This is a genomic window from Arthrobacter sp. YC-RL1, from assembly GCF_001454985.1.
GTDB classification, from domain to species: domain Bacteria; phylum Actinomycetota; class Actinomycetes; order Actinomycetales; family Micrococcaceae; genus Glutamicibacter; species Glutamicibacter soli.
Genome location: NZ_CP013297.1, coordinates 680,835 through 793,550 on the forward strand (window position 1 = coordinate 680,835; position 112,716 = coordinate 793,550).

106 protein-coding genes (2 of these 106 running past the window's edge) are annotated in these 112,716 nt (G+C 65.6%); 52 read left to right on the top strand and 54 right to left on the bottom strand.

The window, feature by feature from the left end:
- The 4 genes from ATC04_RS03140 to xdhC all read left to right on the top strand — a co-directional run.
- On the top strand, window positions 1–554 hold the final stretch of the coding sequence (locus tag ATC04_RS03140; protein WP_047120173.1) for a nucleobase:cation symporter-2 family protein. Its footprint begins 925 nt before the window's first position; only the last 554 of its 1,479 coding nucleotides appear in the window; its start codon lies off the left edge, out of view; it ends in the stop codon at window positions 552–554.
- Between the two features lie 388 nt (window positions 555–942).
- A complete protein-coding gene (locus ATC04_RS03145) occupies window positions 943–2,418 on the top strand; it encodes an FAD binding domain-containing protein (RefSeq protein ID WP_047120172.1) in 1,476 nt (491 codons plus the stop codon).
- Window positions 2,415–4,763: a xanthine dehydrogenase molybdopterin binding subunit gene (gene xdhB, locus ATC04_RS03150; RefSeq protein ID WP_047120171.1), complete on the top strand. Its 2,349-nt coding sequence runs from the start codon at window positions 2,415–2,417 to the stop codon at window positions 4,761–4,763. The genes ATC04_RS03145 and xdhB overlap by 4 nt, the downstream gene beginning before the upstream one ends.
- On the top strand, window positions 4,753–5,580 hold the full coding sequence (gene xdhC, locus ATC04_RS03155) for a xanthine dehydrogenase accessory protein XdhC (protein WP_047120170.1): 828 nt from the start codon (window positions 4,753–4,755) through the stop codon (window positions 5,578–5,580). The genes xdhB and xdhC overlap by 11 nt, the downstream gene beginning before the upstream one ends.
- Here the strand turns inward: xdhC and ATC04_RS03160 are convergent.
- Window positions 5,539–6,906 carry an FAD-linked oxidase C-terminal domain-containing protein gene (locus ATC04_RS03160; RefSeq protein ID WP_052772496.1) on the bottom strand — a complete coding sequence of 456 codons (1,368 nt, stop codon included), beginning with the start codon at window positions 6,904–6,906 and terminating at the stop codon, window positions 5,539–5,541. The two genes, xdhC and ATC04_RS03160, sit on opposite strands and share 42 nt — an antisense overlap.
- 169 nt (window positions 6,907–7,075) lie before the next feature.
- Here ATC04_RS03160 and ATC04_RS19200 point away from each other — a divergent pair, with 169 nt between their 5' ends.
- On the top strand, window positions 7,076–7,756 hold the full coding sequence (locus ATC04_RS19200; RefSeq protein ID WP_047120169.1) for a GntR family transcriptional regulator: 681 nt from the start codon (window positions 7,076–7,078) through the stop codon (window positions 7,754–7,756).
- Window positions 7,757–7,818: 62 nt separating this feature from the next.
- On the top strand, window positions 7,819–8,808 hold the full coding sequence (locus ATC04_RS03170) for an aldo/keto reductase (RefSeq protein ID WP_047120168.1): 990 nt from the start codon (window positions 7,819–7,821) through the stop codon (window positions 8,806–8,808).
- A gap of 4 nt (window positions 8,809–8,812) precedes the next feature.
- Here ATC04_RS03170 and ATC04_RS03175 read toward each other — a convergent pair whose 3' ends face one another.
- From ATC04_RS03175 to nirB, 3 genes are all read right to left on the bottom strand, one after another.
- On the bottom strand, window positions 8,813–9,913 hold the full coding sequence (locus ATC04_RS03175) for a uroporphyrinogen-III synthase (RefSeq protein WP_047120167.1): 1,101 nt from the start codon (window positions 9,911–9,913) through the stop codon (window positions 8,813–8,815).
- Complete coding sequence (cobA, locus tag ATC04_RS03180; protein WP_047120166.1) at window positions 9,910–10,926, bottom strand: uroporphyrinogen-III C-methyltransferase; 1,017 nt, start codon at window positions 10,924–10,926, stop codon at window positions 9,910–9,912. Before cobA ends, ATC04_RS03175 begins: the two co-directional genes overlap by 4 nt.
- A gap of 214 nt (window positions 10,927–11,140) precedes the next feature.
- On the bottom strand, window positions 11,141–13,723 hold the full coding sequence (gene nirB / locus ATC04_RS03185) for a nitrite reductase large subunit NirB (RefSeq protein WP_047120165.1): 2,583 nt from the start codon (window positions 13,721–13,723) through the stop codon (window positions 11,141–11,143).
- Window positions 13,724–13,997: 274 nt separating this feature from the next.
- Here nirB and nirD point away from each other — a divergent pair, with 274 nt between their 5' ends.
- Window positions 13,998–14,363 carry a nitrite reductase small subunit NirD gene (gene nirD, locus ATC04_RS03190; protein ID WP_047120164.1) on the top strand — a complete coding sequence of 122 codons (366 nt, stop codon included), beginning with the start codon at window positions 13,998–14,000 and terminating at the stop codon, window positions 14,361–14,363.
- A 265-nt stretch (window positions 14,364–14,628) separates the two neighbouring features.
- Here the strand turns inward: nirD and ATC04_RS03195 are convergent, their stop codons facing one another.
- The 3 genes from ATC04_RS03195 to ATC04_RS03205 are packed head-to-tail and all read right to left on the bottom strand — an operon-like array spanning window position 14,629 to window position 19,610.
- Window positions 14,629–16,116 carry an FAD-dependent oxidoreductase gene (locus ATC04_RS03195; RefSeq protein WP_047120163.1) on the bottom strand — a complete coding sequence of 496 codons (1,488 nt, stop codon included), beginning with the start codon at window positions 16,114–16,116 and terminating at the stop codon, window positions 14,629–14,631.
- Entirely contained in the window at window positions 16,109–18,232 is a 2,124-nt protein-coding gene (locus tag ATC04_RS03200) for a molybdopterin oxidoreductase family protein (RefSeq protein WP_047120162.1), read from the bottom strand. Before ATC04_RS03200 ends, ATC04_RS03195 begins: the two co-directional genes overlap by 8 nt.
- Window position 18,233: 1 nt before the next feature.
- Window positions 18,234–19,610, bottom strand: coding sequence for an MFS transporter (locus tag ATC04_RS03205; protein WP_047120161.1), 1,377 nt, complete (start codon window positions 19,608–19,610; stop codon window positions 18,234–18,236).
- A gap of 202 nt (window positions 19,611–19,812) precedes the next feature.
- Here ATC04_RS03205 and ATC04_RS03210 point away from each other — a divergent pair, with 202 nt between their 5' ends.
- Window positions 19,813–20,172, top strand: coding sequence for a nuclear transport factor 2 family protein (locus ATC04_RS03210; protein WP_052772495.1), 360 nt, complete (start codon window positions 19,813–19,815; stop codon window positions 20,170–20,172).
- 130 nt (window positions 20,173–20,302) lie between these two features.
- On the opposite strand, the gene purB is transcribed toward ATC04_RS03210, so the two are convergent.
- Complete coding sequence (gene purB, locus ATC04_RS03215; RefSeq protein ID WP_047120160.1) at window positions 20,303–21,712, bottom strand: adenylosuccinate lyase; 1,410 nt, start codon at window positions 21,710–21,712, stop codon at window positions 20,303–20,305.
- A 160-nt stretch (window positions 21,713–21,872) separates the two neighbouring features.
- Between purB and ATC04_RS03220 the strand changes: the two genes are divergently transcribed.
- The 3 genes from ATC04_RS03220 to ATC04_RS03230 all read left to right on the top strand — a co-directional run bounded on the left by ATC04_RS03220 (window position 21,873) and on the right by ATC04_RS03230 (window position 23,516).
- Window positions 21,873–22,145, top strand: coding sequence for a hypothetical protein (locus tag ATC04_RS03220; RefSeq protein ID WP_047120159.1), 273 nt, complete (start codon window positions 21,873–21,875; stop codon window positions 22,143–22,145).
- Between the two features lie 86 nt (window positions 22,146–22,231).
- Complete coding sequence (locus ATC04_RS03225; protein WP_157359275.1) at window positions 22,232–22,990, top strand: hypothetical protein; 759 nt, start codon at window positions 22,232–22,234, stop codon at window positions 22,988–22,990.
- A gap of 4 nt (window positions 22,991–22,994) precedes the next feature.
- A complete protein-coding gene (locus ATC04_RS03230) occupies window positions 22,995–23,516 on the top strand; it encodes a hypothetical protein (protein WP_047120157.1) in 522 nt (173 codons plus the stop codon).
- A 22-nt stretch (window positions 23,517–23,538) separates the two neighbouring features.
- Here ATC04_RS03230 and ATC04_RS03235 read toward each other — a convergent pair whose 3' ends face one another.
- A complete protein-coding gene (locus tag ATC04_RS03235; protein ID WP_053798837.1) occupies window positions 23,539–23,925 on the bottom strand; it encodes a phage holin family protein in 387 nt (128 codons plus the stop codon).
- A gap of 81 nt (window positions 23,926–24,006) precedes the next feature.
- Here ATC04_RS03235 and ATC04_RS03240 point away from each other — a divergent pair, with 81 nt between their 5' ends.
- The 4 genes from ATC04_RS03240 (at window position 24,007) to ATC04_RS03255 (ending at window position 28,778) form a co-directional block, all read left to right on the top strand.
- Entirely contained in the window at window positions 24,007–25,122 is a 1,116-nt protein-coding gene (locus ATC04_RS03240; protein ID WP_152666893.1) for a histidinol-phosphate transaminase, read from the top strand.
- 122 nt (window positions 25,123–25,244) lie between these two features.
- Entirely contained in the window at window positions 25,245–26,384 is a 1,140-nt protein-coding gene (locus ATC04_RS03245; protein ID WP_052772494.1) for a thiamine pyrophosphate-dependent dehydrogenase E1 component subunit alpha, read from the top strand.
- Window positions 26,381–27,355 carry a transketolase C-terminal domain-containing protein gene (locus tag ATC04_RS03250; protein ID WP_047120154.1) on the top strand — a complete coding sequence of 325 codons (975 nt, stop codon included), beginning with the start codon at window positions 26,381–26,383 and terminating at the stop codon, window positions 27,353–27,355. Before ATC04_RS03245 ends, ATC04_RS03250 begins: the two co-directional genes overlap by 4 nt.
- A gap of 10 nt (window positions 27,356–27,365) precedes the next feature.
- The gene (locus ATC04_RS03255; protein ID WP_047120153.1) at window positions 27,366–28,778 is read left to right on the top strand and encodes a dihydrolipoamide acetyltransferase family protein; all 1,413 of its coding nucleotides are present in this window, start codon (window positions 27,366–27,368) and stop codon (window positions 28,776–28,778) included.
- Window positions 28,779–28,867: 89 nt separating this feature from the next.
- Here the strand turns inward: ATC04_RS03255 and ATC04_RS03260 are convergent, their stop codons facing one another.
- From ATC04_RS03260 to ATC04_RS03280, 5 genes are all read right to left on the bottom strand, one after another.
- A complete protein-coding gene (locus ATC04_RS03260) occupies window positions 28,868–30,916 on the bottom strand; it encodes a S9 family peptidase (protein WP_353611641.1) in 2,049 nt (682 codons plus the stop codon).
- 156 nt (window positions 30,917–31,072) lie between these two features.
- Window positions 31,073–32,527 (bottom strand): amino acid permease, encoded by a 1,455-nt coding sequence (locus ATC04_RS03265; protein ID WP_047120152.1) that lies wholly within the window; start codon window positions 32,525–32,527, stop codon window positions 31,073–31,075.
- An 11-nt stretch (window positions 32,528–32,538) separates the two neighbouring features.
- On the bottom strand, window positions 32,539–33,951 hold the full coding sequence (locus ATC04_RS03270) for an aspartate ammonia-lyase (RefSeq protein WP_047120151.1): 1,413 nt from the start codon (window positions 33,949–33,951) through the stop codon (window positions 32,539–32,541).
- Between the two features lie 32 nt (window positions 33,952–33,983).
- Entirely contained in the window at window positions 33,984–34,970 is a 987-nt protein-coding gene (locus ATC04_RS03275) for an asparaginase (protein ID WP_353580017.1), read from the bottom strand.
- On the bottom strand, window positions 34,967–35,671 hold the full coding sequence (locus tag ATC04_RS03280) for a FadR/GntR family transcriptional regulator (protein WP_047120150.1): 705 nt from the start codon (window positions 35,669–35,671) through the stop codon (window positions 34,967–34,969). The genes ATC04_RS03275 and ATC04_RS03280 overlap by 4 nt, the downstream gene beginning before the upstream one ends.
- 527 nt (window positions 35,672–36,198) lie before the next feature.
- Here ATC04_RS03280 and ATC04_RS03285 point away from each other — a divergent pair.
- Complete coding sequence (locus ATC04_RS03285) at window positions 36,199–36,753, top strand: type 1 glutamine amidotransferase domain-containing protein (protein ID WP_047120149.1); 555 nt, start codon at window positions 36,199–36,201, stop codon at window positions 36,751–36,753.
- A 55-nt stretch (window positions 36,754–36,808) separates the two neighbouring features.
- Window positions 36,809–37,012, top strand: coding sequence for a DUF6480 family protein (locus ATC04_RS03290; protein WP_047120148.1), 204 nt, complete (start codon window positions 36,809–36,811; stop codon window positions 37,010–37,012).
- 250 nt (window positions 37,013–37,262) lie between these two features.
- On the opposite strand, the gene ATC04_RS03295 is transcribed toward ATC04_RS03290, so the two are convergent.
- Together ATC04_RS03295 and ATC04_RS03300 are read right to left on the bottom strand one after the other, a co-directional pair.
- Entirely contained in the window at window positions 37,263–38,984 is a 1,722-nt protein-coding gene (locus ATC04_RS03295) for a thiamine pyrophosphate-dependent enzyme (protein WP_047120147.1), read from the bottom strand.
- Between the two features lie 269 nt (window positions 38,985–39,253).
- Complete coding sequence (locus ATC04_RS03300) at window positions 39,254–40,204, bottom strand: beta-ketoacyl-ACP synthase III (RefSeq protein WP_047120146.1); 951 nt, start codon at window positions 40,202–40,204, stop codon at window positions 39,254–39,256.
- A gap of 248 nt (window positions 40,205–40,452) precedes the next feature.
- Between ATC04_RS03300 and ATC04_RS03305 the strand changes: the two genes are divergently transcribed.
- Together ATC04_RS03305 and ATC04_RS03310 are read left to right on the top strand one after the other, a co-directional pair.
- Window positions 40,453–41,271: a metallophosphoesterase gene (locus tag ATC04_RS03305; RefSeq protein WP_082123989.1), complete on the top strand. Its 819-nt coding sequence runs from the start codon at window positions 40,453–40,455 to the stop codon at window positions 41,269–41,271.
- Window positions 41,272–41,319: 48 nt separating this feature from the next.
- Window positions 41,320–41,880 (top strand): histidine phosphatase family protein, encoded by a 561-nt coding sequence (locus ATC04_RS03310; RefSeq protein ID WP_047120145.1) that lies wholly within the window; start codon window positions 41,320–41,322, stop codon window positions 41,878–41,880.
- An 82-nt stretch (window positions 41,881–41,962) separates the two neighbouring features.
- Here ATC04_RS03310 and ATC04_RS03315 read toward each other — a convergent pair whose 3' ends face one another.
- The 5 genes from ATC04_RS03315 to ATC04_RS03335 all read right to left on the bottom strand — a co-directional run bounded on the left by ATC04_RS03315 (window position 41,963) and on the right by ATC04_RS03335 (window position 47,006).
- The gene (locus ATC04_RS03315; RefSeq protein ID WP_047120144.1) at window positions 41,963–43,684 is read right to left on the bottom strand and encodes an alpha/beta-hydrolase family protein; all 1,722 of its coding nucleotides are present in this window, start codon (window positions 43,682–43,684) and stop codon (window positions 41,963–41,965) included.
- A 164-nt stretch (window positions 43,685–43,848) separates the two neighbouring features.
- Complete coding sequence (locus ATC04_RS03320; RefSeq protein WP_047120143.1) at window positions 43,849–45,018, bottom strand: acetyl-CoA C-acyltransferase; 1,170 nt, start codon at window positions 45,016–45,018, stop codon at window positions 43,849–43,851.
- A 2-nt stretch (window positions 45,019–45,020) separates the two neighbouring features.
- Window positions 45,021–45,665: a CoA transferase subunit B gene (locus ATC04_RS03325; protein ID WP_047120142.1), complete on the bottom strand. Its 645-nt coding sequence runs from the start codon at window positions 45,663–45,665 to the stop codon at window positions 45,021–45,023.
- Window positions 45,666–45,667: 2 nt separating this feature from the next.
- Window positions 45,668–46,372, bottom strand: coding sequence for a CoA transferase subunit A (locus ATC04_RS03330; RefSeq protein WP_047120141.1), 705 nt, complete (start codon window positions 46,370–46,372; stop codon window positions 45,668–45,670).
- A 166-nt stretch (window positions 46,373–46,538) separates the two neighbouring features.
- Entirely contained in the window at window positions 46,539–47,006 is a 468-nt protein-coding gene (locus tag ATC04_RS03335; RefSeq protein WP_047120140.1) for a VOC family protein, read from the bottom strand.
- Window positions 47,007–47,121: 115 nt separating this feature from the next.
- Between ATC04_RS03335 and ATC04_RS03340 the strand changes: the two genes are divergently transcribed.
- On the top strand, window positions 47,122–47,910 hold the full coding sequence (locus tag ATC04_RS03340; protein ID WP_047120139.1) for an IclR family transcriptional regulator: 789 nt from the start codon (window positions 47,122–47,124) through the stop codon (window positions 47,908–47,910).
- Between the two features lie 110 nt (window positions 47,911–48,020).
- Window positions 48,021–49,121, top strand: a complete 1,101-nt coding sequence (locus ATC04_RS03345) for an alanine racemase (protein ID WP_047120138.1) — start codon at window positions 48,021–48,023, stop codon at window positions 49,119–49,121.
- A gap of 32 nt (window positions 49,122–49,153) precedes the next feature.
- On the opposite strand, the gene ATC04_RS03350 is transcribed toward ATC04_RS03345, so the two are convergent.
- Together ATC04_RS03350 and ATC04_RS03355 are read right to left on the bottom strand one after the other, a co-directional pair.
- Window positions 49,154–50,878, bottom strand: a complete 1,725-nt coding sequence (locus ATC04_RS03350) for an NERD domain-containing protein (protein ID WP_047120137.1) — start codon at window positions 50,876–50,878, stop codon at window positions 49,154–49,156.
- 76 nt (window positions 50,879–50,954) lie between these two features.
- The gene (locus ATC04_RS03355; protein ID WP_060616992.1) at window positions 50,955–51,263 is read right to left on the bottom strand and encodes a hypothetical protein; all 309 of its coding nucleotides are present in this window, start codon (window positions 51,261–51,263) and stop codon (window positions 50,955–50,957) included.
- Here ATC04_RS03355 and ATC04_RS03360 point away from each other — a divergent pair.
- On the top strand, window positions 51,263–51,787 hold the full coding sequence (locus tag ATC04_RS03360) for a hypothetical protein (protein WP_152666892.1): 525 nt from the start codon (window positions 51,263–51,265) through the stop codon (window positions 51,785–51,787). The genes ATC04_RS03355 and ATC04_RS03360 overlap by 1 nt on opposite strands.
- A 153-nt stretch (window positions 51,788–51,940) precedes the next feature.
- Here the strand turns inward: ATC04_RS03360 and ATC04_RS03365 are convergent, their stop codons facing one another.
- On the bottom strand, window positions 51,941–52,234 hold the full coding sequence (locus ATC04_RS03365) for a hypothetical protein (RefSeq protein ID WP_047120134.1): 294 nt from the start codon (window positions 52,232–52,234) through the stop codon (window positions 51,941–51,943).
- A 73-nt stretch (window positions 52,235–52,307) separates the two neighbouring features.
- Between ATC04_RS03365 and ATC04_RS03370 the strand changes: the two genes are divergently transcribed.
- The 4 genes from ATC04_RS03370 (at window position 52,308) to ATC04_RS03385 (ending at window position 53,935) form a co-directional block, all read left to right on the top strand.
- Window positions 52,308–52,580: a hypothetical protein gene (locus ATC04_RS03370; protein WP_047120133.1), complete on the top strand. Its 273-nt coding sequence runs from the start codon at window positions 52,308–52,310 to the stop codon at window positions 52,578–52,580.
- Window positions 52,577–52,957 carry a cupin domain-containing protein gene (locus ATC04_RS03375; RefSeq protein WP_047120132.1) on the top strand — a complete coding sequence of 127 codons (381 nt, stop codon included), beginning with the start codon at window positions 52,577–52,579 and terminating at the stop codon, window positions 52,955–52,957. The genes ATC04_RS03370 and ATC04_RS03375 overlap by 4 nt, the downstream gene beginning before the upstream one ends.
- A 135-nt stretch (window positions 52,958–53,092) precedes the next feature.
- Window positions 53,093–53,398 carry a nuclear transport factor 2 family protein gene (locus tag ATC04_RS03380; protein ID WP_047120131.1) on the top strand — a complete coding sequence of 102 codons (306 nt, stop codon included), beginning with the start codon at window positions 53,093–53,095 and terminating at the stop codon, window positions 53,396–53,398.
- A 306-nt stretch (window positions 53,399–53,704) separates the two neighbouring features.
- Entirely contained in the window at window positions 53,705–53,935 is a 231-nt protein-coding gene (locus ATC04_RS03385) for a hypothetical protein (RefSeq protein WP_152666891.1), read from the top strand.
- Window positions 53,936–54,078: 143 nt separating this feature from the next.
- Here ATC04_RS03385 and ATC04_RS03390 read toward each other — a convergent pair whose 3' ends face one another.
- Window positions 54,079–55,281, bottom strand: a complete 1,203-nt coding sequence (locus tag ATC04_RS03390) for an amidohydrolase (protein ID WP_052772492.1) — start codon at window positions 55,279–55,281, stop codon at window positions 54,079–54,081.
- A gap of 3 nt (window positions 55,282–55,284) precedes the next feature.
- Entirely contained in the window at window positions 55,285–56,754 is a 1,470-nt protein-coding gene (locus ATC04_RS03395; protein WP_047120129.1) for an MFS transporter, read from the bottom strand.
- A 111-nt stretch (window positions 56,755–56,865) separates the two neighbouring features.
- On the opposite strand from ATC04_RS03395, the gene ATC04_RS03400 reads away from it, so the two are divergent.
- A complete protein-coding gene (locus ATC04_RS03400; RefSeq protein WP_052772491.1) occupies window positions 56,866–57,861 on the top strand; it encodes an Lrp/AsnC ligand binding domain-containing protein in 996 nt (331 codons plus the stop codon).
- 28 nt (window positions 57,862–57,889) lie between these two features.
- Here the strand turns inward: ATC04_RS03400 and ATC04_RS03405 are convergent, their stop codons facing one another.
- On the bottom strand, window positions 57,890–58,876 hold the full coding sequence (locus tag ATC04_RS03405) for a DNA topoisomerase IB (RefSeq protein WP_047120128.1): 987 nt from the start codon (window positions 58,874–58,876) through the stop codon (window positions 57,890–57,892).
- Between the two features lie 153 nt (window positions 58,877–59,029).
- On the opposite strand from ATC04_RS03405, the gene ATC04_RS03410 reads away from it, so the two are divergent.
- Complete coding sequence (locus ATC04_RS03410) at window positions 59,030–60,718, top strand: long-chain-fatty-acid--CoA ligase (RefSeq protein ID WP_047120127.1); 1,689 nt, start codon at window positions 59,030–59,032, stop codon at window positions 60,716–60,718.
- A gap of 88 nt (window positions 60,719–60,806) precedes the next feature.
- Here the strand turns inward: ATC04_RS03410 and ATC04_RS03415 are convergent, their stop codons facing one another.
- The 7 genes from ATC04_RS03415 to ATC04_RS03445 form a co-directional block, all read right to left on the bottom strand.
- Entirely contained in the window at window positions 60,807–61,196 is a 390-nt protein-coding gene (locus ATC04_RS03415) for a hypothetical protein (RefSeq protein WP_152666890.1), read from the bottom strand.
- A 34-nt stretch (window positions 61,197–61,230) separates the two neighbouring features.
- Window positions 61,231–61,536 (bottom strand): hypothetical protein, encoded by a 306-nt coding sequence (locus ATC04_RS03420; protein ID WP_047120125.1) that lies wholly within the window; start codon window positions 61,534–61,536, stop codon window positions 61,231–61,233.
- A 105-nt stretch (window positions 61,537–61,641) separates the two neighbouring features.
- Window positions 61,642–63,252, bottom strand: coding sequence for an ABC transporter ATP-binding protein (locus ATC04_RS03425; RefSeq protein ID WP_047120124.1), 1,611 nt, complete (start codon window positions 63,250–63,252; stop codon window positions 61,642–61,644).
- A complete protein-coding gene (locus tag ATC04_RS03430) occupies window positions 63,249–64,046 on the bottom strand; it encodes an ABC transporter permease (RefSeq protein WP_047120123.1) in 798 nt (265 codons plus the stop codon). The genes ATC04_RS03425 and ATC04_RS03430 overlap by 4 nt, the downstream gene beginning before the upstream one ends.
- Entirely contained in the window at window positions 64,043–64,975 is a 933-nt protein-coding gene (locus tag ATC04_RS03435) for an ABC transporter permease (RefSeq protein ID WP_047120122.1), read from the bottom strand. Before ATC04_RS03435 ends, ATC04_RS03430 begins: the two co-directional genes overlap by 4 nt.
- 7 nt (window positions 64,976–64,982) lie before the next feature.
- A complete protein-coding gene (locus ATC04_RS03440) occupies window positions 64,983–66,644 on the bottom strand; it encodes an ABC transporter substrate-binding protein (protein ID WP_047120121.1) in 1,662 nt (553 codons plus the stop codon).
- A gap of 148 nt (window positions 66,645–66,792) precedes the next feature.
- On the bottom strand, window positions 66,793–67,401 hold the full coding sequence (locus tag ATC04_RS03445; protein ID WP_047120120.1) for an NAD(P)H-binding protein: 609 nt from the start codon (window positions 67,399–67,401) through the stop codon (window positions 66,793–66,795).
- 81 nt (window positions 67,402–67,482) lie between these two features.
- Between ATC04_RS03445 and ATC04_RS03450 the strand changes: the two genes are divergently transcribed.
- From ATC04_RS03450 to ATC04_RS03460, 3 genes are all read left to right on the top strand, one after another.
- Entirely contained in the window at window positions 67,483–67,866 is a 384-nt protein-coding gene (locus tag ATC04_RS03450) for a helix-turn-helix domain-containing protein (protein ID WP_047120119.1), read from the top strand.
- 143 nt (window positions 67,867–68,009) lie between these two features.
- Window positions 68,010–69,050, top strand: coding sequence for an MBL fold metallo-hydrolase (locus ATC04_RS03455; RefSeq protein WP_047120118.1), 1,041 nt, complete (start codon window positions 68,010–68,012; stop codon window positions 69,048–69,050).
- Complete coding sequence (locus ATC04_RS03460) at window positions 69,047–70,384, top strand: MFS transporter (RefSeq protein WP_047120117.1); 1,338 nt, start codon at window positions 69,047–69,049, stop codon at window positions 70,382–70,384. The genes ATC04_RS03455 and ATC04_RS03460 overlap by 4 nt, the downstream gene beginning before the upstream one ends.
- A 57-nt stretch (window positions 70,385–70,441) precedes the next feature.
- On the opposite strand, the gene ATC04_RS03465 is transcribed toward ATC04_RS03460, so the two are convergent.
- The 3 genes from ATC04_RS03465 to ATC04_RS03475 are packed head-to-tail and all read right to left on the bottom strand — an operon-like array spanning window position 70,442 to window position 72,084.
- Window positions 70,442–71,371, bottom strand: a complete 930-nt coding sequence (locus ATC04_RS03465; protein WP_047120116.1) for a LysR substrate-binding domain-containing protein — start codon at window positions 71,369–71,371, stop codon at window positions 70,442–70,444.
- Window position 71,372: 1 nt separating this feature from the next.
- A complete protein-coding gene (locus ATC04_RS03470) occupies window positions 71,373–71,702 on the bottom strand; it encodes a DUF202 domain-containing protein (protein WP_047120115.1) in 330 nt (109 codons plus the stop codon).
- Between the two features lie 4 nt (window positions 71,703–71,706).
- A complete protein-coding gene (locus ATC04_RS03475) occupies window positions 71,707–72,084 on the bottom strand; it encodes a DUF202 domain-containing protein (protein WP_047120114.1) in 378 nt (125 codons plus the stop codon).
- 316 nt (window positions 72,085–72,400) lie between these two features.
- Here ATC04_RS03475 and ATC04_RS03480 point away from each other — a divergent pair, with 316 nt between their 5' ends.
- Complete coding sequence (locus ATC04_RS03480; RefSeq protein WP_047120113.1) at window positions 72,401–73,537, top strand: acyl-CoA dehydrogenase family protein; 1,137 nt, start codon at window positions 72,401–72,403, stop codon at window positions 73,535–73,537.
- 18 nt (window positions 73,538–73,555) lie between these two features.
- Here ATC04_RS03480 and ATC04_RS03485 read toward each other — a convergent pair whose 3' ends face one another.
- Entirely contained in the window at window positions 73,556–74,263 is a 708-nt protein-coding gene (locus ATC04_RS03485; protein WP_047120112.1) for an NUDIX domain-containing protein, read from the bottom strand.
- A 198-nt stretch (window positions 74,264–74,461) separates the two neighbouring features.
- Here ATC04_RS03485 and ATC04_RS03490 point away from each other — a divergent pair, with 198 nt between their 5' ends.
- Window positions 74,462–74,866, top strand: a complete 405-nt coding sequence (locus ATC04_RS03490) for a VOC family protein (protein ID WP_047120111.1) — start codon at window positions 74,462–74,464, stop codon at window positions 74,864–74,866.
- A 9-nt stretch (window positions 74,867–74,875) separates the two neighbouring features.
- Here ATC04_RS03490 and ATC04_RS03495 read toward each other — a convergent pair whose 3' ends face one another.
- Window positions 74,876–75,907 carry a putative sulfate exporter family transporter gene (locus tag ATC04_RS03495; RefSeq protein WP_047120110.1) on the bottom strand — a complete coding sequence of 344 codons (1,032 nt, stop codon included), beginning with the start codon at window positions 75,905–75,907 and terminating at the stop codon, window positions 74,876–74,878.
- A 71-nt stretch (window positions 75,908–75,978) separates the two neighbouring features.
- On the opposite strand from ATC04_RS03495, the gene ATC04_RS03500 reads away from it, so the two are divergent.
- Window positions 75,979–76,902 (top strand): LysR substrate-binding domain-containing protein, encoded by a 924-nt coding sequence (locus ATC04_RS03500; RefSeq protein ID WP_047120109.1) that lies wholly within the window; start codon window positions 75,979–75,981, stop codon window positions 76,900–76,902.
- A 239-nt stretch (window positions 76,903–77,141) separates the two neighbouring features.
- Window positions 77,142–78,524, top strand: a complete 1,383-nt coding sequence (locus tag ATC04_RS03505) for an MFS transporter (protein WP_047120108.1) — start codon at window positions 77,142–77,144, stop codon at window positions 78,522–78,524.
- Between the two features lie 91 nt (window positions 78,525–78,615).
- On the opposite strand, the gene ATC04_RS03510 is transcribed toward ATC04_RS03505, so the two are convergent.
- Complete coding sequence (locus ATC04_RS03510) at window positions 78,616–79,548, bottom strand: LysR family transcriptional regulator (RefSeq protein WP_047120107.1); 933 nt, start codon at window positions 79,546–79,548, stop codon at window positions 78,616–78,618.
- 146 nt (window positions 79,549–79,694) lie between these two features.
- On the opposite strand from ATC04_RS03510, the gene mmsB reads away from it, so the two are divergent.
- Both mmsB and ATC04_RS03520 read left to right on the top strand, forming a co-directional pair.
- On the top strand, window positions 79,695–80,624 hold the full coding sequence (mmsB, locus tag ATC04_RS03515) for a 3-hydroxyisobutyrate dehydrogenase (protein ID WP_047120106.1): 930 nt from the start codon (window positions 79,695–79,697) through the stop codon (window positions 80,622–80,624).
- Window positions 80,611–81,369 (top strand): 3-hydroxybutyrate dehydrogenase, encoded by a 759-nt coding sequence (locus ATC04_RS03520; protein ID WP_047120105.1) that lies wholly within the window; start codon window positions 80,611–80,613, stop codon window positions 81,367–81,369. Before mmsB ends, ATC04_RS03520 begins: the two co-directional genes overlap by 14 nt.
- Window positions 81,370–81,453: 84 nt before the next feature.
- Here the strand turns inward: ATC04_RS03520 and ATC04_RS03525 are convergent, their stop codons facing one another.
- Window positions 81,454–82,788, bottom strand: a complete 1,335-nt coding sequence (locus tag ATC04_RS03525) for an MFS transporter (protein WP_047120104.1) — start codon at window positions 82,786–82,788, stop codon at window positions 81,454–81,456.
- Window positions 82,789–82,945: 157 nt separating this feature from the next.
- Here ATC04_RS03525 and ATC04_RS03530 point away from each other — a divergent pair, with 157 nt between their 5' ends.
- From ATC04_RS03530 to ATC04_RS03545, 4 genes are read left to right on the top strand one after another with little or no spacing between them, the layout of a single operon-like run.
- A complete protein-coding gene (locus tag ATC04_RS03530; RefSeq protein ID WP_047120103.1) occupies window positions 82,946–83,818 on the top strand; it encodes a shikimate dehydrogenase in 873 nt (290 codons plus the stop codon).
- Window positions 83,818–85,668: a sugar phosphate isomerase/epimerase and 4-hydroxyphenylpyruvate domain-containing protein gene (locus ATC04_RS03535; RefSeq protein WP_047120102.1), complete on the top strand. Its 1,851-nt coding sequence runs from the start codon at window positions 83,818–83,820 to the stop codon at window positions 85,666–85,668. The genes ATC04_RS03530 and ATC04_RS03535 overlap by 1 nt, the downstream gene beginning before the upstream one ends.
- 18 nt (window positions 85,669–85,686) lie before the next feature.
- A complete protein-coding gene (locus ATC04_RS03540) occupies window positions 85,687–86,457 on the top strand; it encodes an IclR family transcriptional regulator C-terminal domain-containing protein (protein ID WP_047120101.1) in 771 nt (256 codons plus the stop codon).
- Between the two features lie 41 nt (window positions 86,458–86,498).
- The gene (locus ATC04_RS03545) at window positions 86,499–86,942 is read left to right on the top strand and encodes a hotdog fold thioesterase (protein ID WP_047120100.1); all 444 of its coding nucleotides are present in this window, start codon (window positions 86,499–86,501) and stop codon (window positions 86,940–86,942) included.
- A gap of 71 nt (window positions 86,943–87,013) precedes the next feature.
- Here ATC04_RS03545 and ATC04_RS03550 read toward each other — a convergent pair whose 3' ends face one another.
- The 3 genes from ATC04_RS03550 to ATC04_RS03560 all read right to left on the bottom strand — a co-directional run bounded on the left by ATC04_RS03550 (window position 87,014) and on the right by ATC04_RS03560 (window position 89,910).
- Window positions 87,014–88,000 (bottom strand): intradiol ring-cleavage dioxygenase, encoded by a 987-nt coding sequence (locus tag ATC04_RS03550; protein WP_047120099.1) that lies wholly within the window; start codon window positions 87,998–88,000, stop codon window positions 87,014–87,016.
- A 114-nt stretch (window positions 88,001–88,114) separates the two neighbouring features.
- The gene (locus ATC04_RS03555) at window positions 88,115–89,356 is read right to left on the bottom strand and encodes a PLP-dependent aminotransferase family protein (protein WP_047120098.1); all 1,242 of its coding nucleotides are present in this window, start codon (window positions 89,354–89,356) and stop codon (window positions 88,115–88,117) included.
- A 155-nt stretch (window positions 89,357–89,511) separates the two neighbouring features.
- Window positions 89,512–89,910 (bottom strand): helix-turn-helix domain-containing protein, encoded by a 399-nt coding sequence (locus ATC04_RS03560; RefSeq protein WP_047120097.1) that lies wholly within the window; start codon window positions 89,908–89,910, stop codon window positions 89,512–89,514.
- Window positions 89,911–90,291: 381 nt separating this feature from the next.
- Between ATC04_RS03560 and ATC04_RS03565 the strand changes: the two genes are divergently transcribed.
- The 3 genes from ATC04_RS03565 to ATC04_RS03575 all read left to right on the top strand — a co-directional run bounded on the left by ATC04_RS03565 (window position 90,292) and on the right by ATC04_RS03575 (window position 92,594).
- On the top strand, window positions 90,292–91,473 hold the full coding sequence (locus ATC04_RS03565; RefSeq protein WP_047120096.1) for an NADP-dependent malic enzyme: 1,182 nt from the start codon (window positions 90,292–90,294) through the stop codon (window positions 91,471–91,473).
- Window positions 91,474–91,760: 287 nt separating this feature from the next.
- A complete protein-coding gene (locus ATC04_RS03570) occupies window positions 91,761–92,147 on the top strand; it encodes a DUF4262 domain-containing protein (protein ID WP_047120095.1) in 387 nt (128 codons plus the stop codon).
- 27 nt (window positions 92,148–92,174) lie between these two features.
- Window positions 92,175–92,594 (top strand): DUF4262 domain-containing protein, encoded by a 420-nt coding sequence (locus ATC04_RS03575; RefSeq protein ID WP_047120094.1) that lies wholly within the window; start codon window positions 92,175–92,177, stop codon window positions 92,592–92,594.
- A 176-nt stretch (window positions 92,595–92,770) separates the two neighbouring features.
- On the opposite strand, the gene ATC04_RS03580 is transcribed toward ATC04_RS03575, so the two are convergent.
- Both ATC04_RS03580 and ATC04_RS03585 read right to left on the bottom strand, forming a co-directional pair.
- Complete coding sequence (locus ATC04_RS03580; protein WP_052772490.1) at window positions 92,771–93,538, bottom strand: fumarylacetoacetate hydrolase family protein; 768 nt, start codon at window positions 93,536–93,538, stop codon at window positions 92,771–92,773.
- Window positions 93,539–93,859: 321 nt separating this feature from the next.
- Entirely contained in the window at window positions 93,860–95,347 is a 1,488-nt protein-coding gene (locus ATC04_RS03585; protein WP_047120093.1) for an amino acid permease, read from the bottom strand.
- A gap of 203 nt (window positions 95,348–95,550) precedes the next feature.
- Here ATC04_RS03585 and ATC04_RS03590 point away from each other — a divergent pair, with 203 nt between their 5' ends.
- On the top strand, window positions 95,551–96,396 hold the full coding sequence (locus tag ATC04_RS03590) for a CoA ester lyase (RefSeq protein WP_047120092.1): 846 nt from the start codon (window positions 95,551–95,553) through the stop codon (window positions 96,394–96,396).
- Window positions 96,397–96,571: 175 nt separating this feature from the next.
- Here the strand turns inward: ATC04_RS03590 and ATC04_RS03595 are convergent, their stop codons facing one another.
- Both ATC04_RS03595 and ATC04_RS03600 read right to left on the bottom strand, forming a co-directional pair.
- Window positions 96,572–98,080 (bottom strand): sodium:alanine symporter family protein, encoded by a 1,509-nt coding sequence (locus tag ATC04_RS03595; protein WP_047120091.1) that lies wholly within the window; start codon window positions 98,078–98,080, stop codon window positions 96,572–96,574.
- 423 nt (window positions 98,081–98,503) lie between these two features.
- A complete protein-coding gene (locus ATC04_RS03600; RefSeq protein WP_047120090.1) occupies window positions 98,504–99,364 on the bottom strand; it encodes a fumarylacetoacetate hydrolase family protein in 861 nt (286 codons plus the stop codon).
- A gap of 214 nt (window positions 99,365–99,578) precedes the next feature.
- Between ATC04_RS03600 and ATC04_RS03605 the strand changes: the two genes are divergently transcribed.
- The 5 genes from ATC04_RS03605 (at window position 99,579) to ATC04_RS03625 (ending at window position 104,231) form a co-directional block, all read left to right on the top strand.
- Window positions 99,579–100,220, top strand: coding sequence for an ABC transporter permease (locus ATC04_RS03605; protein ID WP_047120089.1), 642 nt, complete (start codon window positions 99,579–99,581; stop codon window positions 100,218–100,220).
- Between the two features lie 55 nt (window positions 100,221–100,275).
- On the top strand, window positions 100,276–101,478 hold the full coding sequence (locus ATC04_RS03610; RefSeq protein ID WP_047120920.1) for an ABC transporter ATP-binding protein: 1,203 nt from the start codon (window positions 100,276–100,278) through the stop codon (window positions 101,476–101,478).
- Window positions 101,475–102,203: an ABC transporter permease gene (locus ATC04_RS03615; protein ID WP_047120088.1), complete on the top strand. Its 729-nt coding sequence runs from the start codon at window positions 101,475–101,477 to the stop codon at window positions 102,201–102,203. Before ATC04_RS03610 ends, ATC04_RS03615 begins: the two co-directional genes overlap by 4 nt.
- The gene (locus tag ATC04_RS03620; protein WP_047120087.1) at window positions 102,200–103,177 is read left to right on the top strand and encodes a glycine betaine ABC transporter substrate-binding protein; all 978 of its coding nucleotides are present in this window, start codon (window positions 102,200–102,202) and stop codon (window positions 103,175–103,177) included. Before ATC04_RS03615 ends, ATC04_RS03620 begins: the two co-directional genes overlap by 4 nt.
- Before the next feature lie 496 nt (window positions 103,178–103,673).
- Window positions 103,674–104,231 carry a YceI family protein gene (locus ATC04_RS03625; protein ID WP_047120086.1) on the top strand — a complete coding sequence of 186 codons (558 nt, stop codon included), beginning with the start codon at window positions 103,674–103,676 and terminating at the stop codon, window positions 104,229–104,231.
- Window positions 104,232–104,351: 120 nt separating this feature from the next.
- Here ATC04_RS03625 and ATC04_RS03630 read toward each other — a convergent pair whose 3' ends face one another.
- The 5 genes from ATC04_RS03630 to ATC04_RS03650 form a co-directional block, all read right to left on the bottom strand.
- Window positions 104,352–104,762 (bottom strand): DUF4190 domain-containing protein, encoded by a 411-nt coding sequence (locus ATC04_RS03630; RefSeq protein WP_052772489.1) that lies wholly within the window; start codon window positions 104,760–104,762, stop codon window positions 104,352–104,354.
- Window positions 104,763–104,879: 117 nt separating this feature from the next.
- Window positions 104,880–106,049: an MFS transporter gene (locus ATC04_RS03635; protein WP_231735895.1), complete on the bottom strand. Its 1,170-nt coding sequence runs from the start codon at window positions 106,047–106,049 to the stop codon at window positions 104,880–104,882.
- Between the two features lie 144 nt (window positions 106,050–106,193).
- A complete protein-coding gene (locus ATC04_RS03640) occupies window positions 106,194–106,826 on the bottom strand; it encodes a lactate utilization protein C (protein WP_047120084.1) in 633 nt (210 codons plus the stop codon).
- Complete coding sequence (locus ATC04_RS03645) at window positions 106,823–108,274, bottom strand: LutB/LldF family L-lactate oxidation iron-sulfur protein (protein WP_047120918.1); 1,452 nt, start codon at window positions 108,272–108,274, stop codon at window positions 106,823–106,825. Before ATC04_RS03645 ends, ATC04_RS03640 begins: the two co-directional genes overlap by 4 nt.
- 17 nt (window positions 108,275–108,291) lie before the next feature.
- Complete coding sequence (locus tag ATC04_RS03650) at window positions 108,292–109,056, bottom strand: (Fe-S)-binding protein (RefSeq protein WP_047120083.1); 765 nt, start codon at window positions 109,054–109,056, stop codon at window positions 108,292–108,294.
- Window positions 109,057–109,202: 146 nt separating this feature from the next.
- Between ATC04_RS03650 and ATC04_RS03655 the strand changes: the two genes are divergently transcribed.
- Both ATC04_RS03655 and ATC04_RS03660 read left to right on the top strand, forming a co-directional pair.
- Entirely contained in the window at window positions 109,203–110,879 is a 1,677-nt protein-coding gene (locus ATC04_RS03655) for an L-lactate permease (protein ID WP_047120082.1), read from the top strand.
- A gap of 28 nt (window positions 110,880–110,907) precedes the next feature.
- Window positions 110,908–111,615, top strand: coding sequence for a GntR family transcriptional regulator (locus tag ATC04_RS03660; RefSeq protein ID WP_047120081.1), 708 nt, complete (start codon window positions 110,908–110,910; stop codon window positions 111,613–111,615).
- 86 nt (window positions 111,616–111,701) lie between these two features.
- On the opposite strand, the gene ATC04_RS03665 is transcribed toward ATC04_RS03660, so the two are convergent.
- Window positions 111,702–112,716: the 3' portion of a hypothetical protein gene (locus ATC04_RS03665; RefSeq protein ID WP_047120080.1), read on the bottom strand. Its footprint extends 50 nt past the window's final position; only the last 1,015 of its 1,065 coding nucleotides appear in the window; its start codon lies off the right edge, out of view; it ends in the stop codon at window positions 111,702–111,704.

A 112,716-nucleotide genomic window follows, 5' to 3' on the forward strand; every position in this document is an offset into this window, starting at 1 on the left:
TCGCGCAGAACGTGGGCCTGGTGGCGATCACCGGCGTCAAGAGCCGCTTCGTGGTGGCCGCCGGCGGCGGCATCCTGGTGATCCTGGGCCTGCTGCCGGTGCTCGGGCGCGTCGTGGCTTCCATTCCGACCCCGGTGCTCGGCGGCGCCGGCATCGTGCTGTTCGGATCCGTGGCGGCAGCCGGCATCCGCACCCTGGCCAAGGCCAAGGACGACAACATGAACATGCTGATCATCGCGACTTCGCTGGCCTTCGGCTGCATCCCGATGGTAAAGCCCGACTTCTACGAGCACTTCCCGACCTGGGTCGGCACCATCTTCCAGTCAAGCATTTCCTCGGCCACCATCATGGCTGTGCTGCTGAACATCATCTTCAACGAACTGACCTGGCGCAAGAAGGAGGATTCGGGCCGCACCGTCTACAAGTACCAGCTGACCGGCTTGCAGGACGGCGACCGGCTGATCGGCGGCAAGCTCTATGACAGCAAGGGCCTGGAAATCAAGGTGATCTCCGAGGAGCAGGGCGAAGCGGGCGACAGGCCCATGCCGCTCTGATTCGGTGAGAATTCTGCAGAACGCGTGAACCGCATCCGGTTCGCGCGTTCTTTTTTCCGTGGCTATACGGCGGAATCCCGCGCAGTGCGAAGCACTCTATGCGCTTGGGTGTGAGCTGGAGCACACTAAGTGTGGTAGTTTCAATAATTGAATGAAGTTCGGTGCAACAACCACGGGAGGCGCGTCATGGGCGGGTCCTTGGCTTGGGGGAAGGGCCAGATCGCCCACGGGTGTTAACCGCGGGCCGCGGCTGCATGGTGCTCAGTTCCGCTCCGGGCGGGAATTTCTCCCGCCCCGAGGCTGAGTCCGCCAGCTCCCGGCCGAGCATGCACAAATCGTTCAACTTCTTTCACTATGCGCCCGCGCAGGGCGCAGGAGGTGAGGCGCTGTGGCTTCGGAAGCTGCGGGAACGCCCGGGTGCACCGTCACCGTCAACCAGCAAGCCCGCGAATTCACCGGGCCGCCGCATACCAACGCCTTGGACTTCTTGCGCGGGCTCGGGCTGACCTCGTGCAAGGAAGGCTGCGCCGAAGGCGAATGCGGCGCCTGCGCCATCCTGGTGGCGCGTCCCGACGGAGAGCGCCCGCGCTGGATCGCGGTGAATGCGTGCCTGCTGCCGGCCGCCGCCTTGGACGGCCAGCACGTGCTGACCGCCGAGGGGCTGGGCACCGTTCGAGAGCCGCACCCGGTGCAACGCGAAATGGCCGAGCGCGGCGGATCCCAATGCGGCTACTGCACCCCCGGGTTCATCTGCGCCATGGCCGCTGAATACTACCGCCCGGAACGCGCCGAGGAGCAGGTCGCCGAGGCCCCGGGCCACCATGCCGGAGGGCCCAACGGCTTCGACCTGCATGCGCTGTCGGGAAACCTGTGCCGCTGCACCGGCTACCGGCCCATCAGGGATGCCGCCTTCGCGCTCGGGATGCCAGAACCCGAGGACCAGCTGGCCCAAGCGCCGGCGACGGCCCCCGCGGCCACCGACTACGGCAGGGCGGATACCCCGGCAGGAGATCCCGGACGCTACCGCCGGCCCGCCACGCTGGCCGAAGCGCTGCGGATCCTGGCCGAAGAACCGGGAACCCGGGTGGTGGCCGGGGCGACCGACTGGGGCGTCGAGGTGAACATGAAGTTCGCGCGGGCCCAGTCGGTGCTGGCCATCGACCGGCTTCAGGAGCTGCGCCGGGTGGTGCAGACCGATGACTGCCTGGAACTGGGGGCCGCCTGCACGCTGAGCGAACTTGAGCGCGTGCTGGCCGGGAGGGTTCCGCTGTTGTCGCTGCTCTGGGCGAACTTCGCCTCCCGGCTGATCCGCAACTCGGCGACGCTCGGAGGGAATCTCGGCACCGGTTCGCCCATCGGGGATTCGCCACCGGTTTTGCTGGCCCTGGACGCGCAGCTGGTGCTGGCCTGCAGTGCCGGGGAGCGCGTGGTGCCGCTGGATGAATACTTCACCGGCTACCGGCAGACCGTGCGCCGGCCCGAGGAACTGATCACCGCGGTCCGCATCCCGCTGCCGCTGGCTGGGCTGGTGTCCTTCCAGAAGGTCGCCAAGCGCCGCTTCGACGATATTTCAAGCACCGCCGTCGCGCTGGCCTTCGAGGTCGACGCCGGGCTGATCTCCCGCGCGCGGATCGGGCTGGGCGGGGTGGCGGCGATCCCGCTGCGGGCTACCGCCGCCGAACAGGCACTGGTCGGACAGGCCTGGAGCGAGGAAACCATGAGGGGTGCCGGCGGGATCCTGGCCGCCGAGGGGACGCCCCTGGACGACCACCGCGCCAGCGCCGCCTACCGGCAGGCGATGCTGGGCTCCGCGCTTGAGCGGTTCTTCGCGCAGCAGGACAGCGGAGCGGGGGCAGGAGCATGAGCATCCAGCACAACCAGCGCCCGCAGGGTTCAGTGGTGGGGCGGGCCATCCCGCATGAATCGGCCTACGCCCATGTCACCGGCCAAGCGCACTATACCGAAGACCTGGCAGGGGCCCTGACCGGGGTGCTGCACGCCTATCCCGTGCAGTCGACGCACGCCCATGCCAAGCTGCTGAGGCTCGACACCTCCGCCGCGCTGCAGGTTCCGGGAGTGCGGCTGGTGCTGACCGCCCAGGACATCCCCGGGGTCAATGACCAGGGCGCGAAGCACGACGAGCCGATGCTCCCGGTGGACGAGGTCATGTTCCACGGCCAGCCGGTGGCCTGGGTGCTGGGCGAGGACCTGGAAGCTGCCAAGGCCGGGGCCGCCGCGGTGGAGGTGGACTATGAGCCGCTGGACGCGCTGGTGACCCTGGGCGAGGCCATCGCCGCCAACAGCTTCCACGGCATCCAGCCGGTGATCGACAAGGGCGAGGCAGCCGCGGGCCTGGCCGCCGCGCCCCACGTGTTCTCCGGGGAATTCGAATTCGCCGGCCAGGAGCACTTCTACCTGGAAACCCAGAGCTCGCTGGCGCAGGTCGAATCCGATGGGCAGATCATGGTGCATGCATCCACCCAGCACCCCAGCGAAACCCAGGACATCGTAGCCCACGTGCTGGGGGTCGACGCCCACCGGGTGACCGTGCAGGCGCTGCGCATGGGCGGGGCGTTCGGCGGCAAGGAAATGCAACCGCACGGTTATGCAGCGGTCGCCGCCCTCGGAGCGGTGCTCACCGGCAGGCCGGTGCGGGTGCGGCTTGAACGAGCCCGGGATCTGACCATGACGGGCAAGCGCCACGGCTTCCACGCCTCCTGGAAGATCGGTTTCGACGAGCATGGGAAGATTGTGGCCCTGGCCGCGCAGCTGACCAGCGACGGCGGGTGGAGCCTGGATCTCTCCGAGCCGGTGCTGACCCGCGCCATGTGCCACATCGACAACGCCTACTGGATCCCCAACATCCAGGTGCGCGGCCGGGTGGCCAAATGCCACAAGACCTCGCAGACCGCCTTCCGCGGCTTCGGCGGGCCGCAGGGCATGCTGGTGATCGAGAACATCCTGGGTGAGGTGGCCCCGAAGCTGGGGCTCAGCGCGCAGGAGCTGCGCCGCCGCAACCTCTACGTCCAGGGGCAGGACACCCCGTACTACCAGCCGGTGCGCCATGCCGAACGGCTGCACCGGGTCTGGGACCAGGTGCTTGACTCCGCGCAGTTCGAGGTTCGGCAGCGGGATATCGAGGCCTTCAATGCCGCGCACCCGCACGCAAAACGCGCCCTGGCCATCACCCCGGTGAAGTTCGGTATCTCCTTCAACTTCACCGCCTTCAATCAGGCCGGCGCCCTGGTGCTGGTCTACAAGGACGGGTCGGTACTGGTCACCCACGGCGGCACGGAAATGGGCCAAGGGGTGCACACCAAGGTGCTGCAGGTGGCCGCCACGGCTCTGGGCCTGCCGCTGTCCTTCCTGCGCCTGGCTCCGACCCGGACGGACAAGGTGCCCAACACTTCAGCCACTGCGGCGAGCACCGGCAGCGACCTGAACGGCGCCGCCGTGAAGGACGCCTGCGAGCAGATCCTGGCCAGGCTGTCCGTGCTGGCCGCCGGGGAACTGGAGGCCGAAGCTTCGGAGGTGGTCTTCGCCGACGGGGCGGCCCATGCCCGCGGGCGGTCCGTGGACTGGAAAACACTGGTGTCCAAGGCCTACTTCAGCAGGATCCAGCTCTCGGCCGCGGGATACTACAGCACGCCGGGACTGCACTGGGATCTGTCAGCCATGCGCGGGGAGCCGTTCAAGTACTTCGCCTACGGGGCGGCCGTCTCGGAGGTGCAGGTCAGCCGTTTCGACGGGTCCTACCAGCTGCGCCGCGTGGACATCGTGCACGACGTGGGTGATTCGCTTTCGCCGCTGGTGGACCGCGGTCAGATCGAGGGCGGTTTCATCCAGGGCGTCGGCTGGCTCACCTTGGAGGACCTGCGCTGGGAAACCAAGGGTCCGCATCGCGGCCGGCTGGCCACCGCCAGCGCCAGCACCTACAAGCTGCCCAGCTTCTCCGAGATGCCGCCGGTGTTCAACGTCGAGTTCCTGGACGACGCGCACGAGGACGGCGTGGTCTACGGCTCCAAGGCGGTCGGCGAGCCGCCGTTGATGCTGGCCTTCAGCGTGCGCGAGGCGCTGCGCCAAGCGGTTGCCGCCTTCGGCCCGGCCGGGCACAGCGTGAAGCTGGCGTCCCCGGCCACCCCGGAAGCGGTGTTCTGGGCGGTGCAGGACGCCCGGGAGGCCCGGGAAGGCACCGGCCATGTGGATTGAGGAGCTGGCCCGGCTGCGCGCGCAGCGCACCGCGGCGGTGCTGGCCACCGTGGTGTCGGTGCGCGGCCACGCCCCGCGGGAAGCCGGGGCCAAATTCGTGGTCACCGACCGCGAGCTGCTGGGCACCATCGGCGGCGGGAACATGGAGATGCTGGTGGCCGCCCGCGCCAGGCAGATGCTCGCCTCCTCGGCAAGGTCGCCGGAACAGCTGGTGCTGCGGCTGAACGACAAGGCCGAGGCGGACTTCGGCAGGCAGTGCTGCGGGGGAGAAGCGGTGGTGCTGCTCGAACCGGTGCCGGCGCGGCCGGTCATCGCCGTTTTCGGCATCGGCCATGTGGGCCTGGAACTGGCGCACATCCTGGCCCGCCACGACGTGGAACTGGTGCTCTGCGACGCGCGCGCCGAGCAGCTCGCGCAGCTGGATGCGCTGGCGGCCTCTGCCCCGCCGGCGATGATCCGCCGGCAGCACGCGGTGCTCGGCGAACAGGTCATGGCCGAGCTGCCCGACGGGTCGCTGGTGCTGATCATGACCCACGACCACGCGGAGGACTTCCACCTGTGCGACGCGGCGCTGCGCCGCCCGGGCCTTGGCTATGTGGGGCTGATCGGCTCGGCCGCCAAATATGCGCGCTTCACCATGAAGCTGGCCGATTCCGGCCACGAGCGGCAGGATATCGCGCGGATCACCTGCCCCATCGGGCTGCCGGGCATTCCCGGCAAGCAGCCCGCGGCCATCGCGGTGTCCGTGGCCGCGGACCTGCTGGCCCGGCTTGCCCTAGATGCCGCGCCCCGGAGTCAGGATGTTCTTCCGATCTAGCGCGTACTTGATCATCTGCTGGGTGTGCAAGGTGGCCTCGTCCAGCTGCCAGGGCAGCTCGGCCTGCTTGACCAGGCCGATGCCGTGCTCGCCGCTGATGGTTCCGCCCAGCTTGAGGGCCAGCCTGGTGATGTCGCCGATGACGACCTCCGCGGCGGCGTAGCCCTCCGGGGTGTCCTCGGCCTCGACCGTCGGGTGCAGGTTGCCGTCGCCTGCATGGGCCACCACGGAGATGGTGCGCCCGTGGGCTTCGGCGATCCGCTCGATGCCGTGGAACACCTCCGCCAGTTCCCCGACGGGCACCGCGACGTCGCAGGAGACCCGCAGCCCCTGGGCGTTCAACGCGGGATTGGCCAGGCGGCGGGCTTCCAGCAGGCTGTCGCCCTGCGCAATCACCACCTGCGCGGCGCCGTAGCCGCGGCACAGTTCTGCGGTGTCGTTGGCGGCCTGTTCCGCCTGCAGCCCGGTGAACTGGCCGATCAGCAGGGCGCAGCCGTCCGAGGGCAGCCCGGAGGGCTTGTAGGCCTCGATGATCTGCACGCTGCGGGCATCGAGCAGCTCCAGCACCTCGGGGGTCTGCGCGCCGTTCACGATCGCCGTCACCGCGCGCCCGGCGTCCTCGATGGAGGTGAAGCTGGCGCGGAAGGTGCGCGGGGTGCCCGGGGCGATCGCCTTGAGCCTGACCGTGGCGGCGGTGATGACCCCCAGGGTCCCCTCCGATCCGACGAACAGGCTGGTCAGGTCCAGGCCCACGACGTTCTTCAGGGTGCGGGCGCCGGTGTGCAGGATGCTGCCGTCGGCCAGCACCACTTCCAGGGCCGCCACCGAGTCGCGGGTGACCCCGTGGCTGATGCAGCGCAGCCCGCCGGCGTTCGTGGCGATGTTCCCGCCGATGCTGGAGATCTCGGCGCTGGCCGGATCCGGGGCGAAGAACAGCCCGAGCTCCGCGGCCGCCCGGTTCAGCTCCGCGTTGATGACGCCGGCTTGGACCTCTGCCAGCCGGTTGACCGGGTCGATCCGCACGATCTTGTTCATCCGCTCCAGCGACACCACCAGCCCGCCGGCATAGGCCAGCGCCCCGCCGCTCAGACCGGTTCCGGTGCCGCGCACCGAGACCTTCACCCCGTACCGGTTGGCCCAGCGCAGCGCGGCGGAGACCTCCTGCGTGGATTCGGGGAACACCGCAGCCAGCGCGGGGCCCTGGGGCTCGTAGCGCGACTCGTCCCGCGAAACGCGGTCCAGCTCGGAGCCTCCGGCTATGAACCGGTCGCCGAAGAGGTCCTGGAGTTCATTGGTCGCAGGGGCGGTCGGGGTGCTTGCGTGCATGGGGTCCTTCGATCTGGTGCGAGTGAGTGAGCTACGCAACTTACTTTATATTATAAAATCTGCGGGTCAAGGAAACGGGCCGATCCCCGCCGGTGCGATAGTCTTCAGGGGCGGGAGCAAATATCTTCCGCGATACTCGAGGCCAGCGGCGCGACGACGGAAGCGGGGGATGGTGCCTACTTCGGAGCCACGGCGGCGCGGTGCGCAAAGTAAGGCGGACACCGCATACGCCCACATCAAGGAGCAGATCGAGCGGGGAGCTTTCGAGCCCTACCAGCGGGTGCTGGCAGCTCCCATCGCGGCCGAGCTCGGGGTGAGCGGGGTGCCGGTGCGCGAAGCCATCCAGCGCCTGGCCGCCGAGGGGCTGCTGCAGATCGTGCACAACGTCGGGGCCCGCGTCGCGGTCATCGACGACCACGCCTACCGGGCCGGCATGGAAGCGCTCGCCGTCCTCGACGGCACGGCCACGTCGCTGGCCGCCGGCCAGCTGGGCGCGGCCGACCTCGACAGGGCCGAGGCAATCAACCGCAGCATCTTGTCAATGCTCGATGACTTCGATCCCGCACTCTTCGAGGAGCTCAACGCGCAATTCCATGAGGTGCTGTATTCGGCCTGCCCCAATGACAGGATCCTGGAACTGGCCCGGTCCGAATGGAAGAAGTTCTCCAGCATCCGCGGGCCCCGCGCCGCCGTGGACCGGGACCGCGCACGCGAATCCGCCGAAGAGCACGGGGAACTGCTGGATCTCATCCGGGGCTCGGCGCCCGGCGCGCAGATCGAGCAGGCCGCCCGCCGGCATGTGCTGAAATCCCTCGAAGCCAGGACCGGGCACCGCAGCCGGCTGCTGTAGCCGCTGCGCGGATCGCCAGCGTGAGCGCCGACCGGCACCTGGTTCCGGACTAGACTCGGGACATGGAACATCGTGAACTTGGAAGAACACAGCGCCGCGTTTCAGCCATCGGCCTGGGCACCTGGCAGCTCGGCGCGGACTGGGGCTCGGTGGACGAGAACGACGCGCTGGCCGTGCTGGACGCCGCCCACGCAGGGGGTGTGGACTTCTTCGACACCGCCGACGTCTACGGGGACGGACGCAGCGAGCAGCTGATCGGCCGCTGGCTCAAGGCCAACCCGGAGGCGGGCGTCACCGTCGCCACCAAGATGGGCCGCCGTGTGGAGCAGGTACCCGAGGCCTACACGCTTGAAGCATTCCGCGCCTGGAACGACCGCTCGCGCGAGAACCTCGGAATGGACACCCTGGACCTGGTGCAGCTGCACTGCCCGCCCACCGCCGTCTACTCCAACGACGCCGTCTACGATGCGCTGGACACCCTGGTCGCCGAGGGGCGCATCGCCAATTACGGCGTGTCGGTGGAAACCGTGGACGAAGCGCTGACCGCCATCGCGCGGCCGAACGTGGCCACGGTGCAAATCATCGTCAACGCCTTCCGGCACAAGCCCATCGAGCAGGTGCTGCCCGCCGCGCGCGAGGCAGGCGTGGGCGTCATCGCCCGCGTCCCGTTGGCCAGCGGCCTGCTGGCCAACCGCTACACCGAGGACACCCGGTTCGCGGCCGACGACCACCGGAACTTCAACCGCGACGGGTCAGCCTTCGACGTGGGCGAGACCTTCTCCGGGGTCGACTACGCCACCGGGCTGCAGGCCGCACGGGAATTCGCGGAACTGGCCGCCGCCGAGGCGCCCGGCGCCTCCAGCGCCCAGGTCGCCCTGGCCTGGCTGGCCGCGCAGGACGGGATCAGCACCGTCATCCCCGGAGCCCGCTCCACGGCGCAGGCACTGGCCAACGCCGCCGCAGGGTCGTTGCGGATCTCCGGGGAATTCTCCGCTTCCGTGCGCGATCTCTACGACCGGAAGCTGCGCGCCCAGATCCACCCGCGCTGGTGAAGGCTCAGGCGATGCGGTAGCCGCGCTTGATGACCGTGGTGATCAGCTGCGGATCGGGCAGGTTCTTGCGCAGCCGGCTGAGCGTCATGTCCAGCGCATGGCGTGAAGGCAGGGTGCTCAGCGAGGTGGCCAGCTCATCGCGGGAGACCACATTGCCGCCGGCCTGGAGCAGGCAGCGCAGGATCTCGGCGTGCAGCGGGGTGAGCGTGCAGTCCTCGTCATTCAGCGACAGCGTACGCCCGCGCAGCTGGCACAGGCCGCGGGAGGTATCCACGCTCAGCGTGCCCTGGTCGGCCAGGGCGGTGGCCAGCTGCAGCACCATGGCGCCCATGCGGTGGCGCTGCGGAACCAGCGGGCTGCGCACCCCGGCCTGGATCAGGGGTTCGGCGGTCACCGGCCCCACCGTCGCGGCCAGCACGCGTTCGTTGAATGAGCGGATCAGCGTGGGCAGCATGCCGCGGGAGGCCGCGGCGGTCAGCAAGGAGTGCACGCTGGGGGCGCTGGTGAAGGTCACCGCGTCGAAGCGGCCGGCGCAGATGCCGTCCAGCAGGGTGAGGATGTGCGGGGCGCCGCTGCTCTCCAGCCAGCGGTAGGGTTCGATCTTCAGCACGTGCGCGGCGCCGAGCGCCCTGATGTCGCGGGCCAGCGGGCGGTCGTTGTCCGCGTGCATCTGCACCGCCACGCTGGCCCCCTGCACCTCGCCGTGCAGCAGCTGCAGCAGCGCTTCGCTGGTTCCTGCCGCGGCGCTTCCAGCCACCGGCAGGCCCAGCGCCCGCACCGCGCCGAGCGCCTTGGCCCCGCGGGTGAAGATCCGGCAGGTCTCCAGCGCCCGTCCCAGCTGGTCGCCCAGGCCGGCGGCCTCCGCCGTGTCGAACCAGCGGCGCAGCCCGTAGGCGGTGGTCACCACCAGCACTGAGGGGCGTTCGGCGATGACCCTGCGTGTTTGGCCGAGCAAGAACTGCTCGTCCTCCAGCGGAGCGAGCCGCAGCAGCGGGGTGTGGGCGGTTTCGGCCCCGCGGCGTTCCAGGGCCTCGATGAGTTCGTTGGAGCGCCGGTCACTGGTCACCGCGATGCGGAATCCTGCCAGCTGCTGCGCGCCGTTCATGCGGTGGCTCCCAGGCTCAGCGGCGGCATCGCGTCCAGGGCCAGCGGCAGCGCCGCGACCTGTCCGATGACGATCACCGCGGGGTTCGCGCAGCCGGCCGCCCGGGACGCCGCGGCCAGCGTGGACAAGGTGGCGTGGGTGGTGCGCTGGGTGCCGGTGGTTCCCGACTCGATGACGGCGCAGGGCGTGTCGGCCGCCAGCCCGCAGCGGCGCAGCCCCGCCGCGGTATGCTCCAGGGTTCCCATGCCCATCAGCACCACGATGGTTCCGCCCAGGCCTGCCAGCTGGCGCAGCTGGTGCTCCTCCAGGGGATCATGGCCCGAGATCACGGTGAAGGCGCGGGTGACCCCGCGAGCGGTGACCGGGATGCCGGCCGCGGCCGGCACCGTGATGCAGGAGGACAGCCCGGGAACCACCTCGACCGGGATCCCGGCGGCGCTGGCGGTGCGCAGTTCCTCGAATCCGCGGCCGAACACGTAGGGATCCCCGCCCTTGAGCCGCACCACGTGGCGGCCGCGCAGCGCCTCCTGCAGCATCAGGTCCTCAATGCGCTCCTGGGCGATCTTGTGGTGCCCGGGCCGCTTGCCCACGTCGACGACGCGGGCCTGCGGCGCGAGGCGGTCCAGGAATTCACCGGGCGCCAGCCGGTCGCAGAAAACCACGTCCGCGCTGGCCAGCGCGGCGGCCGCGCGCAGCGTCAGCAGGTCCAGGGCGCCGGGTCCTCCGCCGACCAGGGTGATGCGGCCGCCCATTGCGCCGGGGTCCAGCTCGACCACCGGAATGCCTTGGGCCACAGCCTGTTGGCGCAGCGCGGCGAATTTCAGGGACTGCCCGGAACACAGGGCCAGGATGTCTGCCTGTCCCAGCAGTGCCGCGGCCCCCAACGGCGTGCTGGCCTGCAGCAGGGTGTCGACGAACTGCGCCTGCAGGTACCGCGCGGCGCGGGCGGAGGTTCCCGGAGCCGCCGCCAGCAGGACCGTGCAGCCGCCCAGCTCGATGTGCGCCCCGATCATTTTTCACTCTCCCGGGCCAACAGGGCGGTGCGGCCCTCGGCGTGGAGGCACACGGTGCCCAGAGTTGCTGCAAGACTGCGTGGATGATTCTGTGACATGGGGATACGCTCCAGGGTGCTCGCTGTTTCGGCTTGATTCACATGCTATCCAGGTCTTTTTGCCTGGAAATTTCGCAATTGTTTCACCGGCAATAACTTGTCGATTCATTCGTTTCTCAGTTGGCTGCCGGGCGCACGGGGATGCTCGCGCCCAGGTCCACCGGGTGGCGCTGGCCGCGTTCGCTGGCGTATTCCAGCTCGGTGTCGGAGATCTGGGGTGCGTTCACGAAGGAACGGAAGCGCTTGAGCTTCTGGGGATCGGCCAGCGTGGCCGCCCATTCGTCCTGGTAGCTGGAGACATGGCGTTCCATAGCCTGCTCGAGCTCCGCTCCCAGCCCGAGCGAGTCCTCGACCACCACGCTGTGCACGGTGTCCATGCCGCCGGGCAGTTCCTGGATCCAGTGGGCGGTGCGCTGCAGGCGTTCGGCGCTGCGGATGTAGTACATCAGGAATCGGTCGATGTACCGCAGCAGCGTGCGGTCATCCACCCCGCCGGCCAGCAGCTGGGCGTGGGCCGGGTTGGCTCCGCCGTTGCCGCCCACGTACAGGTTCCACCCTTCCGCGGTGGCGATGACTCCGACGTCCTTGGCACGGGCCTCCGCGCATTCGCGGGCGCAGCCGGAGACACCCATCTTGAACTTGTGCGGGGCGCGCAGCCCGCGGTAGCGCAGCTCGATGTCGATGCCCATGCCCACCGAGTCCAGCATGCCGTAGCGGCACCAGGTGGAGCCGACGCAGGTTTTCACGTTGCGCAGGGACTTGCCGTAGGCCTGGCCGGATTCGAACCCGGCGTCGACCAGCTCGCGCCAGATCTGAGGCAGCTGCTCCAGCCGGGCGCCGAACATGTCGATGCGCAGCCCGCCGGTCAGCTTGGTGTACAGCCCGTATTTCTGCGCCACCCGGGCAATGACGCCCAGCTTTTCAGGGGTGATTTCGCCGCCGGGGATGCGCGGAACCACCGAGTAGGTGCCGTCCTTTTGCATGTTGGCCATGACGCGGTCGTTGGTGTCCTGCGCCCCGGCCAGCCCGGCGTCCATCGGGTGCACGTTGGTCTGGCTGGCCAGGATGGAGGCGATGGTCGGCTTGCAGATGTCGCAGCCGGTGCCGGTGCCGAAGCGTGCCATGATCTGCGGGTAGGTGCCCAGCCCGGCCACGCGCACGGCCTCGAAGAGCTGCGGGCGGGAGAGGCTGAAGTGCTCGCACAGGGCCGTGGAGACTTCCATGCCGTTCTTCGCCATTTCCGTTTCCAGCAGCTTCTTGAGCATCGGCACGCAGGAACCGCACTGGGTGCCAGCCATGGTGCAGGACTTCAGCCCGGACACCGTGGAGGCCGGGCCGCAGCCGGCGCAGGCCCCGCCCACCGCGCCGCGGATCGACCCGGCGTCCACGTTGTTGCAGGAGCACACCACCGCGTCATCGGGCAGCTCGGTATCCGGTGCCGGCCCGCCGGCGGCGCTGAGATAGGCGCCGGGCTCTGCCGGAAGCTCCCTGCCCAGCAGCGGCCGCAGCGACTGGTAGGGGCTCGCGTCGCCCACGAAGATGCCGCCGAGCAGGGTGGAGGCATCCTCGGAGACCACCAGTTTCTGGTAAAGCCCGCGGGCGGCATCCGCGTAGACCACCTCCAGCGAGCCCTCGGTGCGGGCGAAGGCGTCGCCGAAGGAGGCGACGTCCACCCCGGAGAGCTTGAGCTTGGTGGCGGTGTCGAATCCGCTGAATTCCCCCTCGCCGCCGGTCAGCCGGTCAGCGGCGACCTCCGCCATCGTGTTGGCCGGGGCGACCAGCCCGACGCACAAACCGCCGAAATTGGCGACCTCGCCGATGGCCCAGACATGCTCCACCCCGGTGGCGCAGCTTCCGTCGATGACGATGCCGCCGCGTGGGCCGAGGCTGAAGTGCGCGCCGCCGTCGGTCTGGGTTTCGTTGTGGGTGCGGGCCAGTTCGTCGCGCGGGCGCACGCCGATGGACACGATCACCATGTCAGCCGCGATGACCTTGCCGTCTGCCATGTGCACGCCGGTCACCTGCCCGTTCTCGGAGAGGATCTTTTCCGGGTACACCCCGCCGTGCACCGTGAGGTCCTTCTGGGCGATCAGGCGCCCCAGCGCCTGTCCGGCGCCCTGGTCCAGCTGGGTTCCCATGAGCCAGTGCCCGCCGTCGATGATCAGCGCTTGCGCGCCCAGGGCCTGCACCCCGGCTGCGGCTTCCAGCCCCAGCAGGCCCCCGCCGATGGTGGCAACCACCGGGGTGCGTCCCAGCGTTGCGGCCAGGGTGCGCACCTGCTTGGCGATGCCCCGCACGTCCTCCAGAGTGCGGTAGACATGGGTCAGTTCGGCGCCGGGGATCGGCAGGGTTGCGGCGTTGGAGCCGGTGGCCAGCACCAGCTCGTCGTAGCCGAATTCGCGCCCGTCCTCGGTGCGCACCACGCGGGCGGCGCTGTCCAAGGCCACCGCGCGGGCCCCGGTTTCAAGGGTGAGGTGCTCCTGCTCCCATAGTTCCGCCTCGCCCAGGGTCAGGTCCACGCCGGGATCCGTCAGCGCCTTGGACAGGGCCACCCTGTCGTAGGGCAGGTGGGCCTCTTCGGTGAGCACTGTCAGTCGGGTGCCTGCCGGCCGGCGGGTGGCCATGGCTTCGGCAAAGCGGTGCGCGGCCGGACCGCCGCCGATCACGAGGATGTGTCGCTGTTCGCTGGAGGTATTCATGATGCCCTTTCGCTGGCGGACCCACGGGGTGTGGAGCGTCTGGCACCAGCCTAGGAACCTGTTTTTGCCCCGCAGTTACCCCGATGTTTCGCCGGGCGCAATTTTCTCCAGCAGGAACGATCACCCGCAGTGAGCGCGTCGAAACATGTTCGTAGCACGGGTTTGCCCTAGGGCTGTGAATCGGGCTTTACCGACCGGCAACCGTGCGGGGCGGCGGCTGAAACATGACGCTTCTAGGCTCGAAGCATCGGAACACCAGCGAAAGGACCCACCGATGACCACGCAACTGATTGATGCACCTGCCGCACTGGCCGAACTCTGCTTCGCGGACGATCTGGAAACTGGGTGGGGCGAGGCCGCCTGGATGGAAGGGCGGCAGATCGCGGTGTACCGCACCGAGCACTTCGGCTTCTACGCCAGCTCCCACCGCTGCCCTTCCACCGGGGCCAAGGTCATGGCCCGCGGCATCCTGGGGGATGCCACCGTGGACGGCCACCGCGTGGCCACCATCGCCTGCCCGCTGCACAAGGAGATCTACCGCTTGGACACCGGAGATTGCCTGAGCGCGCAGGGCACCGCGCTGCAGGTGTTCGGGGTGCAGGAACTCGACGGTCGGCTATGGATCGAGGCTTCGAAATGAGCAGGCACGCTGACATCAAGGGCGAGGACGTGGCTGACCTTGAACACAGCGCATGGTTCGGCTGGTACGAGGTGAACACGGATCCACTGGCCAGCAGCCCCAGATGACCAGTCACGCTCCAACAAGTCCAGCTTCAAGTCAATACGCAGATCGACGCAACACAGCACACGCCGCTAGGAAAACCTGGCGGCGTGTGCTGGCTTAATGTGCTGGTTCAATGACCGGGCCGGGCTTCGGCGGGAACCGGCAGGCTCCCGCCGCCGGGCTAGATCCGGGCCGGGAGCCTGAGCATTTCCTCGATACGCTCCTTGCAGCCGCCGCAGCCGGTGCCGGCACGGCAGTTCGCGCCCACCTCTTGGACGGTGGAACAACCAGCCTGGACCGCCTGGGCCACCTGGCCGTAGGTGGCGCCCGAGCAGCGGCACAACTGGTCGTCGGCCCCGGCGGGTGCCTGCGCATCCTCGAATGGCGCATCCAGCCGCAACAACAGTGAAGGGTCAACCGGCAGCGCGCTGCCGCGCTCAAAACCCAAGGCCAGCTCGGCCCCGGTGCGCGGCAGGCCCAGGGTCAGGAAACCGGTGGGTACGCCGTGGCGCGCCACGATCTTCAGATAGCGTCCGGAGGCTGGATCCGCATACACGGTGACCTGCTGTGCGGGGTCGTCGAAGAATCCGGCCTGCACCGTGCCGGCAGCAGTGAGTTCCAGCCCCTGCCCCTTGAGCATCAGGATCTCGCCGCCCTGGGCCTGGGGACCTTGCATGCACCCCAGGTCCGGGGCGGGAGCGGAAGGGTGCGGCGCCGGATGGCTGAGCAGGTAGTCCGCCAGCCAACCGGCCTGCGCCCAGCCCGGGGCAAGCAATCCCGCGGGACGACGCCCGGCCACCTCGGCGCAGTCGCCCACGGCGAAGAGGCGCCCGCTGGAATCCGCCATCAGCTGCTCGTTAACCGCGATCCCGCTCCCGACGGCCAAGCCGCAGCCTTCGGCCAGTTCGGTGCGGGGACGCACCCCGGTGGACACCAGCAGGGCATCGGCATGCAGCAGCCCGTGGGTTTCGGTGGCCAGCGCATGGAAGCGTCCGTTCTGCTTTTGCACGCCGGTGGCGCGCACCCCGGAGAACACCTGAACCCCGGCTGCTTCCAGCTGCCGGATGAGCAGGGTGCCGCCGTCGGCATCCACCACGCGTCCCAGCGGCGCCGGGCCGTGGTGCACCAGCACCGGCCGGTACCCGGCGGATGCCATGGCCAGCGCCGCCTCCAAACCCAGGATGCCACCGCCGAGCACCAGCACCCTTCCATCTTCTCGAAGCACCGATTGCAGCTGCAGCGCATCATCTAGGGTGCGCAATACCAGCACGCCGGAAGGCAGCTCGGTGTCCGCATGCGGGTCGAAATTCAGCCCGGCCAGCGAGGGGATCACCGGGCGGGCGCCGGTGGCGAAGACCAGCCGGTCGTAGGGGACCGGGCCGTCGGCGGTGTGCACCACGCGCCGGGCCCGGTCCACCCCGGTGGCGGCCGTGCCCAGCCGCAAGTCCACACCCGCCGCGCGCAGCCGGGGTTCGTCGGCCATGCCCAGGTGCTCGGGCTTGGCAGCCCCGATGGCGACTTCGGCCAGCAGCACGCGGTTGTAGGCGGCGCGCTCTTCCGCGCCCAGCACCGTCAGATCAAGTTCCTTCGACCTGACCGCGGGCAGCAGGCCCTCGACCAGGCTTGAGGCCACGGGCCCGAAGCCGATGACTACCAGTCGTTCACTCATCTCGCTCCGATCGGGACAGCAGCACCGACGCGTGCTTGAACTCGGGCATTGAACTGTCCGGGTCCACCGCGTCGCCGGTGAGCAGGTTGGCGTTCTGGGTTTCGGGGAAGTGGAAGGGCAGGAACACGGTGTCCAGCCGGATTCCCGCATCCAGGCGGGCCCTCGCCTCGACGCGTCCGTGCGTGTTTTCCAGCAGCACGTCCTGCCCGTCGCTGATGCCGCGGGCCAGCGCGGTGTCCGGATGGATCACCGCCAGGGCGGCCGGCGCGGCCCGGTGCAGCTCGGCCACCCGGCGGGTCTGCGCCCCGGATTGGTAGTGTTCCAGCAGCCGCCCGGTGACCAGCGAAATGCTCCCGGGCTTCCTGCCGGCGTGAACGCCGGCAGCCGGTTGCGGGTAGACCGGTTCCAGCCGCGCCTTGCCGTCGGGGCGGGCGAAGCGCTGAAGGAACAGCCGCGGGGTGCCCGAGCGTTCGCCGGGCAGCTGGCTGATCGGTGTGCCGGCGGGACAGGGCCAATAGACCGCCGCACCCGCATCGAGGCTGTTGTAGTCCACCCCAGAGTAGTCGGCGATGCCTCCGGCCGAGGCCCGGCCCAGTTCCGCGAAGACCTCCCGCGGGTCCGCGCTGAAGGAGGCCGGGGCCTGCAGCCGGTCGGCCAGTTCGGCCAGCAGCCACAGCTCGCTGCGCGCCCCGGCCGGGGCGGCCAAGGCGGCGCGGCGGCGCAGCACCCTGCCCTCCAGGTTCGTCATGGTGCCTTCTTCCTCGGCCCACTGCAGCACCGGCAGCACCAGGTCCGCCTGCGCGGCGGTCTCCGAGAGGAAGAAGTCGGACACGACCAGGTAGTCCAGCCGGCGCAGCGCCGCGGCGGTGCGGTTGGCATTGGGGGAGGAGATGACCGGGTTGGAGCCGTGCATCAGCAGCATCCGGGCCCCGCCAGGTTCTCCCAGGGTTGCCAGCAGCTGCGCCGCCGGGATGCCCGGCCCGGGGATGATGTCAGGATCCACGCCCCAGACGCCCGCCACATGCCTGCGTGCCGCCGGGTCGGTGATCTTGCGGTAGCCGGGCAGCTGGTCGGCCTTCTGCCCATGTTCGCGCCCGCCCTGCCCGTTGCCCTGTCCGGTGATGGTGCCAAAACCCCCGGCCAGGGTTCCTGGCAATCCCAGCAGCAGGGCCAGATTGATCGCAGCGGACACCGTGGCGGTGCCGTTGGCATGCTGTTCCACCCCGCGCCCGGTGAGGATGTACACGGGTTTGCCGCCGGCATGGGCTGCTTGGGCCGCGGAAGCCAGAGCGCGCGCGGTCTGCCGGATCACGCTGGCCGGGACTCCGGTGAGCGACTGCACCCGTTCGGGCCACCAGGTGGCCAGCGAGATGCGCAGCGATTCCAGGCCCCAGGTTCGGGCCGCCAGATACTCGGTGTCGGCCAGCTCTTCGGCCAGCAGCACGTGGGCCAGGCCCAGCAGCAGCTGCAGGTCCGTGCCGGGCGCCGGCTGCAGGTGCGTGTCGGCAAGTTCCGCGGTGGCCGAACGGCGCGGGTCCACGACGATCAGCCCGCCGTGCTCCCGTGCGGATTCAAGGTGTCGCACGAACGGTGGCATCGTGTCGGCGACATTGGAGCCCAGCAGCATGATGGTGCCGGCGCGGTCCAGGTCAGCCAGCGGGAAGGGCAGCCCGCGGTCCAGTCCGAAGGCCTTGTTGCCGGCCGCCGCGGCCGAAGACATGCAGAACCGCCCGTTGTAGTCGATGCGCGAGGTGCCCAGCGCCAGCCGGGCGAACTTGCCCAGCTGGTAGGCCTTTTCATTGGTCAGCGACCCGGAGCCGAACACCGCCACCGCGTCCTTCCCGTGGACCTGCTGCACCGCGCGCACCTGGTGCACCACCAGTTCCAGGGCCCGTTCCCAGCTCACCGGGTGCAGCACCCCGTCGGCGCCGCGTTCCAGTGGGGAATTGAGCCGTTCCGGGTGGTCCAGCAGCTGCGCGGCGCTGTAGCCCTTGCGGCACAGCGCCCCGGCATTGGTTTCGAAATTCCGCCCTTTCAGTCCCACCGGGGTGGTGCCTGGCTCAAGGGTGATCCCGCACTGCAGCGCGCAGTAGGGGCAGTGCGTTGCGACCCCCATTTCAGGCCTTTCCCTGGAAGCCGGAACCGCGGCGCACATAGCAGAACCATGTCACGGCCAGCAGCAAGACGTAGAGCCCCACGAAGACCCCGAAGGCAGGCACATAGGATCCGAGCTTCGACAGTGACAGGCCCAGCACCTGCGGGATCAGGAATCCGCCGTAGGCGCCGATGGCGGAAATCAGGCCCAGGGCCGCAGCGGAGCTGCGCGCCTGCTCGGCCGGGGTGCGGCCGCTGCGTCGTCCCGCGAGGGCGAAGACCGCCGGGATCATGCGGTAGGTGGAGCCGTTGCCGAGGCCGGCGGCCGTGAACAGGGCGAGGAACAAACCAAGGAAGGCCAGGAAGTCCACCTGTCCCAGGCTCAGCATCAGCGCGAGGGTCAGTGCGGCCATCACCGCGAAGGCCGCCAGGGTGATGCGGGCCCCGCCGAAGCGGTCGGCCAGCTGTCCTCCGTAGGGGCGGGCCAGCGATCCGACCAGCGGTCCGAGGAAGGCGAGGGAGATGACCGCGGTGCCCAGCTGCAGCGAGGAGTACTCGGTGAAGGTATCTGCCAGCAGCTTGGGGAATACCGCGCAGAAACCGATGAACGAGCCGAAGGTGCCGATGTAGAGCCCGGCGATGATCCACAGGTGCTTCTCGCGCAGGCAGGCCAGCGCACCGCGCACGTCGCTGCGGGCGTTGGAGAGATTGTGCATGTACTTGGCCGCGCCGGCCGCTGCGGCCAGGATCAGCGGGATCCAGATCAGGCCGGCCATGGGAAGCTGCAGTGTTCCCGCAGCGAAGATCGTGATTGCGATCGGTACCAGCAGCTGGGCGATGGCCGCACCCAGGTTGCCTCCGGCCGCGTTAAGCCCGAGCGCCCAGCCTTTCTGGGCCGCGGGATAGAAGTAGGTGATGTTGGCCATCGAGGAGGCGAAGTTGCCGCCGCCGAAACCCGAAAGCCCGGCCAGGGTCAGCATGATCCAGAAAGGCGTCTCGGGGTTCGCCGTGGCCAGCGCCAGTCCGGTGACCGGGATCAGGAGCAGCAGCGCGGAGATGATGGTCCAGTTCCGCCCGCCGAAGCGGGCGACCATAAACGTGTACGGGATGCGCAGGGTGGCACCTACCAGGCTGGGCATGGAGATCAGCCAGAATAGCTGGCTCGTGCTGTAATCGAATCCGGCGGCCGGCAGGTACACGGCGAGGATCGCGCACAATTGCCAGACAGCGAAGCCGAGGAATTCCGCGAAGATCGACCAGCGCAGGTTTATCCCGGCCGTGCGCCGGCCCACGGACTGCCAGAAGTCAGGATTCTCCGCGTCCCAGTTGTGGACCCAACGACCCCGGGTGATTTCCAGCTGGTCAACGGCGGGACGTAGTTGGCGGGATTGCGTGCTCATGCGACTCGATGCCTTTCACTTGTGGATGCTGTTGAGCATTCCAGAGCGAGGTTTCAGCGGCATGCGTTTGTTGTTGCCTCGGTGGCAATTCGGGGTCACTTCTCCAAGGCCGTGGCGAGAGGGGCCGGTAACCTGTTGGAAACGAGAGCGGACTGAACGTTCCACAGGGGAAGTTGAAGGATCCGGACCGTAGGCTTGATGCATGTGGGAATCGGATATCTCAAAATATCGGGATGTGTATGAGGCCGAGTTGGCGCTGCTTTCCTCTGAGGTGCGACATGACAGCCAGCTGACAGAGTCCTACCTCGCACCCGACTTCGCCGAGATCGGCAGGTCAGGTCGTCGGTGGGTGCGCAAGGACCTCGTGGCCGCGCTGCAGTCGGAGCCTGCGGGCATTTTGCCGCAGACTTCTGAATGGCTTTTCAACCCCGTAGGTCCCGGACTGGTGCTGGTGACCTATCGGATTCAGAAGCACGCGACGGCCAGCAGGCATTCCTCGTTATGGGAGCTGGAGGGGCCCGTACTGAGATATCACCAGGGCACTCCCATCGCCAAGGAATGATCCAGTTGATTCATTGGAGTCCAAGCATTGCGTAATTGTCCGTTAACGGTGCCGCTGTTCCACCGCGTCCATTAACGAAGCTGGTCCCGTCACCATAGGGTGACGGGACCAAGCCGGAAAGGTAAAACGACTACTTCTTCAGGTGATCCACCAGCTGGGAAGCAATGCCGTTGTAGGTGCCAGGGGTCAGCGACTGCAGGCGCTGCTCGGCTTCGGCCGACAGGCCCAGCTCTCCGACGAATTCCTTCAGGCGGGTCGCGTCCACGCGATGGCCGCGGGTCAGGTCCTTCAGGCGCTCGTACGGGTTGTCCATGCCCTCGACACCGGCGATGGCCTCGGCACGCATGACCATCTGGATGGCCTCGGCGAGGACCTCCCAGTTGTGGTCCAAGTCGTCGGCCAGCACTGCCTCGGCAACGTCCAGGCGGTCAAGGCCCTTGGCGACGTTGGAGATGGCCAGCACCGAGTGGCCGATAGCCGAACCGATGTTGCGCTGCGAGGAGGAATCGGTCAGGTCGCGCTGCCAGCGGCTGGTGACCAGGGTTGCGCCCAGGGTGTCCAGCAGGCCGTTGGAGATTTCCAGGTTCGCTTCGGCGTTCTCGAAGCGGATCGGGTTGACCTTGTGCGGCATGGTCGAGGAGCCGGTGGCACCGGCCACCGGGATCTGCGCGAAGTAGCCGATGGAGATGTAGCTCCACACGTCGGTGCACAGGTTGTGCAGGATGCGGTTGAAGCGGGCGATGTCCGCGTACACCTCTGCTTGCCAGTCGTGCGACTCGATCTGGGTGGTCAGCGGGTTCCAGGTCAGTCCCAGGTGCTCGACGAAGCCCTGGGAGATCTGCTGCCAGTCGGCGTTTGGAACCGAAGCGTAGTGGGCGGCGTAGGTGCCGGTGGCGCCGTTGATCTTGCCCAGGTACTCGGTCTTCTCGACGCGGTCCAGCTGGCGGGTCAGGCGCCATGCAAGCACGGCCAGTTCCTTGCCCAGGGTGGTCGGGGTGGCTGGCTGGCCGTGGGTGCGCGAGAGCATCGGCACGTCGCGGGACTCCTCGGCCATCTTGGTCAGCTGCGCGACCAGGTCGCGGGCTGCCGGTAGCCAGACCTGCTGCACGCCACCCTGCACGCCCAGCGCGTAGGACAGGTTGTTGATGTCTTCAGAGGTGCAGCCGAAGTGGACCAGCGGCTTGAGCTGGGCAATGCCGATGCCTTCAAGGCGATTGGCGATGTAGTACTCGACGGCCTTCACGTCGTGGACGGTCACTGCCTCGATCTCGGCCAGTTCCTGCACGGAATCGGCGTTGAAGTCGGTGACGATCTTTCGCAGCGCAGCCTTCTGCTCAGCGGTGAGCGGCGAGGTGCCCGGAAGCACGGAGTTGTCGGTCAGGTGGATCAGCCATTCAACTTCAACGTGAATGCGATCGCGGTTCAAAGCCGCCTCGGACAGGTAGTCCACCAGCGGGGCGACGGCCGCGCGGTAGCGTCCGTCGAGGGCGGTCAACGCCAGGGGTTCATTAGCAAGGGAAGTGCGCGCAATCTCAACCATGCTCTTATTCTTTCATCCCTTGGCACCGCGGCATACTTTTTACGCTCGGGCCTAATCCACATTCCGCGGGCCAGCGCCTGCCCGGGACGGCGGATACGGGCATCCTGAAGGCTCACGGGCCTGCCGTGCAGAGGACGGCCCACGAGGCGGGAGTAGCGCGATGATGTTTCAGGCAACGCTGGATTCGGTGGCATTCCAGCTTTCCGATGCCAAGGACACCACCCGGTTCGCTATTGGCCAGTTGTCCCAGATCAGCGGGCTGACTTGGAGATCTGAAGCGGGCAGGGCTTTCGCTGCGCAGGTAGGGGAGCTGAGCGGACGGCTCCAGGTGCTGGCCGGGGTGCTGGTGGATGCCGAGGCCTATCTGGCAGTGGCCACGAACGAAATCCATGCGTTGGAAGCCCAGATCAACGAGCAGCGGATGGCGTCCTGAGCATGGGATATGACGTCAATTACAACGCCGTGGATTACGCGGATTCCCGAGCCATCTGCGTCGATGTCTATACCCGGCTGCAGCAGATGGAATTGAACCTGCTGCGCGCCGCGCAGCAGGCTGCGCAGTGCCAGGATGACGTCAACCTCCAATGCAGCATCGCGGGAGTGGCGGCCCGTGGCTACAATCTTGCGCTGCTCGCGGAGCACCTGCGCAACGGCTACCTGCATGCGACCGAGGCAGTTATCGCCGGGCGGCGCCTGGATGAACGGGTGCGTGCGGCCATCGAGAATTACGAGTCAGCAGAGCAAATGACGGAGAAAATGCTGCTCGCGGCGAATTGGCTGCATGTCGTGACGAGATTTCTCCAAGAGACATCCGGCAACGGCAACAGGCCCCCGACGCAGCAGATGGAAACCATGCTGCAATTGCTGATGCTCGCCAACCCGTGGAATATCTTGCGGCCCGAAGTCGGCATGGATGCACTGGTCACCGAAACCACCAAGCAGCTGGGCGAAGCGATCGGCACCATGGACCCCGACGGCCGGCTGGAACTGACAGGGGAGCAGCCGCCCGAGCAGCTGCAGGCCAAGGGAAATCTGGACGACTACGCCACCTTGCACCGTTTGCTATACGACGGCGGGGCCGAGGAACAGGGCAAATTCGTCATCGCGCAGCTTGATTCGAAGACCTTTGTTCTGGTGCTGCCGGGAACCCAGGACGGTTTCGGGGGGAGCCAATCCCTTCGATTCGCTGGGCATCGTCGACGGATTCGGCCGCGATTCGGAAAACTTTGCCGAACCGATTGCCCAGGCCCTGGAATACTCGGGGGCGGGACCCGGTGACGAGGTGATTCTCACCGGCTACTCCCAGGGCGGCATCCATGTTGCCAACCTGTTGAAGAACAAGTTGATGCGCAAGAAATTCACCATGACCCGTGCGCTGACCCTGGGTTCGCCGATTGGCGGCATTCCGGTGCCATCAGAAGTGAGAACCCTGTCGGTGGAAGATTCCAAGGACATGGTTCCCGGAACCGATGGAAGGCCGAACAGGACCTCGCCCCGGCAGATGACGGTGACCTTTGACGGGCCGCGCAAGGACGTCGAGGACGCCCTGCCCCAGGGCGGCGTTTTCGGTCCTCCGCATTCCCTGCCGAACTACGAAGACCACCTGCGCGAACTTCAACGAAATCCAGCACCAGAGGTGCGCAAGCAATTGGAAGCATTCATGCTGCCTCCCGGTCCGTTGACATTCCGCCGGTTCAAGCTGGAACGGAAATCCCTACCAAAACAAAAACCGCGCGGCCAGGAGCCGCGCGGCAGTGGAAAACGGCGCAAGCCGCTGGACCACGAGATCGCCCCGCCGCACTGAACGACGGGACGACGGACGGGTGCTACCGGCGGTCGCTGCTGACGAACAATCCGAGCACCGCGGAGACGATGGAGATGATGATGGTGCCCGCGATCGCGTCCCACCAGAAGTGGTCGATGATCAGCTCCGCCGGGATGAACCGGGTGAGCCAGCCGGTCAGCGCAAGCATCAGCGCATTCACGACGATGGTGAACAATCCCAAGGTCAGGCAGGTGATGGGCAGCGACAGCAGGCTGACGATCGGGCGGACCAGCGCGTTGACCAAACCGAAGATCAGGCCGACCACCAGGTATGACACCACGAGGCCCAAGGTGTCATCGCCAACGGCGTCGATATGGATTCCGGGCACAATCCAGACGGCAACTGCTAGTGCCAGCGCATTTACGATGACTCGAATCAGGAAACTCATGATAAAACCTTCGCACATAAAGCTGGGTCGTAGATGAAAACTAAATCACCTTTCCGCACTTCCGGGGCTACGCTGGGATTTATGACTGAGAATTCTGTGCCCCAAGACCAGGTGCAGCCGCGATCGATCGTTGCCCGCCTGCCCAAGTACGCCGCCGGAAAACCGCCGGTACAGATTCAGGGGCTGAGCTCCTTCAAACTCTCCTCCAACGAGATTCCCTTCGGCCCGCTGCCGCAGGTGCGCCAGGCGGTCCTCGACCAGGATGCGCTGAACCGTTATCCGGACCCGCTGAGCACCAAGCTGCGCGAGGCATTGGCGGACTACCTCGACGTCCCGGCCGATGACATCGTCACCGGCGCGGGCTCGCTCGGTGCGCTGGTCCAGATCCTGAACACCTTCGCCGGGCAGAACGAGGACGGCATCCAGGACGAGGTCATTTTCGCCTGGCGTTCCTTCGAGGCCTATCCGATCCTCGTGCAGACTGCCGGCGCGCTTCCCGTGCCGGTTCCGGTGCTTGCCGACGGGCGGCATGACCTTGAAGCCATGATCGAGGCCATCAACGAGAACACCTCGGTGATCCTGCTGTGCACTCCTAACAACCCGACCGGCCCGATCCTCACGCAGGCCGAGGTTGACGACTTCATTTCCCGGGTGCCGCGCAATGTGCTGATTGTGCTGGACGAGGCCTACATCGAGTTCGTGCGCGATCCGCAGTCCGTGGATGGGGTGAAGACCTACAAGGCCAACCAGAACGTGGTCCTGCTGCGCACCTTCTCCAAGGCCCATGGCCTGGCGAACCTGCGTGTGGGCTACTCGGTGGCCCATCCGGAAATCACCAACAACCTGCGGGTCATCGCAACCCCGTTTGCGGTCTCCTCGGTGGCCCAGGACGCGGCGATCGCCTCGCTGAAACATATCGATGCGGTGTACGAACGGGTGGATTCACTCGTCGCTGAGCGCGAACGCGTGGTGGCTGCGCTGGTGGAGCAGGGATGGAAGTTCCCGGCCACGCAGGCGAACTTCGTCTGGCTGCCACTGGGCGAGAAGACCACGCAGTTCGTTGAACGTGCTGAAGCCAGGGCATTGTCGGTGCGCGGCTTCGCTCACGAAGGCGTGCGCATCTCGATTGCGGAACCGGAAGCCAACGACCGATTCATCAAGCTTTGTGCAGAGTCTCTCGATTTGGCGCAGAGCTGAGCGGCGCTGTTTTCTCGCGTTTTTACAGGCAAACGCTATAGGCTTGGAAATTAGACAAGCCGCTATATGTCCCGTGCGGAATGTATTCCGTGTGGGGCATATTTATGACCGGAGGAAGATTTATGACGCCTGCTGCGACCGAGGTCGGGCCGAAGGATCCGGTGCAGATCCTGACCCCCGATGGCCAGCGCCTGCCCCACGAGATCTATGACGCCTATTTGGGCGACGTGGACGAGGACATGCTGCGCGGCTTCTACCGCGACATGGCGTTGACCCGCCGGTTCGACCAAGAGGCGACCGCCCTTCAACGCCAGGGCCAGCTGTGCCTCTGGGTTCCGCTGCGCGGCCAGGAAGCGGCGCAGATCGGTTCGGGACGCGCTACGCGCCCCAGCGACTACATCTTCCCGACCTACCGCGAACACGGCGTCGCGCTGACCCGCAACGTCTCCTTCTCCGAGATGTTGCGCCTGTTCCGCGGCATCTCCGGCGGCGGATGGGACCCGCGGGAAAACAACTTCCACATGTACACCATGGTGCTCGCAGCCCAGCTGCCGCACGCGGCCGGCTACGGCATGGCGCTGAGCATGGAGCAGCGCGGCTGGGACGAGGAAAAGCTCGCCGCCGAAGGCAACGCGGTAGTCGCCTACTTCGGCGATGGCTCGTCCACTGAGGGCGAGACCCACGAGTCGATGGTCTTCGCCAACTCCTTCAACGCCCCGGTGGTCTACTTCTGCCAGAACAACCAGTGGGCCATCTCGGTGCCTTTCGAGGTCCAGTCCAAGGTGCCGCTGGTCGAGCGTGCCGCAGGCTACGGCATGCCTGGCATCCGCGTGGACGGCAACGACGTGCTGGCAGTGCTGGCAGTGACCCGCTGGGCGCTGGAACACGCCCGCAGCGGCAAGGGCCCGGTGTTCATCGAAGCTGACACCTACCGGCTGGGTGCGCACACCACGGCGGACGATCCCACCAAGTACCGCATGACCGAGGAAGAAGCCGCCTGGGCGCCGCTCGATCCGCTGATCCGCCTGGAGACCTACCTGCGCGAGAACAACATCGTGGACAACGCCTTCTTCGAGCAGCTGGCCAAGGACGCGGACCAGATGGCCGCCACCGTGCGCGAGGACGCCATGGCCTTCCCGGTGCCGCCGCTGGCCAAGTCCTTCGAGCAGGTGTACGCCGAGGCGCACCCGCTGATCCAGGAAGAACTGGCCTGGCACCTGCAGTACGAAGCAGGATTCGCAGATTCGGGAGAGAACGCATGAGCACCATGACACTGGCCAAGGCCATCACCTCCGGCCTGGACAAGGTGCTGGAGTCCAACGACAAGGCGCTGCTGATGGGCGAGGACATCGGCAAGCTCGGCGGCGTGTACCGCGTGACCGACGGACTGCAGAACAAATACGGCGCGCACCGCGTGATCGACTCGCCGCTGGGCGAGGCCGGCATCGTGGGCAGCGCGGTGGGCATGGCCCTGCGCGGCTTCTGCCCGCTGGTGGAGATCCAGTTCGACGGCTTCGTGTTCCCGGCCTACAGCCAGATCACCACGCAGCTTGCCAAGATGCACGCCCGTTCCGAGGGCCGGCTGACCGTCCCGGTGGTCATCCGCATCCCGTACGGCGGCGGCATCGGCTCCATCGAGCACCACTCCGAATCACCCGAAGCCCTGTTCGCGCACACCGCGGGCCTGCGGATCATCACCCCGTCCAACGCGAACGACGCCTACTGGATGATCCAGCAGGCGGCGGCGTGCCAGGACCCGGTGATCTACTTCGAACCCAAGCGCCGCTACTGGCTCAAGGGCGAGGTGGACACCGAGACCCCGGCCCTTGACGCATTCAAGGCGCAGGTGGTGCGCAGCGGCGACGACGCCACCATCGTGGCCTACGGCCCGCTGGTGCCGGTGGCGCTGGCCGCGGCGGAGGCCGCCCGCGAGGAGGGCCGCTCCATCGAGGTCATCGACCTGCGCTCGCTCTCGCCGATCGACTTCGACACCATCACCGAGTCCGTGCAGAAGACCGGCCGGCTGATCGTCACCCATGAGGCGCCGACCTTCGGCGGGCTGGGCGGGGAGATCGCCGCGCGCATCTCCGAGCGCGCCTTCCTGTCATTGGAAGCCCCGGTGCTGCGCGTGGGTGGATTCCACATGCCGTACCCGATCTCCAAGGTTGAATCGCAGTACCTGCCGGACATCGACAAGCTGCTCGAAGCCCTCGACCGTTCCTTCGCCTACTAGGAGCCGAAACATGACCGTCTTTAACCTGCCCGATGTGGGCGAAGGCCTGACCGAAGCCGACATCGCCTCGTGGAAGGTCGCCGTGGGCGACACCGTCGAGGTCAACCAGGTCTTCGTGGAAATCGAAACCGCCAAGTCCCTGGTGGAGCTGCCCAGCCCGTTCGCCGGGGTGGTCACCGCCCTGCACGCCGCCGAGGGCGAGACCGTGCTGGTGGACAACCCGCTGATCACCATCGACCAGGAGGGCAACAAGCCGGCCCCGATCGGAACCCCGGAACCGGCCGAGGCGCTGGCCACTGCGGCGCCCGTGGCCAGCGAGGAGCCCGGCCCGCTGGTGGGCTCGGGCCCGACCGCAGACTCCTCGGTGCGCCGCGCGCGCACCAACCGCCCGGCGCCCTCCGCTCCGCCGGCGGCGGCCCGTCCGGCCGTGCGCGCTTCGGCCATTGCCGACACCATCTCCCGCCGCGCCGCCTCGCTGGGAAGCGCGGTGACCCGCGAGGTCGACCGCGCCAAGCCTGCCATGGCAAGCTTCGTCGACCGCGTGCTCGCCAAGCCGCCGGTGCGCCGCCTGGCCAAGGAACTGGGCATCGACATCAACGATGTCGTGGGCACCGGAACCCAGGGCGAAATCACCCGCGAGGACGTCAACAGCTACCAGGCCCAGCGCGAGGCCGAGCACGCGGCGGCGCCGACCTACTGGGCCCATGGCCAGCTGGCCGACGCCCGCGTGGACCGCACCGCGGTGCGCGGCGTGCGCAAGGCCACCGCCAAGGCCATGGTGGACTCCGCCTTCACCGCCCCGCACGTGTCGATCTTCGTGGACGTGGATGCAAGCCGCACGATGGAGTACGTGGCCCGCCTGAAGAAGTCCCGCGACTTCGAGGGCATCAAGGTCTCCCCGCTGCTGGTGCTGGCCCGCGCCGTGATCTGGGCCGCGGCCCGCAACCCGAGCGTGAACGCCAGCTGGGTGGAAACCCCGCAGGGCGCCGAGATCCACCAGAAGCGCTTCATGAACCTGGGCATCGCGGCCGCCACCCCGCGCGGCCTGCTGGTGCCGAACATCAAGGACGCCCAGAACCTGAACATGAAGGAACTGGCGGTCGCGTTGAACGAGCTGGCCACCACCGCCCGCGCCGGCAAGACCTCCCCGGAGGACATGCGCGGCGGCACCCTGTCGATCACCAACATCGGTGCGCTGGGCATCGACACCGGCACCCCGATCATCAACCCGGGAGAGGTCGCGATCGTCGCCTTCGGTACGATCCGCCAGAAGCCGTGGGTAGTGGACGGGGAAGTCGTCCCGCGCTGGATCACCACGCTGGGCGGATCCTTCGACCACCGCGTGGTGGACGGGGACCTGTCGGCCCGCTTCATGGCCGACGTCGCCTCGATCCTGCAGGAACCTGCGATGCTGCTGGACTAGCAGCGGCAAGCGCGAAGCACCCGCCCGATGGCGGGTGCTTCGCGCTTGCATGGGGCAGTTCGGGCTCCGGGGCCTTTTCCCAGAGACTGCTATCCCAGCAACTCGGGCAGTTCGCCGGGCTCCTGGCCCAGCACGTTCTCGGCCAGGAATCCGGTGACCACCTGGTACCAGATCTTCGCGTGCTGCGGGGCGAGCACCCAGTGGTTCTCGTCCGGGAAGTACAAGAAACGGTGGGCGGTGGTACCGTCCGCCTGCTGCGGCAGACCCGAGGAAGACAGCAGCTCGTACCACAGGCGCAGTCCTTCGCCGATCGGCACCCGGTAGTCCTTGTCGCCGTGGATGACCAGCATCGGGGTGACGATCTTGTCCACCGAATGATGCGGCGAATTCGCCTCGATCATCTCCGGGCTCATCTCGCGGGTCCAGTAGAACGAGGCGTCGGTGGTCTTCCCGAAGCCGTCCAGTGCCCAGAGGCTGGCGTGGGTGACGATCGCCTTGAAGCGGTCGGTATGACCTGCCACCCAGTTGGCCATGTAGCCGCCGAAGGATCCGCCCATGGCCGCAGTGCGGGTTTCGTCGATGTCGGCGCGCGCCTCGGCCGCGTCGGTGATCGCCATCAGGTCCGTGTACGGCGCCTGGCCCCAGTTGCCCCAGCCGCGCTGGATGAAGTCCTGGCCGTAGCCGGTGGACAGGGCAGGATCCGGCAGCAGCACCGCGTAGCCCTGCGCGACCAGCAGCCAAGGGTTCCAGCGCCAGCTCCACGCATTCCAGGAGTTCAGCGGTCCGCCGTGGATCCACAGCAGCAACGGAGCCTTGTTCTGGGCGCTGGCGCCTTCGGGCAGCGCCAGCCAGGCGCGGACCGTTGCCCCGTCGACCTCGGTGCTGACCTCTTCCAGGGTGCCCGGCAGCTGCGGACGCGGTGCGGGGGAGGGCAGCTCGGTGACCTGGACGTAGTCGCCGGCTTCCAGGTCGCCGATGTGGGTCAGGTCCAGTGCGACCGGCTCGGCAGGGTGCTCATAGCTTGCGCGCAGCGCATAGGCGGCACGGGAATCCGGGCTCACCAGCACGTTGGTGAAGGCGCCGGAGTCGGTGAGCCGGGTGACGCGGTCGTTTTCCAGACGCAGGTGGAAGACCGGGCCGTGCCCGTCCTCGTCGGCAACCAGCAGCAGCGACATGCTGTTGGGGACCCACACGATCTCCGTGGCCCAGCGGTCCCAGCCCACGGCGATCTGGTAGGACTCGCCGCTGGCCAGGTGCATGACGAACAGCTCGCAGGCCGGAGCGGAATCAGGAGTCGAGCGGCGCCAGCGCGCGTAGGCGAGCTTGGCTGAATTCGGGCTGATCTTGCCCATGGCGTATTCGTAGGTCTCGTCCGGGGCCAGCAGCATTTCCCGGGCGCCGGTATGCATGTCGATGCGCATCAGGCCGACGGCCTGGTCGCCGCGACCTTCCGGGACGATCCATTCGGTGATCAGGAAGTCGCCATTGGGCGCGACATCGCAGGCTGCCTCCACGAGGCTGGCGCCGATCCCGGGTGTCAGGTCGGCCAGCTCGCTGTGCTCTTGCCCGGCAGGCAGGCTGGTTGCGTACAGGTGCGGGGTGGCCGGACCCAGGTCGTGGCCCCAGTAGCGCACCGGGTAGCCGGTGTGCAGGATGGCGGAGACCTTCTTCTCCTTGCGGGCCGCGCGCAGCTTGGCCTCGTGCTCCAAGCCGGTGGCCCGGCTGAGCGCCGAGGAACGCACCAGCACGGTCTGCGGAGACTTGGCGCAGGTGGCCAGCGATTCGACCCCCGCCGGATGGGTGATGACCGAGCGGGCTTCGCCGCCGGCGGCCGGCAGCAGCCAGCCTTCGGCCACGGCGTCGTCCTTGGAAGAGCGCTTGGCGGTGAACAGCAGGTCGCCGTCTGCGGTGAAGACGGGGCTCGACTCCCCGTGCTCCGAGTAGGTCAGCCGGCGGGCCGGGTTCTTGCCGGCCGGATCGATTTCCCACAGCGCGTTGGTGTATTTGGTGGCGTCCTCGCTCAGGGTGCTCAGAGTGGTGACCAGCCGACGCCCGTCGGGGGAGAGCGCCATGCCGCTGATCCGCGGCATGGCGACGTAGGAGTCCAATTCCTGAAATGAATGCTTAGAGTGTTTCACCTCACACATCATGCCACTATCTGTGCCCTTTGCACTACTGGAAACCCAGATCATGTCGGAGGCCAACTACCCTTGATCGGCGCGGCCGATGCGCAGGGACGACCGATGGCCCGGGAAGAATCCCGGGCCATCGGTGGTGGAACAGCTGCGAAGCGGCTAGACCTTTTCGGAGTGCGCCTCGGCGTTCAGCCGGGCGGAAGCCAGCTGGTTGATGCGGCCGCGGCACAGGTACCAGCCGCCGATCAGTATCGGAATGATGACAACCAGCGAAGCGATGGTCCAGGTGCCCACGGGGTTGTCGAAGGCCATCATGACCAGCACCGCGGCAAGGAACGCCAGCGTCACCCAGCCGGAGACCGGAGCGAATGGCATGCGGAAGCTCGGGCGCTGCATTTCGCCGGCGCGGACCTTTTTCACCAGCGCCATTTGGCACAGCACGATCATGCCCCAGGAAGCGATGATGCCGACGGCGGCGAAGTTCAGCACGATCTCGAATGCCGCGGCCGGAACCACAGCGTTCAGCACCACGCCGAGCACTGCCACCGCAGCGGTGATCACGATGCCGCCGTACGGGACGCCGGAACGGTTCATGCGTCCGGCGAAGCGCGGAGCCGAGCCGTTCAGAGACATCGAGCGCATGATGCGGCCGGTGGAATACAGGCCGGCATTCAGCGAGGACAAAGCCGCGGTGAGCACCACCAGGTTCATCACCACGTCCATGCCCTTCACCCCGATGGAGCCGAAGAACGTCACGAACGGCGACTCCCCGGCCGAGTAGGCGGTGTACGGCAGCAGCAGCGAGAGCAGCACCAGCGAACCGACGTAGAACACTGCGATGCGGATGATCACGGTGTTGATCGCCTTGGGCATGACCTTTTCCGGGTTGGCGGTTTCGCCGGCCGCGGTGCCGATCAGCTCAATGGACGCGTAGGAGAAAACCACACCCTGCATCAGCACCAGCACCGGCAGCAGCCCGTTGGGCAGCAGCCCGCCGTTTTCGGAGATGATCGAGAAGCCGACCTCGTGGCCGTCGACCGGGGTGCCGAAGAAGACGAAGTAGCAGCCGATGATCAGGAAGGAGACCAGCGCGACCACCTTGATCAGGGCAAACCAGAACTCCATCTCGCCGAAGACCTTGACCGAGATCAGGTTCATGGTCAGCACCAGGGCCAGGGCGGCCAGCGCCCACAGCCACTGCGGGACCGAACCGATCCATTCCACGTACTTGCCGAAGAACGCCATGTACAGCGCGACGGCGGTGATGTCCACGATGGCGGTCATGACCCAGTTCAGCCAGTACAGCCAGCCGGTGGCGAAGGCCGCCTTCTCGCCGTAGAACTCGCGGGCGTAGGACACAAACGATCCGGTGGACGGCCGGTGCATGACCAGCTCGCCCAGCGCACGCAGGATCAGGAAGGCGAAGAAGCCGCAGACCGCGTAGCTGATGACGATGCCGGGACCGGCCTGGGCCAGGCGCCCTCCGGCGCCCATGAACAGGCCGGTGCCGATGGCGCCGCCAATGGCGATCATCTGCATCTGCCGTGGGGACAAGCCCTTGTGGTAGTCGGAGTCGCCGGCAGTCAGCGCCGCCTCGGGGGTGGTTTTCTCCATAGGGTTCCTTTTTAGTCGGAGAGGTTGGCCAAACGCTCTGGGGAGAGCAGCTCGTTCAGGTCTTCGGCGGACAGCAGGCCGCGTTCAAGCACCAGCTCGGCCACGCCGCGGCCGGTGTGCAGCGCCTCCATGGCGATGGCGGTGGATGCGGAGTAGCCCAGGCGCGGGTTCAGCGCGGTGACCAGGCCGATGGAGTTCTCCACCTCGCGGCGCAGCGCGTCCTCGTCCACGGTGATGCCGTCGATGCAGCGGGTGGCCAAGGTCAGGCAGCCGTTGGTCAGGTGCTTGAGCGACAGGCCGATCGAATGCGCGATCACCGGTTCGAAGGCGTTCAGCTGCAGCTGGCCGCCCTCGGCCGCCATGGTCACGGTCAAATCGTGGCCCACCACCTGGTATGCGATCTGGTTCACGACCTCCGGAATCACCGGGTTGACCTTGCCGGGCATGATCGAGGAGCCGGACTGCACAGCCGGCAGGTGCAGGTCGTTCAGGCCCGCGCGCGGACCGGAGGAGAGCAGGCGCAGGTCGTTGCAGATCTTGGAGATCTTCAGCGCCACGCGCTTGAGCACGCCTGACAGGTGCACGAAGGCTCCCACGTCGCTGGTGGCCTCGATCAAATCCGGGCTGGTGGTCAGCGGCAGGCCGGTCAGCTCGCGCAGGTGGCGGCACGCGGCCTCGGCATAGCCGGCCGGGGCGTTCAGCCCGGTGCCGATCGCGGTGGCGCCCAGATTGATCTCGGTAACCAGCGACAGCGATTCGGCCAGGCGGGCCCGGTCCTCGCCCAGGGTGACGGCCCAGCCGCCGAACTCCTGGCCCACGGTCATCGGCACCGCGTCCTGCAGCTGGGTGCGGCCCATCTTGACCACGGTGCGGAATTCCTCGGCCTTGGCCAGGCAGGAATCCTGCAGCACCTTCATGGCTTCCAGCAGCGGCTGGGTGGCGAAGTGGGTGGCGATATTGACAGCAGTCGGGTACGCGTCATTGGTCGACTGCGAGAGGTTCACGTGGTCGTTCGGGTGCAGGTACTGGTACTCGCCCTTGGCGTGGCCCATGATTTCCAGCGCCAGGTTGGCGATGACCTCGTTGGCGTTCATGTTGGTGCTGGTGCCGGCGCCGCCCTGGATCGGGTCGATGATGAACTGCTCGTGCAGCTCGCCGGCCACGATGCGCTCGCAGGCGGCGTCGATGGCCGCGGCGCGCTCGGCGTCCAGCAGCCCCAGCTCGTGGTTCGCGCGGGCCGCTGCCTGCTTCACACGCGCCAGTGCGCGGATCAGGTACGGGTTGCCGGAGAGCTGGGTCCCGGTGATGTCGAAGTTGTGCTTGGCGCGCAGGGTGTGCACGCCCCAATAGGCCTCGGCTGGGATGTCGAGGTCGCCGATCAGATCATGCTCTACGCGGGTGGCGGCGAGCTGAGACTGGATCATGGGGATATTTCTCCTGTGATGGATGGGTGTTTCTAGAGTGCGGCCAGGCGGCCGACGGGCTTTCCCCCGCCCAGGGCGGGGCTTGAAAGCAGATCTTCGGGCACGCGAACGTGCGCTGCGAGCAGGGCCGCGGTAACCGGCATGCGGGCGCGGTCGCCGCCGTCGGCGATCTTCACTGCCAGCGCGGTGCCGTCGGGCAGGGCGACGGCCTGGATGCCCTCGAACCCGTCCTTGGCGATGGCGCCGGGAACCTCGCGCATCAGCGCGGTGACGTCGCGGCCCTCGCCGGCCACCAGCTCCGGGTAGGCGCGCATGGCGGCAGCGACGCGGCCCTCCGGGGTACCCTGCGCGGCGGAGGCGAGCCGGGCGAAGCCGCGGGCCAGCGCCGGCAGTGAGAGCAGGTAGACCGGGGTGCCGCAGCCGTCGGTGCTCTGCCCGGTGATGTCCTCGCCGGTGAGCTCCTCGACGGTTTCGCGCAGCAGCTGCAGCAGCGGGTGGCCTTCGCAGAGGTAGCTTTTCAGATCCCAGCCCTTGAGCTTGCACAGCGCCAGCAGCGCCGCGTGCTTGCCGGAGCAGTTCTGCGCCAGCTGGGTGGCTGAGCCGCCGGCGGCCAGCCAAGCGGCCTGCTCGGCGGTGCCGTAGGGCAAGTCGGTGGAGTTGCCCAGGGCCTGGAGGGACAGCCCGGCCGCTTCGAGGGTGGAGCGGGCGACGTCCTGGTGGCGCTGCGAGCCCGAGTGGCTGGCGGCAGCCAGGGCGATCTGCTCGTCGCTCAACTCCAGGCCGGCACGCAGCAGGCCCACGGCGAACAGCGGCTTGAGCGCCGAGCGCGGATAGTACAGCGCCTGGGTGTCGCCGCGGCTTTCAAGCACCGAGCCGTCGGGGCCCAGCACCACGGCCGAGCCGTAGTGGATGGATTCGATGGCGTCCCCGCGGGTGGCAGCTACCAGGGGGACGTGCTGCGTCAGGCCGTGGGCGGCCAGCGCATGCAGGTCCGGCAGTTGGGTTTCGATGCGGGTCACTTGCTGCTCCTGACGATGGTGGTGATGGCGTGGTGCACGGCGCTGAGGTGTCCGTTCATGGCTTGCGCGGCGGCGTCCGGATCCTGGTCGGCGATGGCCTGGACGATGAGGCGGTGCTCCTCGTTGGACGGGCCGGTGCGGCCGGCAACCAGGTTGACGGTCTCGGACTGGCGCGACATGGCTTCGCGGATATCGCTGACGATTTTGGTGAACACCGAGTTGTCGCTGGCCAAGGCGATGGCGGCGTGGAACGCCGCGTCCAGCTCGACCCAGGCTGCCGGATCGTCTTCGTGCTCCATCTGGTCCAGCAGCCCGCGCAGCCGTTCGAGGTCTTCGGCGGTGCGCCGGCTGGCGGCCAGGGACGCGGCGGGGATCTCGATGTGCGGGCGGGCCTCATGCAGGTCGTCCGAGGAGAAGGTGCCTAGCTTGAGCTCGCGGGTGGGGCGGTGGGAGATCACGAAGGTGCCGCGCCCGGTCTCCGTGCGGGTGAGTCCCAGGGTGGCGCAGGACCGCAGGGCTTCGCGGATGACCGATCGGCTCACGCCGTAGTCCGCGGCGAGGCTCGCCTCGGATCCCAGCTTGGTGCCGAGCGGGATTTCCTGGGCTTCGATGGCCGCGCGCAGGGAGAGGAAAACTGCTTCCGCAGCGGAGCGGCGTTCAATGGGTTGCTGTCCGGGTGTCCAGCTGTCTGACAGGTTCACGAGTACGAGTCTTGCAGTGTAGAGCTCGTGAGTCAAGGAGCCGCTCTTGGCGGGCTGCTGAATACCCGAGGGGCGATGTTGCGCTTGGGGGACTGCAGCATCGCCGACGTGGATCGGTACTTGGGGGACACCGGTCCTCGTCCCTCACGTTCGAGGCGCTCGGGCATCTACAGCTTAGTATCTTCGAGCAGCTTTTGGGATACCCGTACGGATGTTCTATCCGGAGGAAACGGGTCCACCGCCCTGACTTGCGTTTTGTCCGATGAGCATTGATGGACATCACACCGCACGTCGAAGACCGGTGTTGCAATGCCGTGACCATAAGCTAAGTGCTCCGTACCGCGTTCCGGACAGACGCCGGTGAGGATCTTCGCGCCGCGGAGAGAGCTGGGCAAATCAAACGAAGGGCGAGACAAGTGAAGCACTCTCGCTGGGGACCGCGCCTGAGGACTTCCTGACCGCTTCTTGTGCCACCCGTGCTGGCAGAGCAGTGTTGGCTGTGAACACCTAGAGGAAAGGAAAAGCCGATGGCTGATTTGTCCAGTAAAAAGGTTCTCGTTCTGGTCTCCAATCGTGGCGCTGAGCAAGACGAATTGACCAGTCCGGTCGAATCGCTTCGGTCTGCCGGAGCAAACGTCAAGGTCGCTGCTCCCAGGAAGGAGAAGATCCAAACCTTGGTGGGAGATTGGGACCAGGGCAAGATTCTCGAAGCTGACATGGCTTTGGAGACCGTGGACGAGCAGGAATTCGACCTGCTGCTGATCCCTGGGGGAACGCTCAATGCGGATAATCTGCGTCTTGACGACGAGGCGCAGCGCATTGTCCAGTCCTTCGCCGCCACCGGACGGCCGGTGGCTTCGATCTGCCACGGTCCGTGGCTGCTTGTGGAAACCGGGCTTGTCCGGGACAAGACGTTGACTTCGTATAAGTCAATTAAGACAGACGTGGTCAACGCTGGCGGACAGTGGGTGGACGAGGAAGTTTTCCGGTGCTCGGCGCAAAATTTCGTTCTCATCACTTCGCGCAACCCTGGAGATCTGGAAGCGTTCAATGCCGCGATCATCGAGGAGCTCGGTGCTTAATCGGCCCTGGACAACTAACGCGAGCAAGGTATAGAAATCCCGAAGGAACTTTTCAATGAAGAACAACAAGTTCGACAAACAAAGCGAAACAGAGAAGGACGCCGCGGGTGAGGCAGCAAGTCAGGAAAAGGCGGCTTCCTCTAACCCCGACCCTCTGGAACAGACGATCACTGGCTTGGAACCGGGTGGCGGAGTGCCGCCCGGAGAAACACCGCCGGCAGAAGGATCGATGAGCGGGGACCAAGGGCACGAAGAGTAGACACTTCGGGGACTGCGACCTTCCATCAGCTTCGGACACCTCACGGTCCGGTTGCCAGGAGAAAACGCTTCCCCGAACGCAGGGGTGTTTCTCCTGCGGAAGTCCGTTGTGTCTCTGAGTGGAAGTGACGAGGCAGACTTCGAGATTGCAGACTGCGCCTCGGGGCAAGTCAAGACTTGCCCCGAGGCTCAGTCTGCCAAGGGATGCGTTCGAGCTCTCCAGACCAGATGCGATTATGGGCAGTGCCGGTTCAAGGGCTTTCGATTGCTTCCTTCGACTTGGCGATCGCAAACCCCCAGGCATCAGACGCAGTCGTCTTCGGCGGCAAGGATATCTCCTGAGGATTGGTACGGATGTCGAGCAGATACGGTCCATCGCTGGCAAGCGCTGCATCAATGGAAGCCGCGATGTCTTCGGGCTTCGTGACCAGCTGGGAATTAATGCCCATTGCACGTGCGACTTGGGAGAGATCGGGATTGTCCAGCTCCGTGCCGAATTCCTCGAGACCGCCCTGTTCCTGCTCAAGCTTGACCATTCCCAGACGGCCGTTGTTGTAGACGATGAACTTCACCGGGAGCTTGTAGGTCACGGCTGTCCGCAGATCTCCGAGCAGCATCATCAGTCCGCCGTCGCCGCAGTTGGCGATGACCTGCCGCGAACGATCCAACGCCTGCGCCCCTAGAGCTTGAGGCATGGCGTTGGCCATGGAGCCCAAATTGAAGGACCCAAGCAGGCGCCGTTCGCCCCGCATCTCTATGAACCGCGACAACCAAACCGTCGACATTCCCGTGTCGACGGTGAATATCGCGTCGCGGGCTGCTTTCTGGTCCAGCTGGGCAGCGACTGCTTCCGGACGAATGAACTCCTCCGGGTTCTCCACCAGGCTACGGACTTTTCCCACCAGACCGCGGTCGCGATCCGGGTCGGTGATCCTGCCCTGGCGTTCCAACCAGCGCTCGTATTGCTTGCGGATCGATGCCAGATGCTTGTCCGCGCGTCCGGCTGGTAGTTTCGGCAATAGTTGTTTCAAGGACGGCTCGACATGCCCGACCATCGCGTGCGAAACCTGGGTGCGACGGCCAATGTGCTCGGCACGCATATCCAGCTGGATGACCGTCTTCCCGCTGGGGTACCAGTCCCTGTACGGAAAATCGGTTCCGATCATGAATACTACATCTGCTTCGTCCAATGCAGCGGCCGCTGCGGGGTTGCCGATCAGGCCGGTCTGCCCTACCTGATAGTTGTTCTCCGATTCCAAGCTTTCCTTGGCCTTGAGCGTCAGCACCATGGGAGCTTGCAAGCGTTCGGCAAGTTCGAGGATCTCGGCGCGTGCTTCGCGCGCACCCATCCCGACCAGCAAGGTGACTTTCTGGGCATCCTGCAATACCTGGGCGGCCTCATCAATCTGTCGCAGCGGCGCAGCGGCTTGCGCCGCCTGCGGGGTGAACTTGGCCGGGCGGACGTTCTTTTCGAGCTTCATGCCGCCCACGTTCCCCGGCACGGTCAGCACGGCCACACCGCGGTTCGAGATGGCGGCGTTGACAGCCTGTTCCAGAAGCTGCGGCATTTGGTCGGCCGAGGTGACTGTCTGCGCGAAGACCGCTACGTCGCTGAATAGAAGATCGTTGTTGACCTCTTGGAAGAAACTGCTGCCAATTTCCGAGGTAGGCACTTGGCCGCAAATGGCCAAGACCGGGGCATGGGACTTCTTGGCATCATAGAGACCGTTGAGCAGATGGATCGATCCCGGGCCCACCGTTCCCATGCACAGCCCAAGACGCCCTGTCAGCTGGGCTTGCGCACCGGCTGCAAACGCAGCGGCTTCCTCGTGTCGTACGCCAACCCACTCCATGGAAGGTTCTTCACGGATTGCGTCGGTCAGCGGGTTAAGAGCATCGCCGACAACACCCCAGGCGTGGGTGACGCCGTATTCCGCGAGGGACTCGACAATAGCTTTACTGACTGTCTTCATGTCTTTCCTTTCCGCAACAAGGACAACGTGGACAATGGATAGCCGCAGTCTTGGACAGATTCGGAAAACTCCGATTCTTGTCTGCTTCCCGACGGACCGAAGACCTCTCTTCCAGGGAAGCTGTGCTTTATCCACCAATTTCATCGTGGCACAACGATCCGCGGGTCGCAGGTGCGTTCAGCCTTTCCACATACTGGCCGGGCGAAAGCTGCGGAAGGTACAAAAAAGCCTGCCGCCGATGGCGACAGGCTTTCTGATTTAGGCGTCGATTATGGAATGGTGATGACCTGGCCGGCGTAGGCCAGACCGCCGCCGAAGGCGAACAACAGGGCCTTGGACCCCGAAGGCAGCGGCTCGTCCGAAGCCATCAGCTTGGACAGCGCCAGCGGCACCGAAGCGGCCGAGGTGTTGCCGGAGTAGACGATGTCGGTGGCTACGCGGGCATTCGGCGCACCGATCTTCTCGGCCAGCGGCTCGATGATCCGCAAGTTGGCCTGGTGCAGGATGATGCCGTCGATTTCCTCGGGCTGCAGTCCGGCGCGCTCGATGATCTGCGAGGCAATCTTCGGCAGCTGGGTCACGGTCCAGCGGTAGACGCTCTGGCCGTTCTGCGCGAACTTCATGTCGTTCTCGGCTTCGATGCGCACGGCATCCGACAGCGAAGGCACCGAACCCCATACCGCAGGGGAAATCGCATTCTCCTCGGAAGCTGTCACGACAAACGCGCCGGCTCCGTCGGCGGTCAGCACGCAGGTGGTGCGGTCGGTGAAGTCGGTGTAATCGGTCAGCATTTCCGCGCCGATGACCAGGACGTTGGTCGCGGTGCCTGCGGCGATGGCACCCTGGGCCAGACCCACAGCGTGCGTGAAGCCCGAGCAGGCAGCATTGATGTCCATCGTGGCTGGACCCTGGTTCATCTCAAGGGCGTTGGCGACGCGGGCGGCCATGTTCGGCGAACGGTCGGTCGCGGTGCACGTCGCCAGCACGATCATGTCGATGTCCTGGGCGGTGATGCCCTCGGCATTGTCCAGCGCCATTTTGGCGGCCTTGACGGCCATGGAATCGACGGTCTCGACTCCGGTGCCCCAACGGCGTTCCTCGATGCCTACGCGGCGCACAATCCATTCGTCGCTGGTCTCCACGAGCTTTTCCAGCTCGGTGTTTGGCACGATGCGCTCTGGCTGGAAGTGGCCAAAAGCGACGACTTTGCTGCCGGTCATGGATGTTGCTCCTTGGTGGATTAAATGCTGCCTCCATTAAGGTTAGTCGTTTTGCACGCTACTTGCCGTTCACATGCTCAAGATGGCATATATTTTGCGAAAATTCGCGGAAAATCGGCGCTTCTCGTTCGTTATACGAGAATCCAAGCATTCCGGGTCTCTTCATATGTCGTCGACGTGGAGTTCACCCGGATGTCAGCGGCGGCCGCTGCAATGGAGAGAAAGCAGTACGGAGGGAGGGGAGAAAAATGGATCAACTGACAATTGTGCACCTGAGCGACACCCATCTCACCGGGAATGCCCGGCTGCTGTACGGGACAATCGATCCGTGGCGCCGGCTGGCCCGGGCACTTGGCGCCGCGGAGCAGCTGAAACCCGACGCGCTGGTGCTGACCGGGGACGTGGCCGACCGCGGGGCCGCGATCCACTCGGATGCGGCCAGGATCCTCGCCGAGGCGCAGTACCTGCTGGGCTGCCCGATCATCACGATTCCCGGGAACCACGATCCCGCCGGATCGATCGGTCCGCTGTTCAGCACCACGAGGTTGTCCACCGGACCGCATCCGGCCAATACCGTACATGACATTGACGGGTTGCGCATCATCGGACTGGACAGCGGCGGATTCCAGCAGGCCCAAGGCCGGATCGATGCCTCCCAGCGGGCCTGGCTCGATCGGCTGCTGTCCGTCGCCGCACCCAAGGGAACGGTTGTGCTGCTCCACCATCCGCCACTGGAATCCTTCTCCGCCGCCCTGGCCGGGCGCGGGCTGGAGAATCCCGAAGCATTGGCAGCACTGGTCGCGGGAAGCGACGTGCGCGCGATCCTGTGCGGGCACTACCACCAGAGTGGAGCCAGCCAGCTGCTGAACACCCCGGTGTTCATGGCGCCGGCAACCTCCTACAACATGAACCCCTTCGCCCCGACGGAGGTCGTCCAGGAGGACTGCGCTTGGTTCTCGGTGCTGCGCATCAGTGCCCAATGCGTGGTGTCGGTGCCTGCGTCCACCGAGCAGATGCGCCCGTCGCAGGAACGAACCGAAACCTATCTCGCCCTGCGGGGCCGCTGAACCTACGACAAACCGCGTTGCCCCGAAAGCGCCCACGAAGGAAGAACAATGACTGCAACAACGATCGTCTTGATCCGCCATGGCCAAACCGAATGGAACCGCGCGCAGCGGCTGCACGGCCGCAGAGACTTGCCGTTGAATGCCACCGGCATCGCCCAGGCCCACTCGCTGGCGGCCGAATTGTCCTGCGATGGTCCGTGGGATGCCGTCTATTCGTCGCCGTTGTTCCGGGCCTGCCAAAGCGCGCAGATCCTGGCCGATGCGCTGGGGATCGCCAAGGTCCAGGAGAACCCGGAACTGATGGAACGCGACTTCGGCGAGTCCGAGGGCCGCCTGGTGAAGGGCCTGGATGATGAACAGCGCCGCCTGCTCATGGAGGTGGGCGAACCCGAGGACCATCTGGTGCAGCGCGGGGTGAACGCCCTGTTCAAGATTTCAGTGCAGCATCCGCAGCAGCGGGTGCTGGTGGTCAGCCACGGGGCCTGGATCGGCTCGGTGCTGACCGCGCTGAGCGGTGAAGCGCATCCGCCGCTGGCCAATGCGCAGATGATCGAGCTCGATCCTGCGCTGTTGGGCAACTTTGTCGCGCGAGAGCCGTTGTGGCACTAGCTGCCGGACTCAACGGGTTCGGGTTCTCGAACTCGGTTCGGATCGTTCTTTGCCGCTCTGCATGAATGCTCTGCAGGCTTTGCTATCGTGCTGGCTGGCTTTGTTTCAAGAGTTCCACCAAGCGTTCGGTGTCCCCGTCGGTCCACTGGCCAGAGGGAAGGATCTGCGGCCATGCTCGGACCGGCACCTGCCCGAATTCGTGTCCCTGGCCATCGGGTATCCCGGAGGCCACCTGGTCCAGCAATAGCTGGAGACCGGTCACCACGGGAATCCAAACCATTGCCGATGGAATATTCCCCGGCCGCTGGCCGGCACGCAGCCAGTCCGGCTTGGAAATGAAGACTTCGACATCTCCCCAGCTGATGGGGTCGTTGGAATGCTGGAGATAGCCGATCCGGCTCTCGCCCCACGTGCCAGAACCCGGCCAGTGGACCCCGTCGGCGGAGAACCTGACAATGTCCCCGTTTTCGTAGACAGGGAGGACCGCGGGGCTGCCCGGATCGCGTTCATCGGTGAAGCGCTGCCAGAGCCGGTTGCCGGCGGCTGGGCCGACAAAGAGCGCACCATCGGTGCGCGTCGCGAAATCCTGGGCGCCGCTGAAGGCAGCCTCCGCACCGAAGGACCCCAGCGATTCCCCGCTGACCACCAGTTTTGGGCGTTCCTTGGTCGGCAGCTGCACCCAGTGCCGATACACGGCGTCGAACAGCAGGCGTCCGGCGTCTTGTGCCCGTGAGGAGTCCATGAGGAATGACATCCAGCTGGGAAGGTAGGAATACTGCATGCTGACCGTCGCTGTATCGCCGCCCCACATGTACTCCAGCGCCTGGATCTGGTTCTCGTTCACCCAGCCGCGTCCCGTGCCGGTGGCCACGTTGAGCACCGCGCGGTTGAATGCGCCGGTGCGCCGCAGCTCCTCAACCGCCAGCGCGGCCTGGGCCGCGAGCTCCGTGTTGCCGTCCTTTCCGGCCCCGGCATAGACACGGATGGGCTGTTTGGCATCCTTGCCGGAGAACGCCGCCACCGACGAGCTGTTGGGGGTGTTGGAAATGAATAGGCGCCCTTGGCGTCCCAAATCGGCCCAGCTGACCGAAGACCCGGGCCCCGCAGACAGTTCGGGATTATGGGGCGGTTGCAGGTCGGTGAGGAATTCGTCATTGATCGACAGGAACAGGTTGTCCAACGATCCGGCGACGCGCTGCACCACTGCCCGGTTGCCGACCATCGCCAACCCCAGCACCATGGCCGCCACGACGATGACCGCCGCGACGCGCCGTGGCAATACCTTGTCCACGATTTCAATGAGTGCCAGGGAAATCTTGCGAATGAATCGGCAGATGATCAGCAGCAGCGCCAGGAGAACCACACCCACCAGCACGACGTACACCAGCGACCACGCAGATTGGTGCGGCATCGCCAACTGCTCTCGCTGGTCGTTCTGCCAGAGATGGTAGAACACCAGCCCGGCGGCCGACAGCACCACGCCGAGCACTGCGGCGGCCTTCCCTGCGGTACGCGGGGCAGGATTCGCTTGCGGCGCTTCGGAATGAATCTCCGGCGACGAGGCATCCTGCTGCCCAGCGGCCCGGGGTTCCTGCGACGCGCTCTTCGAAGAGACCAAGAGCCACCGGATCAGCGCTCCTGCCGCATATCCCAGCAGCGCGGCCAGGGCGCAGAGCACTCCCTGGAATACCGCGGTGCGCGGCAGCATGGACGGGGTTAGCGAAAGCAGCGCCAGTGCCAGCGCGCCCAACGCAGGGATCCAGTGCATGCGCCAGGGTTTGAGAACCGCCAGCCGCTCGGCCATGTGGTGCCTCCGTAGGTCCGGGCCGGCCTGCGGTGTTGCCGTCCAGCTCCTGGAATTGAAGTCTAGGGGGCTTCGGCGTATTTCGTGCGAGTATGACTTGTGATGCACGAAATCCGGCGGACGGGTCTCATCTCCCGCCGCCGGCATTCGTTGATTTTTAGGGGCTACAGCGAGCGCAGCAGCACCGCGGTGCCCTGGCCGCCGCCGCCGCAGATGCCCACGGCACCCAGCGAACCGGCCGGCAATTCCTGCAGCTGGCGTGCCAGGGTTCCCACGATGCGGGCGCCGGAGGCGCCGATCGGGTGGCCCAGTGCAATCGCGCCGCCGTGCGGGTTCACGATCTGAGGATCGATGCCCAGCGCCGCGGTGGACTGCACCGCCACGGCAGCGAAGGCCTCGTTGATTTCCACCACCTTCAGGTCCTCGGCCTTGGCACCGGCGCGCTGCAGCGCGGCGAGGATGGCATTGGACGGCTGCTCGTGCAGGGTGCGGTCAGGTCCGGCGACGAACGCGTGGGAGACGATCTCCGCCATCGGGGTCAGGCCCAGACGCTCGACTGCGGCGTCGCTGGCCAGCACCACGGCCGCGGCACCGTCGGTGATCTGCGAGGAGTTGCCGGCGGTGATGGTGCCATCCTTGGCGAAGGCCGGGCGCAGCCCGCCCAGGGACTCGATGGTGGTGGACTCGCGCACGCCGTCGTCCTCGGAATACACGGTGTCGCCCTTGCGGGTGGAGATGGTGAACGGAGCGATCTCCCCGGCCAGGAACTCGCGGGAGGCGGCGGCGCGCTGGTGCGATGCGGCGGCCACGGCGTCCTGGGACTCGCGGGTCATGGACAGCTTGGCATTGTGCTCCTCGGTGGAGGCGCCCATGGAGCGCTGCTCGGCGGCATCGGTCAAGCCGTCGTACTCCAGGGTGTCGATCAGCTCGATCGCGCCGTACTTGGTGCCGGCGCGGGCGCGCTGCACGTGCGGGGCCAGCGACATGGACTCCTGGCCGATGGCCAGCACCACGTCCACCTCGCCGCTGGCAATCAGGCGCTCGCCGGCCACCACGGCCTCGGCGCCGGAGAGGCACACCGCGTTGACCGCGATGGCCGGGACGTTCAGCGGGACGCCGGCTCCGACGGCGGACTGGCGGGCAGGATTCTGGCCTGCGCCGCCCTGCAGCACCTGGCCGGCGACGACGCGCTGGATCTCGGAAGGGTCAACGCCGGCGCGCTCCATCGCCGCCTTGGCGGCGTGGGCTCCCAGCGCGGTTCCCGGCACGGAGGCCAGGGCCCCGTTGAACTTCATAAACGGGGTGCGGGCGTAGCCTACGATCTTGACGGTCATTCTTACTGGTCCTCCTGGATGTCCACGGCGAATGGCGCCGCGGTGATTTCTTGAATGCTTGCTGCACTCTCGCCCGGGGCGCAGGCCCGCAGGATGAGTGCCCCGTCTTCGATGTCGAAGACGGCGCGGTCGGTGATGATGCGGTTGACGACCCCGACGCCGGTCAGCGGCAGGTCGCACTTTTCAACGATTTTGCTGGTGCCGTCCTTGGCCACGTGGTCGGTGAGCACGATGACGCGCGGGGTGCCGGCCACCAGGTCCATGGCTCCGCCCATGCCCTTCACGAGCTTGCCGGGGATGGTCCAGTTGGCCAGGTCGCCGTTGGCGGCGACCTGCAGCGCGCCGAGGATGGCGGTGGCCACGTGCCCGCCGCGGATCATCCCGAAGCTGGTGGCCGAGTCGAAGAAGCTGCCGCCGGGCAGGATGGTCACGGTCTGCTTGCCGGCATTGATCAGGTCTGCGTCTTCTTCTCCCTCGTAGGGGAACGGCCCCATGCCCAGCAGCCCGTTCTCGCTTTGCAGCTTGACCGAGACGCCCTCGGGCAGGTGGTTAGCCACCATGGTCGGAATGCCGATGCCCAAGTTCACGTACTGGCCGTCGGTCAGCTCGCTGGCGGCGATGGCCGCCATTTCGTCGCGGGTCCACATGGCTAGCCCTCCTGCCTGCTGCGCACGGTGCGCTGTTCGATGTCCTTGGTGCTGTCGGCTTGGACGAGCGTCTGCACGAAGATGCCCGGGGTTTCCACCAGCGACGGGTCGAGGAAGTCTTCGCGGATATGCTCGGCTTCGGCGAAGGTGTGGCGGCCGGACATGGCCGCCAGGGGATTGAAGTTCTTGGAGGTCATGCGGTAGCGCAGGTTGCCTTCGGCATCCGCCTCGTAGGCCTTGACCAAGGCGATGTCAGCGAAGATGCCGCGTTCAAGGATGGCCGGCTTGCCGTTGAACTCCATGACTTCCTTGCCCTCGGCCACCGGGGTGCCGACGCCGGTGGGGGTGAAGAAGGCCGGGATGCCCACGCCGCCGGCGCGCAGTCGTTCGGCCAGTGTGCCCTGGGGGCAGAATTCGACCTCCAGATCCCCGTCGAGGAACTGCTGGGCGAAGAGCTTGTTCTCCCCGACGTAGGAGGCGAGGACCTTGGAGACCTGCTTGTTCTCCAGCAAAAGGCCAAGGCCCTTGCCGTCGACTCCCATGTTGTTGGAGACGATGGTCAGGTTCGTCGCGCCCGAGTCCCGCAGCGCCTTGATGAGCCGGGTGGGATTCCCGCTCAGGCCAAAGCCTCCCACGGCGATGGTCATGCCGTCCTTGACGACTTCGGCCAGTGCGGCTGCCGCGTCGTCGCGATACTTCGTTGTCATCGATTCCTCCATGCCGTCCACGATGTGGAGTGCAGTTCTGATTACCTCTAAACCTACGTAGTCGCAGGTAGGCATTCAATAGGCGGTGCCGCATTGGAGCGGTATTGCTCAGATGATGGGGGATCATGGACACTGCGTTCATAATATGGACGAATATTGCCGCAGATCAAACCACGTCGAATTCGTTGCCCTCCGGATCCTGCACGGCGATCGCGTAATGGCCCATGGACGGCTCGTCGTGGATGCCCAGGATGGCCGCTCCGCGGGAGGCCAAGCGCTCGGCGGTGGCACGCACACGCTCGACGCGGGTCTCCAGCGGAACATCCCGTCCACCGCCGACTTGCAGGTCGAAGTGCCAGCGGTTCTTCATGGTTTTCGACTCGGGAACCTGCTGGAACCAGATGCGAGGCCCTCGGCCGGTGGGATCGATGATGGATTCGGGGAGGTCGCCAGAGCCGGGAGACAGTTCCTCGTCCGGCACTCCCAGGTCCTGCCAGTAGGCGCGCCAGCTGGCGTGGCCGGCCGGCGGAGGTTCTTGCACGTAGCCCAGCGCCTCGGCCCAGAACTCCACCATGAGCTGCGGGTGCGCGCAGTCGATGGTCAGCTGCATGGTCATCTCCGGTGTCGTCTCCATGCCAGCAGTATGGCGGAGACGCGGTGCGCGGACGCGGGCTTGGCGGCTGCCATCCAGGAGGCTGATGCGCCGCCCCAAGTTCCGGCCATGGACGCCAATCGTCCATAATGTGGGCATGAGTACAACACCTTCCGGGGCACAGGTTGTCGGACGCCTGGCAGCCGTATTGCGCACCGTGAGCACCTCCATGCCGCAGGGCATCACCACCACGGAGGCCGCACGGCAGGCGGGGCTGCCGAGGCCCACGGTGCACCGGTTGCTGACCGCATTGGTGGCCGAAGGCTTTTGCGACCACGACAACGCCACCGGACATTGGCTGCTGGGCCCGGAGCTCTACCTGATGGGCGCGGTGGCCGCCGAACGCTACGACATCAGCGAACTGGCCCGGGTGCATGTCGCGGCGCTCGCGGAGGCGACCGGCGAGAGCGCGTTCCTCTCCGCCCGGCGCGGGGATGAGACGGTCTGCTTGCTGCGCCAGGACGGGGCTTTTCCCATCCGCTCCTTCGTCCTCTACGAGGGGCGGCGCTTCCCGCTGGGTGTTGCCTCGGCGGGGATCGCGATCCTCGCGTTCCTGTCCGAATCCACGGTGGAGAACTATCTGCAGTCCCACGATCTGGTACCCGAATACGGGCAGGCCCATTCGGCCGAGGCACTGCGCGCCAAGGTCGCCGAAACCAGGACGCTGGGATATTCGGTGAACCCGGGGCTGATCGTCGAGGGCAGCTGGGGCATGGGAGCGGCGGTCTTCGACGCCACGGGCCAGCCGGCCTGGGCGCTGAGCCTGACCGGCATCCAGAGCCGTTTCGAGGAGGCCCGCCGCAAGGAGCTGGGGCAACTGCTGCTGCACCACGCGCATGAACTGTCCACGCAGCTGCGCCGCAGTCCTGGAGCGATCACCCGGTAGACCTCCGGTTCCCGGCATCCGGCGACTCACATGATCACAACTTCCTGCGGTAGTCTGTGCTCCGGACGTGTTCGCGGCGAAGACGTCGGCTCGAGCTCTGGAAGGTATTTGTGGGCAATATTCCGTCAGGCATCAACACGCCTGAGATCTTGGTGGACGTGGAAAAGCTGGAGCGGAATATCGCCCGGGTGGCCCAGCGGGTATCCAGCCAGGGGCTGAAGCTGCGCCCCCACGCCAAGACCCACAAGATGCTGGAGGTCGCCGACCGCCAGCTCACCGCGGGGGCCGCGGGCCTGACCGTCGCCACCGTCGGCGAGGCGCTGAACTTCGCCTTGCACGGGGTGCCGAAGCTGTTCATCGCTTACCCCCTGTGGATCAACGAATCCCAGGCCGAGCGCATCCTTGAACTGATGAAGCGGGCCAAGCTGAGCATCGGCACCGACTCGGTCGCCGCCGTGCAGCAGATGGCGAAAATGCTGGGGGAGAAGGCGCCCAAGGTCAAGCTCATGATCGAGATCGACAGCGGCCACCACCGCAGCGGCGTCGCCCCGGCTCAGGCCGTGGAGATCGCCGACGCCGCCCGCGACGCCGGACTGCGCGTGCATGGCGTGTTCACCTTCCCCGGCCACAGCTACGCCCCGAACGCCATCGACGAGGCAGTCAACCAGGAGCACAAGGCGCTCGCCGAGGCAGCCTGCCTGCTGCGCAAGGCCGGGCACCAGGTCAAGCGGATCAGCGGAGGCTCCACTCCCACCGCAGAACTGAGCGACAACTCGGTGCTGACCGAGGTCCGCCCCGGGGTCTACGTCTTCGGCGACGCCCAGCAGTTCGAGCTGGGGCGCACCGGATGGAACGACATCGCGCTGAGCGTGGCCTCCACCGTCATCAGCCGCCACGAGGGCTCCGCGGACATCCCGCGGCGCATCGTGGTGGACGCCGGCAGCAAGGTTCTCGGCTCGGACCGCCCGGCCTGGGCCAGCGGCTACGGCCGGGTCATGGAATGCCCCGAAGCCTCGATCACCGCGCTGTCCGAACACCATGCAACCATCGACTGGCCCGAGGAACGGGAACTGCCCGGCTACGGCGAGCAGCTGCGCATTATCCCGAACCACGTCTGCGTGGCGGTGAACCTGGTGGACTCCGTGCTGGCGATCCACCCGGATGGCGCCGTCGAGCGCTGGGACGTCAACGCGCGCGGGCTGAACTACTAAGGGCCCAAGGCTGACTTCTTAAAGCCAGCGGCTCAGGGCGCCGGCTCCAGCTGCTGGGTGGCGTGCGGGTCCCATAGCTGCGCCTTGGACAGCGCCTGCGGCAGCTCGTGGCCGCAGGCCTCGTCGAGCAGGTCGGGGTCGCCGACCACCACCAGCAGGCTGCGGGCGCGGGAGAAGCCGACGTAGAGCATCTCCGCGGCGCGGCCCATGTCCTTGAAGCCGTTCACGCACAGGATCACCACGCTGCGCTCCAGGCCCTTGAAGCCGAGCACGTGCCCGTAGAACTCGCCGTCGCGGCGGTGGAACTCGGGCCAGTACTCGCTGTCCACGGTGCCGTCCTCGAAATGCCCCTGGTGGACGGGGTGGCGTTTGTTCGTGGTCAGCAGCGCGATCTGGTTGTTCGCCCAGCCCTCGTCAAGCAGCGCGTCCACGCAGTCCGAGGCGGTGTCGATGCTGTCCTCGGTGCTGCTTGCCACGAAGCGCACCGGGATCCCGTCGCCGCCGCGCAGCTTGCTGGCCTGGTCGATGAATCCCTTGAAGGTCTGCGCGATGCTGCGCGTGTTGCGCAGGTTGTCGTCGACATGGATGGGAACCAGCGCGGCGGCCGGGCCGAAGCTTTCGCCCACTGCCTCGCCGTCCCAGCGGCGGTAGACATCCTGCCGGCTGTCCATGAAGGCGTAGACCCGGCCGCCGGTGGGATCCACAGTGCAGGAAAGCAGCGCCTCCCACCAGTCCGGGGCGAAGTCCTGGGCTTCGTCCACGATCACCGCATCCAGCTTCAGCCCGGCGTCCAGCCCCGGGCCGATCTCGCGCAGCATCGCGGGCATGGCCACGTCGAAGTATTCCTGTCCGCTACCGTCGGGCACCCCCAGGCTGCGCGCGTATTCGTGGAATTCGCCGGTGTGCACCGGTTTGTTCTGCCGCCAAGTGCCGACCTCGGATTTCAGGTAGTGGCCCAGGCCCTTGTTGTAGCAGAACAGGCCAACCCGCAGCCCCTGCTTGGACAGCTCGCGCGCCTTGGCCAGGGCCATCCAGGTCTTGCCGCTGCCGGCGCCGCCGATGAAGCGCACCCGCGGCAGCGAGCGGGTGGCCGAGAGCAGGATCTGCTGGCGGGCGGTCAGGGTCTCCTGGACCTGCTCGTTGCCCAGCGCCTGGGCGTAGTCGACCTCGGCCTGGTCCCCGCCCAGCGGGCCGGTGGAGGAGGTCAGGTGCTTGACCATGCGTTCGGCGAAGTCCAGGGTCAGCCCGGCCAGGCCTCCGCCCTGGTTCTCGATGGCGCCGCGCACGTGCTGGGCGATCTGCGGCATCTGGCCGCGGTCGATGATCAGCTCGCGGGGGAATCCCACCGAGGTGTAGTCAGCAGGCCACGGGGTGTAGGGCAGGACCACGATGTGCGCCATGCGGCTGGTGACGCGGGTGCCCATCAGCGGGTAGAGCACCTCCTTCAAGGCGTGGGCGGAGCTTTGCACCTGCGCCATGGGGCTCTGCTTGAGCCGGTGTTTTCCCTTGGCATCCGACTGGTACCAGCAGCCCTCCGAGCTGGAGACCAGGCCGCCCTTGACCTCGATGGCGGCGATGCCCACCTCGGGCCAGAGCACCAGCAGGTCGATCTCGTGCTCGGCGCTGCCATCGCGCAGCTGCACCGAGTGGAAGAGCAGGGCATCCTCGGGCAGCGCGTCGCGCAGCGCCTCGAACACCGCCTTCTCCGCTCCGCCCTTGTCCGTGAACTGCGGATCCTGCGGATAACACCGTGCCATTGATTCCCCCGTGTGATGTTCTGCGGCGCGAATACGGCCGTCCTACGGGAAGTTTAGGCAGATCAGTGGAGATTTGTCATTCAGATGTCGCCGCGGCGGGCTCCGGGTCCGCTTCGGGTTCCGGCAGCGGCAGCAGCGTGATGGCCACCCAGCCGATCCCGACCCCGATAAGCACCGCCAGGATCGGCGCGCCGGTGACGAAGAGGATGATGATCAGGAACGCCGCGACCGGCTTGCCCCAGCCTGCGACCACAGCGGCCGCCAGGCCCGTCCCCGTGGCCCGCAGCAACGCTATGAAGCTAGGTGAGGTCGACGACGGCTGGGTGGTTCCGGCCAACGCAATCGATGGGCTGCATTCCTCGGACAAGTCGCTGCTGATGGCCATTGATCGCGACGGTGTGGTGCTGGCGGCTGTCCGGGCTATGGCAAGCCAAACGATTCATTCACCATCGAGTCGGCGTGGGGCCGGACGGCGAGACCACCTGCAAAGACGCCTCCGCGAACCTGCCGGCCTACCCGTACGCCTTGGAAGCGATGACCAAACTTATCGAAGAGCAGAGCATGAAGCGCGAGGAAATCGCCGTCACCACCGCACCGATGGGAAACGAATTCGCGGTGATCTCAGGCACCTGCAGCGGCGGCCGAATAGATTGGGCTGAAGACCAAGACCAACACCGCCACCCCCGGGGCGCCTTACCCGCGCTGATCTCCGACCCGGGTGCCCGCAAGGGAAGCAATCTGTTCTACACCAGCTGGTACGTGTCGAGTGGGAACCCGATGGGGACGTTCTCGATCCTGCGCACCGATAACCTCTCGAACTACGGCAACCGGTCGGTCCCTGAATTAGATGGCATCGTCAACAAGCCGCTGGGCGCGATGGATTCTTGGAGCGTTTCATTAGGGCAGTAGAAGCGCAGAAAACCACCTACGCGCACATTCCCTGGCTGCCGTGGTAGTCGTCGCCAAGCAGCATCGGGCACCGATAGGAAATGGATTAGCAACAGCCTCCGGATCCGCACGAATCCGGCAGGCTGCTACTTTCAATGCGAGTCGGATTGCGGGTCACTGCCAGTAGCGGACGATGATAGAGGGCCCGACTTCGCGTTGAACGTCTTTGGCCAGTCGATGGCCGGTCTGTGTCCACCGCCGAACGTCGAATCCCATGCGCCAGCCGTGATCCCAATGCATGTGCTCCTGGAATTGGGTATTCCACTGCGAAAGCCGGGCGCAGAGGGTGTCGGACAGGCCGTAGTCCTCCGGGACCTGCATGCCGCATTCCCACAGCGGCCATTCGGCACCGTAATCGCAAAAGATCCGGAGGAGCCTTTGGTCCTCGCAGGGTATTTGGTTACTCATCTCCAAAGCCTACGCTGGCCGACCGTGACTAGGAGTGACAGAATGCTCCCGGTCAGGGGGATGCTGAGGCAAGATGCTTGGCGCTCTCGACGATCACCCTTGCGCCGGCCACGCCCTGACCGAAAAGCAGCGCGAGGCCATCGGCTGGGATATGCTGCACAAGCTGCCCGAGTTGACCGTCCTGGAAATGGCCAAGAAGAAGCCGCTGCCGTTCCCTCCGGAACCGGCGGCTTGGCTAGGGGTTAAGATGATGACTTGGGCCATGTTGCGCGCTGATCGCCGCGAAGGCAAGCGGGGACTGCTCCTGCGAACCATGGATGCTATTGGAATGGGATTTGATTCATGAGCGAAAACACCACCGTCTTCGAGATCGGGGCGAACACCCGCAGCGTCGACGCACTGTCCGTTGAACTGGCCCACGAGCCGGTGCCTGCGGAGCAGTCGCTGGCCGGGGACCCGACCACCGCCGCCGAATCGCTGGGCGAGATCTTCGGCGCCGAGTTCGGCCTGTGGGAGATGAGCGCCGGCACGATGAGCGATGTCGAGGCCGAAGAATTGTTCATCGTGCTGTCGGGCACCGCGAGCGTCACGATCCATCCGGTCAATGGCTTCGAGGAACAGACCGTGAACCTGGTTCCGGGCAGCATCTGCCACCTGCGCGAGGGAATGAACACCACCTGGGTGCTTGAGGCACCGCTGCGCAAGATGTACCTGGCGAAGTAACCTCCGCCAGACCCGCAGCAGGCGGTGAAATGAACAAAAATTTTGTTCATTTCACCGCCTGCTGCTTTTTCGGCATTCCCAAACGCGGCCGACGGATCTAGCCTGAAATCCCTGCCGGTGTTGAGGAGCGGGAAAATGTCAGTGAACAAGGAAACGGTCCAAAAATACATCGACGGATTCAACAAGAACGACCATACCCAGATCCTGGCCTGTCTGACCGAGGACATCGTCTGGACCGTCTTCGGGCATTTCCGACTCACCGGCAAACAAGCCGATGACGCCGCCATAGAGAACGAGGACTTCACCGGATATCCGGTGCTGCGCATCGTGCGCCTGGTCGAGGAGGACGACACAGCCATGGCGGAGATCCACGGTGAAACCCACCGAGCCAATGGAGAGCAGTTGCGCAGGGCCATGGGAGAGGTCTTCGTCATGCGCTAAGGGCTGATCTGCGAGCGCCGTGCGTTCGTGATCAACCTTGAGGAGAACGACTACAAATGGCTCTTGAAATGCTGTGCAGGAGTAGGACGCGCACTTCATTCGCTGCGGACTACTGCGGACAATGAGATGCCCGGGCCGTCGGAGGAGACAACAGCCCGGTCAGACTCATGGGGTGCTCTAGGCGTTAGCCGCCACCACCTGCGGCCACCATGAAGGCTGGGTCCACAAATCAAGCTCGGCTTCCAGTGCGAAGCCCAGGGCGAAGACCATGACTCATAGTAGGTGCGTCCCCCGATCTGCACGCCGGTGGACACTTCTTCGGGCACGACACCGGAATTGCGCAGGGCGTTTGCCGCCGCACGGGTATCCGCCCAGATTGATGGTCGGCTCGACCTCGACGGTGCGCTGCACCACGGCATCCAGCAGTTCAACAGGAGACAGTTCCTTGATGCGGAAGGGCTCGGCGGCCATGGCTGCGGTCAGATGGTGCAGTCGAATTCGCGGGGAAAAGCGGAGAATCAAGTCCTTTCTGCCTGAGGCTAGGCTCCCATCGACTTCCAGGACAGCGATATTGTCAATCCTGTTGAGTTGTTGCTGAAACATGCCGAGGGTGGGGCGACCAAAAAGTGCCCCACCACGGCAGTTGGGGGTCTACGATGGTGGGGCACATGCGGGGAAGATCAGGCGCGGGGCTTGCGCTCCCGACGTTCCTGGAGCAGCGCCTGGCGCAGCTCGGTATCGGCAGCCACGTTCGCTGCCGTGCCGGCCAGCGCGACCGCGGCGTCAAGCACCGCCTGGTCGGCGCCGGCCGAGCAGGTTTCCGCGGCGAACGCGGCGGTGTGCGGCATGCCGACCGCGTCCAGCACGGCAATCACCGGGTGGATTGCCGGCAGGTACTGGGACACGTTGCCCATGTCGGTGGAGCCTCCGCCGGTGCTGCCTGCCGGAAGCTGCAGCAGGTTCCTGCCGGTGGCACGAAGGGAGTTGTTCCAGCGGGAAAGGATGCGCTCGTCCTGCAGCACCGGAAGGTAGGCGGGGCAGGACTGCTCCCAGTCCATCTCGCAGCCGCTGGCCAGCGCCGCGCCGTGGCAGGCGCGCAGCACCTTGTCCTTGACCTCCTGCTGCAGCGCGGCGTCGTGGGCGCGGACCTCGATCTCCAGGCTGGCCTGCGCCTGGATCACGTTGGTCACGGCCTTGGTGGGTAGTACCACCGCGTTGATTCGGATGCCGTCGGGCAGCTGCTGGCGCAGCAGGCCGATGGCCACCTGGGCGATGGTCGCGGCATTGGAGGCGTTAACCCCGTGCGAGGGGGCGGCCGCTGCATGGGAGGCGGCGCCGGTGAAGTGCACCTTGAAGCGGTCGCAGCCCTGCGAGGAGGTGCCGGTGCAGTCGATGTCCATGCCCGGGGTCGGGTGCACCATGATGGCGAAGTCCACGTCGTCGAAGGCCCCGGCGCGCAGCATCAGTTCCTTGCCGCCGCCGTCTTCCTCGGCCGGGGTGCCCAGCAGCACCACACGCAGGTCCAGCTCCTCGGCCACCTGCGCCAGCGCCAGCGCGGCTCCGACGGCGCCGGAGGCGATGATGTTGTGCCCGCAGGCGTGCCCGATGCCAGGCAGCGCATCGTATTCCGCGCAGATGCCCACCGTCAGCGAACCGCTGCCGAATTCAGCGCGCAGGCTGGTCTCCAGATCGAAGCCGCCGAGCTGCACATTGAAGCCAGCCTGTTCCAGCGGGGCAGCGACGCGGGCCACGGAGCGGTGTTCGTTGAACGCGATTTCCGGGTCGGCATGCAGGGCCGCGGACAGGCCCAGCAGAGTTTGGCTGTGTGTTGCCACGGCCTGCTGCAGGCGCTGTGCGGTGGATGAAGCGGGGGCCAGTTCCATGGGTTATTCTCCTTCGGCCGCTGCGGCCGCTACGGGGGTCGACTCCGCCGGGGCGCCAGCGGGCGTGGGGGTGTCGCGGAAGCGCAGGGCCAGCAGGGCCACTCCCAGGGACAGCACGGCGCAGATGATCCAGACGGCCATGTAGGTGCTGTCGGCCGACACCGTGCTCGAGGTGCCGTCCACCGTGACGGTCACCAGTGCCGAGGACATCACCAGGGCGAACACGGCGCCGGAGACCGAGCCGGAGGCGGTGCGGGTCGTGTTGTACAGCGCGGAGGCGATAGCCACCGAATCAGCCGGGGACTTGCGCACCACGATGGCCGGCAGCAGGCCGAGGATCAGGCCGTTGCCGAAGGCGCCGATGGCCATGGACACCATGAAGGCCGTGGCGTTGTCCGCCATCAGGATCATGCCGCCGAAGGACAATGCGGAGAGCACCGAGCCGGCGATGATCGCGGCACGCGCACCGATCTTCGAGCCGATGCGGTCGGCTTGGGTGGTGCCGATGAACGTCATCAGCGCCAGCACCAGGAACAGCAGGCCGATGGCCGAGCTGCCCAGCCCCAGGCCGAAACCGTAGGTGTTCGGGTCGGTCATGATGAACAGCGACCCGGCGGTCTGCGAACCGAACATCTGGGCGCCGAAGAACGCCGCGGCGACAATCGGCAGGCCGATGCCGGTGCCGGTGAGCACCTTCAGGTCGATCAGCGGGTAGGCCACGCGGCCTTCCACGCGCACCCAGAGCACCAGCAAGACCAGGCCGCCGATAATGGTGCCCCACGTGGCGGCCGAATCCCAGCCCCAGGTCGCGGCGTTGGAAATGCCCAACAGGGCGGACAGCAGGCCCGCGGTCAGCAGCACGGCGCCGGCCCAGTCGATCGTTCCGGCCGTGCGGGTGCTGGACTCGGGAACCAGCCAGGCCACCACCGGGATGCACAACACCAGGAACAGCGCCGGCGCCAGCAGCACCAGGGTCAAGTCGTCAAAAGCGGACAGCAGTACGCCGGAGAACATGGCGCCCAGCGCGCCGCCCAGGGTCAAAGCGCCCACGAGCTTGCCGATGCTGCGCCCGGCCGACCCCTCGTCGCGGCTGCGCACAATCGCGAATTCCAGCGGGAGGAAGGCGCCCAGCGGGGCCTGCAGCGCGCGGCCAACCAGCAGCCAGGTGAAGCTCGGAGCAAAAGCCACCAGCAACGAACCGGCCGCGACCAGGCAGACCGTGATCAGCAGCATCTTCTTGTGCCCGTACAGGTCCCCGAGCTTGCCGATGATGGGCACGAACGCAACAGTCATCAGCAAGTAGATGACCATGACCCAGTTCAGGGCCGCGGCTTCCACACCGAAATCCGAGCCGATACGGGAGAGCAGGGGAGGGAACCAGCCTTGCAGCAGGCCGGAACCGAATTCCATGACGATCAGGAAGCCGACGGCTCCGCCGGCCACCTTCCTGGTGGTGCGAGTTGTTGATGACATCTGATGATCCGATACTTCAATGAAGGCAGCGAGTTGTTCGAGCCGAGATAAAGCTATAAATACCTGCCGAGTTTCTAAGCACTATGCTTGAAAGTAGACGATATAGGAGTCATGTTGCAGGATTATTCGGTTGATGCCCTCGATCTGCGGATTATTAACGCCCTGCAAATCCGCCCGCGAGCCCCGTGGACCCAGCTTGCCCCGATCCTCGGCGCGGATGCCGCGACGCTGAACCGGCGCTGGCAGCAGCTGGCCGACCATGGCCTCGCCTGGATCACCACCTTCGACTGGAACGCCTGGGAAGCGGCGGCGCTGGTGGAGATCAACTGCCACTCTGGAGCCAACACCCAGGTCGCGCTCGCGCTGGCCGAATCCCCGGAAGCCATCGCGGTCGACCTGACCGCCGGCGGTCGCGACATCGTGGCAACCGTCGCGGCGCGTGATTCGCACGCGCTGGGAAAGTACCTGCTCGACGAGCTGCCCAAGGTACCCTCCGTGGCCTCGGTGCGCAGCCACCCCATCGCCCGCACCCTCATCGACGGAAGATCATGGCGGGTGCGCGCACTGGACGCCCACGAAAGCGCGCGCATTGCGGGCCTTCCGCTGCCTGCCACCAGCCGTTCCGCGACCCGCAACCCGGAGCTCGAACGGGCAATGCTGGCCCTGCTGAATCGGGACGGCCGAGCCAGCGCCACCAGGATCGCCTCCGAACTGGACCAGAACCCGCGGCATATCCGTGAGCTGCTGGCCTTGATGCAACGCAGCGGATCGCTTATCCAACGTACGGATTTGGCCAGGTCACGCTCGGGATGGCCGGTCAGCGCCTGGCATTTCATGCGCGTCCCGGCCACCAAGCTGGAGGGAATCGCCGGCAGGCTGGAAAACCTCCCTGAGGTCCGTCTGGTGTCCCACACCGTGGGGCCGCACGATGTGATCATGGACGTCTGGCTCAAGGACCTGGGCGAAGTGCAGCGGCTGGAGCAGGCCCTGGAAATCCGCCTGTCCGGTTTGGCCATCAGCGACCGGTCGGTGGTACTGCGCACCGTCAAGCAGATGGGCCAGATTCTCGACGACCAGGGCCGCTCGATGGGGCGCAGTCGTCTTTAGCGCGGGACCTCGGGCAGCTGCAGATCGCTCAGGGCTCCGTGCGCAGCACCCGCAGCAGGCAGCGTTCGGCAGGATCCAGGTGATGTCGGGTCTTCAGCTGCCGGTACGAACGGCGCAGCCGGTCCAGCCGCTCGGGTTCCTCGCACAACAGCAGGACCCTTGGGTCGATATAGGATTCCCGGGCGATCGTCGGCGTATTGCCGAGCTTCGCGGCCGCTGTTTCCACCGCGTGCTTGGCCAGCTGCTCCGGTGCCTGGGCGGCGGCGCCCGGGACCTCGAGCAGCGCCTGCAGTGCGCAGCTCGTGCCGCCCCAGGTCCTGAAGTCCTTGGCCGTGAAAGGCCCGTCCATGGCCTGACGCAGGTAGCTGTTCACCCGATCGGCATCCATGCGGTGCGCATGGTTGTTCTCATCGAGAAATCGGAAGAGCTCGTGGCCTGGCATGTTCTTCAATTCCTCGAGGATGCGCATCAACTTGGGATTGCTCACGCGAATGGACTGGGGCTGCCCCGATTTTCCGGTGAACTCCAGCTTCAAGGATGCGCGGGCCGGCTTGACGTGCTTGCGGCGCAGGGTCGTGGCTCCGAAGGAGACGCCTGCACCGGAGCGGGCCGGCGTTCCGACCCGCAGCAGATGCTCGTCGATGAGCGCGATGACCGCCGCCGCAACCTTCTGCTCGTTGGCCGAACGCCGGCGGAGGTCCTTGCGCACTTGGGCGCGCAGTTGCGGCAGGGCGGTACCGAACTCCAGCATCCGGGCGAATTTCGCTTCGTCTTGACGAGCCCTGAACACCGGGTTGTAGATCGACTGGGTGCGTCCTGCCGCATCCACACCGACGGCCTGCACCTTGGCCCGCGTGCTGCGTGCAATCCGCACCTGCTTCCACGCCGGTGGAATGGCCAATCCCTTGATGCGGTCCAGCTCCTGCTGGTCCGTAATCCTCTGCGAGTCCAGCTCGTAGTAGAAGCCGCGGCCTGCACCCTTGCGGATGATCGGGAGCCGATCCTTGCGTGTCATGCGCCCCGTCCTCAATGTTGTTCCTGCACTTGGCACTACCCTAGGAAAATCACGGATGCCGGCGGTACCCGGCTCGGCGAATTCCAAGGCGGGACGGGGACTGCGTCCGCTGCCGGAGTTTCCGGCGGATGCGGGACAAGGCATGATGGGAGCATGGAGAATTCATCCGCACCTGCCTGGACCGCCAACTACCAGCCCGGCGTTCCCGCCGAAATCAAGCTGCCCACCGAATCGCTGAGCCACATGTTCGAACACTCGGTGCTCGAAGCCGGGTCCAGCCCGGCCACCGAGTTCTTCGGCCGGCGGATGAGCTACAAGGAACTCGGAGAGCAGGTCCAGCGGGCCGCCGAAGGGCTGCGGAATCTCGGCGTGCGCGCCGGGGACCGGGTGGCGCTGATCCTGCCCAACTGCCCGCAGCACGTCATCGCGTTCTATGCGGTGCTCCGTCTGGGAGCCGTGGTGGTCGAGCACAACCCGCTGTACACCTCGCGCGAACTGCGCCACCAGTTCGAGGACCACCAGGCGCGCGTGGTCATCGCCTGGGACAAGGTGGTCGAGCATGTCCAGGAATTCCCGAAGGACATCCAGATCGACGCGATCGTCGCGGTGAACCTGCTGGAGGCCTTCCCTGCCGTCAAGCGCCTGGCGCTGCACCTTCCGGTGAAGAAGCTGCGCGACACCAGGAACTCGCTGACCACCCGCACCCGCGGCACCCTCGCCTTCAAGGAGCTGCTCAAGGCCTCGCCGCTGGATTCGGCGCATCCGTACCCGCAGGTCCAGGACCTCGCGGTCATCCAGTACACCTCGGGCACCACCGGGCGTCCCAAGGGCGCCATGCTCACCCACTTCAACCTGTACTCCAACGCCCTGCAGGGCGAAGCCTGGATGCACGGGGCGCAGGAGCGCAAGGAAATCCTCTATGCGATCCTGCCGATGTTCCATGCCTTCGGGATGACCCTGTACCTGACCTTCGGCATCAAGAAGCAGGGCCTGCTGGTGCTCTTCCCGAAGTTCGACCCGGACATGATCCTGGACGCGTGGAAGAAGTCCCCGGCCAGCGTGTACTGCGCGGTGCCGCCGATCTACGAGCGCACCGCTCTGGCCGCCAAGGAACGCGGCATGTCCTTGGCCAGCGCCAAGTACTGCATTTCCGGCGCGATGAACCTCCCGGACCACGTGGTGGAGCTGTGGGAATCGATGTCCGGGGGCCTGCTGGTCGAGGGCTACGGAATGACCGAGTCCTCGCCGGTGGCCATGGGCAACCCGTTCCATCCGAGCCGCCATGCCGGCACCATCGGGGTGCCGTTCCCTTCCACCTTGATGAAGGTTGTCGACGTGGACGACCCGAGCCGCGAAGTGGCGCAGGGCGAGCCTGGCGAGCTGCTGATCAAGGGGCCGCAGGTCTTCCGGGGCTACTGGAACAACCCGGAGGAAACCGCGAAAACCCTGACGGCGGACGGCTGGCTGCACACCGGCGACGTGGTCGCGGTGGACGAGGCGGGCTTCGCCACAATGGTGGACCGCGCCAAGGAACTGATCATCACCGGCGGTTTCAACGTGTCGCCGACCGAGGTTGAAATCGCGCTGCGCCAGCATGCGGACGTCGCCGACGCCGCCGCCTTCGGAAAGCCGCTGGCCCGCGGTGGCGAGATGGTGGTTGCCGCCGTCCAGCTGGAAGAGGGCGCGGCCCTGGACGAGGACGCGCTGCGCGAGCACTGCCGCGAGCTGCTGGCCGCCTACAAGGTTCCCAAGCGCATCCTCGCCATCGACGAGATGCCACGCTCGATGCTGGGCAAGATCCTGCGCAAGCAGGTCAAGGACGGTCTGGTCGATTCCATCTGAGGCAGGCCCATCGAGGGGATAGCCAAGAGCAGCAACCCTGCGGTCCTGCTGCGCTATCCCTCCAGCAGCCGCAGGCTGGTTTGGCAGCTCAGCGCTTACGGATCTTGACCTTGAAGTATTCTTCGGCCCACTGCTCGCTCTCCAGCTGGCTGTCATCGCCATCCAGCCAGCTGTGGATCAGCTGGACCAGCCGTTGTGCCGATATTACGGTGCACACGCGATGCAGGCCGGGTCGGGAGTAGTTCCACCACTCGAAGGTGAATTCCTGACCGGACTCCCAGTAGGTTTGCACGAATTCCGGGTGCTCCACTCCCGGCTGGGGCTTGGCAATGGTCAGGAACGGGGTTCGCAGGTGGGGCAATCGATTGATCCAATAGCCCAAGTGCTCGGCGGTGATGCTGTCCCAGCGGTACGAGGAAGAACTGATGTCCAACCCTCGATAGATCGTCGTTCCATCAGCGCTGGTGGAGGTGTGCATGGTTGTTTCGATCCGAGCTGTGGGGGAAGGGTATTCAGCAGATGAGGCTTTCCGGAGCAATGTGCGCAACGAATTCAGCATGTGGAATATGGCTCCTTGTCAGCTCGCTGAGCTGTTCTTCGATGTCGTCAATCCAGTCTCGGTGGATTTCGGGGGTGTATCCGGGCTCGGAATGGGCATGCACGCTAAGCTGTGGCGCGGTGCCCTGCATCCAGACTCCCACATGGTCATCCAGGTCGGAACGCTGCACCAAATCGATCAGGCGTCTTGCGACGTCCAGCTGTTCCTGATCTGTGCGCAGGGCCGTGACGCAGAATTTGATTGCGATTGAATCGTTCATCGTTCGATCTCCTTTCCTGATTGGCCGAAGCCAAGCAGCTAGAACTCATGTCTCTCCTATGGCTAGCTCCACATGCCGCCGCGCAAGTGGGCGGCCGGAAACCCGCTAGCGAAGCCGCGGCATTGCCGAGAGCAGTGACTTGGTGTACTCATGCTGAGGGTCCCCGAAGATCTGCGCGGTATCTGCCTGCTCCACGATCCGCCCCCGGGTCATCACCGCGACCCGGTCGCTCATGTGCTCGATGACCGACAGGTCGTGGGAAATGAACAGGTAGCTGGTTCCCGTTTCCTGCTGGATGCGGTCCAGCAGGTCAAGCACCGTCGCCTGGATCGACACGTCCAGGGCGGATACCGGCTCGTCGAGCACCAGCACCGCGGGTTTGGGAGCCAACGCCCGGGCGATGGCCAGGCGCTGGCGCTGGCCGCCGGACAACTCGCGCGGGTTGCGCGAGGCGAGCGCGGGATCAAGTTCCACCTGCTCCAGCAGCTGCTCCACCCCATCGCGGTATCCGCCGTCCGCGCGCTTGGACTTGCCCTCGCTCAGGGCATCGGTAAGCAGCTGGCCTGCCGTGTAGCGGGGGTCGAAGGAGCCCAGCGGGTTCTGGTAGATCGCGCCCATGGCACGGCGCAGCTCCCGGCGCTCGGATTCCTTGCCCGGGGCGAAGTCCCGGCCCAGCAGCTGGACCTGCCCGGAGTCGGGTTTTTGCAGTCCCAGCACGATGCGTGCGGTGGTGGTTTTCCCGGACCCGGATTCTCCCACGATGCCCAGCGTGGTGCCGCGGGGCAGCTCGAAGGACACCGAGTCCACGGCCTGGTGGCTGCCGAAGGACTTACCCAGATTGTGCGCGCGCAACGCCAGCGTCGGGTCCTCGGCATTGACGGCAGCGGCCGCGGGCGCGGCGTGAGCCGAGGAAGCGGAGAGCGGGACAAAGCGCGGGATTCCAGAGGGAACCGCCCGCAGCAGCGTGCGCGTGTACTCGTGCTGCGGATCTTCCAGCACCCGGGCGGCGGGCCCGTGCTCCACGATCTTCCCGCGGCGCATCACCGCGATCTCATCGGCAAGGTGAGCGACCTGGGCCAGGTCGTGGCTGATCATCAGCACCGCGCGGCCCTGTTCCTTCAGCTCGCGCAGCTGCTCCAGCACCAGGGCGGCCAGTTTCGAATCCAGCGCGGTGGTCGCCTCATCGGCAATGACCACCTGCGGGTTGCCGATCAGCGCCTGGGCGATCAGCGCGCGTTGGCGCATGCCGCCGGACAGTTCGGTGGAACGCTGCCGCGCGCGCAGTTCGGGATCCGGCAGGTGCACCCGCTCTAAGATCTCGATGACCCTGGCGTGGCGCTCGGCGCGGGAGTTCGAGCCGTGGACCTTCAACGCGTCGCCGATTTCCCGGCCCACCGGGCGCAACGGGTCCAGCGCCGTCAGCGCGTCCTGCAGGATCATGGACACCGCGTTGCCGCGAATGCCCTGCCATTCCCGGTCGCGCAGCGCCAGGCCGTCGTGGCCGCAGATCCGCAGCGTCTTGGCGGTGACGGTTCCGCCGGACAGCCCCAGCAGGCTGCGCGCGGTCACTGACTTGCCCGACCCGGACTCGCCGACAAGCGCCAGGGCGCGTCCCGCGGACAGGGTGAAGGAGACGTCCTGCACCGCACCGTCGGCGCCGAAGCTGACCGAGAGGTTGGATACGGTGATCAGCGGTGCGGAATCACGGGTGCTCATATGGTTCTGGCCTTTCCGCCCAGGGCTCGGCCGATCAGGGTGGCGCCGGCGGCCACTACCACGATGGCCAGACCCGGGAACAAGCTCATCCACCACGCCAGGTGCAGGTAGGTGCGCCCCGCCGAGAGCATCGCGCCCCATTCGGGTGCCGGCGGGGGAGTTCCCAGCCCCAGGAAGGACAACGCCGCGGCCCAGATGACGGCCTGGCCGATACCCAGGGTGACCAGGGCGAGCAGCGGCTTGAGTGCGTTGGGCACCAGGTGGTTGCGGATCTTCAGCCAGGTGCCGCGGCCCAGCACGGTGGCAGCTTCGAGCATTTCGGAATTCTTCAGCGTACGGATCTGGCTGCGCACCAGCCGCGCGTAGCCCGGTGCGGTGGACAAGCCCACCGCAATGATGGCAGGTCCCACGCCGGGGCCGGTGAACGCGATGATCAGCAGCGCCAGCAGCAGCGAGGGGATGGAGTACAGTGCTTCGAGCACCCGCAGGATGATGCCGTCCAGCCAGCGCGGCGCCATGGCGGCCAGGGTGCCCAGCACGATGGCCAGACCCATACCCACGGCGGTGGCGGCCAGACCGATGAACAGCGAGTCTCCGGCGCCGTGGATGACGCGGGTGTAGATGTCCCGCCCGGATTCGTCGGTGCCGAACACGTGCCCGGAGCCCGGAGCCTGGAATGCCTGCGCCGGGTTGATGGCCAGCGGGTCGCCCGGAGCGATCAGCTGCGGGGCCAAGGCGGTCAGCGCCCAGAACGCGATGAACAGCCAGGCGAGGATCTTTGACGGCCGGCTCATGAGGCGGCTCCCGCCGGGTCGATGGCGCGCTCCACTGCTTCGGTGAGTGCCATGACCAGGATGTAGACCAGCGCGGAGAACAGCGCCAGGCCGGTGACCATGGGGATGTCGCGGGCCAGCACCGCGGAGAGCAGCGAGCGTCCCAGCCCGGGGCGGGCGAAGATCACCTCGACCACCACCGCGCCGGACAGCAGGGAGGAAAACGCCCATCCTGTCAGGTTCAGCGCCGGCAGCGAGGCATGGCGCAGACCGTGGCGCCAGAAGACCGCCAGCCGGCTTTCGCCGCGGGCCCGGGCCGCCAGCGCGAACTGGCTGGACATCGCAGTGGCCAGGGAGTCGCGCATCAGCTGGGTGAGGAATCCGGCTAGCGGCAGCGCCAGGGTCAGCACCGGCAGCACCAGTCCGGCGCTGGTGCCGTTGTCCACTGCAGGCAGCCAGCCCAGGGCGGAGGAGAAAACCATGATCAGCACCGCGCCGAGCCAGAAGTGCGGGACGGCGGCTGCTACGATCTCCACCATGCTGCCAAGCCAGGCGCCGAAGCGGTTGGCCCGCATGGCCAGCGCGGCGAAGAGCAGCGCCAGCAGCCAGGCGGCTGCCAGCGCCAGCAGGGCCAGGGTGATGGTCTTGGGCAGCACCTCGGCCATCACGTCGAGCACCGGGCGCTTGAGTGCGTAGGAGGTGCCGAAGTCCAGCTGGGCCAGCTTGCCCAGGAACATCAGGTACTGCACGGGCACCGGTTGGTCCAGGCCGAACTCGGCGCGGGCGGCGGCCAGCGCCTCGGCCGAGGCCTGGGAGCCGGGCCCGCCCATGATGGCTTCGGCCGGGTCGCCGGGGATCAGGCGGATGCCGATGAAGATGGCGGTGGCCACCAGCCACAGCACCACCAGCGCCCCGCCGATCTTCCGGACGGCCCAGCCGAGTGTTCCCATTCGCGTGCTACTCGGCCAGGAACACGTCGGTGTAGACCGGGGATGACACCGAAGTGGTGGCTCCCATGTTCTTGACCTGCGCACCGTACAGGAAGTGGTTCTGCTGGTCGTACAGCGGCAGCACGTAGTAGCCTTCCAGCACCATCTTCTGCGCCTGGGCGTAGAGGTCCGCGCGCTGCGCCTCGTCGTTGGTCTGCTCGGCGTCGGTCAGCAGCTTGTCCAGTGCAGGGTTCTTGACCTGGGCGTTGTTGGCGAAGTAGCCGGAGGGAGCCGGGACGGTGGAGTCGGAGTGGTAGAGGATGCGCAGCACGGACGGGCCGACCTTGGTGTACGGGGCGGAGACCAGGTCGTAGTTGTGCTCGGCCAGCGCGCCGTACCAGCTGGACAGGTCCAGCAGCTGAATCTTCACTTCGAAGCCCACGGCCTTCGCCGAAGCCTGGAACTGCTCGAAGAGCGACTGCTCGGCCGGGACCGACTGGTTGGTGGATACCGGGAAGACCACTGACAGGCGCTTGCCGTCCTTGGAGCGGTAGCCGGCCGAGTCGCGCTCGGTCCAGCCTGCCTCGTCGAGCAGGGAGTTGGCCTTGGCCGGATCCGTGGTGAACAGCGATTGATCGGAGATGCCCAGTGGTTCCACGCTGGAGAGCAGCGAGTAGCTGCGCTTGGCGGTGTCGAAGAACAGCGAGGTGATGCCGGCGTTGACGTCCACCGAGCGGATGAACGCCTCGCGCACCTTGGCATCGTTGAACGGGGCCTTGGAGCTGTTCAGCTCGATGCGGTTGGAGGCGCCCGGACGCGAGGCGTCCAGATGGCCCAGCGGGCCGCCCTGCGCGGCGGTGGCGATGGTGTCAGGCTGGGCGTTGTCGATCACGTCGACCTCGCCGGAGGCCAGCGCCGCGTAGCGGGTGGCGGCTTCGGGGATGAAGCGCCAGGTGATGCCGTCTAGGTAGGCGGTGGGCTGCGTGCGGGAAGCATCGGCCACCGGCGGCACGTAGTCCTCGTTGCGCACCAGGTTCACGGCCTGCTGGTGCTCCCAGGATTCGACCTTGAACGGTCCGGTGCCCACCGGGGAGGCGCAGTTGGTGGCCTGGTCGCGCTCCAGCGCGGTGGGGGATTGGATGGCGGTCCACGGCATGGACAGCGATTCGAGCAGCGCGTTGTCCGGGGCGGAGAGCTTCAGCTCGGCGGTGCGCTCGTCGACGACCTTGATCTGGTCCACCTTGCCCACGGCCAGGTAGCCGGTGGAGGAGGCGGTGTCCGGGTCCTGCAGGTGCTCGATATTGGCCTTGATGGCCTCGGCGGTCAGCTTGGTGCCGTCGGTGAAGCTGATGCCCTCGCGCAGGGTGATGGTGCGGGTCAGCCCGTCCTCGGAGACCTCGGTGGATTCGGCCAGCCATGGGATGATCTTGCCTTCGGAGTCCTTGGTGAACAGGGACTCCAAGTATTGGCTGGCCACCAGGGCCTGCGGGTAGTTTCCGCCGACGTGAGGGTCCAGGCAGCTTGGCTCCGCGTCGCCGGAGGCGTAGACCAGGGTGCCGCCGGCCACCGGGGTGGCGTCCTGGGTGGACTCGGTTCCCGCTGTGGAGGAGCATCCGGCCAGGACGATCGATGCGATGCCGAGGGCCGCGGCGCTGGAGAGCAGGCGGCGGGCGCGCTGGTTTCTTTGCATGGGCTGAAACTTACCTCATTAAGTGGATGGGAGATGACCATCTACCACCCTAGCCACCCGGGCCTATCGGCGACACTTCTGGTGACGGGTGAACCGGCCAATGCGATCCAGTTCACACCCCGGGGCGGCAGGCGGTCGCGGCCGCGAACTACTTTTCGCTGGCCACGGTCATGCGGCGGTTAGCATGCGCCGGGGTCTCGATCTCGTCCAAGATCGCCACGGCGAAGTCCTGAGTGGAGACGAAGTCGCCGGCCGGCGAATCGGTGCCCAGGGTGTAGCTGCCGGTGCGGGAGCCCGGGGCGATCACCGGTGCCGGGGCGGCCACGGTCCAGGTGATGCCGGAGACCGAGGTGAACATGTCGTAGACCTCCGCGCAGGTCAGGGCCTCGGCCTTGTACTCTTCCGGGAAGCCGTCGGTGTCGACCAGACGCACGCCGTCGACCTCGGTCGCGCCGGCGCCGCCGACCACGATCAGCCGGGCGTCGGTCAGGGTCTCGGTGATTTCCTCGAAGGCGTCCAGGTAGTCCTGGTGGTCCCCGCCGGTGCGCGATGGCGGCACGGCAATGACGATGACGTCGTTTTCCTTGCCCAGCTGGCGGTAGGTCGAGGTGTTGCCAAGGTCGGCGGCCACGGCGGTGGCTCCGTCAACTTCCTTGCCCGAGCGGGTGACCGCGGTGAGCTCGTGGCCGCGGGTGGCGGCCTCGGCGATGATCTGGCTGCCGACCATGCCGGTGGCTCCGTAGACTGCGATCTTCATGGAGAGTCCTTTCGTTGCTGGTGAATTCAGCTCAATGGTATCTTTTAGATACTGGCTACTACAACGAAACTAGGTTTCCCCATGGAAAGCGACCGGGATTTCAACGTGTTCGTGCAGGGCTGCCCCTCGCGTGAAATCATGCAGCGACTGGGCGACAAGTGGACTCCGCTGGTGCTGCTCGCGCTCGCCGGAGGGCCGCAACGTTTCTCCGCGTTACGCCAACGCATCGGTTCGGTGACCCCCAAGGTGCTGACCAGCACGCTGCGCACCCTCGAGCGCGACGGCCTGCTGCTGCGCACCGTCACCGCCCAGGTGCCGGTGCGCGTGGACTACGAACTCAGCGACCTGGGCCGCAGCCTGCTGGGTCCCATGGAGACCATCCGGCTCTGGTCGCAGGAACATGTGCCCAGCGTCCTGCGCGCCCGCGAGGAGTTCGACCGCACCCGGGACGATGCCACCCTGTAGCCCAGGATCGCCGCAATTTCGGCCCCGCAGCCCAATTCATAAGTAAAACTATGGTTCTTGGTAGATAAAAACAGTTTTACGAATGTAACCGTCCTCACGATGATTGAAAGAGTCAGCAGTCAGATCGTGAAAGGGCGAATCCCGTGTCCGAACATCTCTCCCCCCGCGTTGTCACCCTGGGGACCGCCGGCGGACCGCGCTGGTGGACCGGCGAGAACGCCGGACGCCGCTCGGGCATCGCCACCGCGGTGGTCGTCGGCTCCGCGGTATACCTGGTCGACGCAGGAACCGGCGTGGGCAACCAACTGATGAAGGCGGGGTTCACCCCCGGGGACCTGCGCGGCATCTTCCTCACCCACCTGCACTCGGACCACACCATCGACCTGGCGTCGCTGGCGATCTTCGGCCTGTTCACCATGGCCCGCGGCAAGCAGCCGGTGCGGATCATCGGCCCCGGCGACCGCGGCGAGCTTCCACCGGTCTCGCCGCGCGCCGTCGTGGCCCCGCAGCCGCTGTTCCCGGCAAACCCCACCCCCGGCACCGCGTCGATGTTCTCCGCGCTGATGCAGGCCTATGCCACGGACCTGAACGACCGCGTGATCGATGCCCTGCGTCCCTCGCCGCTGGACTACTTCCAGGCCAGTGACATCAAGATCCCTGCCGCCGGGGGATACCACCCGAACCAGAACCCGACCCCGCAGGACTTCGAGCCCTTCGAGATCTACCGGGACGAGCTGGTCACGGTGACCGCCACGCTGGTCGAGCACCCGCCGATCGCTCCGGCTTTCGCCTTCCGCTTCGACACGGCCGAAGGCTCGGTGACCATCTCCGGGGACACCGCGCCCTGCGAGAACCTGGTGCGGCTGGCCCGCGGCACCGACCTGCTGCTGCACGAAGCCATCGACTTCGATTGGGTCGAGCGCGCCTACGGCTCGCTGGGCACCGAGGAGGCCGAGGCCTCCATGGACCACCACCGCCGGTCCCACACCTCGGCGCTGCAGGCGATCGACATCGCCGAACGCGCCGGCGCGGCCACCCTCGCGCTGCACCACCTGGTTCCCGGAACCACCCCGGATTCGGTCTGGCATGCACACGCCGGCCAGTTCTCCGGCAGATTCCTCATCCCCAATGATCTGGACGTCATCTCCTTCGCCCGCAAGACCTCTGAAATGGCAGTAGCATGAGTAACACTGTGAAGCACGAGCAAGACCCGGGCCTGCGAGTTCCCAGCCTTTCGTCGCCTGAAATGCGGCGCATCCTGGCTTCGAGCTTTTTGGGCAGCGCCATCGAATTCTACGATTTCATCTTGTATGCCACCGCGGCGTCGCTGGTGTTCAACAAGATCTTCTTCACCAACCTCACCCCGGGCGTCGCGATCTTCGCCTCCTTCGCCACGCTGGCCGTGGGCTACCTGGCCCGCCCGCTGGGCGGCATCGTGTTCGGCCACTTCGGCGACAAGATCGGCCGCAAGGGCGTGCTGATCACCTCGATGGCCATGATGGGCGGCGCTTCGACCCTCATCGGCCTGCTTCCTCCCACCGCGCAGGTGGGCATGCTCGCCCCCATCGCGCTGATCATCCTTCGTGTGGTGCAAGGCCTGGCGGTCGGCGGCGAATGGGGCGGAGCGATGCTCATGGCCCTGGAGCACGCGCCGAAGGAGCGCCGCGGCTTCGCGGCGAGCTTCGCCAACATGGGCGGCCCGGCCGGCGCGGTCCTGGCCACCCTGGCAGTCTCCGCGGTCTCGCTGCTGCCCAACGAGCAGTTCCTGGCCTGGGGCTGGCGCATTCCGTTCATCCTGAGCATCGCGCTGGTCGGCATCGGCCTGGTCATCCGCCTGAAGGTCACTGAGTCCCCGCTATTCCTGTCCCTGGAGCAGAAGGCCGAGGAGCGCAAGACCCCGATCCGCGAAGTGCTCACCCGCTACCCGAAGTCCGTCGTCCGCGGCACCTTGGTGGGCATGAGCTCCTACACCGTGCAGGGCCTGATGACCGTCTGGGCCATCTCCTTCGTGGTCGACGACCTGGGCATGGACCGCACCAGCGTGCTGAACATCAAGGCGATTGGCGCCGCGCTGACCGTGGTGGGCATCTGGTTCGCCGCCCGCTACTCGGACAAGTACGGCCGCCGCCCGGTCATGATGGTCGGCATCCTGGCCGGTGCGCTGCTGGCCCTGCCGATCATGTTCATGCTGGAACTGGGGCAGCTGTGGATCTTCGCCATTGCCCTGTTCATCGCCAACGGCATTATCCAGGCCAGCATCTTCGGACCCTTCGGCGCATTCACCGCCGAGCTGTTCCCGACCCGCATCCGCTACACCGGAGCCTCGCTGGTCTACCAGCTCTCCTCCACCGTGGGCGCCGGCTTCACCCCGATGATCGTTGCGGGCCTGGTGCTGGTCGCCGGAGGCAACCTGTGGCTGGTCGGCGTGGTCTGGGCCGCGACATTCATCATCGCCGCGCTGGCCATGCGTGGCATGAAGGAAGGCAAGGACTCCGACCTGGAAGCGCAGGACATCTAGGGGCGCGGCGCCCCGTCAAGGGACATCGCCGCCAGCACCCCGAATCAGCCGGGTCGTTCAGGAATTCTCCTGGGCGGCCCGGCTGTCGCGTTCGGCGCCGACCTGTTCGCAGAAATCCAGGAATGCCCGAAGCCGCAGGCTGGGGCGCTTGGTCGCGGTGTAGGCCACGCAGATGTCGCTGTAGCCCACCGGTCCGTCGATCTCCAGCATCGCCAGCGGCAGCCCGTCGTAGCTCACGTTCACCGGCGGGCGCTGCACCAGCACGGTGTAGCCCAGCCCGCGGGCCACCATGCTGCGCACCGCCTCGAAGCTCTGCGAGCTCCAGCGGATCTTCGGATCCAAGCCAGATAAACGCAGGTTCACCAGCTGGTTGTCGCGCACCGTAGGCAGATCCAGGGAGACGAAGTCGTCCTCGGCCAGTTCGGCCAGCTTCACCGAACCGCGCTCGGCGAAGCGATGCGAGGCGGCGACCAGCACGTAGGGGCGCCCGGACATCACCACCCGGTGCTCCACGTCCTCCAGCAGGTGCCGGGTGTGGGTCAGCACGACATCCAGGTGTCCCTGCAGCATGCGTTGCTGCAGCTGCGCGGCATCGCCCTCGATGATCTTCACCTGCAACCCCGGGTTCGGTGCGGTGAACCGCTCGCAGATCACCGGGACCCAGAAGGCGGCCAGCGAGGAATAGCAGCCGATGACCAGCGGGCCGGCGAGCGCCGACTGGCGCTCCATGATCTGGCCTTGGATCTCCTCGGCATGGCGCACCAGCGAGCGGGCATCGTGGAGGAACTCGGTGCCCACCGCGGTGAGCACCACGCCGCGGGCCCGGCTGCGCACCAGCAGCTGGCTGCCGACCACGCGTTCAAGTTCCGCCATGGACTGGCTCATCGCGGCCTGGGAGATGTGGCAGGCCACGGCCGCCGCGGACAGCGAGCCGGCCTCGGCGACCGCGACGAAGTACTGCAGCTGGCGCAGCGTGTAGTTGACCATCTCAGAGCCCCGCCGCCACCAGCACGATGGCGCTGCCGCCCAGGGCGAGCATCGCGCCGGTCATCACCAGCACCGCCACCACGTCCGCGTGGATGCGTTCGTTCTTCACGCCGTGGGCCATCCTCGAATAGCGGCGGCGCTGCGAGAGGTAGATGCCGCCGGCGGCGCAGACCGCGATGCCCACCAGGACCAGCACCCCGGTGCCGTAGTGCGGAGCCCAGCGCAGGAACACGCCGCTGACCACGAGGAATGACACCAGCGTGCGCGCCCAGGCCATGACGGTGCGTTCGGGCTGAAGGCCCGGGTCGGTGACCGGGAAATCCTGTTTCATTCCGCTACTTTCCCACCAGGACCATGGCGAGCGCGGCAATGGCCCCGGCAATCGCGCCCAGGCTGAGCAGCGGCACGATGGCGGGCAGCGGCAGCGGCTTCCCGGTGCGCATGCTGCGTTCGACCCGGACCCAGCGCACGCCGGCGCCCAGGGCGATGAGCATGCCCACCCCGATGACGAAAAACGCCAGCACGGTGCGCACCGGCCCCGGGAACGCCCCGACGGTGAACGCCTCCAGGGCGATGCCTCCGGCCAGGAATGCCAGCGAGGTGCGGATCCAGGCCAGAAAGGTGCGTTCGTTGGCCAGCGTGAACCGCGGATCGGGCTCGCTGCCTTCGGGCAACAGCGCCCGGGCGAGTTTGCTGCGGTCATTCTGGGTCATGGGCATCCTTGCGCGCGGCGGCCTCCGACCGGAAAACGCCGGTGCTGGCCGCGGAAAATCTTCAGATCCGACCCCGTGCCGACACTGGCCGCCGCGGGGTTTACTGCTCTTCCAAGACTACGTCCAAAACCCCTTCGAAATCATGTTTGCGACGGCTTGCCGGGCCGTGGAATTCCGCGGAATTCCCGTGTGTTCGGCGGTGCGCGAAACCGTGGGCGCCAGCCCGCGCCGAGGACCCGAATCGGTGTAGTGTGAGTCACATATGTAGCGGTCGGGCGTCCACACCGATGACGCCTGCTTGAGTCAGGAGCCAAACATGCTCGAACTTACTGAAGACCAGAAAGCGCTCGCGGAAATGGTCCGCGATTTCGCCACCACCCGGATCGCCCCGAATGCACTGGACTGGGATGAGCGCCAGCATTTCCCCGTCGACGTGCTGGCCGAAGCAGGCCAGCTGGGCATGGGCGGAATCTACGCCGGCGAGGAGTTCGGCGGTTCGGCGCTGACCCGCAGCGACGCGATCCTGGTGTTCGAGGAACTGGCCAAGGCCTGCCCGACGATTTCAGCGTACATTTCCATCCACAACATGGTGGTGTGGATGATCGACAGTTTTGGAACCACCGAGCAGCGCGCCCACTGGTTGCCCGAGATGACCACCATGCAGAACCTTGGCTCCTATTGCCTGACCGAACCCGGGATCGGTTCGGACGCCGCGGCGCTGACCACCCGCGCGCGCCGGGACGGGGATGAGTACGTGCTCAGCGGGGTCAAGCAGTTCATTTCAGGAGCCGGCACCTCGGCTCTCTACATCGTCATGGCGCGCACCGAGGACACCGGCTCGCGCGGCATCAGCGCCTTCCTGGTTCCGGGGGACAGCGCAGGGCTGAGCTTCGGCCCGAACGAGAAGAAGATGGGCTGGAAGGCGCAGCCCACCCGGCAGGTCATCATGGACGGCGTGCGCATCCCGGCCGGCAACCTGCTCGGCGCCGAAGGCCAGGGATTCTCCATGGCCATGCAGGCGCTGAACGGCGGACGGCTGAATATCGCTGCCTGTTCGCTGGGCGGCGGGCAGCATGCACTGGAGCAGTCCGCGGCATACCTCAAGGAACGCCAGGCTTTCGGCGGGCCGCTGACCCGCCAGGAGGCGCTGGTCTTCAAGCTGGCCGAGATGGACATGGGGCTGGAAGCCGCCAGGTCGCTGCTGCGCAGGGCCGCCGCCGCGCTGGACGCGAAGGCGCCTGACCGGGTCAGGCTGTGCGCCATGGCCAAGAAGGTCGCCACGGATGCAGGTTTCGAGGCCGCGAACAGCGCCATCCAGCTGCACGGCGGCTACGGCTACCTCAGCGACTACGGTCTGGAGAAGATCGTCCGCGACCTGCGGGTGCACCAGATTCTGGAAGGCACCAACGAGATCATGTCGCTGATCGTGGGCCGCGGCCTGGTCGACAAGTAGCTGCCGGGCGCCCGCGGCTCAGTCGTGCCGCGGGCGCAGCTCGACATCGAGAACCGGGGTGGAGGTATTGGTGTCCTTCCCGGTGGGATGCACCGGGATGATCTCCCGGTCGAAACTCCGCAACGCAGCGATGGACCCCAGCTCCATGGCATCCAGCAAGGTGCGCTGGGTGGGGCGCATCATCTTGATTTCCTTGCGCTCCAGCGCCGCGAACAGCGCTTCGGGATGGATCCAATTGGAGATCGCCGCTTCGGAGGTCTGGTGGCGTGGTTCCTGGTCCTCGCGCAGCACCGCGATGAAGAAGTAGGTATCGAAGCGCTTGGGATAGCCCACCGGGGTGACCCAGTTCGCCCAGGGAAGCAGCTGTTCGGGATCCAGCAGCAGACCGGTTTCCTCGAATACCTCGCGGCGGGCGGCCGCCAGCATTTCCCCGGCGTGGAAGGAGGCCTGCTGCTCACCCTCGTCCCAGACGGTGGAGTGCTTCCAGCGCTGAGCCTGTTCGGCGAGCAGCCGCGCATCGAGGGCTCCGCTGCGCACCAGCTGAGCGTCCTGCGCGTCGACCCGGCCTCCGGGGTAGACGACCATACCCGCGGCAAAGTCCATGGTGCTGACCCGGTGCTGGATGAACACCTCGAACCCGGTGTCCGCTGCGCGTAGCAACAGCACGCTGGCGGCGCGTCGGATGGGAACTTCTACGGCCGGATCTAAAATGGGCTTCGTCGTCATGAACCCCAGTATGTCCTGTATTTGCCGTGCTGAGCCAACGGTATGCACGTTCAGGCGTCATCGAGCCCGGCTATCGCTGCAGGATTCCTTGCCAGTACGCTGCTGCTTGCATAGAGTGTGACGCACGCCGGGGCCTCTGCGTTCCCGGCGTACCTCGGGGCCTCGGTGGCCTGACGTCTGCTGAAAGAAGGAACTCGCGTGAAGGGTCCGCAGCTCTATGTCCTTTTCCCCGGTACGGCGCGGGAAGCCTTGAATTTCTATGCAGGGGTGTTCGGCGGCGAGCTGGCCCTGTACTCCTATGCGGAGTTCAACCGGAGCGACGGGCCGCCCACGGCGATCGCCCATGGAATGCTCAGCGGGAACGTGACGCTGGGTGCGGCCGATGCGGCGCCGGACGAGAACCCGGTGCAGATCCAGGGCGCCATGCTCTCCTTGCTGGGCGCTGCGGAACCACCCGTGCTGCACGGGTGGTTCGAGGCGCTGGCCGAGGGAGGCCGGGTCCTCGACCCGCTGGCCGCCAAGCCCTGGGGCGCCTGCGACGGCCAGGTCCTCGACCGCTTCGGCCTGACATGGCTGATCGGCTACGAACAACCATCCCAGTGAGCGGCGGGACTACTGCGGCGGGAAGGCGAGGGTTCCGAGCACCGAAACAACCGTGATGACTATCGTGGCCAGCAGTCCCAGCAGCAACGACTTGCCGCCGGTTTTCACGATGCTGCGCAGGTGGACTCCGAGCCCCAAAGCGAACATGGCTGACGAGAGCAGCAGGGTCTGCAGCATCTGGCCCGCGTCAAGGGCCCAGACGGGAACAATTCCGCTGCTGCGCAGCAGCATTGCCGCGATGAATCCGAGCACGAACAGCGGCACCAGCGGCGGGTTCTTGCCGCCGGTTACCGCGTGGCGGCGGCGCATGAACATGCCCACGCCGGCGATGATCGGCGCCAGAAGCACCACGCGGGCGAGCTTGACGGTCACCGCCACCTCGAGGGCGGCCGCTCCCACCGACCCGCCGGCCGCCACGACGTGCGCGACCTCGTGGGTCGAGGCGCCCACCAGCATGCCGATGCTGCGCTCATCCATTTGCAGCAGCGCGCCGAGCGCAGGCATGGCAGGGATCATGAGGGTTCCGAAGAGCACCACCAGTCCGACGGCCGTGGCGACTTCGCTCTGCTTGGCCCGCACCACGTTCTCTGCCCCAGCCACCGCGGCCGCGCCGCAGATGGAGAACCCGGCGGCGATCAGCAGCCGTTGCGGCAGATCCATGCCCAGCCGGGAGCCGATCCACAAGGTGGCGAAGAAGGTCACTCCGACGGAGAGGAAAACCACCAGCAGCACCCCGGGGCCCAGCCCCAGGATGGTACCCAGGGACAGCTGCAGACCGAGCAGGACGATGCCCAGGCGCAGCAGCTTTTTGCCGGAGACGGCGATGCCCGGATCCAGGGCCGTGGGAACCGGAACGATGTTTCGCCACAGCGCGCCGAGCACGATGGCCAGCAGCAGTGCGCTGACTCCGTCGAGGAATCGGCTGATGACCATGCACAGGGCCCCGGCCAGTAGGCAGACCGCCAGTCCGGGGAACAGGGTGCGCAGCGTTGCGCGGGTTGATGTCGGGGAAGATGTCTGTGTCTGGTCTGTCGATTGCATGTTTTCAGTCTTCTCCCGTCACGGTTTCGGCGGTATTCGTCCCGTGGCTATTGGAGGCATATGCTTTTGATATGGATCAAGACCCGTCATCACTGAACAGCATTGCGCACTGGATCCAGTTCTCCTCGCTTTCCCTGCTGGTCGGCATCGCCGACCACGGCAGCCTCAGCGCCGGAGCCCGGGCAGCCGGCATCGCCCAGCCGAATGCCTCGCGCGCCTTGAAAACCCTCGAACGCCGGCTCGGATACCAGCTGGTGGATCGCAAGACCACGGGGTCGACTCTGACTCCGGAAGGCGTGCTCACCGTTCAGTGGGCGCGCGAAGTGCTCGAATGCCTGCAGACCTTCGCCGCCGGCGCGCGGTCCCTGGCAGACCCGGGCCAGAGCGAGCTGGGTTTCGGGGCCAGCATGACCGTGGCGGAGTACCTGGCGCCCAGCTGGATCGGGGCGCTGCACCGCAAGATGCCGTTGGTGAAGCCGAGGATGCGGATCATGAACTCGCAGGACGTGATCCAGTCGGTCCGGGAGGGCGAGCTGGAATTCGGTTTCGTCGAGACGCCGCACATCCCCATGGGGCTCAGAAGTCAGCAGGTCTACAGCGATGAAATGCTGATCGTCACCGCGCCGGACCACCCGTGGGCGCAACGAGGCGGCGCACTGACCCTGCACGAGCTGCAGAACACCGCGTTGATTGAGCGAGAGGCGGGTTCCGGGACCCGGGCCTTCCTCGACTACATTTCCCATGCCGACCGCCCCAAGCCGCTGGCCGAGTTCAACAGCAACGCCACCATCTGCCAATGCGCGGCCGCCGGCATGGGCCCGGCGGTGCTCAGCCAGCTGGCCGTGGAAAGCCAGCTGAAGCTCGGGACGCTGGTGGAGATCCCCTTCGACGGCCCGGCGCTGGTCCGCGAGCTGCGGGCGATCTGGTCGGTGGACCACGTCCCCGGCGCCGCCGAGCAGGCGCTGCTGGAAATCGCCGCGGAATCCGCGTCCTAACCCTCCAAGAGGGAGGCTGACCTCGGATAACCTCGGCCGCAGCCGCTGTTCGATGGAAGCAAGCCCGTGCAGTGACGGGCGCATGCTGCGGGGTCCGCTGTGCAACAATGCACGCTTGGTGTGCGCAATCGGCCCCTCGAACAAGACTGGTAAACCTTTCAAAGCAGTGTGAGCTGCGACATACTCGGGTGCTACGGGACGGGTCCAATGGGGGACCTGCGGCATCGGAAGGATTGGCAGTGGCATCGGAAATTTCTGATAAAACCGAACGCAAGGGGCTGCGACGGGTCGTCGCGGCATCGATGGCGGGCACTATCGTCGAGTGGTACGAATTCTTCCTCTACGCGACCGCGGCCACCTTGGTGTTCAACAAGGTCTTCTTCCCCGACTCGGGCAACGACCTGGACAACATCATCAAGGCATTCCTCACCTATGCGGTGGGATTCATCGCCCGGCCGATCGGCGGCATCGTCTTCGGCCACTTCGGCGACAAGTACGGTCGCAAGCACCTGCTCCAGGTGGCCATCATCCTGGTCGGCGTGACCACGTTCCTCATGGGCTGCCTGCCCACCTACGACATGATCGGCTACGCGGCCCCGATCCTGTTGATCGTCCTGCGCTTCCTGCAGGGCTTCGCCGTCGGCGGCGAGTGGGGCGGCGCCGTGCTCCTGGTGGCCGAGCACGCGCCCAACCGCGAGCGAGGATTCTGGGCTTCTTGGCCGCAGGCAGCGGTGCCGATCGGCAACCTGCTGGCGACCATTGTGCTGCTGGTGCTGTCCTTCACCCTCAGCGACGAGGCATTCCTCGCATGGGGCTGGCGCGTGGGTTTCTGGCTCTCTGTAGTGATCGTGGGCGTTGGCTACTACATCCGCACGAAGGTCTCCGACGCGCCGATCTTCCACGAGGCCAAGGCCGAAATGGAAGCCAATGCCGCGGCAGGCTACGGCGTGGCCGAAGTGTTCAAGCGCTACCCACGCGGGGTGTTCACCGCCATGGGCCTGCGCTTCGCGGAAAACATCCTCTATTACATGGTGGTGACCTTCTCCATCACCTACATGAGCGTGCAGCTGGACATGCAGACCTCCAACATCCTCACCCTGATGCTGCTGGCCCACGTCTTCCACGCCATCGTGGTTCCGCTGGTTGGACGCTTCACCGATACCCTGGGCCGCCGCCCGGTCTACGCCGCCGGCGCCGGATTGATGATCGTTTGGGCTGTGGTCGCCTTCCCGATGTTCAACACCCGCAACGACGCGATCATCCTGCTGGCCATCGTTGCAGGACTCGCAGTGCATGCGCTGATGTACGCGGGGCAGCCGGCGATCATGGCTGAGATGTTCCCGACCCGCATGCGCTACTCCGGGGTGTCGCTCGGCTACCAGGTCACCTCCATCGTCGCCGGGTCGATGGCTCCGATCATCGCGGCGGCCCTGCTGCGGGCGTCCGGAAGCTGGGTGCCGGTAGCCGGATACATCGTCTTCGCCGCGCTAGTGACGCTGGTTGCCGTCTACTTCCTTCGTGAATCCAAGGGAGTGGACCTCGGCGACATCGACGAGCAGGACCGCATCAGCAACGGCCTGTCCACCGAGGTGCTGGACTCCGAAAGCAAGCTGACGCGCTAGCTGTCAGGCCGCTACTGCCAGAGTGCCGCATCCCGCACCGGGGAGCGGCACTCTGGCAGTTAAACGGCACCGGCCCGGCTGTGGTGTCCCTTCAGGAATTGGCCGCGGAGGACACCGGGGCGAAGGGCGCCAAATGCCAGTCCCCGCGCTCGGCGGCCTCGTGCAGCGCCGTGGCGGTCAGCTGCACCGCCGGATTGCGCAGCGCTTCCTCACGCCCGACCAGCCAGTATTCCGATTCGTAGGTGAACTGGTCGTGGAGCACCGGAACCAGTGCCTCGTAGTGCCGGCTGAGGAATGTCGGCAGCAGGCCGATGCCGCCATGGCCCATGGTCGCCGAGTACTGCACTGCGATGCTGTTGGACGAGATGGCTCGGCGCATGGGCGGCAGCCCGCTGGTGGCATCGTCGAGCTTGTCCACCGTCAGCGCGGTGTCGATGTAGTAGTTCAGCGCATGCTCGCGCAGGTCTTCCAGTTTCCCGGGGGTCCCATGCAGGTCCAGGTACCTTTTAGTGGCGTAGAGCCGCAGCTCGTATTTCAGCAGCAGATGGGAGACCGCGCGTCGCACCTGGGGCTGGCCGATGACGATTTCCAGGTCCATGCCGGTGCGGCCCTGGCGTGCCCGCGTGGTTTCCGAGACCAGGTCGAACAGTAGCTGCGGGTGGATCTCGTGCAGCTTCGCGAGGGTCGGCGCGGCCAGATGGGCGCTGAAGGCGTCCGGTGCGGCGACGCGCACGTGGCCGGTCACCTGTCCAGGCTCGTCAGCGGAGCCGATGGCGGCGACGGCCCGTTCGATGGCCTCGGCCGAGGCCATGGCGCGCCGCCCGAGGTCGGTCAGTTCCCACCCCTGCGCCGAGCGGGTCAGCAGCCGTCCGCCCATGGCCTGCTCCAGCGAGGCGATGCGCCGGGAAATCGTGGAGTGGTTCACCCCGAGCACGTTGGCGGCCGCCGTGTACCTGCCCAGCCGGGCGACGGTCAGGAAGGCGATCAGGGACTCGAGATGGTGGTAATCGATGGGACGCTGCATGCTCCCAGTGTGCGCCAGCGCACAGCGGTGTTGCAATTTTCTCGGGTCTTTGTGCATTGAGGAAGTGATGTGGCGCACCTACGCTGGCCATATCCGGGATTACCCGAAGTATCAAGCACCTGTCGGCGCGTGGAAGGAACAGCACAATGAGCGTATATGCATGGATCGGACTGGGGAACATGGGTGGACCCATGTCGGCGAACCTGGTCGCCGCCGGGCACGAGGTGCGCGGCGTCGACCTGAACGAGCAGGCCCGCGCCGCGGCGGCGGGAGCCGGTGTGCTCCTCGTCGATTCCGTGGCCAAGGCACTGGAGGGGGCGGATGCGGTGATCACCATGCTGCCCAAGGGCCAGCACGTCCGCGCGGTTTACGAGGGCCCCGAAGGCATCTGGGCCCATGCCGCCGACTCGATGATGCTGCTTGACTGTTCCACCGTGGACATCGAGACCTCCCGCTACATCCACGAGCAATCCGCGGCCCGCGGCCTGAAGTTCGTCGACGCCCCGGTTTCCGGAGGCATCTCGGGAGCGGCGGCCGGATCTCTGGCCATCATGCTGGGCGGGGCGCCGGAACTCATGGAACGGGCCAGCGAACTGGTGGCGCCGATATCAGCGCGAGCCATCGTCGCCGGCGGCCCGTCCATGGGCATCGCGGCGAAGATCTGCAACAACATGATGCTGTTCATCGACCTCATGGCCAGCGCCGAGGGATCGCAGCTGGCCGAGAAGCTGGGGCTCGATCCGCAAGTGTTCTGGGAGATCGTGTCGGTATCCTCAGGCCGTTCGTGGGCGCAGCAGACCTGGTACCCGGTTCCCGGCATCGTCGAGACCGCCGCGGCGAACAACAACTTTGACGCGACCTTCCGCGTGGACCTGGCGCGCAAGGACGTAGGGCTGGCGCTGGATGCGGGAACCACGTCAGGCATCTCGCTTCCCGCCGCGGAACTGGTCAGCAAGCACTTCGACGAGCTGATCTCCGAAGGACTGGAAGACAAGGACTGCTCGCTGATCGTTAAGAACCTGGTGCCCGGCGGGCAGGTGCGCGGCTACGGAGCGGCAGAGCATGCAAGCCGGTGACACCCGGCGCACCGTGCGCCGGGCGGTAGTCACCGGCGGCGCGGGAGGCATCGGGCTGGCCTGCGCCCGCGAGCTCTCCGCCCAGGGAGTCCGCGTCGTGGTGGCGGACCTGGACGAGCAGGCGGCGCGGAATGCGGCGGCCGAGGTCGGAGGGGAAGCCTGGGTGGTGGACCTGTCCGACACCTCGGGGCTGGAGGAGCTGTCCCTCGATGCCGACATCCTGGTCAACAATGCCGGGGTGCAGCGGGTGGGACCGATCCATGAATACCAACCCGATCATTGGCGCCTGATCCACCGATTGATGCTCGAAGCGCCGTTCCTGCTGATCCGCGCGGCGCTGCCGGGGATGTATGAGCGGGGGTTTGGGCGCATCATCAACATCTCCTCCGCCCATGGCCTGCGCGCCAGCGCGTTCAAGAGCGCCTACGTGTCGGCCAAGCACGGACTGGAGGGCCTGTCGAAGGCGACCGCGCTGGAAGGAGCGGAGCGCGGGGTGACGAGCAACTGCATCAATCCCGGATATGTGCGCACCCCGCTGGTCGAAGCGCAGATCGCCGACCAGGCGAGGGCCCACGGCATCGACGAATCCGAAGTGATGGAAAAGATCATGCTGACCGAGATGGCGGTCAAGCGGCTCATCGAGCCGGAGGAAGTCGCTTCGCTGGCCGGTTGGCTTGCGGGGGACAGTGCTGCGATGGCCACCGGAGCCAGCTACGCCATCGACGGAGGCTGGACGGCGCAATAGCCATTGAACCCGCCGCGGCAAACAGCGGGCAGGTGCCGGGAATGGACTTCCCGGCGCCTGCCCGCTGTCGTTTCTCGGCCGTATTCATGCCTTTGCTACGTGGTGCCCCAGCTGGCTGGTCGGCACGCGGTAGGTTTCGCGGGCGGTCAGCGCGGAGATCGAGGCGATCAGGGCGATGGCCGCGGTGAACAGGCTGATCTGCACCCAGCCGCCGGGCTGCAGTCCGCCCAGGGCGGCGACGATGGACGGGGCGAAGCCAGCCATCAGGAAGCCCAGCTGGGTGCCGATGGCCAGGCCGGAGAAGCGCACCTGGGAGGAGAACATCTCCGCGTAGAAGCTCGGCCATACGGCGTTGGCCGCCGCGTAGGCGCAGGAGAAGACCAGCAGCGAGAGCCCGAACTGCAGCAGCGTGTTGCTGGTTTCCATGGATCGCAGGTAGAAGGGCATGACCGCGGCGGAAGCCAGCGCGCCGTAGATGAAGACCGGTTTGCGGCCGATCTTGTCGGCCAGCATGCCGAAGAGCGGTTGGGTGAGCAGCGCTCCGATATTGCCTGCCACGACCAGCCACAGGGTGATGGACTCGTCCATGTTGCCAATGGTCTTGCCGTAGGAGATGGCCAGGGTTCCATACACGGTGGACACCGCGGCGATGAACGCGCACAGCACCACGCGCAGCACGTCCTTCCAATGGAAGCGCAGCAGCACCGCCAGCGGCAGCTTGGCGATCTCGTTGTTCTTCTTGGCCTTCTCGAATTCAGGGGTCTCATGCAGCGAGCGGCGGATGAAGAAGGTGACCACAACAACCACGGCGGACAGCCAAAACGGGATGCGCCAGCCGATGCCGAACTTGATCTCGTCCGGCAGTGCCACTACCGGAATGAAGATCAAGGCCGCCAGGATCTGGCCGCCCTGGGTGCCGGTCAGGGTCCAGGAGGTGAAGAAGCTGCGCCGGTGATCCGGGGCGTGCTCCAGGGACATGGAGGAGGCTCCGGCCTGCTCGCCGGCGGCGGACAGGCCCTGCATCAGGCGGGCGACCACCAGCAGGATCGGGGCCAGCCAGCCGACCTGGTCGAAGGTGGGCAGGCAGCCGATGGCGAAGGTCGAGGCTCCCATGAGCACCAGGGTGAACATCAAGACCTTCTGGCGTCCGATCCGGTCGCCGAAGTGGCCCAGGATGATCGCGCCGATGGGGCGGGCGATGTAGGCGAAGCCGAAGGTCGCCAGGGACATGACCGCGGCGTTGGTGTCGGCGTCGGGGAAGAAGATGTGCGGGAAGATCAGGGCTGCGGCGGAGCCGAAGATGAAGAAGTCGTAGTATTCGACGGCGCTGCCCATGAAGCTGGCCAGCGCGGCCTTGACCGGCGTGCGCTGCCCGGCTCCGTTGTCTTCAGATGCCGACGGCTTCGGTGTCGTGGTCATCGGGTTACTCCCTAGATGATGGCGATGTTCTGGCCTCATTCCTACAAATGTTCGCTATGCGACCACTTGTTCGGAATGTGTTCATTGGTTTAGAGTAGATGCAAATCACAGACGAAGCAATACCTGTTGCATCGATGACTGAATGCGAGGACCTGCGATGAGTACAACTGCCGAATCCTATTTGGTGGGCTTGATCGGCGACGGGGTGATGCCGTCGCTGACTCCCGGAATGCACGAGCGGGAGGCTGATGCGCAGGGCCTGCGCTACCTGTACCGTCCCATCGACCTCACCGTGCTGGAGCGCCCGGGCAGCGATGTGGGCGCTCTATTAAAGGCCGGTGAGCAGCTCGGATTCAATGCCTTCAACATCACCCATCCGTGCAAGCAGCTGGTCCTGGAGCACCTTGATGAGATCTCCCAGAACGCGCGGGACATCGGCGCGGTGAATACGGTGGTCATCCGCGACGGGAAGTTCCACGGCTACAACACCGACGCCTCAGGATTCGGCCGCGGCTTCGCCGAAGGGCTGCCCGGAGCCAACCAGCAACAGGTCCTGCAGCTGGGAGCCGGCGGCGCCGGATCCGCCGTGGCCTACGCGCTGCTGGCGTCCGGAACCGAGCAGCTGTTCCTGGTGGACCCGGACGCGCAGCGCGCTGGGCAGCGGGCCGCGGAATTGAACCGGCTTTTCCCTGAAGCCACGGTCACCGCGGCGTCCCCTGACCAGGTTCCCGAGCTGCTGCCTGCGGCGGACGGGCTGCTGAACGCCACCCCGATCGGCATGCACCACCACCCGGGCCTGCCGCTGGATTTGGCCGGGCTCGAATCCCGCCACTGGGTAGCCGACTGCATCTACCGCCCGGTCGACACCGAACTGATCCTCGCAGCCCGCGACCGCGGCTGCCGGGTGCTTGACGGCGGGCACATGGCGGTGGGCCAGGCCGTGGACTCCTTCGAGATCTTCACCGGCATCAAGCCCGATGCCGCGCGCATGCGCGCACACCTGCTGGAAATGCTGGAGGCGGGCCTGTAATGCGCACCTCCATTGCCACCGTGTGCCTCTCGGGCACGCTGGAAGAGAAGATGCTCGCCTGCGCCAAGGCCGGATTCGACGGCATCGAGATCTTCGAGCAGGACCTTCTGGTCAGCCCGATGTCCCCGGAGGAGGTCCGGGCGCTGGCCGCGCGACTGGGGCTCACCTTGGACCTGTTCCAGCCCTTCCGCGACTTCGAAGGCGTCGAGCCGCAGCTGCTGCAGGCGAATCTGCACCGGGCGGAGGCGAAGTTCAAGCTCATGACGCGCCTGGGCATGGACATGATGCTGCTGTGCTCCAATGTCGGCACCGCCACGATCAACGACGACGAGCTGTTCGTCTCCCAGATCCGCCAGCTCGCGGACCTGGCCGCCGGATACGGGATCCGCATCGCCTACGAGGCGCTGGCCTGGGGCACATACGTGAACACCTACCAGCACTCCTGGGAGATCGCCCGCCAGGTGGACCGCGAGAACGTGGGCATCTGCCTGGACAGCTTCCACATCCTCTCGCGCGGGGACGACCCCGAGGCGATCGCGCAGATCCCGGGGGAGAAGATCTTCTTCGTGCAGCTGGCCGACGCCCCGGTGCTGTCCATGGACATCCTGTCCTGGTCGCGGCACTACCGGGTGTTCCCGGGGCAGGGCGGATTCAAGCTGGACGAGTTCCTCGGCGCCATCGCCCGCTCGGGCTATGCCGGCATCATTTCGCTGGAAATCTTCAACGACGTCTTCCGCCAGTCGAATGTCGAGCGCACCGCGGTGGACGGGCTGCGCTCGCTGAACCTGCTGCAGTCCCAAACCGCCGCGCTGCTCGATGCGCAGGGCATCGGCTCCGCTCTTGCACTGCAGGCGCTGCCCGGCGGGCAGAAGGCCAACGGTTTCGACTTCACCGAAATCCGCACCGAGGACCCCGAACCGGTGGCCCGGCTGCTGGCCCAGCTGGGCTTCGAATTCCGCGGCCAGCACCGGCGCAAGCCGGTGCAGCTGTTCAGCGCCGGCGGGGCGCGGATCATCATCAACTCGCAACGCAGCCGCGGGGTCACCGCCGCGGTGTCAGGCTTCGGGGTGCAGGTCCCGGACCCCGCCGCGGCCGGCGAGCGCGCCGTGCAGCTGCTGGCCCGCCCGGTCCCGCGCCAGCACCTGCGCAACGAGGCGGACCTGCCCGGCTTCAACGCCCCGGACAACACCGAGGTCTTCTTCGGAGCCACCGGGGACGCCGGGGGCTGGGAAGCCGAATTCGGGGTCCACGAGTCCGGAGCCGCGGCGGAGCACCCCGCGCTGATCCAGTGCATCGACCACCTGAACCTCGCCCAGCCCTGGCAGTCATTCGACGAATCCGTGCTGTTCTACACCAGCGTGCTGAATCTCCAGGCGCTGCCCGGCACCGAGGTTCCCAGCCCCATGGGGCTGGTCCGCTCGCAGGTGCTGGCCACCGGGGACCATGCGGTCAGGTTGGCGCTGAACATCGTTCCGCACGGGCTGGAAGAGGCCATCGACCGGAACCACGAGTACCCCGAGCACATCGCGGTGCGCACTGGGGACATCATCACCCTGGCCCGCAACGCGGTGGCCGACGGCATGGAATTCCTGCACATCCCGGCCAACTACTACGAGGACCTCGCCGCGCGCTTCGACCTGGGGCCGAAGCTGCTCCAGACTTTGCAGGAGCTGAACCTGCTGTACGACCGGGACGAGCACGGGGAGTTCCTGCATTTCTACACCGAGACCATTGGAAACATGTTCTTTGAAGTAGTTGAGCGCCGCGATGGTTACGATGGGTACGGGGCGCCCAATGCCCCAATCCGGCTGGCCGCGCAATTCGAGCGCAACCGCTGGAGCAGACACTAGCCACGGGGAGAATCGACTGTGACGCAGCGGCCGGACTACTTTGTTAAATCCACGGAGAAGACCCTGGCCGTCCTGCTCGCCTTCAACGGCGGAAACCCGGAGATGACCGTCAGCCAGGTCGCCGCCGCCACCGAACAGACCCGCGCCTCCGCCCGCCGCTTCCTGCTGACCCTCACCGACCTGGGCTACCTGGAAGCCAACGGAGCGAACTTCCGCCTGACCCCGCGCGTGCTGGACCTGGGAGCCTCCTACCTTTCCGGGCTGACGCTGCCCAAGGCCGCCACCTTGCACCTGGAAAGCCTGGCCCGCGAGCTGGAGGAAAGTGCCGCACTGTGCGTCTTGGAAGGCCAGGACATCCTGTACATCGAGCGGGTGTCCTCGCCGCGGCTGTATTCGATGAACGTGTCCATCGGCAACCGGCTTCCTGCCTGGGTCACCTCCATGGGCCGTGTGCTGATCGCCGAGCTGGGCGACGCAGAGCAGAAGGAGTTCCTGGCGCAGATCGACCTGCAGCGCTACACCGAGCACACCGTGGCGAACCTGGAGCAGCTGCGCGCGGAGCTGGCCCGGGTGAAGGAGCAGGGCTGGTCGCTGGTGAACCAGGAACTGGACGAGGGCCTGCGCGGGCTGGCCGTGCCGGTGTACCGGGGCGACCAGCTGCTGGGCGCGCTGAACATTTCGGTGCAGCGCGGGCGCGCGGACCTGCAGAGCATCACCGAGCAGCTGGTGCCGCGCCTGCGCCGGGCCGCGCAGGACATCGCCGACGACTTCGGGGGACGGCTGGCCTGACAAGCCGCCCGGTTGCGCCGCGACGGCGTAGGCTGTCCTGCATGAGCACAGGTAAGGCGGCCGTGGCGCCGCACGAGCACCCGGCATTCGCCAACGACAAGTCCGCCCAGTGGCTGGGCGCCGAGGTGCTGCGCGCTGACTACGGCGACGTGGTGATCAAGATGCGGCTGCGCGATGACATGCTCAACGGCTACGGCATCGCGCAGGGCGGCATGATCGTCGCCTTCGCGGATACCGCCTTCGCCCTGGTCTGCAACGACCCCCACAGCGATGCAAGCACCATCACCGTGGCCTCCGGGGTGGACGTGAACTTCATGAATCCGGGATTCTCCGGGGATACCATCACCGTCACCGCCAAGCTGGTGGGCCATGCCGGGCGCAGCGGGCTGTTCGACATCGAGGTTACCCGCGACAACCAGGACGGCAACACCACTCACCTGATCCATATGCGCGGGCGTTCGCGCACCATCCCCAACCGCAGCTAGGTCCGGGCGATCGCCTGCCCAACCCGGAGTCCGACAGGGCCCTGCGCCCGAGCCATTGCGGCCCTCGGCCGCTACGAGCCGGCCGGCGCTGAAGCAGTCGGGGCGGTGCCAGGTTGCTGCCCATCGGGCAGTGCAGGAGGACGCCCGGTAGGCATGCCTCCTGGGGCCTCTCCGCCGCCTAGAGCACCGCCGCCTCCCGGGGCTCCTCCGCCGGTAGCCTCGGTGTTCGTATCCACATTGACCGTAAGGCGCACGGTGTAGCCGGCGCTTGTATCTCCGGTGATGGTCGCCAGCTGGGTGGCCCCCGAATCATCGCCGAAGACATTGTCCGAGTCCAGACTCACGCCCTGCAGGTTCTTCACCGACTGCTCGTAGCCGGTGGTGGCGTACACCGCGGTACAGGTTTCCTGCGGCAAGGCGACCTGCGAGGTGGCGATCGCCGTGGTGTGGTCGGTAATCGACCCGGTATCCGGGTACACCTCGAAGTGGATGTGCGGCCAGCGCCCGGCATAACATGCAGGGAAGATGCTGGTGTAGCGCACCTGGCCGTCGGCATCGGCCACCTGGACCCCGCGCAGGTAGTTCTCATTTTCCAGGCCGCTGGAGTACATGGAGTATTCCCCGGACCGGTCGCAGTGCCACACGTACACTGCCACACCCTCGAAGGGCTGGTTGTTGTTGGCCATATCCACGATCTTCAGTTCGAGGGTCATCGGGATGCCCTCGGCCGTGGTGGTGCTGGTGCCGAAGCTGGAGCGGATGTCGCTGCGGACGATTCCGCTTTGCTCCAGCACATCGGGCCCATTGGACCCGTCGCCCGGGTACGGGCCGGCGGTCTCGTCAGGGATCTCTGCAGCGGTGGACGGGGAAGGGGAACCCTGGGTGCCGGTGGGGGAACAGGCCGCCAGGGCGAACGCGAGCGTGCCCACTCCCATCCCGGCCAGGACCTTGCGCCGCTCGATCAGGGTGCCGACGTCGAAGGACAGACCCTGGTCCTCAAGATCTTCTTCGGGCCGGGGCAACTGTCGGTGTCCGAACCAGCGTGGTGGGGGATTCATAGCGCGCTCCTTGAAGCAGGTGACATGGGATTGATTGCCGTGTTCACTACCGTAGACGCACGGATCATGGCCCATCACAGGAGGCACTGTGGGTTTTCTGAGAAGGGCCGGCGGCTAGCTTCCCTTGGAGGCGATGGCCTGCTCGAGCAGCAGCGAGAGACGGCGCACGCCCTCGGCGATGGTTTCCTCGTCCACCGAGCAGAACGCCAGCCGCAGCTTGTTGCTGGCCTCTCCCGAAGGGCTGAACGCCGCCCCCGGAATGAAGATGACCCCGGCCTTCACACCCTGTTGCAGCAGCTCATAGGTGTCGATGCCCTCGGGCAGCGTCAGCCAGATGAAGAATCCGCCCTCCGGATGGGTATGGGTGATCCCCGCCGGCAAATGCTCGCCCAGCGCGGCCAGCATGGCGTCGCGGCGCGAACGATACAAATCGTTGTACTTGGCAATCTGGCCCTTCCAGTCATGCTCGTCCAAGTAGGCGCTGATGATCATCTGGTTCAACGTCGGAGGGCACAGCGCCACGGCCTCGCCGGCCAGATAGAAGCGCCGGAACAGGTTGGTGGGCACCGCAGCCCAGCCGATGCGCAGGCCCGGGGCGAAGATCTTGGAGAAGGAACCCATGTAGATGACGTTCTGCGCATCCAGACTGCGCAGCGTCGGGGCAGCCTCGCCCTCGTAGCGCAGCATGCCGTACGGGTTGTCCTCGAGGATCAGGATGCCGGCCTCGCGGCAGATCTCGACGATTTCGCTCCGGCGCTCGGCGGCCAGCGTGATTCCCGAGGGGTTGTTGAAGTTCGGAATGGTGTAGAGGAACTTGATGCGCTCGCCGGCGGTGCGCAGCTCGGCGATGCGGGCGCGCAGCGCGTCGGGGATGAGCCCGTTCTCATCGGTGCCCACCGGGCGGGCCTTGACCTGGTAGGCCTCGAAGGTGTTCAGCGCGCCCACATAGGTGGGATCTTCGCACAGGACGGTGTCGCCAGGGTCGCAGAAAACCTTGCAGGCCATGTCCTGGGCTGACTGCGAGCCGTTGGTGACCACCACGTCCTCGATACCCACGTTCGTGATGCCCTCGGCGGCCATGACTTCGATGATCTGCGCGCGCAGCTCGGGGGTTCCCAGACCGGAGCCGTATTGCAGGGCCACCGGCCCCTGCTCGACGATGATGCGCTGGGCCAGCTCGCCGACTTTCTGAAGCGGCAGCAGCTGCAGGTACGGGTTGCCGCCGGCCAGCGAAACCAGCGAAGGATCCAGCGACAGCTCGAACACGTCGCGGACCGCCGACTGCTTGATTCCGGCGGCGCGCCGGGAGAAGAGCGCTTCCTGCACGTCCTGGATGGAACGCTGATCGGTTGACATGGGTCCTCCTGGATCGGCCGGCCCCACGGTAGCGGGAGCGCGGCGACTGCGACGTTCAGTGGCGCAGAAAAGTTTTCAAATAGAATACTTTGGTATTCCAACAGGAAAACAGGTGCTTGGCAAGATCCTGGGCCCCGAAAACCGCAATTTCCCTGTCAGTCCGCCTTGGATGACGGGTTCTCGCGGGAGTCAAGCCAAGCCTGGATGGCGCTGGGGCGGATGCGGCGATGCGTGCCCCGGTATTCCACCGGAATGATTCCGGAGTCCGCGAGCTTGCGAAGATAGCTGTTGGAAATCCCCGCCATCTGGGCCGCCTGCGAGGTGTTCAGCAGCAGTTCGGCGGTGCCGATGGTGACCGAGTCCCCGGCGGCGAAGCGCGAGAGCACTTCGATCAACGCGTCGTGGGCATCCTTCGGGATCTGTAGGGCGGTGCCGTTGACGAATACCGTCGTGTCGCTGGATTCGGCCAGCGCGCGGCGCAGCCTCGCGGTGGTTTTTTCATCGAGTGCCTCGAATGTGCGCACCTTGCCCAGCGCGGAAGTCGGAGTTGCCATAGGTCTCATTTTGCCTGAGAACCGCCCTGGCCGCACGGTTGGTGACCGAGGCCTTCCAGATGCCGATTATGAAACTTTATGACGGTGATGCGACGAATGGGGGTTGTCTAGCGACCAGCGGTTCCCGTATGGTGGAAATCGTAGGTCTAAAGAAAGTACTGACCAGCCATCTTCCGGCACACCGTGGGGGAACGCTTCGCCTTACCAGGCTGCTTCGCTCGGGGAACTGTGCACATGGACGCTTGATACCTGCCTTAACTGCGCAGCCTCAAGATCCATTGCGGTCGGATGAATGGTCATGCGCGTTCCTACGCTATTCCACAAGCTTCGTGGGTACTGCGTTTTCGTCATTCAGAACTTTCTTGAAAGTAGAGCTATTCAATGTCTGTTGAATCCACTAAAGACCTGTCCACCATCACCGACACCGAAATCTTCGACTCCCACCTCGGCGGCAAGCTGAGCGTCCAGTCCAAGATGCCGCTGACCTCCAAGCGCGATCTGTCCATTGCCTACACCCCGGGTGTCGCCAAGGTATCGCAGGCCATCGCGGATGATCCGGCAAAACACGCCACCCACACCTGGGCCTCCCGCTTGGTCGCCGTGGTCTCCGACGGCACCGCGGTGCTGGGCCTTGGCGACATCGGCGCCGCCGCCTCGCTTCCGGTTATGGAAGGAAAGAGCGCCCTGTTCAAGGAATTCGGCGGCCTGGATTCCATCCCGTTGGTGCTGGATACCAAGAACGTCGACGAAATCGTCGAGACGATCGTCCGCCTGCAGCCAAGCTTCGGCGCAGTGAACCTGGAAGACATCTCCGCCCCACGCTGCTTCGAGATCGAGCGCCGACTGATCGAGGAACTCGACGTTCCGGTCATGCACGATGACCAGCATGGAACCGCCGTGGTGGTCCTCGCGGCCCTGATCGGTGCAGCACGCCAGGTCAAGCGGGACATCAGCTCCATGAAGGTTGTCGTCTCCGGTGCCGGTTCGGCCGGCGTCGCCGTGACCAACCTGCTGCTGTCCGCCGGCGTCGACGACGTGATCGTGCTCGACTCGCGCGGCACCATCCACCGCGAGCGCAACGACCTGAACCAGTTCAAAGCAGACCTGGCCGCCCGCACCAACCGCGACGACGTGATGGGCGGACTGGCCGAGGCGCTGGACGGCGCGGACGTCGTGGTCGGCCTGTCTTCCTCGACCTTCCCGGAGGAAGCGCTGGCCAAGATGAACAAGGACGCGATCATCTTCGCCCTCTCCAACCCGACCCCGGAAGTCATGCCGGATGTCGCCGCCAAGTACGCGGCAGTGGTCGCCACCGGCCGCAGCGACTTCCCGAACCAGATCAACAACGTGCTCGCATTCCCGGGCATCTTCCGCGGCGCGCTGGATTCTGGCGCCAAGAAGATCACCGAGGAAATGAAGGTCGCAGCCGCCCACGCCATCGCCGAACTGGCCGGCGACGACCTGGCCGCCGACTACATCATTCCTTCGGCGCTGGACGACCGTGTGATGCCGGCCGTTGCTGCAGCCGTTGGCGTCGCTGCCAAGGCGTCGGGCGCGCTGTAAAGATTCCCCTGCGAGGGAGCTCATAGGCGGCAGTTGGAGAGCTGCCGCCACCGGAATTCGCCGTTCCGAATCATTCGATTCGGGGCGGCGTTTTTCGTTGCCGCGGGATTCACCGCGATGATCCGGAATGGGCGGCATCCGTTGTCCACATGTCGCACCGCACCGCGCTGGTCCCCCGGAAGCGCGCTGAGACTGGGAATATCTCGGCTCACTACCTAGGGAGGACACTTATGGAAACGTCCGGAGGAACCTTAAGTTTCATAAGCAGCACACCCGATGAAGATTTCATGTACAGGATCGCGCGGGAACTGGACGAGGCGGGATTCGCGGTGGTGGCGTACCTTCCCGACGACGGCCGGACCTTCGCGGCATTTTCCATCGGGCTCAGCAGCTACGGGCATCCGGAACTCGTGGTCACCGCGGACTGCGAAGAGTCCGCGCGCTGTTTCCTGCTCCACCTGATCGAGCAGGTGCTCCGTCGCGGCAAGGCCTTCCGGGAAGGGATCACGTCGACGCCGTTCTTCCCCTCGCTGGAGGTCGTGGACATCACCGACCCCTTGGCTGGGCTGCGCATCTACGATGAATTGCTCGACGCCGAGGATTTGCGGGTGTTCGGAGTACGACCGAAACACGCACTCGATAGCGCCCCTGCCGACAGCACTTCGGTGCGCTGAACACGGAGAGGAAATGACATGTGCGATATGTGCAATGGCATAACCAGGGAACAAATCAATGCCAAAACGAACCGCCACATCCAGGAATACGGCAGATCCATTGTCTACGTCGAAGCAGATGCAACCAGCGGTTCCTACGGTTACACAGTTGGGCTGAGCAAGGTTGGCCATCCAGAATTCCTGGTTCGGGGCATGGGCCCGGAGGACACCATGCAGATGCTCAACGGCTTCTCGGAAAGCGTTTTGTCGCGCGGCGAGAAGTTCGGGCAGGGGCACACCGCAAATTGGAAGGATGGCAGCCTGCTGTTCTTCAGCACGGTGTCCGGCCGCCTCCATCTGCTGATTCCGGCAGCCTACTCGCGGTACGCGCAGCGGACCCGGCTGCTGGAGATCAGCTTCGTCGGGGAGGACGTTCCGTACAGCGTGCTCGCCGCGCGAAAGAACTAAGCTGGAGGCCGGACGGGAACTGCTCCGGGGGTACGGTTTGGGCTTACCACTACGAGACTGATGGCCCTGCGCTACCAGAATGGAACAGGCCCGGGCAGCGAGTACCGGGATTCGGTTGCTGCGCTCCTGTTCGGAGCGACTCTTCGCCGGGGCTCCGGCCGGATTTGCAGCCGGGATTAGCGGAATGAGGCATGCACGGTACCCAGCCTGCTGATTTGGGCGGACGCTGCGGCAGCATTGCCCAGCGACACCGGTACGTTCATGGAGCCGCTGAGCACGACGTCGCCCGGCTTCAATCCCGAACCCAGCGCTGCGAGGTGGCGGGCCAACCATGCGACGGATTCGAGCGGGTTGCCCAGGACGGAGTCGGTGGAGCCGGGATGCTGCGCCCCGCCGACTGTCAGCAGGCTCGTCGCGTCGGCGATATCGGCAGGTAGCCGAACCGGTTCGCCAACCACTGCCGCGGCCGCATTCGTGTTGTCGGCGATGAGCAGCGGGAGACTTGCAGCTCCTCCGGACCAGCGGCTGTCGATGATTTCCAACGCAGGGGCCACGGACTCGGTGGCCTCGATGACGTCTTGCACCGAAGTGGCGGGGTCGTCGAGCGGCGAACCGATGGTGAACGCGATTTCCGCCTCCACCATCGGATTGCTGAGCTGTTGTGTCTCGACGAAACTACCGGAGGGCGACAGCGTGCTTTCCAAAACGTATCCGTGGACCGGGGATTCGTACCTGTATGAGGCGCGCGCGGACGCTGCGGTCAGGCCGATTTTGTAGCCCGCGACGCGGTCGCCGTCAGCTAGTGCAAGTTCGCGGCCCAAGGCAGCGATTTCGCAGGCGAGCTCGAGATCCAGGGCTTCGAATCCGGCAGGCGTGAGTGGTGAGCCGCAGCGTGTGGCGTGGCGCAGATCGCGGGCGACGGCATGAATGTTTGACGCTTCCATATCTTCCTCCGATAGGACGAACAATCCACTGGCTGCGGAGCTTTAGCAGCCTGTTGGATCTTTCGTTGGGGCACTGAGGGGACCGTTGGGTTTACGGATCCGGCGAGGCGTCTTCGTCGGGATTTTTCCGAGCTACAGTACCAGCATGGCAAATCGCATAGTGGAAAATAAATTTCATTACACGAAAAAGTCATATTTCGGTGAGAGGTCGAAGGCCCTCTCGGCGGCCCAAGCCGCAGCGAAAGAACGAGAGGGCCGCTGGAACCAGAACTGGTTCCAACGGCCCTCTCCGTATGGGGGATCGTCCCTGGCTCACCTCGCCTAGTGCGACAAGCGCGAGCCCTTGGCCTCGAGATAGGCGGCTGCATCGCGCTTCTCCTGGGCGATGCGCACCTCGTGGTCCCGGCGCAGCTGCTGGTGCTTCGGATTCTTGCGCAGCAGCAGGTATCCGAGACCGACCAGCGCGAACCAGATCGGGGCCGCGTACATCCCCAACAGGGTGTCCGGGTCCTGGGTGAAGGCCCATAGCAGGAACACGAAGAAGGCCAAAACTACCCACGGCATGAACGTGCCGCCGGGGACCTTGAAGATCGACTCGTCGTGGGCCTGCGGGCGGCGCTTGCGGTAGACGATGTAGCTGATCAGGATGATGCTCCAGACGAAGATGAAGCACAGCGAGGAAATCGTGGTGACGATGGTGAAGCCCTTGGACTCGCCCAGTCCGAAGACCAGCAAGACGATCGCGCTGAGCAGCACCACGCCGGAGAGGAACAGCGCGTTGCGCGGAACCTGGCGGCTGGTCAGCTTGGAGAACGGCTTGGGGGCGTTGCCGTCTGTGGACAGGCCGAACACCATGCGCGAGGTGGAATAGATGCCGGAGTTCGCGGAGGACATGGCAGAGGTCAGCACCACCATGTTGACGATGTGCGCAGCGGCGCCCAACCCGGCCAGGGAGAACAGCATCACGAACGGGGAGTTGTCCGCATCGAAGCGGTCCCACGGAACCACGGACATCAGCACAGCCAGCGAGCCGACGTAGAACAGCAGTACGCGGACCGGAATGGCATTAACGGCCTTGGGGAGGTTGTGCTCGGGGTTCTTGGTTTCCGCCGCCGCCGTGCCCACCAGCTCGATGCCCACGAACGCGAAGACCGCGATTTGGAAGCCCATGATGAAGCCCATGAGCCCGCCTCCGAAGAAGCCACCACCCACGTTGAACAGGTTAAGGAAGGAAGCCCGGGCGCCGTCGTGCTCGAAGCCGGTGAACACCATGACCAGGCCGATCACGATCAGCAGCACGATGGCCGCGATCTTGATCAGCGCGAACCAGAATTCGGTTTCGCCGAATCCCCGCACCGAGGGGAGGTTCAGCGCGATAAGCGCCACGATGACAACCAGTGCAGGAATCCAGGTCGGGATCAGCGGCAGCCAGAAGGTTACGTAGACCGAGGCAATCACGATCACGTCGGCCACGCCGGTGACGATCCAGCAGAACCAGTAGGTCCAGCCGGTGAAGAACGCGGCCCAGGGACCGAGGATGTCTCCAGCGAAGTCGGAGAAGTTGCGGTAGCTGCTGCGGCTGAGCAGCAGTTCGCCCATGGCCCGCATGACGAAGTACAGCATGAAGCCGATGATCATGTAGACGAGGATGACCGATGGGCCGGCCACTGAGATGGTTTTGCCGGAGCCCATGAACAGGCCGGTGCCGATGGCACCGCCAATCGCAAGCAGCTGGATATGTCGGTTGGACAGGGCGCGTTGGAGCTCCGGTCCGTTCTCGCTGGCAGTATCCGTGGATTCGTGCGCCACGTGGTGCCCCTTTCGTGCATCGCCCCGCGGGACGCCGGTCGTACTGGTGCGAGCTCATACGAGCCCAGTGAGTGACATTACAGCATCCGAATCTCGTTCAATAGTCGAATTTCCGCGGGAAGTGCAATGCCAGAGGTGGGAATAGAGTTAATTGTGTTCGAGCTCATTAGTGCCGATGACGGGTCAATGAGTAGTCTTGGATCATGGCATTTCGAAATCGTCGAGCAGCGGCTCTCCCGGCAAAGTTGTCCCGATCCTGGCTATTGGTTAATGCGGCCAAGGACGAAGATTTTGCCCCGGCCCTGGCCTCGGAAGCGGACTCAGTCATCTTCGACATGGAAGCCGCGGTGCCCGATGACAAGAAGGCAGAAGCCCGTGACAAGGTGGTCCACGCGCTTTCCAACGGCATGACCGCCTGGGTGCGTGTCAACGGCATCGACACCGACTACTGGTCCGATGACTTGGCAGCTCTGTCGGCCACTCCCGGCCTGCGCGGCGTCATGCTGGCCATGACCGAAAAACCTGAACAGGTCACCTACACCGCGATGCGCCTTCGTGCCGGAACCCCGGTGCTGGCGCTGATCGAATCAGCAGTCGGCATCGAGAATGCTACTGCCATCGCCTCGGCTCCCGGCACCTTCCGCCTGGCCTTCGGCGTGAACGACTTCCGCAAGGACACCGGCGTCTCCGACGACCCGCTGGCCCTGGCCTACGCCCGCGGCAAGCTCGTGGTCGCATCCCGCGTGGGCAAGCTGCCTGGCGCCATCGACGGCCCGCCTCCTGCAGGCTCCGACGGAGCCAAGGTCACCGAGGAGACCCTGGTGACCGCATCGATGGGCATGACCGGAAAGCTGTCGCTTTCGCGCGACCACGTGGACGGCATCAACGCAGGGCTTGCACCGAGCGAGGACGAGCTGTCCTGGGCCATGGAGCTGCTCGAAGCCCACGCGGCGGGCGCCTCGGTGGGCGACGGTTCCTACCTGCCACGACTGGCCCGAGCACAGAAAATCGCCGATCTGGCCGATTCCTACGGCCTGTGGAACGCCTAGGCATCTGATACCCAGCAACATTGCATCCCTCCCGGCGGCTCGCCGGGAGGGATGCTTTTTGGTGTGCTGGTGGCCTGGGCCGCCGACTGGGTTGGACTGCGTTTCGGAGAATAAAACAGCGCCCTCCCTGATCCGTGAATCAGGGAGGGCGCAGGGACGGAGTCCGCGTTTCGAATTAGCGGATTGGATCCGGTTCCTGGACGTCGCCGCCGTACTTGTGCGACGAGCCCACGACATCGCCGGACTTCCACTCGGCCCAGCCTGGGCGGCCTGCCATGAAGTCCTCGATCTGGGCCTTGTCGGCTTCCAGCTTCGGGTCGTTCTTGAGGTACCACTTGGTTTCGCGGGCGATGAGTCCGGACATGATCAACAGGCCGATGAGGTTCGGCAGAGCCATCAGGCCATTCATCATGTCGGAGAAGTTCCATACCGCGGTCAGCTCGGTGGTGCAGCCGACGAACACGATCAGCGAGAAGACCACGCGGAACGGCATGACGGCGCGGCGGCCGATGAGGCGTTCGATATTGCGCTCACCGTAGTAGGACCAGCCGAGGATGGTCGAGAAGGCGAACATGACGAGGCCGAGGGTCACGATCCAGTGGCCCCACTGGCCCGGCAAGCCGTAGCTGAATGCCTGGCCGGTCATCAGTGCTGCGGAGATCTGCTCCCCGGTTTCCGGATCGGTCATGTTCCACACCCCGGTAGTGATGATGACCAGGCCGGTGCAGGTGACCACGATGATGGTATCGATGAAGGTCTGGGTCATGGAGACCAAGCCCTGGCGTACCGGGTGGGTGGTCTGCGCAGCCGCTGCTGCGATAGCTGCCGAACCCATGCCCGACTCGTTCGAGAAGATACCGCGGGCCACACCGAACTGCACGGCGATGATGATGGCCGAACCGGCGAAGCCGCCGACTGCCGAGGTGCCGGTGAAAGCATCGGTGAAGATCTGCGCGAAAGCGGCGGGAATTCCACCGACGTTGACGATCAGGATGTACAGCGCTGCGGCAACGTAGAAGATGATCATGACCGGGACGAAGCCGGCGGTGACCTTGCCGATGGACTTGATGCCGCCGACCAGCACGGCCATGGCCAGCACAGTCAGGACCAGGCCGGTGACCCACGGAGCCACGTTGAAGGAGTTTTCCATGTTGGCGGAAATCGAGTTGCCCTGGGTCATGTTGCCGATGCCGAAGCAGGCAAGAGTTGCCGCAATGGCGAAGAACAAAGCCAGGAACTTGCCGAACGGGCCCTTGATGCCGCGTTCAAGATAGTACTGCGGACCACCGGACTTTTCGCCGGCAGCGTCGGTGCCGCGGTAGCGGACGCCGAGGAATGCTTCGGAGTATTTCGAGGCCATGCCCAGCAGGCCGGTGACCCACATCCAGAACAGGGCGCCGGGGCCGCCAATGCCGATGGCGGTGGCAACACCAACGATGTTGCCGGTGCCGACGGTTGCGGCCAGCGCCGTGGTCAGGGCCTGGAACTGCGAGATGTCGCCTTCGGCTCCCGCGTCCTTGCGCTTGAGCAATCCCAAGCGCAGGGAGGCCCCAAGCTTGACTAGCTGCAGGCCGCCCAGGCGGATGGTCAGGTATAAACCGGTACCCAGCAAAAGCGGGATGAGGACAAACGGTCCCCAAATTACCGAGGAGATGTCACCAAGTGTGGTGGCCAAGGCATCCATAGAAAAGTTCCTTCGTGCGAGTGAAGAGTATGCAGTCCGTTGATGTAGACGGATTGCTTGCTGTGACACACTTTATAGGAAGCTGAGACGGATGTCACAAACGGTAACCTTGGCCAGGGTTCCCCGATGTGCCGCCTTGTCAGGTGAGGGTCGGATGCGCGGGTTGGACTATGGGATTTCGCAGGGATCCAGCCGAATTATCGACATTCAAGCAGGCGAAAACTGCCTGAGATCGGATTCTTCTGCGGTAAAAATAAGATCCCAGTGAAGAAAATTCCGATCCAGCAACGTGCGCCAGAGGCGTGGGAATTTTCGCTGAACGGCAATAACTGGCACGTTTATGTCGAAAATTCTCGTCTCTGGACAACTCCGCTCCCGCATTCGACGTGATGAATGCGGGAGCGGAATCGTCCGTGGAGCGCGCTATTCCGGGGTGGCCGCCTTGAAGGTCACCCGGGAGGTGCCAAGCCCCTCGATGCTGGTTTCCAGGACATCGCCGGCCTTGAGCCAGGGGTGGCGGTTGTGCTCGTTGCGCCGGCCCAGGGCAACACCCGCGGGGGTGCCGGTGAGGATGACGTCGCCAGGCTGCAGCTCGTTCATGACCGACAGATAGGCAACAAGTTCCGCCGCGGAGAAGATCAAGTCGTCAATGGTGCTGTCCTGGACGGTCTCGCCGTTCACGACGCTGGTGATGCGCGCGTCGGGCTTGAGCTCGTCTGGGGTCACGAGCCAGGGGCCCAACGGAGTGGTTCTGTCCCAGACCTTGCCCTGCAGCCATTCGGAGGTGCGTCCTTGGTAGCCGCGCAGCGACACGTCGCTGCTGACCGCGTATCCCGCGATATGCTCTTCTGCCTGCTCGGCGGCGATGCGTCGCCCGGGCTTGCCGATGATGATGGCCAGCTCGGCTTCGTAGTCCAGGCGGTGGTCCTCCGGTGGAACTTCGATGTCGTCGTTTGCGCCGCACAGCGTGGAAGCGAACTTCGCGAACACCGAAGGGTACTCCGGCAGCTCCTTGCCAACCTCCGCTGCGTGCGCCTTGTAGTTGAGCCCGATGCAGTACACCTTGCTGGGATTCGGGATGACCGGTGCGTAGTCGGCTTCACCCTCGGCGATCGAATCGCCGACCAAGGCGCGGGCCAGAACTTCCTGCTGGGTGGCATCGTTCAGGCGCAGAAAGCGCTGCACGGTGTCCAGATTTTCCAGGTAGTAAATCCGGTCGTCCTCGATGACTGCTGCGGTCGTATGGCCGGGGTCGCTGGCCAGGCGAAGGGTAGCTAGTTTCATATACCTATCGAACTACATTTCCCGCGACTGCGCACCCGTAATCCGGACATTCGAAACAAGACCTTCCTCAATAAATACAACCTAGTCAAATGCTGTATACGGGAAACCCAACTAGTTTCGCCCTGAAAGCGGGACTAAAGTGGGAAGAAACTGAGGCTGGCTCAGCACTCGGTTGCACTGCTAAATACGAAACTAAAGTGAAGTAGGTTTTAATGTGGGAGATTTCATTGGCGAGCGATCTCGCCAAATACTTTTCGCCTCCTGGCAGCACTTCTCGCTGGTCGCGCAGTGCCTGATCCTGGCGACGTTCATCGCGGTTTTGATCGCCGTTCTGGTGTATCGGAACAAAGCATTAGCGGGAATTGCCAACGGAGTCAGTGCCGTCGGCCTGACCGTTCCATCCTTTGCGCTCATCGGTCTGTTGATCGTGCCTTTCGGCTTCGGCGTGACGCCCGCCGTTATCGTGGTGACATTCTTTGCCGCCCTGCCCATCCTGCGCAATGCGATCGTGGGCCTGAACAATATTGAGCCGACCATCCTCGAATCCGCTCGCGGGATTGGCATGAGCCGGCTCAAGACGCTCGTATCCGTTGAAATCCCCATCGCCTGGCCGGTCATCCTCACCGGCGTGCGCATCTCAGCCCAGATGGTGATGGGTGTGGCCGCGGTCGTTTCATACGCCTTGGGCCCTGGACTCGGCGGATTCATCTTCTCCGGACTCTCCCGGCTTGGCGGCGCCAATGCGCTTGAGTCGGTGGTCGTCGGAGTAGTCGGCGTCGTCATCCTGGCACTCATTCTTGACCTGATCTTGCTCGGCATCGGCCGACTGACTACCCCGCGAGGTATCCGTGTCTGATTCAAAAAATTCCGCATCCGGCGTCTCGGAGCACACCGTCTCCGGCGCTTCCATCATGCTCGAAGAAGTAACCAAGACCTACCCCGGGCAGAAGAAGTCCGCCGTGGGTGGCCTGACCCTTGAGATCCCGGCGGGATCCATCGTCATGTTCGTCGGCCCTTCGGGTTGCGGCAAGACCACGACGCTGAAGATGATCAACCGCCTGATCGAGCCGACCAGCGGGCAGATCGTCATCAACGGCGAAGACGTCACCACGATGAACGGCGACGAGCTGCGCCGCCGCATCGGCTACGTGATCCAGGCCGGCGGCCTGTTCCCGCATATGACCGTGGCGGCCAACATTGCCATGGTTCCCAAGATGCTCGGCTGGGACAAGGCGAAGATCGCAGCCCGCGTCGACGAGCTGCTCGAACTGGTCTCGCTGGATCCCGAGCTGTACCGCGACCGCTTCCCCAAGGAGCTCTCCGGCGGGCAGCAGCAGCGCGTGGGCGTGGCCCGCGCGCTGGCCGCCGATCCTCCGGTGCTGCTCATGGACGAGCCCTTCGGCGCGGTGGACCCGATCACCCGCCAACGCCTGCAGGACGAGCTGCTGAACATCCAGTCCGAGGTGCAGAAGACCATTGTCTGCGTGACCCACGATTTCGACGAAGCGGTGAAGCTGGGGGACTGGATCGCCATCTTCAACGAGGGCGCGCAGCTGGAGCAGTACGATTCTCCTGAACGCATCCTGGCCAACCCGGCCAGCGAATTCGTGGAGAACTTCATCGGCTCCGGCGCAGGGCTGAAGCAGCTCACGTTGACCCGTGTGAACGAGGTGGATCTGGTGGATGCAATTACCACCACCCCGGGCAAGCGGGCCTCGGATGTGCTCTCGCAGCTGCAGGGCGCAGGGCGGAAACTGGCCGTGGTGCTCGACTCCAGGGGCCGTCCGCTGCGCCAACTTGGCCGCCGCCAGCTCTCCCGCATGGAGATCATCGAGGGCACCTATGACCCTGGTCTTCCGGTGGTTGGCGAGCAGGCCACGCTGAACGACGCACTGGACACCATGTTGGTGGCCAGTGCCGAATACGCCCTGGTGACCGGCCGCCGCGATGTCTTCAAGGGCATCATTACGGTGCAGACGGTGATGGAGGCGATCGCCGCGGCGAATTCCGCGTCCGACGATCACCACGAAGCTCCGGTGGGCTTGAATTCCGGCGCCATCAACGTGGTGGATATCGAGGTCGAGCCCGCGGAGCGCGGTGGGGAGCCGGCATGAGCAAAGAGACCAAGGGGCTGATTTATCAGCTGGTGGCGATCGGCGCGGCATTCGCCGCGCTGGTCATCTGGCTTGTGACCGCTGACCTGACCGAGACCGAACGCCAGACCCTGGATCCGGCAACGATCTGGAAATATACGCAGGAGCATCTGCAGATCACGCTGATTTCCACCGTGATCGTGCTGCTGATTGCCATCCCGCTGGGGATCCTGCTCACCCGCCCGTCGCTGCGCAAGGCGGCTCCCGCCGTCCGGGCCATAGCGAACTTCGGCCAAGCCGCACCGGCCATCGGCGTGATCGTCCTGCTGGCCTTCTGGCTGGGATTCGGTCCGAAAACCGCCGTGATCTCGCTGGTGATCTACGCCATCCTGCCGGTGCTGTCCAATACCATCGTTGGCCTGCAACAGGTCGACCAGCGGCTGGTGGAAGCCGGACGCGGCATCGGCATGAGCCAGCTGGCCGTCTTGTTCAAGGTCGAGCTGCCGCTGGCCGTACCCGTGATGCTGTCCGGAATCCGCACCGCCTTGGTGCTTCTCGTGGGCACCGCGACGCTGGCGACGTTCATCAACGGCGGCGGCCTGGGCATCTTGATCACCACTGGCGTGAACCTGAACCTGAACGTCGTGCTGATTGCCGGCTCGCTGCTGGTGGCGCTGCTGGCTTTGACCGTCGACTGGATAGGTCGCCTGGTTGAACAGCTGGCACGACCGAAGGGACTTTCATGAAAAGAACATCGAAACTCATCGCTTTGTCCTTCGCCGCGTTGATCGGCCTGACCGGTTGCGGACTGAGCCCTTCCACCGGCACTGTGCCGGAATCGGCGCCGGGAAGCATCCAGCCCATCCCGGACCTTCCGGAGGATGCCAAGGCCACCGTGACCTCGAAGTCCTTCACCGAGCAGCTGCTGCTTGGCAAGATCACCGTGATTGCTCTGGAAGTCGCAGGGTTCAACGTCACCGACCTGACCAACGTGCCCGGCTCGCAGCCCGCACGCCAGTTGCTGCTCTCCGGCGATGCCAGCGCGCTCTGGGAATATACCGGCACCGCCTGGCTGACCTATCTCGGTCACGAAGAACCGGTTGCCGGTGAGCAGAAGCAGTGGCAGGCCGTGCATGATGAGGACGTGGCGAACAATATCGTATGGGGAAACCCGGCACCGCTGAACAACACCTATGCGATGGCCATGAACCGTGAGACTGCGGACCGTCTGGGCATCACCAAATTGTCGCAGCTCAAAGAGCTGGACAAGAAGGAACTGAGCTTCTGCGTTGACCCCGAGTTCAACTCCCGCCGCGACGGCTTGACCCCGATGCTCAAGCATTATGACATCGACCGCGGCAAGGGCGTCTCTGAAGACAACATCGGCCTGTACGATGTCGGTGCGATCTACCAGGCCACAGCCGACGGGGCCTGCAACTTCGGCGAAGTCTTCACGACCGACGGCCGCATCAAGGCGCTGGATCTGACGGTGCTGGAAGACGACCTGAAGTACTTCCCGAGCTATAACGCCGCTCCGGCGTTCAACGGTGATTTCATCCGCGAGTTCCCGCAGGCAATGGACATCATGGAGCAGATCGCTCCGCTGCTGACTGATGAAGCTCTCATGGATATGAACTACCAGGTGGACGTCGTTGGACGCGAACCTTCGGATGTCGCCTTCGAATGGATGGTCGACCAAGGGCTGGTGACCAAGCCATAGGGCTGGGCGCCATCCAACGCACCGGAGGTGTGTTCCGGGAACAGCACGTTCCCTGAACACACCTCTTGTGTATTAATCATTGATAGCGTCCAAGGCCACCGCAACGAGGGTTCAGACTTGGTTTCGGGTTTCAAGTTGTCCATCAACCTCGTCTGCGGCTTCGGTGCTCGCGGCCGTGGTGGTGGACCCCTCCTGCCAGATTTCTTCCAGGTCGGCAGCGAGTTCATCTTCCTGTTCCGCGATAACGGGTTTCCTGGGTCTCGATACTCACGCGACCCGCCTGTCCATGAATCCTGTTTGGCGCAACATGGCTGGCAAAAAAGTTTGAAAAATGAATGGACTAGTCAACAGCGTTTTTTATGGTTTGCGTGTCGAAGTTTGACAACATTTCACCGATAAGTGGTTGACGGTTCAACTTGATTGGTGCAATACTGATATCAGCAAAACAAATTGAAGCATCAACTAATCCAGTAGGTGCTGACGGAAGGAATTGATCATGACTGCAGCAGCAACTTCGCCATTGACCGCAGGTACCTGGAACCTGGACGCCTCGCACTCCGAGGTGGGCTTCTCGGTTCGCCACGCAGGCATCTCCAAGGTCCGCGGCAGCTTCACCGAATTCGATGCAACCCTGACCATCGGCGAGAGCCTGGCTGATTCCTCGGTGGAGGCCACCGTCCAGATCGCTTCGGTTTCCACCAAGGATGCCAATCGAGACGCCCACTTGAAGAGTGCCGACTTCTTCGATGCCGAGCAGTTCCCGACCATGACCTTCAAGTCGACCGGAACCAAGGGCGACGCAGACGAGTTCGTGCTCATCGGCGACCTGACCATCCGCGGCGTCACCAAGCAGGTTGAGCTGGAAACCGAACTGGGCGGCCAGGCTGTGGATGCCTTCGGCGCCACCCGCGTAGGCTTCTCTGCCTCGACCACCATCTCCCGCAAGGAATTCGGCATCACCTGGAATGCCGCTCTGGAAGCCGGCGGCGTACTGGTCAGCGACAAGGTCAAGATCGAGATCGACGCCTCGTTCGTCCTGCCGACCGCAGAATAGTTTTCCCGACTGCCGCCTTGGGGAAGGCGGTACAGGGCCGATACCGGCAAAACCTCCGAATCACGCACTGCGTGGGTCGGAGGTTTTGTCGTTAGATCGGGTTGCGCGGGCCGAATGAGATCAGTAGTCGAAACCTCCGGCGACGGGGAAGGATACGAAGACCGCGAGAATTATGAAGATTATGTACAAGAACCCCAGCGCTCCAAAGATGGTGCCAATCCACCCGGTGACCTTGCCGACGGTGGCTGAAGTGTTGAATTCGCGCTCCGCCCTGTTCGCCTTAACAATTGCGATAGGGCCGAGGACGATCCCCACGACGAACAGGGAAATGATGCCCAGGATCATGGAGGTCTGGGCCAGCTGCGCACCTTCCGGATGCACCATGGGATAGCCGTATCCCGGCTGGTTGCCGAACTGCTGCTGGTTCTGGCCTTGGTACTGCGGCGGCTGGTACGCGGAATTCGGCTGCGACCAGTTCTGGTTGCCGCCCGAAGAATAGGGATTGTTGGGTTCGTTATTTGGCGTGGTCATCTGGCCGTTGCCTTTCCTCAAAGCGATTGATAAGTCTATTGAACCAAGAAATTTCGCGGATGCACCGTACAGACGCGGGGAAAGACGCCACGAGCCGGAGAAGTTCATCACGCACAGCTAGGCGGGATTCGCGGCCCTCCACCTGGCATGCGCCAGCGTGGCGATAATTGCCAGTGCGATCCCGAGCCAAAGCCCATAGCCGAAAATCTGCGCGTAGCCGGCAGCGGCCGCAAGATCCGCGGTCAGGTAGGTCATTGTGGAGGCTCCGAAAAACAGGGAGAACACGAACAGCGAGACGGTTGTCGCACGAGCCTCAGGGGCAATGTCGGTGGCCCAGCCCTGCATGGATGAATGCATGATCGCGTTCGCCGCACCGAGGAAAAACCCGGCGAAAGTGAAGGAGGCGGGGGAGGGGATGAATGCTGAGGGAACGAAGCTCAGGAACAGCACCGCCCCGCCGATACCGATTAGCCAGGTGCGCGAGAACCGGGCCACCAGCCGCCGCATCAGTCGGGCCCCGAGGATCACGCCCAGCGCGAAGCCGCAGCCGAGCAGACCGGAGAGCCCGACGCCTACCCCTGACTGCTGCAAGGCGGGAACAATATAGGTCAGCAACCCCATTAGCAGCGCGCCTTCAACGAAAACTATCGCGTAAAGCAACAGGTTGGTCGGCCGCACTGCGGCCACGAGCTTCATCGTGGCGTGTGCGCGGGCCGGCTCCTGCACCCCGCGCAGCGACACAAGCGCGGCAACCGCGCCCAGTGCGGGAAGGATGAAGACCACCCGCCAATCGAGATAGGCGGCCAGCAGTCCCGCGGCCAGGGTCGCCAGCGTGGTGCCCAGGGACGAATAGATCTGCAGGTCCGACAGGCCACGGGCACGTTCAATGCCCTTGCGCGTATCGCCGAGCAGGGTCAGCAGCGTGGGATACATGGCCCCGAACATCAGGCCGGTGAAGGACCGGGCCAGCAGCAACGGCAGGTAGGCGGTGAATAGCACGCTGGCAATGGAGCCGAGCGCGGCGCCGACCAGCGAGCAGCGCAGTACCGTGAGCCTGCCGAACTTGTCGCTGACCAATCCCCAGAAGGGCTGGCCCACCGCGTAGAGCAAGGCATAGGCGGCAATCAGCTCAACGGCCTGGGCGAAGGAGAGCTCGGTTCCGGCCGACAGCATGAGCAGCATCGGTGCGGTGCCGTAGCGGTCGAAGAAGGACAGGAAGCCGATGAACCGCAGGGCGGCGTCAGGCAGTCCGCGCGGGGCCGCCCGCTGTGTGTCCTTGGTGCCCACGTGCCGGTCCTCCATCGTGCTGCGCTTGGTGCCGCGAAAAGCTTCTCGTCAATCAAAACAGATAGCCCGCGGGCATAAAAATTCGCAGCCGGTTCCCTGGAGGTTAGGAGTGGGAACCGGCTGCGATGGCCTTGTACGATTCGGCTACAGACCGCGCACCAGCAAAACGTCCAGCACACGCGGGCCGTGCACGCCCTCGACGCGTTCGAGCTCGATGTCGCTGGTGGCCGACGGGCCGGAAATCCACGTCAACGGCCGGGTCACGGTCAGGCGGGGCATGGCCTCGGGCAGCAGCTGCACGATCGTGGAGACCGGCACGATGCACACGTGGTGATCGGGAACCAGCGAAATCGCGCGGCGGCCCTGGTCCGGCTCGCCGTCAAGGATGATGGTGCCGGATTCGGCGATGGACACCGCCGAGGAGGTCACCACCGCGCTGGTCTCGTCCAGCTCGGCGACACTCAGCCGGGCGCCCGGCTCGTCGATGCGCCGGGCGATGCCCTGCGGCAGCGCGGACAGCCAGCCGGTGTCCAGCCCATGCGGGTAGACCACCGAGGATGCCTGGCCCAGCTTCGCGGCCACGAGGGCGGGGATCTGCGCGGCGTCGATGACGTCCACGCCGGCCTTGTAGTCGACCAAGCGGTCGACGAGCATCTCGATGAGTTGCTCTTCGCTCATCTCCGAGCTGGTGCGGTACTCGCGCGGGATGTCTTCGGCGGCCGGGGCGTCGGCCAGGGCCGAACGGATGCGTCCGAGGATTTCTTCTTTGGCGCTCACTTGGATTCCTTCTCGTCGCTCCACCAGTCGCGGAAGGACTTGTTTGGCGGGGCAGGGATGTCGCGGGACTGGGTCCAGCCGGCGGCGATGCCCGGAAGCTTCTTGATCTTCTTGCTCTTGCCGGCGGCCAGACGGCCCAGCGGCAGCGCCTTCTCCAGCAGGCCGATGTTCTTGCCCTTGCCCAGCGCCCAGGAGCCGCCCTTCATGAGCAGGTCCATCTGGGTCGGGATCTTGTGCTTGCCGCGGTTCGCGTCCACGTCGTCCCCGCGCAGGTGCACCAGGATCTCCGGGATGTTGATCTTCACCGGGCAGGCTTCGTAGCAGGCGCCGCACAGCGAGGAGGCATACGGCAGCGAGCCGTTGTCCTCGGCCTCGATGCCGGTCATCAGCGGCGAGAGGATCGCGCCGATCGGACCAGGGTAGGTCGAGCCGTAGGCGTGGCCGCCGGTGCGCTCGTAGACCGGGCAGACGTTCATGCAGGCCGAACAGCGGATGCAGTTCAGCGCGGAGCGCCCGAACTTGTCCGCGAGCACGCGGGAGCGGCCGTTGTCCAGCAGCACGATGTGCACGTTCTGCGGTCCGTCGTCTTCGCTCACGCCGGTCCACAGCGAGGTGTACGGGTTCATGCGCTCGCCGGTGGAGGAGCGCGGCAGCAGCTGCATGAACACCTCGATGTCCTCCCACTTCGGGAGAACCTTCTCGATGCCCATGACGGTGATCAGGGTTTCGGGAAGGGTCAGGCACATGCGGCCGTTGCCCTCAGACTCCACGACGCCCAGGGTTCCGGTGTCAGCCAGCGCGAAGTTCGCGCCGGAGATGGCGACCTTGGCGGCCAGGAACTTCTTGCGCAGGTGCTTGCGGGCGGCCTCCGCGAGCCGGGCCGGCTCGTCGGTCAGGTCGGGATCCACGACCGGCATCTCCTTCAGGAAGATGTCGCGCACCTCGGTGCGGTTCTTGTGGATGGCCGGGACCAGGATGTGGCTCGGCTTGTCGTGGCCCAGCTGGACGATCAGCTCGGCCAGGTCGGTCTCGAAGGCTTCGATGCCCTGGGTTTCCAGGTGCTCGTTCAGGCCGATTTCCTGCGTCGCCATGGACTTGACCTTGACGACCTCGGTGGAGCCGGTGTCCTTGATCAGGTCGGTGACGATCTTGTTCGCCCCATCCGCGTCGCGGGCCCAGTGGACCACGCCGCCGCGGGCGGTGAAGTTCTTCTCGAATTCCAGCAGGCGCTCTTCAAGATTGATCATCGAGGAGTTCTTGATGGCGCTGCCGGCATCGCGCAGCTGCTCCCAGTCGGGCAGTTCGCCGACCACGCGCAGGCGCTTGTCGCGGATGGTGTGCGTCGCGTGGCGCAGGTTCTTGCGCATCTGGGTGTTGCCCAGTTCGCGGTGCGCGGCCTGGGGGAACGGCTCCTGCTCGAACAGGTTGCCCTGTCCCGGGGCCGGCATGCCGAGGAATACCTGGCTCACAGTTTCACCGTCTCTTCCATGGTGCTGGCCAGGATGTCGGCCAGGTGCAGGGTCTTTGGCTTAGCGCCGGTACGGGACAGGCCGCCGCCGATGTGCATCAGGCAGGAAGCGTCGCCGCCCGAGCAGGCCGAAGCGCCGGTGGAGCAGATGTTCTTCACCTTGTCCTCGAGCATGGCGGAGGAAACGTCGGCGTTCTTGATCGAGAAGGTGCCGCCGAAGCCGCAGCACTGGTCGGCCTCCGGAAGCTCGTTCACGGTGATGCCGCCGACGGTCTTGAGCAGGTCGAGCTGGCGGTCGCCGAGCTGCAGCGAGCGCATGCCGTGGCAGGACGGGTGGTAGGTGATGGTCTCGGGGAAGTAGCTGCCCAGCTGCTTCGCGGCATCGGTGATTCCCAGGACGTCGACCAGCAGCTGCGAGAGCTCGTAGGTGCGCTTGCCAACGGCCACTGCGCGTTCCTTCAGCTCCGGCTTGCCCAAGCGCTCGGCGAGGTAGGGGTGCTGGTGCTTGACCGAGGCGACGCAGGAGCCGGAAGGGGCCACGGCAACGTCGTAGTCGTCGGTGTCAAAGGCATTGATATGGTTTTCAACCACCGGCAGGGCTTCGGGCATGTATCCGGAATTCATGTGCATTTGCCCACAGCAGGCCTGCGCCTTGGGGAAAATGACCTCATGACCCAAGCGTTCCAGGATTTTCACCGTGGACTTGGCTGTTTCGGGGTACATGGCATCGACGATGCATGTGGCAAAGAGAGCGATCCGCATACTAAATATCTCTTTCGAAGTGTGGTCTGACCATACTACGTCGGAACTTTCTCGATAGTCAAGACTTGTTGTGATGGCTCTCACCTCGTACACTTGGTGGTCGGACCACGTATGGTCAGACCATCACAAGTAAGGACGCCCACACCGTGTTTACCCCCACAACAGATCCCATAGCTGGCAGCGTTGCCATCTCGGCTCTGGTCGCTCTCGTGCCATTGCTGACATTTTTCATCCTCCTTGCGGTTATTAAAACGAAGGCCCACGTGGCGGGTCTCGGCTCGTTGGCCGTCGCAATCCTGGTTGCCATCTTCGGTTGGCATATGCCGGTGGGCATGGCGCTGAACTCCGGCGTCATGGGCATGGTGTTCGGTGCCTTCCCGATCGTCTGGATCGTCGTCATGGCGATCTTCCTCTACCAGGTCACTGTGGTCTCAGGACGCTTCGACGACCTGCGCCGCGTCTTCGACGTAATTGGCGGCGGCGATGTCCGCATCCAGGCAGTGCTGATCGCCTTCTGCTTCGGCGGCCTGCTTGAAGCGCTGGCCGGGTTCGGCGCACCGGTGGCCATCACCGCCACCATGCTGCTGGCCCTGGGCCTGTCCCCGCTGCGCGCCGCCTGCGCCGTGCTGATCGCCAACACCGCCCCGGTCGCCTTCGGCGCCGTGGCCATCCCGATCACCACCGCCGGTGCGCTGACCGGCATCCCGTCAGCCGAGATCGGCGCCGTGGTGGGCCACCAGTCGCCAATCCTGGCACTGTTCGTTCCTTCCATCCTGGTTCTGGTCATCGACGGCTGGCGCGGCATGCGCCAGACCCTGCCGGCCACCTTGTTCATCGGTTTCTCCTTCGCCGTGGCCCAGTGGCTGTGCGCCACCTATTTCTCCTACGAGCTGACCGACATCGTCGCCTCGCTGGTCGGCCTGGCCGCCGCCGTGATCCTGCTTCGCTTCTGGACCCCTAAGGGCGCCGACGAGGCCCGCGGCCGCATCCTGACCGCCGAGGCCGCCGCGCTGCCGATCGAGCACGGCAAGAAGCTGAACCCTTCCAACACCTGGATGGCGCTGTTCCCCTACCTGCTGGTCATCCTGATCTTCGGCGTGGCCAAGCTCTGGAAGCTGGGCGTGGACATTCCCGCATGGCTTGCCAGCACCGACATCAAGTTCGGCTGGCCGGGACTGCATGGAGCTGTGGTCAACGCCAACGGCGAGGCAGTGTCCTCCACCATCTACAACTTCTCCTGGCTGTCCTCCCCGGGCACCCTGCTGCTGATCACCGGCACCATCGTGGCGCTGGTCTACTCGATGAACGACGGCGGCGGCAAGTACAAGATGACCTTCGGCCGCGGCATGGCCGAAGTCTGGCACACCGTCTACAACATGCGCTACGCCGCGCTGACCATCCTGTCGGTGCTGGGCCTGGCCTACGTGATGAACCTGTCCGGCCAGACCATCACCGTGGGCACCTGGCTTGCCGGCACCGGAGCGTTCTTCGCCTTCCTGTCGCCAATCCTGGGCTGGATCGGCACCGCGGTGACCGGTTCGGACACCTCGGCCAACGCGCTGTTCGCCAAGCTGCAGCAGACCGCCGGCATGAACGCCGGCATCGACCCGACCCTGCTGGTCGCCGCCAACACCTCCGGCGGCGTGGTCGGCAAGCTGATCTCCCCGCAGAACCTGGCCATCGCCGCCACCGCGGTGAAGATGGAAGGCCAAGAGTCGGTCATCCTGAAGAAGGTCGCCGGCTGGTCCGTGGGCATGCTGCTGGTGCTGTGCGTGCTGGTTTACCTGCAGTCCACCCCGGTCCTCTCCTGGATGCTGCCGTAGCCCGAATCCGGGCTAAAATTGGGTCTTGATGTCAGTAAATCCAGCTCCACGTGCCTACCAGGTAGTTCTCACCGCAATTGAGAACGACCTGCGGTCAGGAGTCCTCACATTGGGCGACCAACTCCCCGGTGAGCGGGCGCTGGCCGAGCAGCACGGTATCTCCCGCGCTTCGGTGCGCGACGCGATCCGCATCCTCGACGTGATGGGGATCGTGCGGACCTCTACCGGTTCGGGCCCGAACTCCGGCGCGGTGATCATTTCCGAGCCTTCGGCCGGGATCTCCCAGGCGCTGCGACTGCACGTGGCGGCCAAGGGGATCAATGTGCGTGAGATCGTGGAATCACGCATCCTGCTGGAAACCTGGGCCGCGCAGATGCACCCGCGGGACACCGTGTACGCGCAGCAGGTCCTGGACCGCACCGCCGTGCTGATCATGCGCATGGACGACCCGCAGCTTTCGCGCGACGAGTTCCACCGCATCGATGCGGAGTTCCACGTGCTGCTGGCTTCCACGGCAGGCAATGCGGTGGTCGAGTCCATGATGGAGTCGCTGCGCAACTCGATCAGCGACTACGTGGCCGCGTCGATCCCGGATGACGAGTCCTGGCAGCCGATCGTGCGCACGCTGCGCCGCCAGCACAAGGCGATCCACCACGCGTTCGCCACGGACCAGCGCGAGCGCGCGGCCCAGCTGCTCGAAGAACACATCAACTGGTTCTACTCGCAAACCCGATAGCAAGACCAAAGCCGAGGCCTTCGATCCAAGAATGGATTGAAGGCCTCGGCTTTTTGCGTCTGGATGTCACTGGGCAAGACTAGGAATCAGTCGGCCAATGGTTCCGACACCCAATGGGGATGCTCACCGAAGCTCAGTTCGCAGTTGCGGCAGGAATACCTCGGCACCGGAGGGTTCGGAATGGCGCAGCCGCCAACGACGTATTCCTCTTCATCGGGCGGGAAGGCCGGCATACCCCAGAAATATTCCTTCGGATTCCGGGCTCCGCAGCCCGGGCAGGCAACGAGCATTCTCTGGAGATGCTTGAGCGTGGGTGCGTGCATAAGCCGGTGGCAATCGGCGCATAGCAACGCTGCGTCATCAACATGGTCCTGGATGTCCCAATGCAGATCGACATGACGATCGCGGAAGAAGTGAACCGTACTCCTGCCCTTGATATTAGTCTGGCAGCCGTCGCAGTAGTCGGTTTCTGAATCATGTCGCTGCGCGAGGGCCAAGGCATGCACCGTGGCTGTAGCTTCCGACTCGCTATCGACCCTGCAGGCTCCCGCATCGAGGTACAACGGGCGCGGATTTTCAACGAGCCCGGTCAACGCTTTGAGAACGCGCTCCGCGAGCTGGGGATTGAGCGCCTGCGAGGAACGAGGCAGCCCGGAATCGCACAGCTGTTCGAGGTCCAGCAACGAAATCGGCTGGGCGAATGTTGCCTCACGGCGGACATCATAGGTTCGCCCTTCTAATGAATTCACAGTTTCCAATGCCATAACCAACGGCGGCGTCGTGGCAAGGACGGTAAGTACCATGGTGCCTGCCGAAATTTCTTCCCCGATATTCCAGACGCGTTGATCCATCCTGGACACATCGAGGTAGGCTGCGGCACCGATCGCGTCAGGCTCCCAGCAGAAGTACAACTTCTTTTCGGATCCCAGCGTGAAGGGCATCTCGGCACCGATTTCGTTGCGCTGGCGGTTCAGCAGCGCGTTTGGCGGGAAATGGGGCCTAGGCTGTTCCTCGAATGGCTCATGCTGGTGAATCATGTCGATTAGTTCCTGACGAGTCATATCCATGCAGGCCCAAGCCTGCTCGGGTGACGTCAACTGG

Excerpts from the sequence above, each read along its gene's own strand:
- xdhB (WP_047120171.1), top strand. The coding sequence starts at position 2,415 with ATGAGCATCCAGCACAACCAGCGCCCGCAGGGTTCAGTGGTGGGGCGG.
- xdhC (WP_047120170.1), top strand. The coding sequence starts at position 4,753 with ATGTGGATTGAGGAGCTGGCCCGGCTGCGCGCGCAGCGCACCGCGGCG.
- ATC04_RS03160 (WP_052772496.1), bottom strand. The coding sequence starts at position 6,906 with ATGCACGCAAGCACCCCGACCGCCCCTGCGACCAATGAACTCCAGGAC.
- ATC04_RS19200 (WP_047120169.1), top strand. The coding sequence starts at position 7,076 with ATGGTGCCTACTTCGGAGCCACGGCGGCGCGGTGCGCAAAGTAAGGCG.
- ATC04_RS03170 (WP_047120168.1), top strand. The coding sequence starts at position 7,819 with ATGGAACATCGTGAACTTGGAAGAACACAGCGCCGCGTTTCAGCCATC.
- ATC04_RS03175 (WP_047120167.1), bottom strand. The coding sequence starts at position 9,913 with ATGAACGGCGCGCAGCAGCTGGCAGGATTCCGCATCGCGGTGACCAGT.
- cobA (WP_047120166.1), bottom strand. The coding sequence starts at position 10,926 with ATGATCGGGGCGCACATCGAGCTGGGCGGCTGCACGGTCCTGCTGGCG.
- nirB (WP_047120165.1), bottom strand. The coding sequence starts at position 13,723 with ATGAATACCTCCAGCGAACAGCGACACATCCTCGTGATCGGCGGCGGT.
- nirD (WP_047120164.1), top strand. The coding sequence starts at position 13,998 with ATGACCACGCAACTGATTGATGCACCTGCCGCACTGGCCGAACTCTGC.
- ATC04_RS03195 (WP_047120163.1), bottom strand. The coding sequence starts at position 16,116 with ATGAGTGAACGACTGGTAGTCATCGGCTTCGGGCCCGTGGCCTCAAGC.
- ATC04_RS03200 (WP_047120162.1), bottom strand. The coding sequence starts at position 18,232 with ATGGGGGTCGCAACGCACTGCCCCTACTGCGCGCTGCAGTGCGGGATC.
- ATC04_RS03205 (WP_047120161.1), bottom strand. The coding sequence starts at position 19,610 with ATGAGCACGCAATCCCGCCAACTACGTCCCGCCGTTGACCAGCTGGAA.
- ATC04_RS03210 (WP_052772495.1), top strand. The coding sequence starts at position 19,813 with ATGTGGGAATCGGATATCTCAAAATATCGGGATGTGTATGAGGCCGAG.
- purB (WP_047120160.1), bottom strand. The coding sequence starts at position 21,712 with ATGGTTGAGATTGCGCGCACTTCCCTTGCTAATGAACCCCTGGCGTTG.
- ATC04_RS03220 (WP_047120159.1), top strand. The coding sequence starts at position 21,873 with ATGATGTTTCAGGCAACGCTGGATTCGGTGGCATTCCAGCTTTCCGAT.
- ATC04_RS03225 (WP_157359275.1), top strand. The coding sequence starts at position 22,232 with ATGGAATTGAACCTGCTGCGCGCCGCGCAGCAGGCTGCGCAGTGCCAG.
- ATC04_RS03235 (WP_053798837.1), bottom strand. The coding sequence starts at position 23,925 with ATGAGTTTCCTGATTCGAGTCATCGTAAATGCGCTGGCACTAGCAGTT.
- ATC04_RS03240 (WP_152666893.1), top strand. The coding sequence starts at position 24,007 with ATGACTGAGAATTCTGTGCCCCAAGACCAGGTGCAGCCGCGATCGATC.
- ATC04_RS03245 (WP_052772494.1), top strand. The coding sequence starts at position 25,245 with ATGACGCCTGCTGCGACCGAGGTCGGGCCGAAGGATCCGGTGCAGATC.
- ATC04_RS03250 (WP_047120154.1), top strand. The coding sequence starts at position 26,381 with ATGAGCACCATGACACTGGCCAAGGCCATCACCTCCGGCCTGGACAAG.
- ATC04_RS03255 (WP_047120153.1), top strand. The coding sequence starts at position 27,366 with ATGACCGTCTTTAACCTGCCCGATGTGGGCGAAGGCCTGACCGAAGCC.
- ATC04_RS03265 (WP_047120152.1), bottom strand. The coding sequence starts at position 32,527 with ATGGAGAAAACCACCCCCGAGGCGGCGCTGACTGCCGGCGACTCCGAC.
- ATC04_RS03270 (WP_047120151.1), bottom strand. The coding sequence starts at position 33,951 with ATGATCCAGTCTCAGCTCGCCGCCACCCGCGTAGAGCATGATCTGATC.
- ATC04_RS03285 (WP_047120149.1), top strand. The coding sequence starts at position 36,199 with ATGGCTGATTTGTCCAGTAAAAAGGTTCTCGTTCTGGTCTCCAATCGT.
- ATC04_RS03290 (WP_047120148.1), top strand. The coding sequence starts at position 36,809 with ATGAAGAACAACAAGTTCGACAAACAAAGCGAAACAGAGAAGGACGCC.
- ATC04_RS03295 (WP_047120147.1), bottom strand. The coding sequence starts at position 38,984 with ATGAAGACAGTCAGTAAAGCTATTGTCGAGTCCCTCGCGGAATACGGC.
- ATC04_RS03300 (WP_047120146.1), bottom strand. The coding sequence starts at position 40,204 with ATGACCGGCAGCAAAGTCGTCGCTTTTGGCCACTTCCAGCCAGAGCGC.
- ATC04_RS03305 (WP_082123989.1), top strand. The coding sequence starts at position 40,453 with ATGGATCAACTGACAATTGTGCACCTGAGCGACACCCATCTCACCGGG.
- ATC04_RS03310 (WP_047120145.1), top strand. The coding sequence starts at position 41,320 with ATGACTGCAACAACGATCGTCTTGATCCGCCATGGCCAAACCGAATGG.
- ATC04_RS03315 (WP_047120144.1), bottom strand. The coding sequence starts at position 43,684 with ATGGCCGAGCGGCTGGCGGTTCTCAAACCCTGGCGCATGCACTGGATC.
- ATC04_RS03320 (WP_047120143.1), bottom strand. The coding sequence starts at position 45,018 with ATGACCGTCAAGATCGTAGGCTACGCCCGCACCCCGTTTATGAAGTTC.
- ATC04_RS03325 (WP_047120142.1), bottom strand. The coding sequence starts at position 45,665 with ATGTGGACCCGCGACGAAATGGCGGCCATCGCCGCCAGCGAGCTGACC.
- ATC04_RS03330 (WP_047120141.1), bottom strand. The coding sequence starts at position 46,372 with ATGACAACGAAGTATCGCGACGACGCGGCAGCCGCACTGGCCGAAGTC.
- ATC04_RS03335 (WP_047120140.1), bottom strand. The coding sequence starts at position 47,006 with ATGGAGACGACACCGGAGATGACCATGCAGCTGACCATCGACTGCGCG.
- ATC04_RS03340 (WP_047120139.1), top strand. The coding sequence starts at position 47,122 with ATGAGTACAACACCTTCCGGGGCACAGGTTGTCGGACGCCTGGCAGCC.
- ATC04_RS03350 (WP_047120137.1), bottom strand. The coding sequence starts at position 50,878 with ATGGCACGGTGTTATCCGCAGGATCCGCAGTTCACGGACAAGGGCGGA.
- ATC04_RS03355 (WP_060616992.1), bottom strand. The coding sequence starts at position 51,263 with ATGGCCATCAGCAGCGACTTGTCCGAGGAATGCAGCCCATCGATTGCG.
- ATC04_RS03365 (WP_047120134.1), bottom strand. The coding sequence starts at position 52,234 with ATGAGTAACCAAATACCCTGCGAGGACCAAAGGCTCCTCCGGATCTTT.
- ATC04_RS03370 (WP_047120133.1), top strand. The coding sequence starts at position 52,308 with ATGCTTGGCGCTCTCGACGATCACCCTTGCGCCGGCCACGCCCTGACC.
- ATC04_RS03375 (WP_047120132.1), top strand. The coding sequence starts at position 52,577 with ATGAGCGAAAACACCACCGTCTTCGAGATCGGGGCGAACACCCGCAGC.
- ATC04_RS03380 (WP_047120131.1), top strand. The coding sequence starts at position 53,093 with ATGTCAGTGAACAAGGAAACGGTCCAAAAATACATCGACGGATTCAAC.
- ATC04_RS03390 (WP_052772492.1), bottom strand. The coding sequence starts at position 55,281 with ATGGAACTGGCCCCCGCTTCATCCACCGCACAGCGCCTGCAGCAGGCC.
- ATC04_RS03395 (WP_047120129.1), bottom strand. The coding sequence starts at position 56,754 with ATGTCATCAACAACTCGCACCACCAGGAAGGTGGCCGGCGGAGCCGTC.
- ATC04_RS03400 (WP_052772491.1), top strand. The coding sequence starts at position 56,866 with ATGTTGCAGGATTATTCGGTTGATGCCCTCGATCTGCGGATTATTAAC.
- ATC04_RS03405 (WP_047120128.1), bottom strand. The coding sequence starts at position 58,876 with ATGACACGCAAGGATCGGCTCCCGATCATCCGCAAGGGTGCAGGCCGC.
- ATC04_RS03410 (WP_047120127.1), top strand. The coding sequence starts at position 59,030 with ATGGAGAATTCATCCGCACCTGCCTGGACCGCCAACTACCAGCCCGGC.
- ATC04_RS03415 (WP_152666890.1), bottom strand. The coding sequence starts at position 61,196 with ATGCACACCTCCACCAGCGCTGATGGAACGACGATCTATCGAGGGTTG.
- ATC04_RS03420 (WP_047120125.1), bottom strand. The coding sequence starts at position 61,536 with ATGAACGATTCAATCGCAATCAAATTCTGCGTCACGGCCCTGCGCACA.
- ATC04_RS03425 (WP_047120124.1), bottom strand. The coding sequence starts at position 63,252 with ATGAGCACCCGTGATTCCGCACCGCTGATCACCGTATCCAACCTCTCG.
- ATC04_RS03430 (WP_047120123.1), bottom strand. The coding sequence starts at position 64,046 with ATGAGCCGGCCGTCAAAGATCCTCGCCTGGCTGTTCATCGCGTTCTGG.
- ATC04_RS03435 (WP_047120122.1), bottom strand. The coding sequence starts at position 64,975 with ATGGGAACACTCGGCTGGGCCGTCCGGAAGATCGGCGGGGCGCTGGTG.
- ATC04_RS03440 (WP_047120121.1), bottom strand. The coding sequence starts at position 66,644 with ATGCAAAGAAACCAGCGCGCCCGCCGCCTGCTCTCCAGCGCCGCGGCC.
- ATC04_RS03445 (WP_047120120.1), bottom strand. The coding sequence starts at position 67,401 with ATGAAGATCGCAGTCTACGGAGCCACCGGCATGGTCGGCAGCCAGATC.
- ATC04_RS03450 (WP_047120119.1), top strand. The coding sequence starts at position 67,483 with ATGGAAAGCGACCGGGATTTCAACGTGTTCGTGCAGGGCTGCCCCTCG.
- ATC04_RS03460 (WP_047120117.1), top strand. The coding sequence starts at position 69,047 with ATGAGTAACACTGTGAAGCACGAGCAAGACCCGGGCCTGCGAGTTCCC.
- ATC04_RS03465 (WP_047120116.1), bottom strand. The coding sequence starts at position 71,371 with ATGGTCAACTACACGCTGCGCCAGCTGCAGTACTTCGTCGCGGTCGCC.
- ATC04_RS03470 (WP_047120115.1), bottom strand. The coding sequence starts at position 71,702 with ATGAAACAGGATTTCCCGGTCACCGACCCGGGCCTTCAGCCCGAACGC.
- ATC04_RS03475 (WP_047120114.1), bottom strand. The coding sequence starts at position 72,084 with ATGACCCAGAATGACCGCAGCAAACTCGCCCGGGCGCTGTTGCCCGAA.
- ATC04_RS03480 (WP_047120113.1), top strand. The coding sequence starts at position 72,401 with ATGCTCGAACTTACTGAAGACCAGAAAGCGCTCGCGGAAATGGTCCGC.
- ATC04_RS03485 (WP_047120112.1), bottom strand. The coding sequence starts at position 74,263 with ATGACGACGAAGCCCATTTTAGATCCGGCCGTAGAAGTTCCCATCCGA.
- ATC04_RS03495 (WP_047120110.1), bottom strand. The coding sequence starts at position 75,907 with ATGCAATCGACAGACCAGACACAGACATCTTCCCCGACATCAACCCGC.
- ATC04_RS03500 (WP_047120109.1), top strand. The coding sequence starts at position 75,979 with ATGGATCAAGACCCGTCATCACTGAACAGCATTGCGCACTGGATCCAG.
- ATC04_RS03510 (WP_047120107.1), bottom strand. The coding sequence starts at position 79,548 with ATGCAGCGTCCCATCGATTACCACCATCTCGAGTCCCTGATCGCCTTC.
- mmsB (WP_047120106.1), top strand. The coding sequence starts at position 79,695 with ATGAGCGTATATGCATGGATCGGACTGGGGAACATGGGTGGACCCATG.
- ATC04_RS03520 (WP_047120105.1), top strand. The coding sequence starts at position 80,611 with ATGCAAGCCGGTGACACCCGGCGCACCGTGCGCCGGGCGGTAGTCACC.
- ATC04_RS03525 (WP_047120104.1), bottom strand. The coding sequence starts at position 82,788 with ATGACCACGACACCGAAGCCGTCGGCATCTGAAGACAACGGAGCCGGG.
- ATC04_RS03530 (WP_047120103.1), top strand. The coding sequence starts at position 82,946 with ATGAGTACAACTGCCGAATCCTATTTGGTGGGCTTGATCGGCGACGGG.
- ATC04_RS03535 (WP_047120102.1), top strand. The coding sequence starts at position 83,818 with ATGCGCACCTCCATTGCCACCGTGTGCCTCTCGGGCACGCTGGAAGAG.
- ATC04_RS03545 (WP_047120100.1), top strand. The coding sequence starts at position 86,499 with ATGAGCACAGGTAAGGCGGCCGTGGCGCCGCACGAGCACCCGGCATTC.
- ATC04_RS03550 (WP_047120099.1), bottom strand. The coding sequence starts at position 88,000 with ATGAATCCCCCACCACGCTGGTTCGGACACCGACAGTTGCCCCGGCCC.
- ATC04_RS03555 (WP_047120098.1), bottom strand. The coding sequence starts at position 89,356 with ATGTCAACCGATCAGCGTTCCATCCAGGACGTGCAGGAAGCGCTCTTC.
- ATC04_RS03560 (WP_047120097.1), bottom strand. The coding sequence starts at position 89,910 with ATGGCAACTCCGACTTCCGCGCTGGGCAAGGTGCGCACATTCGAGGCA.
- ATC04_RS03565 (WP_047120096.1), top strand. The coding sequence starts at position 90,292 with ATGTCTGTTGAATCCACTAAAGACCTGTCCACCATCACCGACACCGAA.
- ATC04_RS03570 (WP_047120095.1), top strand. The coding sequence starts at position 91,761 with ATGTACAGGATCGCGCGGGAACTGGACGAGGCGGGATTCGCGGTGGTG.
- ATC04_RS03575 (WP_047120094.1), top strand. The coding sequence starts at position 92,175 with ATGTGCAATGGCATAACCAGGGAACAAATCAATGCCAAAACGAACCGC.
- ATC04_RS03580 (WP_052772490.1), bottom strand. The coding sequence starts at position 93,538 with ATGGAAGCGTCAAACATTCATGCCGTCGCCCGCGATCTGCGCCACGCC.
- ATC04_RS03590 (WP_047120092.1), top strand. The coding sequence starts at position 95,551 with ATGGCATTTCGAAATCGTCGAGCAGCGGCTCTCCCGGCAAAGTTGTCC.
- ATC04_RS03595 (WP_047120091.1), bottom strand. The coding sequence starts at position 98,080 with ATGGATGCCTTGGCCACCACACTTGGTGACATCTCCTCGGTAATTTGG.
- ATC04_RS03600 (WP_047120090.1), bottom strand. The coding sequence starts at position 99,364 with ATGAAACTAGCTACCCTTCGCCTGGCCAGCGACCCCGGCCATACGACC.
- ATC04_RS03610 (WP_047120920.1), top strand. The coding sequence starts at position 100,276 with ATGCTCGAAGAAGTAACCAAGACCTACCCCGGGCAGAAGAAGTCCGCC.
- ATC04_RS03615 (WP_047120088.1), top strand. The coding sequence starts at position 101,475 with ATGAGCAAAGAGACCAAGGGGCTGATTTATCAGCTGGTGGCGATCGGC.
- ATC04_RS03620 (WP_047120087.1), top strand. The coding sequence starts at position 102,200 with ATGAAAAGAACATCGAAACTCATCGCTTTGTCCTTCGCCGCGTTGATC.
- ATC04_RS03625 (WP_047120086.1), top strand. The coding sequence starts at position 103,674 with ATGACTGCAGCAGCAACTTCGCCATTGACCGCAGGTACCTGGAACCTG.
- ATC04_RS03630 (WP_052772489.1), bottom strand. The coding sequence starts at position 104,762 with ATGACCACGCCAAATAACGAACCCAACAATCCCTATTCTTCGGGCGGC.
- ATC04_RS03645 (WP_047120918.1), bottom strand. The coding sequence starts at position 108,274 with ATGCCGGCCCCGGGACAGGGCAACCTGTTCGAGCAGGAGCCGTTCCCC.
- ATC04_RS03650 (WP_047120083.1), bottom strand. The coding sequence starts at position 109,056 with ATGCGGATCGCTCTCTTTGCCACATGCATCGTCGATGCCATGTACCCC.
- ATC04_RS03660 (WP_047120081.1), top strand. The coding sequence starts at position 110,908 with ATGTCAGTAAATCCAGCTCCACGTGCCTACCAGGTAGTTCTCACCGCA.